The 107,504-nt window shown below is 59.6% G+C and carries 110 protein-coding genes and 1 pseudogene (1 of these 111 running past the window's edge); 72 read left to right on the top strand and 39 right to left on the bottom strand.

What is annotated here, in order from left to right; translation table 11 throughout:
- Positions 1-70: 70 nt before the first annotated feature.
- The 8 genes from rpmH to AC061P_RS14015 all read left to right on the top strand — a co-directional run bounded on the left by rpmH (position 71) and on the right by AC061P_RS14015 (position 4,968).
- A complete protein-coding gene (gene rpmH / locus AC061P_RS14050; RefSeq protein WP_010204566.1) occupies positions 71-208 on the top strand; it encodes a 50S ribosomal protein L34 in 138 nt (45 codons plus the stop codon).
- A 9-nt stretch (positions 209-217) separates the two neighbouring features.
- Positions 218-559 (top strand): ribonuclease P protein component, encoded by a 342-nt coding sequence (rnpA, locus tag AC061P_RS14045; RefSeq protein WP_449647866.1) that lies wholly within the window; start codon positions 218-220, stop codon positions 557-559.
- A complete protein-coding gene (gene yidD / locus AC061P_RS14040; RefSeq protein ID WP_480391507.1) occupies positions 556-867 on the top strand; it encodes a membrane protein insertion efficiency factor YidD in 312 nt (103 codons plus the stop codon). Before rnpA ends, yidD begins: the two co-directional genes overlap by 4 nt.
- 7 nt (positions 868-874) lie before the next feature.
- The gene (gene yidC / locus AC061P_RS14035) at positions 875-1,858 is read left to right on the top strand and encodes a membrane protein insertase YidC (RefSeq protein ID WP_449647864.1); all 984 of its coding nucleotides are present in this window, start codon (positions 875-877) and stop codon (positions 1,856-1,858) included.
- A complete protein-coding gene (locus AC061P_RS14030; RefSeq protein WP_480391506.1) occupies positions 1,855-2,385 on the top strand; it encodes a Jag family protein in 531 nt (176 codons plus the stop codon). The genes yidC and AC061P_RS14030 overlap by 4 nt, the downstream gene beginning before the upstream one ends.
- A gap of 14 nt (positions 2,386-2,399) precedes the next feature.
- The gene (gene rsmG / locus AC061P_RS14025) at positions 2,400-3,035 is read left to right on the top strand and encodes a 16S rRNA (guanine(527)-N(7))-methyltransferase RsmG (protein ID WP_480391505.1); all 636 of its coding nucleotides are present in this window, start codon (positions 2,400-2,402) and stop codon (positions 3,033-3,035) included.
- A gap of 65 nt (positions 3,036-3,100) precedes the next feature.
- Positions 3,101-4,018, top strand: coding sequence for a ParA family protein (locus AC061P_RS14020; protein ID WP_480391504.1), 918 nt, complete (start codon positions 3,101-3,103; stop codon positions 4,016-4,018).
- A complete protein-coding gene (locus tag AC061P_RS14015) occupies positions 4,018-4,968 on the top strand; it encodes a ParB/RepB/Spo0J family partition protein (protein WP_480391503.1) in 951 nt (316 codons plus the stop codon). The genes AC061P_RS14020 and AC061P_RS14015 overlap by 1 nt, the downstream gene beginning before the upstream one ends.
- 390 nt (positions 4,969-5,358) lie before the next feature.
- Here AC061P_RS14015 and AC061P_RS14010 read toward each other — a convergent pair whose 3' ends face one another.
- The 3 genes from AC061P_RS14010 to AC061P_RS14000 form a co-directional block, all read right to left on the bottom strand.
- Positions 5,359-5,694: a hypothetical protein gene (locus tag AC061P_RS14010; RefSeq protein WP_480391502.1), complete on the bottom strand. Its 336-nt coding sequence runs from the start codon at positions 5,692-5,694 to the stop codon at positions 5,359-5,361.
- 609 nt (positions 5,695-6,303) lie between these two features.
- A complete protein-coding gene (locus tag AC061P_RS14005) occupies positions 6,304-7,257 on the bottom strand; it encodes a D-alanine--D-alanine ligase family protein (RefSeq protein WP_480391501.1) in 954 nt (317 codons plus the stop codon).
- Positions 7,258-7,263: 6 nt separating this feature from the next.
- Positions 7,264-8,568 carry an aminotransferase-like domain-containing protein gene (locus AC061P_RS14000; protein ID WP_449647858.1) on the bottom strand — a complete coding sequence of 435 codons (1,305 nt, stop codon included), beginning with the start codon at positions 8,566-8,568 and terminating at the stop codon, positions 7,264-7,266.
- Between the two features lie 236 nt (positions 8,569-8,804).
- On the opposite strand from AC061P_RS14000, the gene AC061P_RS13995 reads away from it, so the two are divergent.
- Positions 8,805-9,749: an oxidoreductase gene (locus AC061P_RS13995; protein ID WP_480391500.1), complete on the top strand. Its 945-nt coding sequence runs from the start codon at positions 8,805-8,807 to the stop codon at positions 9,747-9,749.
- Positions 9,750-9,782: 33 nt separating this feature from the next.
- Here the strand turns inward: AC061P_RS13995 and trxA are convergent, their stop codons facing one another.
- From trxA to AC061P_RS13975, 4 genes are all read right to left on the bottom strand, one after another.
- Entirely contained in the window at positions 9,783-10,109 is a 327-nt protein-coding gene (gene trxA, locus AC061P_RS13990; protein ID WP_449647856.1) for a thioredoxin, read from the bottom strand.
- A gap of 40 nt (positions 10,110-10,149) precedes the next feature.
- Complete coding sequence (trxB, locus tag AC061P_RS13985) at positions 10,150-11,148, bottom strand: thioredoxin-disulfide reductase (RefSeq protein WP_449647855.1); 999 nt, start codon at positions 11,146-11,148, stop codon at positions 10,150-10,152.
- Between the two features lie 158 nt (positions 11,149-11,306).
- A complete protein-coding gene (gene murJ, locus AC061P_RS13980) occupies positions 11,307-12,992 on the bottom strand; it encodes a murein biosynthesis integral membrane protein MurJ (protein WP_449647854.1) in 1,686 nt (561 codons plus the stop codon).
- The gene (locus AC061P_RS13975; RefSeq protein ID WP_449647853.1) at positions 12,985-14,661 is read right to left on the bottom strand and encodes a DUF6049 family protein; all 1,677 of its coding nucleotides are present in this window, start codon (positions 14,659-14,661) and stop codon (positions 12,985-12,987) included. The genes murJ and AC061P_RS13975 overlap by 8 nt, the downstream gene beginning before the upstream one ends.
- Positions 14,662-14,786: 125 nt before the next feature.
- Between AC061P_RS13975 and AC061P_RS13970 the strand changes: the two genes are divergently transcribed.
- The 8 genes and pseudogenes from AC061P_RS13970 (at position 14,787) to AC061P_RS13935 (ending at position 20,991) form a co-directional block, all read left to right on the top strand.
- The gene (locus AC061P_RS13970) at positions 14,787-16,214 is read left to right on the top strand and encodes a CCA tRNA nucleotidyltransferase (protein ID WP_480391499.1); all 1,428 of its coding nucleotides are present in this window, start codon (positions 14,787-14,789) and stop codon (positions 16,212-16,214) included.
- 169 nt (positions 16,215-16,383) lie between these two features.
- Positions 16,384-16,725: pseudogene (gene rpsF / locus AC061P_RS13965) on the top strand (30S ribosomal protein S6); the annotation flags it as partial.
- A 191-nt stretch (positions 16,726-16,916) separates the two neighbouring features.
- On the top strand, positions 16,917-17,435 hold the full coding sequence (locus AC061P_RS13960; protein WP_449647851.1) for a single-stranded DNA-binding protein: 519 nt from the start codon (positions 16,917-16,919) through the stop codon (positions 17,433-17,435).
- Positions 17,436-17,477: 42 nt separating this feature from the next.
- A complete protein-coding gene (gene rpsR, locus AC061P_RS13955) occupies positions 17,478-17,741 on the top strand; it encodes a 30S ribosomal protein S18 (RefSeq protein WP_009773575.1) in 264 nt (87 codons plus the stop codon).
- Positions 17,742-17,753: 12 nt separating this feature from the next.
- Positions 17,754-18,206: a 50S ribosomal protein L9 gene (gene rplI / locus AC061P_RS13950; protein WP_449647850.1), complete on the top strand. Its 453-nt coding sequence runs from the start codon at positions 17,754-17,756 to the stop codon at positions 18,204-18,206.
- A gap of 397 nt (positions 18,207-18,603) precedes the next feature.
- Positions 18,604-19,989 (top strand): replicative DNA helicase, encoded by a 1,386-nt coding sequence (gene dnaB, locus AC061P_RS13945; RefSeq protein WP_449647849.1) that lies wholly within the window; start codon positions 18,604-18,606, stop codon positions 19,987-19,989.
- Between the two features lie 111 nt (positions 19,990-20,100).
- Positions 20,101-20,745 carry a hypothetical protein gene (locus AC061P_RS13940; protein ID WP_480391498.1) on the top strand — a complete coding sequence of 215 codons (645 nt, stop codon included), beginning with the start codon at positions 20,101-20,103 and terminating at the stop codon, positions 20,743-20,745.
- Positions 20,746-20,991: a hypothetical protein gene (locus AC061P_RS13935; protein WP_480391497.1), complete on the top strand. Its 246-nt coding sequence runs from the start codon at positions 20,746-20,748 to the stop codon at positions 20,989-20,991.
- Positions 20,992-21,394: 403 nt separating this feature from the next.
- On the opposite strand, the gene purB is transcribed toward AC061P_RS13935, so the two are convergent.
- Together purB and AC061P_RS13925 are read right to left on the bottom strand one after the other, a co-directional pair.
- Entirely contained in the window at positions 21,395-22,786 is a 1,392-nt protein-coding gene (purB, locus tag AC061P_RS13930) for an adenylosuccinate lyase (protein ID WP_449647846.1), read from the bottom strand.
- A gap of 8 nt (positions 22,787-22,794) precedes the next feature.
- Entirely contained in the window at positions 22,795-23,325 is a 531-nt protein-coding gene (locus AC061P_RS13925) for a low molecular weight protein-tyrosine-phosphatase (protein ID WP_480391496.1), read from the bottom strand.
- A 125-nt stretch (positions 23,326-23,450) separates the two neighbouring features.
- On the opposite strand from AC061P_RS13925, the gene AC061P_RS13920 reads away from it, so the two are divergent.
- Both AC061P_RS13920 and AC061P_RS13915 read left to right on the top strand, forming a co-directional pair.
- A complete protein-coding gene (locus AC061P_RS13920; protein WP_480391495.1) occupies positions 23,451-23,711 on the top strand; it encodes a hypothetical protein in 261 nt (86 codons plus the stop codon).
- Positions 23,701-25,128, top strand: a complete 1,428-nt coding sequence (locus tag AC061P_RS13915; RefSeq protein WP_480391494.1) for a hypothetical protein — start codon at positions 23,701-23,703, stop codon at positions 25,126-25,128. The genes AC061P_RS13920 and AC061P_RS13915 overlap by 11 nt, the downstream gene beginning before the upstream one ends.
- 51 nt (positions 25,129-25,179) lie before the next feature.
- On the opposite strand, the gene AC061P_RS13910 is transcribed toward AC061P_RS13915, so the two are convergent.
- A complete protein-coding gene (locus AC061P_RS13910) occupies positions 25,180-25,575 on the bottom strand; it encodes a phage holin family protein (protein ID WP_449647842.1) in 396 nt (131 codons plus the stop codon).
- 127 nt (positions 25,576-25,702) lie between these two features.
- On the opposite strand from AC061P_RS13910, the gene AC061P_RS13905 reads away from it, so the two are divergent.
- The 14 genes from AC061P_RS13905 to AC061P_RS13840 all read left to right on the top strand — a co-directional run bounded on the left by AC061P_RS13905 (position 25,703) and on the right by AC061P_RS13840 (position 38,067).
- The gene (locus AC061P_RS13905; protein WP_480391493.1) at positions 25,703-26,794 is read left to right on the top strand and encodes a histidinol-phosphate transaminase; all 1,092 of its coding nucleotides are present in this window, start codon (positions 25,703-25,705) and stop codon (positions 26,792-26,794) included.
- A gap of 4 nt (positions 26,795-26,798) precedes the next feature.
- Positions 26,799-27,914, top strand: coding sequence for a thiamine pyrophosphate-dependent dehydrogenase E1 component subunit alpha (locus tag AC061P_RS13900; RefSeq protein WP_480391492.1), 1,116 nt, complete (start codon positions 26,799-26,801; stop codon positions 27,912-27,914).
- Positions 27,914-28,888 (top strand): alpha-ketoacid dehydrogenase subunit beta, encoded by a 975-nt coding sequence (locus AC061P_RS13895; protein WP_449647839.1) that lies wholly within the window; start codon positions 27,914-27,916, stop codon positions 28,886-28,888. Before AC061P_RS13900 ends, AC061P_RS13895 begins: the two co-directional genes overlap by 1 nt.
- A gap of 14 nt (positions 28,889-28,902) precedes the next feature.
- A complete protein-coding gene (locus tag AC061P_RS13890) occupies positions 28,903-30,294 on the top strand; it encodes a dihydrolipoamide acetyltransferase family protein (RefSeq protein WP_480391491.1) in 1,392 nt (463 codons plus the stop codon).
- Positions 30,295-30,354: 60 nt separating this feature from the next.
- Complete coding sequence (locus AC061P_RS13885) at positions 30,355-31,503, top strand: AI-2E family transporter (protein ID WP_480391490.1); 1,149 nt, start codon at positions 30,355-30,357, stop codon at positions 31,501-31,503.
- A 133-nt stretch (positions 31,504-31,636) separates the two neighbouring features.
- Positions 31,637-32,608: a metal ABC transporter solute-binding protein, Zn/Mn family gene (locus AC061P_RS13880; RefSeq protein WP_449647836.1), complete on the top strand. Its 972-nt coding sequence runs from the start codon at positions 31,637-31,639 to the stop codon at positions 32,606-32,608.
- 31 nt (positions 32,609-32,639) lie between these two features.
- Entirely contained in the window at positions 32,640-33,440 is an 801-nt protein-coding gene (locus AC061P_RS13875; RefSeq protein WP_449647835.1) for a metal ABC transporter ATP-binding protein, read from the top strand.
- Positions 33,437-34,342 (top strand): metal ABC transporter permease, encoded by a 906-nt coding sequence (locus tag AC061P_RS13870; protein ID WP_480391489.1) that lies wholly within the window; start codon positions 33,437-33,439, stop codon positions 34,340-34,342. The genes AC061P_RS13875 and AC061P_RS13870 overlap by 4 nt, the downstream gene beginning before the upstream one ends.
- 10 nt (positions 34,343-34,352) lie before the next feature.
- Positions 34,353-34,736, top strand: coding sequence for a Fur family transcriptional regulator (locus AC061P_RS13865; protein ID WP_449647833.1), 384 nt, complete (start codon positions 34,353-34,355; stop codon positions 34,734-34,736).
- 169 nt (positions 34,737-34,905) lie between these two features.
- Positions 34,906-35,142 (top strand): 50S ribosomal protein L28, encoded by a 237-nt coding sequence (gene rpmB, locus AC061P_RS13860; RefSeq protein WP_010204490.1) that lies wholly within the window; start codon positions 34,906-34,908, stop codon positions 35,140-35,142.
- A complete protein-coding gene (gene rpmG / locus AC061P_RS13855; protein ID WP_009773536.1) occupies positions 35,142-35,309 on the top strand; it encodes a 50S ribosomal protein L33 in 168 nt (55 codons plus the stop codon). Before rpmB ends, rpmG begins: the two co-directional genes overlap by 1 nt.
- Positions 35,310-35,311: 2 nt before the next feature.
- Positions 35,312-35,617 carry a 30S ribosomal protein S14 gene (gene rpsN / locus AC061P_RS13850; RefSeq protein WP_449647832.1) on the top strand — a complete coding sequence of 102 codons (306 nt, stop codon included), beginning with the start codon at positions 35,312-35,314 and terminating at the stop codon, positions 35,615-35,617.
- 71 nt (positions 35,618-35,688) lie between these two features.
- Positions 35,689-35,979, top strand: coding sequence for an HU family DNA-binding protein (locus tag AC061P_RS13845; RefSeq protein ID WP_449647831.1), 291 nt, complete (start codon positions 35,689-35,691; stop codon positions 35,977-35,979).
- Positions 35,980-36,135: 156 nt separating this feature from the next.
- Positions 36,136-38,067 (top strand): bifunctional copper resistance protein CopD/cytochrome c oxidase assembly protein, encoded by a 1,932-nt coding sequence (locus AC061P_RS13840; protein WP_480392185.1) that lies wholly within the window; start codon positions 36,136-36,138, stop codon positions 38,065-38,067.
- Here AC061P_RS13840 and AC061P_RS13835 read toward each other — a convergent pair.
- Entirely contained in the window at positions 38,064-39,110 is a 1,047-nt protein-coding gene (locus AC061P_RS13835; RefSeq protein ID WP_480391488.1) for a hypothetical protein, read from the bottom strand. The genes AC061P_RS13840 and AC061P_RS13835 overlap by 4 nt on opposite strands.
- Before the next feature lie 95 nt (positions 39,111-39,205).
- Here AC061P_RS13835 and AC061P_RS13830 point away from each other — a divergent pair, with 95 nt between their 5' ends.
- The gene (locus AC061P_RS13830) at positions 39,206-40,504 is read left to right on the top strand and encodes an ATP-dependent DNA helicase (RefSeq protein WP_449647829.1); all 1,299 of its coding nucleotides are present in this window, start codon (positions 39,206-39,208) and stop codon (positions 40,502-40,504) included.
- A 39-nt stretch (positions 40,505-40,543) separates the two neighbouring features.
- Here the strand turns inward: AC061P_RS13830 and AC061P_RS13825 are convergent, their stop codons facing one another.
- From AC061P_RS13825 to AC061P_RS13795, 7 genes are all read right to left on the bottom strand, one after another.
- Entirely contained in the window at positions 40,544-41,440 is an 897-nt protein-coding gene (locus AC061P_RS13825) for a carbohydrate ABC transporter permease (protein WP_480391487.1), read from the bottom strand.
- On the bottom strand, positions 41,437-42,318 hold the full coding sequence (locus AC061P_RS13820) for a carbohydrate ABC transporter permease (RefSeq protein WP_449647827.1): 882 nt from the start codon (positions 42,316-42,318) through the stop codon (positions 41,437-41,439). The genes AC061P_RS13825 and AC061P_RS13820 overlap by 4 nt, the downstream gene beginning before the upstream one ends.
- Positions 42,319-42,404: 86 nt before the next feature.
- Entirely contained in the window at positions 42,405-43,673 is a 1,269-nt protein-coding gene (locus AC061P_RS13815) for an ABC transporter substrate-binding protein (protein ID WP_480391486.1), read from the bottom strand.
- Between the two features lie 2 nt (positions 43,674-43,675).
- Entirely contained in the window at positions 43,676-45,079 is a 1,404-nt protein-coding gene (locus AC061P_RS13810; protein WP_480391485.1) for a protein O-GlcNAcase, read from the bottom strand.
- The gene (locus AC061P_RS13805; RefSeq protein WP_480391484.1) at positions 45,076-45,825 is read right to left on the bottom strand and encodes an SIS domain-containing protein; all 750 of its coding nucleotides are present in this window, start codon (positions 45,823-45,825) and stop codon (positions 45,076-45,078) included. The genes AC061P_RS13810 and AC061P_RS13805 overlap by 4 nt, the downstream gene beginning before the upstream one ends.
- A complete protein-coding gene (locus AC061P_RS13800; RefSeq protein ID WP_449647823.1) occupies positions 45,822-46,745 on the bottom strand; it encodes an N-acetylglucosamine kinase in 924 nt (307 codons plus the stop codon). Before AC061P_RS13800 ends, AC061P_RS13805 begins: the two co-directional genes overlap by 4 nt.
- Positions 46,745-47,473, bottom strand: a complete 729-nt coding sequence (locus tag AC061P_RS13795) for a GntR family transcriptional regulator (RefSeq protein WP_480391483.1) — start codon at positions 47,471-47,473, stop codon at positions 46,745-46,747. The genes AC061P_RS13800 and AC061P_RS13795 overlap by 1 nt, the downstream gene beginning before the upstream one ends.
- Before the next feature lie 221 nt (positions 47,474-47,694).
- On the opposite strand from AC061P_RS13795, the gene AC061P_RS13790 reads away from it, so the two are divergent.
- A complete protein-coding gene (locus AC061P_RS13790) occupies positions 47,695-48,288 on the top strand; it encodes a GNAT family N-acetyltransferase (protein ID WP_480391482.1) in 594 nt (197 codons plus the stop codon).
- Positions 48,285-49,298, top strand: a complete 1,014-nt coding sequence (locus tag AC061P_RS13785; RefSeq protein ID WP_480391481.1) for a Gfo/Idh/MocA family protein — start codon at positions 48,285-48,287, stop codon at positions 49,296-49,298. Before AC061P_RS13790 ends, AC061P_RS13785 begins: the two co-directional genes overlap by 4 nt.
- On the opposite strand, the gene AC061P_RS13780 is transcribed toward AC061P_RS13785, so the two are convergent.
- From AC061P_RS13780 to AC061P_RS13765, 4 genes are all read right to left on the bottom strand, one after another.
- Positions 49,299-49,946 (bottom strand): biliverdin-producing heme oxygenase, encoded by a 648-nt coding sequence (locus tag AC061P_RS13780; RefSeq protein ID WP_449647819.1) that lies wholly within the window; start codon positions 49,944-49,946, stop codon positions 49,299-49,301.
- A gap of 99 nt (positions 49,947-50,045) precedes the next feature.
- Complete coding sequence (locus AC061P_RS13775; protein WP_449647818.1) at positions 50,046-50,633, bottom strand: hypothetical protein; 588 nt, start codon at positions 50,631-50,633, stop codon at positions 50,046-50,048.
- A 47-nt stretch (positions 50,634-50,680) separates the two neighbouring features.
- Complete coding sequence (locus AC061P_RS13770) at positions 50,681-51,088, bottom strand: DUF4383 domain-containing protein (RefSeq protein WP_449647817.1); 408 nt, start codon at positions 51,086-51,088, stop codon at positions 50,681-50,683.
- A 120-nt stretch (positions 51,089-51,208) separates the two neighbouring features.
- On the bottom strand, positions 51,209-51,511 hold the full coding sequence (locus AC061P_RS13765; RefSeq protein ID WP_480391480.1) for a DUF2470 domain-containing protein: 303 nt from the start codon (positions 51,509-51,511) through the stop codon (positions 51,209-51,211).
- A gap of 80 nt (positions 51,512-51,591) precedes the next feature.
- Here AC061P_RS13765 and AC061P_RS13760 point away from each other — a divergent pair, with 80 nt between their 5' ends.
- Positions 51,592-53,679, top strand: coding sequence for a heavy metal translocating P-type ATPase (locus AC061P_RS13760; RefSeq protein WP_480392184.1), 2,088 nt, complete (start codon positions 51,592-51,594; stop codon positions 53,677-53,679).
- Positions 53,680-53,728: 49 nt separating this feature from the next.
- Here AC061P_RS13760 and AC061P_RS13755 read toward each other — a convergent pair whose 3' ends face one another.
- Positions 53,729-54,238, bottom strand: a complete 510-nt coding sequence (locus tag AC061P_RS13755; RefSeq protein WP_449647815.1) for a MarR family winged helix-turn-helix transcriptional regulator — start codon at positions 54,236-54,238, stop codon at positions 53,729-53,731.
- 91 nt (positions 54,239-54,329) lie between these two features.
- Here AC061P_RS13755 and AC061P_RS13750 point away from each other — a divergent pair, with 91 nt between their 5' ends.
- Positions 54,330-55,121: an SDR family NAD(P)-dependent oxidoreductase gene (locus AC061P_RS13750; RefSeq protein WP_480391479.1), complete on the top strand. Its 792-nt coding sequence runs from the start codon at positions 54,330-54,332 to the stop codon at positions 55,119-55,121.
- Between the two features lie 156 nt (positions 55,122-55,277).
- Here AC061P_RS13750 and AC061P_RS13745 read toward each other — a convergent pair whose 3' ends face one another.
- A complete protein-coding gene (locus tag AC061P_RS13745) occupies positions 55,278-56,027 on the bottom strand; it encodes an SDR family oxidoreductase (RefSeq protein ID WP_480392183.1) in 750 nt (249 codons plus the stop codon).
- Positions 56,028-56,059: 32 nt separating this feature from the next.
- Positions 56,060-57,082 (bottom strand): zinc-dependent alcohol dehydrogenase, encoded by a 1,023-nt coding sequence (locus AC061P_RS13740; RefSeq protein WP_449647805.1) that lies wholly within the window; start codon positions 57,080-57,082, stop codon positions 56,060-56,062.
- A gap of 160 nt (positions 57,083-57,242) precedes the next feature.
- On the opposite strand from AC061P_RS13740, the gene AC061P_RS13735 reads away from it, so the two are divergent.
- The 13 genes from AC061P_RS13735 (at position 57,243) to AC061P_RS13675 (ending at position 70,223) form a co-directional block, all read left to right on the top strand.
- On the top strand, positions 57,243-58,469 hold the full coding sequence (locus tag AC061P_RS13735) for a CaiB/BaiF CoA transferase family protein (protein ID WP_449647804.1): 1,227 nt from the start codon (positions 57,243-57,245) through the stop codon (positions 58,467-58,469).
- Positions 58,466-59,599 carry a type 2 periplasmic-binding domain-containing protein gene (locus AC061P_RS13730; protein WP_480391478.1) on the top strand — a complete coding sequence of 378 codons (1,134 nt, stop codon included), beginning with the start codon at positions 58,466-58,468 and terminating at the stop codon, positions 59,597-59,599. The genes AC061P_RS13735 and AC061P_RS13730 overlap by 4 nt, the downstream gene beginning before the upstream one ends.
- Entirely contained in the window at positions 59,584-60,054 is a 471-nt protein-coding gene (locus tag AC061P_RS13725; protein WP_480391477.1) for a MaoC family dehydratase, read from the top strand. The genes AC061P_RS13730 and AC061P_RS13725 overlap by 16 nt, the downstream gene beginning before the upstream one ends.
- A gap of 22 nt (positions 60,055-60,076) precedes the next feature.
- The gene (locus AC061P_RS13720) at positions 60,077-61,090 is read left to right on the top strand and encodes a LacI family DNA-binding transcriptional regulator (protein WP_449647801.1); all 1,014 of its coding nucleotides are present in this window, start codon (positions 60,077-60,079) and stop codon (positions 61,088-61,090) included.
- Positions 61,091-61,111: 21 nt separating this feature from the next.
- Positions 61,112-62,083: an aldo/keto reductase gene (locus AC061P_RS13715; RefSeq protein WP_449647800.1), complete on the top strand. Its 972-nt coding sequence runs from the start codon at positions 61,112-61,114 to the stop codon at positions 62,081-62,083.
- Positions 62,084-62,233: 150 nt separating this feature from the next.
- Positions 62,234-63,403 (top strand): mandelate racemase/muconate lactonizing enzyme family protein, encoded by a 1,170-nt coding sequence (locus AC061P_RS13710; protein ID WP_480391476.1) that lies wholly within the window; start codon positions 62,234-62,236, stop codon positions 63,401-63,403.
- On the top strand, positions 63,390-64,130 hold the full coding sequence (locus AC061P_RS13705) for an RraA family protein (protein ID WP_480391475.1): 741 nt from the start codon (positions 63,390-63,392) through the stop codon (positions 64,128-64,130). The genes AC061P_RS13710 and AC061P_RS13705 overlap by 14 nt, the downstream gene beginning before the upstream one ends.
- 27 nt (positions 64,131-64,157) lie before the next feature.
- On the top strand, positions 64,158-65,024 hold the full coding sequence (locus AC061P_RS13700) for an amidohydrolase family protein (RefSeq protein WP_480391474.1): 867 nt from the start codon (positions 64,158-64,160) through the stop codon (positions 65,022-65,024).
- Positions 65,025-65,186: 162 nt separating this feature from the next.
- Positions 65,187-66,512: an ABC transporter substrate-binding protein gene (locus AC061P_RS13695; RefSeq protein ID WP_480391473.1), complete on the top strand. Its 1,326-nt coding sequence runs from the start codon at positions 65,187-65,189 to the stop codon at positions 66,510-66,512.
- A 92-nt stretch (positions 66,513-66,604) separates the two neighbouring features.
- Positions 66,605-67,585: a carbohydrate ABC transporter permease gene (locus tag AC061P_RS13690; protein WP_449647795.1), complete on the top strand. Its 981-nt coding sequence runs from the start codon at positions 66,605-66,607 to the stop codon at positions 67,583-67,585.
- Positions 67,582-68,511: a carbohydrate ABC transporter permease gene (locus tag AC061P_RS13685; RefSeq protein WP_449647794.1), complete on the top strand. Its 930-nt coding sequence runs from the start codon at positions 67,582-67,584 to the stop codon at positions 68,509-68,511. Before AC061P_RS13690 ends, AC061P_RS13685 begins: the two co-directional genes overlap by 4 nt.
- 2 nt (positions 68,512-68,513) lie before the next feature.
- Positions 68,514-68,837 carry an L-rhamnose mutarotase gene (locus AC061P_RS13680; RefSeq protein ID WP_449647793.1) on the top strand — a complete coding sequence of 108 codons (324 nt, stop codon included), beginning with the start codon at positions 68,514-68,516 and terminating at the stop codon, positions 68,835-68,837.
- 75 nt (positions 68,838-68,912) lie between these two features.
- On the top strand, positions 68,913-70,223 hold the full coding sequence (locus tag AC061P_RS13675; protein ID WP_480391472.1) for an L-fuconate dehydratase: 1,311 nt from the start codon (positions 68,913-68,915) through the stop codon (positions 70,221-70,223).
- Here AC061P_RS13675 and AC061P_RS13670 read toward each other — a convergent pair.
- From AC061P_RS13670 to AC061P_RS13650, 5 genes are all read right to left on the bottom strand, one after another.
- Positions 70,193-70,564: a hypothetical protein gene (locus AC061P_RS13670; protein ID WP_449647791.1), complete on the bottom strand. Its 372-nt coding sequence runs from the start codon at positions 70,562-70,564 to the stop codon at positions 70,193-70,195. The genes AC061P_RS13675 and AC061P_RS13670 overlap by 31 nt on opposite strands.
- Positions 70,564-71,001, bottom strand: a complete 438-nt coding sequence (locus tag AC061P_RS13665; RefSeq protein WP_449647790.1) for a hypothetical protein — start codon at positions 70,999-71,001, stop codon at positions 70,564-70,566. Before AC061P_RS13665 ends, AC061P_RS13670 begins: the two co-directional genes overlap by 1 nt.
- Complete coding sequence (locus AC061P_RS13660) at positions 70,998-71,507, bottom strand: hypothetical protein (protein WP_449647789.1); 510 nt, start codon at positions 71,505-71,507, stop codon at positions 70,998-71,000. Before AC061P_RS13660 ends, AC061P_RS13665 begins: the two co-directional genes overlap by 4 nt.
- Positions 71,507-72,076: a hypothetical protein gene (locus AC061P_RS13655; RefSeq protein WP_449647788.1), complete on the bottom strand. Its 570-nt coding sequence runs from the start codon at positions 72,074-72,076 to the stop codon at positions 71,507-71,509. The genes AC061P_RS13660 and AC061P_RS13655 overlap by 1 nt, the downstream gene beginning before the upstream one ends.
- Before the next feature lie 109 nt (positions 72,077-72,185).
- Positions 72,186-72,695, bottom strand: a complete 510-nt coding sequence (locus AC061P_RS13650; protein WP_449647787.1) for a hypothetical protein — start codon at positions 72,693-72,695, stop codon at positions 72,186-72,188.
- Between the two features lie 824 nt (positions 72,696-73,519).
- Between AC061P_RS13650 and AC061P_RS13645 the strand changes: the two genes are divergently transcribed.
- Entirely contained in the window at positions 73,520-75,058 is a 1,539-nt protein-coding gene (locus AC061P_RS13645) for a sugar transferase (RefSeq protein ID WP_449647786.1), read from the top strand.
- Between the two features lie 324 nt (positions 75,059-75,382).
- Here the strand turns inward: AC061P_RS13645 and AC061P_RS13640 are convergent, their stop codons facing one another.
- Positions 75,383-76,450: a glycosyltransferase family 4 protein gene (locus AC061P_RS13640; RefSeq protein ID WP_449647785.1), complete on the bottom strand. Its 1,068-nt coding sequence runs from the start codon at positions 76,448-76,450 to the stop codon at positions 75,383-75,385.
- 82 nt (positions 76,451-76,532) lie between these two features.
- Between AC061P_RS13640 and AC061P_RS13635 the strand changes: the two genes are divergently transcribed.
- Positions 76,533-77,297 carry a CDP-alcohol phosphatidyltransferase family protein gene (locus tag AC061P_RS13635; RefSeq protein WP_449647784.1) on the top strand — a complete coding sequence of 255 codons (765 nt, stop codon included), beginning with the start codon at positions 76,533-76,535 and terminating at the stop codon, positions 77,295-77,297.
- Here the strand turns inward: AC061P_RS13635 and AC061P_RS13630 are convergent.
- The 3 genes from AC061P_RS13630 to AC061P_RS13620 are packed head-to-tail and all read right to left on the bottom strand — an operon-like array spanning position 77,294 to position 80,489.
- Positions 77,294-78,214, bottom strand: a complete 921-nt coding sequence (locus AC061P_RS13630) for a hypothetical protein (RefSeq protein ID WP_480391471.1) — start codon at positions 78,212-78,214, stop codon at positions 77,294-77,296. The two genes, AC061P_RS13635 and AC061P_RS13630, sit on opposite strands and share 4 nt — an antisense overlap.
- Positions 78,211-79,314, bottom strand: coding sequence for a Gfo/Idh/MocA family protein (locus tag AC061P_RS13625; protein ID WP_480391470.1), 1,104 nt, complete (start codon positions 79,312-79,314; stop codon positions 78,211-78,213). The genes AC061P_RS13630 and AC061P_RS13625 overlap by 4 nt, the downstream gene beginning before the upstream one ends.
- Positions 79,311-80,489 (bottom strand): DUF1972 domain-containing protein, encoded by a 1,179-nt coding sequence (locus tag AC061P_RS13620; protein ID WP_480391469.1) that lies wholly within the window; start codon positions 80,487-80,489, stop codon positions 79,311-79,313. Before AC061P_RS13620 ends, AC061P_RS13625 begins: the two co-directional genes overlap by 4 nt.
- Before the next feature lie 172 nt (positions 80,490-80,661).
- Here AC061P_RS13620 and AC061P_RS13615 point away from each other — a divergent pair, with 172 nt between their 5' ends.
- The 3 genes from AC061P_RS13615 to AC061P_RS13605 all read left to right on the top strand — a co-directional run bounded on the left by AC061P_RS13615 (position 80,662) and on the right by AC061P_RS13605 (position 89,057).
- Entirely contained in the window at positions 80,662-81,339 is a 678-nt protein-coding gene (locus tag AC061P_RS13615) for a hypothetical protein (protein ID WP_480391468.1), read from the top strand.
- A 221-nt stretch (positions 81,340-81,560) separates the two neighbouring features.
- Positions 81,561-87,845, top strand: a complete 6,285-nt coding sequence (locus tag AC061P_RS13610) for a PKD domain-containing protein (RefSeq protein ID WP_480391467.1) — start codon at positions 81,561-81,563, stop codon at positions 87,843-87,845.
- A gap of 9 nt (positions 87,846-87,854) precedes the next feature.
- Positions 87,855-89,057: an MATE family efflux transporter gene (locus AC061P_RS13605; protein ID WP_449647778.1), complete on the top strand. Its 1,203-nt coding sequence runs from the start codon at positions 87,855-87,857 to the stop codon at positions 89,055-89,057.
- On the opposite strand, the gene AC061P_RS13600 is transcribed toward AC061P_RS13605, so the two are convergent.
- Positions 89,054-90,883 carry a right-handed parallel beta-helix repeat-containing protein gene (locus AC061P_RS13600; protein ID WP_480391466.1) on the bottom strand — a complete coding sequence of 610 codons (1,830 nt, stop codon included), beginning with the start codon at positions 90,881-90,883 and terminating at the stop codon, positions 89,054-89,056. The two genes, AC061P_RS13605 and AC061P_RS13600, sit on opposite strands and share 4 nt — an antisense overlap.
- 182 nt (positions 90,884-91,065) lie before the next feature.
- Here AC061P_RS13600 and AC061P_RS13595 point away from each other — a divergent pair, with 182 nt between their 5' ends.
- The 6 genes from AC061P_RS13595 to AC061P_RS13570 all read left to right on the top strand — a co-directional run bounded on the left by AC061P_RS13595 (position 91,066) and on the right by AC061P_RS13570 (position 96,125).
- Complete coding sequence (locus tag AC061P_RS13595) at positions 91,066-92,505, top strand: Wzz/FepE/Etk N-terminal domain-containing protein (protein WP_480391465.1); 1,440 nt, start codon at positions 91,066-91,068, stop codon at positions 92,503-92,505.
- Entirely contained in the window at positions 92,505-93,836 is a 1,332-nt protein-coding gene (locus AC061P_RS13590; protein ID WP_480391464.1) for an O-antigen ligase family protein, read from the top strand. Before AC061P_RS13595 ends, AC061P_RS13590 begins: the two co-directional genes overlap by 1 nt.
- A gap of 6 nt (positions 93,837-93,842) precedes the next feature.
- On the top strand, positions 93,843-94,319 hold the full coding sequence (locus AC061P_RS13585) for an FAD synthase family protein (protein WP_480391463.1): 477 nt from the start codon (positions 93,843-93,845) through the stop codon (positions 94,317-94,319).
- A gap of 111 nt (positions 94,320-94,430) precedes the next feature.
- Complete coding sequence (locus AC061P_RS13580; protein ID WP_480391462.1) at positions 94,431-95,075, top strand: peroxiredoxin-like family protein; 645 nt, start codon at positions 94,431-94,433, stop codon at positions 95,073-95,075.
- 89 nt (positions 95,076-95,164) lie between these two features.
- Positions 95,165-95,353 carry a hypothetical protein gene (locus AC061P_RS13575; protein ID WP_480391461.1) on the top strand — a complete coding sequence of 63 codons (189 nt, stop codon included), beginning with the start codon at positions 95,165-95,167 and terminating at the stop codon, positions 95,351-95,353.
- 7 nt (positions 95,354-95,360) lie between these two features.
- Positions 95,361-96,125, top strand: coding sequence for an SGNH/GDSL hydrolase family protein (locus AC061P_RS13570; RefSeq protein WP_480391460.1), 765 nt, complete (start codon positions 95,361-95,363; stop codon positions 96,123-96,125).
- Between the two features lie 16 nt (positions 96,126-96,141).
- Here the strand turns inward: AC061P_RS13570 and AC061P_RS13565 are convergent, their stop codons facing one another.
- Together AC061P_RS13565 and AC061P_RS13560 are read right to left on the bottom strand one after the other, a co-directional pair.
- Complete coding sequence (locus tag AC061P_RS13565; RefSeq protein WP_480391459.1) at positions 96,142-96,759, bottom strand: bifunctional 4-hydroxy-2-oxoglutarate aldolase/2-dehydro-3-deoxy-phosphogluconate aldolase; 618 nt, start codon at positions 96,757-96,759, stop codon at positions 96,142-96,144.
- 35 nt (positions 96,760-96,794) lie between these two features.
- Positions 96,795-97,703 (bottom strand): sugar kinase, encoded by a 909-nt coding sequence (locus AC061P_RS13560; RefSeq protein WP_480391458.1) that lies wholly within the window; start codon positions 97,701-97,703, stop codon positions 96,795-96,797.
- A gap of 89 nt (positions 97,704-97,792) precedes the next feature.
- Here AC061P_RS13560 and AC061P_RS13555 point away from each other — a divergent pair, with 89 nt between their 5' ends.
- Both AC061P_RS13555 and AC061P_RS13550 read left to right on the top strand, forming a co-directional pair.
- On the top strand, positions 97,793-98,560 hold the full coding sequence (locus AC061P_RS13555) for an IclR family transcriptional regulator (RefSeq protein WP_480391457.1): 768 nt from the start codon (positions 97,793-97,795) through the stop codon (positions 98,558-98,560).
- Positions 98,561-98,598: 38 nt separating this feature from the next.
- Entirely contained in the window at positions 98,599-98,805 is a 207-nt protein-coding gene (locus tag AC061P_RS13550) for a hypothetical protein (RefSeq protein ID WP_480391456.1), read from the top strand.
- Here the strand turns inward: AC061P_RS13550 and mgrA are convergent.
- The gene (mgrA, locus tag AC061P_RS13545; protein WP_480391455.1) at positions 98,802-99,830 is read right to left on the bottom strand and encodes an L-glyceraldehyde 3-phosphate reductase; all 1,029 of its coding nucleotides are present in this window, start codon (positions 99,828-99,830) and stop codon (positions 98,802-98,804) included. The genes AC061P_RS13550 and mgrA overlap by 4 nt on opposite strands.
- Before the next feature lie 63 nt (positions 99,831-99,893).
- Between mgrA and AC061P_RS13540 the strand changes: the two genes are divergently transcribed.
- The 6 genes from AC061P_RS13540 (at position 99,894) to AC061P_RS13515 (ending at position 105,819) form a co-directional block, all read left to right on the top strand.
- Positions 99,894-100,601, top strand: coding sequence for a TVP38/TMEM64 family protein (locus AC061P_RS13540; protein WP_480391454.1), 708 nt, complete (start codon positions 99,894-99,896; stop codon positions 100,599-100,601).
- A 74-nt stretch (positions 100,602-100,675) separates the two neighbouring features.
- Positions 100,676-101,332 carry a hypothetical protein gene (locus AC061P_RS13535; protein ID WP_480391453.1) on the top strand — a complete coding sequence of 219 codons (657 nt, stop codon included), beginning with the start codon at positions 100,676-100,678 and terminating at the stop codon, positions 101,330-101,332.
- Between the two features lie 175 nt (positions 101,333-101,507).
- Positions 101,508-102,611: an ABC transporter substrate-binding protein gene (locus AC061P_RS13530; RefSeq protein ID WP_449647763.1), complete on the top strand. Its 1,104-nt coding sequence runs from the start codon at positions 101,508-101,510 to the stop codon at positions 102,609-102,611.
- Between the two features lie 73 nt (positions 102,612-102,684).
- Complete coding sequence (locus tag AC061P_RS13525) at positions 102,685-103,485, top strand: ABC transporter ATP-binding protein (protein WP_480391452.1); 801 nt, start codon at positions 102,685-102,687, stop codon at positions 103,483-103,485.
- A gap of 22 nt (positions 103,486-103,507) precedes the next feature.
- The gene (locus tag AC061P_RS13520) at positions 103,508-104,365 is read left to right on the top strand and encodes an ABC transporter permease (protein WP_480391451.1); all 858 of its coding nucleotides are present in this window, start codon (positions 103,508-103,510) and stop codon (positions 104,363-104,365) included.
- An 86-nt stretch (positions 104,366-104,451) separates the two neighbouring features.
- Positions 104,452-105,819, top strand: coding sequence for an NtaA/DmoA family FMN-dependent monooxygenase (locus AC061P_RS13515; RefSeq protein ID WP_480391450.1), 1,368 nt, complete (start codon positions 104,452-104,454; stop codon positions 105,817-105,819).
- Here AC061P_RS13515 and AC061P_RS13510 read toward each other — a convergent pair.
- Positions 105,816-106,415, bottom strand: coding sequence for a PadR family transcriptional regulator (locus AC061P_RS13510; RefSeq protein WP_449647759.1), 600 nt, complete (start codon positions 106,413-106,415; stop codon positions 105,816-105,818). The genes AC061P_RS13515 and AC061P_RS13510 overlap by 4 nt on opposite strands.
- Before the next feature lie 143 nt (positions 106,416-106,558).
- On the opposite strand from AC061P_RS13510, the gene AC061P_RS13505 reads away from it, so the two are divergent.
- A complete protein-coding gene (locus AC061P_RS13505; protein WP_449647758.1) occupies positions 106,559-107,053 on the top strand; it encodes a flavin reductase family protein in 495 nt (164 codons plus the stop codon).
- Between the two features lie 61 nt (positions 107,054-107,114).
- Positions 107,115-107,504, top strand: partial view of a riboflavin kinase gene (locus tag AC061P_RS13500; protein WP_480391449.1) — the 5' portion only. Its footprint extends 18 nt past the window's final position; the window shows 390 of its 408 coding nt (coding positions 1-390); its start codon is at positions 107,115-107,117; its stop codon lies off the right edge, out of view.

Raw genomic sequence — 107,504 nt, 5'->3', positions numbered from 1 at the left:
CAGTTGACTTCCGGCCCTTGGGCCTTCTAATTCTTCCCGGCTGCCAGAGCTGGGCCTTGGAGATATAGCTATGAGCAAGAGAACTTTCCAGCCAAACAACCGTCGTCGTGCGAAGGTTCACGGTTTCCGTTTGCGTATGCGCACCCGTGCAGGCCGCGCGATCTTGGGCGCTCGTCGTCGCAAGGGACGCACCGAACTCTCCGCCTAGCCTCGTCCGGTGTTGTCTAAGACCAACCGCGTGACGCATCCGAGTGACTTTCGCTTGGCTGTTCGTCGGGGACGTCGTTATGCAGCACCGCACTTAGTTGTCCACATTGTGGATAACAAGCGATCCAACAGTGTGCGCTTTGGCTTTATCGTTTCCAAAGCTGTAGGCAACGCGGTAGTACGAAATCGTGTTCGTCGCAGACTTCGCGCGGCGGCCGCGCAACTTCTCCCGAACATTCCTAGAAGTTCGGACATCGTGGTTCGTGCGCTGGCAGGTTCTGAGCATACGGAGTGGACTACGCTACAGGCTGAGATCGCAGAAGGGATTGACCGCATCGTGGTGAAGGCATGAAGTCTCTCGTTACGTTTGCGCTGCTCCTTCCGCGGAACGTCTGTGTCTTCATTCTGCGTATTTACCGAGCTGTCATCTCACCTCTCTATGGTGATGTTTGCCGGTATTACCCGTCGTGCTCTCATTACACTCTTCAAGCCATCCAACAGCACGGTGTTTTCCGTGGGGTGTGGCTTGGTTCCCGTCGTATTCTCCGCTGCCACCCGTGGGCTGAGGGCGGAATCGACGACATACCGGCTCGACGGCATGACCGTTATCAGATCACCAGGTTCGGCTTTGTGATAGCCGCAAGCCACGAAAGGGGCTAACCACCACATGGATCTTTTTGCATTCTTTGGCTCATTACTATGGCCAATCAAGTGGGTGATTGAGGCGATCCTCGTCGCATTCCATACCCTTCTCACGGCAGTGGGAATGGATGCCGATGCCGGCCTCACCTGGGTGCTCTCGATTGTTGGTCTGGTGCTCGTTGTTCGAGCTGCTCTGATTCCGGTCTTCGTCCGGCAGATTAAGAGCCAACGTCGGATGATGGAGGTTGCTCCTCAGCTCAAAAAGATCCAAGACAAATACAAGGGAAAGAAGGATCAATTCTCTCGCGAGGCGATGTCTCGCGAGACGATGGAGATGTACAAGAAGGCTGGTACCAACCCCTTCAGTTCCTGCCTCCCCTTACTTCTTCAGATGCCGATCTTCTTCGGTCTCTTCTCGGTGCTTCGTGAAGCTCAGCTTGAGGATCATGCAGCCGGAGTTGGACTCCTCAGCGCTGATCTTTCTGAGTCATTTGGCACTTCCTCACTCTTTGGCATCGCACCGCTGCACTTGGCAATCAGCACAGCTGAAGGCAACGTCGCTGTAATCGTCACCGCCGTGATCATGGTCATTCTGATGACTGGCTCGCAGTTCATTACCCAGCTTCAGATAATGTCGAAGAATCAGTCGGCTGAGATGAAGGCAAGCCCCATGTACCGCCAACAGCGGATCATGTTGTATCTACTCCCCCTTGTTTTCGCTTTCTCGGGTTTCACTTTCCCGCTGGGCGTCATGTTCTACTGGCTCGTTTCCAACTTCTGGACCATGGGTCAGCAGTTCCTCGTGATTCGCAATATGCCAACGCCGGGCAGTGAAGCAGCGCTCGCTCGTGAAGCACGATTGGCGAAGCGAAACCAACGCAAGGGAATCATTGAAGAGGCACCCGATTCAGAGTCAGGTACCGCTGTCATTGAAGAACCCAAGAACCCGCAGCGGGATCAACCCGTTAGCAAGAACCGTGCCAAGAAGAAGCAGGGAAAAAAGAAATGACGAACGTTTCTGACACTGACACCGCCGCAGTTGAGACTCCTCCTGTCGACGATCGTGAAGACCGCACTTCCGACCAGCTTGAAGAAGAGGGCGACATCGCGGCTGATTACATCGAGGAACTGCTTGATATCGCCGACCTTGATGGCGACATTGAAATTGATGCTCGTGCTGGTCGCGCTTATGTTTCGGTCACGTCAAGTGAAGAAACCAATCTCCGACTGCTGTCGCGTCCAGACACAGTTACTGCACTTCAAGAGCTGACTCGAATCGCTGTACAGAACAAGACTGGTGCCTTCTCCCGTTTGATTCTCGACATCGGCGGATCGCGTGAGGCTCGCGCGGCTGAACTTTCAAAGCTTGTCGATACAGCGGTTGAGCGCATCGAAGCCGGTTCGGCTTCTGCTGCACTCCCTCCCATGTCGTCCTATGAGCGCAAACTTGTTCACGACGTGGTGGCTGAGCGTGGTTTCGTTTCGCAGTCGAGTGGTGAAGGCCGAGATCGCCACACTGTTATTACTCGCGCCTAGTTTCACGTGAAACATTGAGCGAAGAACTGGGGCTCGAACGCGAGCCCGAAGTTGCAGCGGAGCTGTTTGGCGATCGTATCCACTTAGCACGGCAATACACCGAGAGCCTTGCACTTCGGGGAGAAGAACTCGGCCTTATCGGACCGCTTGAGGTTCCGCGTCTATGGAGCCGGCACATTGTGAACTGTGCCTTGGTCGCTCCTCTGTTGAAGCCAGGCCTTGTCGGAGACATAGGCAGTGGTGCTGGGCTGCCGGGTTTAGTTCTCGCTATCGCGCGCCCTGATGTTGAGTTTGTATTGATTGAACCCATGGAACGTCGCACGGACTGGCTGTCTGCTGAGTCTGCTCGACTCGGATTAACGAACGTCGTTGTCGAACGTTCCCGGTCACAGGATGCCGCTTATGCCGAAGGTCTTTCTCAGATAACGGCGCGCGCAGTCACTGCTCTTTCGAAGCTGATTCCTTCCACTGAGCACCTCCTTGCCCCCGGCGGCGAGATGGTTTTTATGAAAGGTGCACGCATCGACGAGGAGATTGAAGCGGCAGCAAAGGCGATCCGCAAAGCACGTTTACATGACGTGGAGTCTCTCGTTCTTGGCGAAGGAATCACTCCAGAGATCACAAGGGTCTTTCGGGCTAGAGTGGACTGATTCGGCTGCAGGTTGGGCCGCCACCACACTTCACCTTTTTTGCAGTACCAGAGAGAAAGTTTCACGTGAAACATCCCGAGAGCGAAGTCAACGAACAGAGCAAATCGTTCGATGAGACCACGCCGCTTGCGCGGGAGATTGCGGATTTGACTCGTCGTCGCCAGGCCGTGGCCGCAGCGTCTCTTCCCCTCCCCGAGAAGGCTCGCGTCTTCACGGTGGCCAACCAAAAAGGCGGCGTAGGAAAAACGACTTCGACGGTCAACCTTGCGGCAGCGTTGGCTCGCACAGGCGCACGAGTGCTGGTCATTGACCTCGACCCTCAAGGGAATGCATCGACTGCGCTTGGCGTGGAGCACCGCTCAGAGACGCCTAGTGTCTATGACGTCATGATCAACGATGTCCCGATGATCGATGTTGTACAGAAGAGTCCAGAGTTCGCGGCGCTGTACTGCGTGCCCGCAACCATTCACCTTGCTGGAGCTGAGATCGAACTCGTTTCTCTGGTAGCTCGAGAGCAGCGGTTGCGCTCAGCCCTTGATCAGTTTCTTCAAGACTCCCCGGATTCGTACCACTATGTGTTCATTGATTGCCCGCCTTCGCTTGGTCTATTGACGATCAACGCGTTCGTTGCGGCACAGGAGGTTCTCATCCCGATCCAGTGTGAGTACTACGCACTAGAGGGATTGAGCCAGCTCCTCAACAACATCAAACTCATCGAACGTCATCTCAATCCGAAACTCAGGGTTTCGACGATTCTCATGACGATGTATGACTCCCGCACAAATCTCGCCAATCAGGTTGTTGATGATGTGCGTGAACACTTCCCCAACCAAGCGCTGACAACAGTGATTCCTCGTTCAGTGAGGATCTCGGAAGCACCCAGTTACGGGCAAACTGTTATTAGCTATGACCAGAACTCCCCAGGCTCGCTCTCCTACTTGGAAGCAGCAGCGGAGATTGCACATCGAGGAGCACCCCAATAATGGCCGCACCCAAACGCACAGGCCTAGGCCGCGGAATTGGCGCCCTTATCCCCGCATCTGACGAGAACGAACAGCGTCCCGTCGACGTATTCTTTCCCGGCGGAGAGATTTCTACCGACAAGCTTCGTTCGGTTCCGGGCGCGCGTTTGGCAAGCCTCTCCCCCCTCGACATTGTTCCGAACTCTCGGCAGCCTCGTACAGAATTTCGTGAGGAAGAGCTTTCAGAGCTGATCGTATCGATCCGTGAGATTGGCGTTCTTCAACCCATCGTTGTTCGTCCGCTCGCGGGCGCTCTCGAGGGCCAGCCGCAATACGAGCTCATCATGGGTGAGCGTCGTTTGCGCGCGAGCAAGCATTTGGGGCTCGCCACTATCCCCGCAGTCATTAAGAGCACCGCAGATGAGGACATGCTCCGCGATGCTCTGCTTGAGAACTTGCACCGCGCGAATCTCAACCCTCTTGAAGAAGCCTCCGCGTATCAGCAGCTTTTGGCAGACTTTGGGATCACTCAGGAGCAGTTAGCCGAGCGAATTGGCCGTTCTCGACCTCAAATTACGAACACTTTGCGCCTTTTGCGCCTTCCAGAAAGCGTTCAGCGCCGTGTAGCGGCCGGAGTTCTGACCGCTGGACACGCTCGCGCGCTCCTGTCGCTTCCTGACGCGCAAGGAATGGAGCGTTTGGCGGACAAAATCGTCAATGAAGAACTTTCGGTTCGAGCTGCTGAAGCTGCAGCGGGATCCCTCTCGACTAAACCTGCTCGCGTGAAGCCTTCACGGGGCAAGAAGCAAGGTCCTCTAGATGAGATTGCCGAACGACTAGCGGACCGTCTGAACACTCGGGTCAAGGTGAATCTTGGCGCTAGCAAGGGACAGGTCATCATCGACTTCGCTACGGTAGGCGACCTCAACCGTATTCTCGAGGAACTCGGCGATACAGGTTTCAACCGCTAACACTCCCCCGCTGCTCGCGTCCTTCTGTGCGATTCGGAAGTGGACGCTAAGAGTGAAGTCGATTCTCGGTGTTCAACGGAGTTCGGGTCAAAGTTCACCTCCGTGAGAGCTGTTAGAGCTGCTCGGTGCGGATAGCTTTGCTAGCTCATCTTCGCGAATAGCAGAAGACCCTGACGCCACAATTAGGCCGGACGATGTGGGGCCGGCGGAATCCTGAGAACCTTGCTGACTGAGTGTCTCCGGCATTGTTTCACGTGAAACACTGCGGATTTTGGCCCCGATACTGTGACGTTGGCGGGTCGCTCGATCCTTCGTTTTCGGTTGCTTTGAGGAGCGTACGAACCTGGTGCCCTAGTGAAACAGCGGGAGTTCGCCGTTTTTGGAGTACTTTCACTCTGCCTTCCCGGCGCTTGTGGATCGCTCGGTAGGCCCGTTCGCCGATGAGGTGAAGTGCCGGGCAACGTCGAGCAATCGGAACCAGGAAAAGGGACCGTTCTTGCGCTTGCGCTTGCGCTTGCGCTTGCGCTTGCGCTTGCGCTTGCGTTTGCGCTTGCGCTTGCGTTTGCGTTTGCGCTTGCGCTTGCGGTGACGGTCGACGGTGACGGTCGACGGTGACGGTCGACGGTGACGGTCGAGATCGAGGAGACGGTCAAGGTCGTGATCGTCGTGAGGTGTCTCGGCAATGAAAGTTGCGAGGGTCAGTGTTGGGGTTGCGCTTGCTGACACCCGATTCTGATTCTCCTGATGCCGCGACCTCAAGCGCGGTGCTCGTGAACTGAGATCACTTCTAAGAAGTCCGCTGGTTCCTCGCGCGACCCGCCCGTTGTGCGCAACCGGTTGATGGAGATTGGAAGTTGAACCAGCCCTCGGTATGAAAAGATCGGGACCTTCCCCGTCGTCAACCTTGCGACTCCCGATGTTTCACGTGAAACGGAGGTCAGGACCCCATCCCTGGAGCTTTCTGCTTGAACTTCGCCCACCCCTGCGTTTTTGCTGCCCGTCGCTCGATTCTCTGCCAACGGAGGTCCGCGGAGTGAACGAAGCAACCGAAGTAGCTTAAGTAGCCGAAGCAACCGTTTCACGTGAAACATCGCAGTGGTATTCTGCGCGGTGCAGTCCCCAGGGAACGCGATGCTCCATCCTTACCCGAGAGAACTGGGATTGAAGCTCCGGGCTGCGCGCCGCGACAGACCGGGTGCAGAATCTGCCTGGGTCGACTACGGTCCGACGACCCGATGAACGAGACTCATAGTGCGCGAATGTTGAACGAGTGGTCGATCATCTGACCCCTCCCCTGTCTTCGACCTGTTTCAGCCAGGGGATTGAGCGGTGAAGTTAGGGACCTTCTATTGCGGCTTCTGCCAGCGCTGCATATACACGCCCGAGATCGTGCCCCGCAGCGACGATTGCTTGCGGCAAAATTGACGTTTCGGTGAGCCCGGGAAGCACATTTGTCTCGAGGAACCACGGTGTCCCTGCACCATCAACGATGATGTCGACGCGCGAAAGGTGGCGCAGTCCGAGCGCCGAATGTGCCGCTAAAGCTGCCTCTGCAGCACGGGCGGCATCCTTCTGAGAGATTCGTGCCGGAGTATAAAAGTCGGTCTGACCAGCATTATAACGAGCCTCAAAAGTGTAGGCGCCTTCGAGAGGAACGATTTCAACGGCGGGTAGTGCGACCGGTCCCATGCCGGTGTCGAGAACGCCGATAGCGATCTCAACCCCCGTGATGCGCTGCTCGATGAGTGCGACATCACAATAGTTGTAGGCGTTCACCATTGCCCGAGGAAGATCACTTCGATCAGAGACTATGGATACTCCCTGTGCGGATCCGCCCTGAGTGGGCTTGACAACGAGGTCGCCCGAAAGTTCGTCGGCGAGTTCATCCAAGATGCTGTGTGCGCCCAGTTCGCGAAAAGAATCGCGGGACAGAGCAATCGACAGCGGGGTGCGAACGCCAACGCGGGAAACGAGTGCCTTGGCCGTTGGCTTATCCCAGGCAAGGCGGGCGGCGTCTGCCCGCGACCCCACATAGGGGATGCCGATCAGGTCGAGCAATCCACGTAGGGCCCCGTCTTCCCCGCTCGCGCCGTGAAGCGCGGGCCACACTACATCTGGCTTGTTCTCGCGAAGATAGGGAAGCAAAGATGCATCGGGATCACGCAGCTCAACATCTTTGCCTTGGGCGAGTAGACCATCGGCAACTCGGCGTCCCGAGCGCAGAGATACATCGCGCTCATGGGAGATTCCGCCGGCAAGAACTAGTACGCGAGTGGGTGAAGCGTTCATGGTGTCCTAGCTGAGGTTGGCTGGAGGGTTGATCATCGATGGCGCGGGTGGCGCAATCGTCAAGGGGGCAGTCTGGGAGAAAGTATTGAGCAGCTCTATCTCCCCGTTGATCACCGTGGAAAGCCGTCGGATTCCCTCGCGGATGAAATCGGGAGTCGGGTAGCAGAATGAGAGCCTCATATTGCTTCGCCCGTTCCCATCGGCAAAGAAAGCAGTCCCTGGCGTATAGGCCACGAGTTCCTTGACCGCTCGCGGCAGCATTGACTTGGAATCGAGGTTGTCAGGAAGCGTTACCCAGATATAGAAACCACCATTGGGCACAGTCCACTGCAGGTCGGGCAGGTAATCGTCGAGGGCATCCAACATTGCATCGCGACGCTCTCGGTACACGCCGCGGAAGGTGTCAATCTGGCCCTTCCAATCGGCAACGCTCATATATTCGCTGATGATGTTTTGAGTAAACGAGCTCGGGGAAAGGACCGCGGCCTCATTCGCCAAAATGAGTTTTTCTCTGATGGCGTGCGGTGCGAGCACCCAACCCACCCGGAAACCCGGGGCGAGAGTCTTAGAGAACGTGCCCAGATAGATCACACCATCCTCTTCCACCGACCGCATTGCGTGCGGAGGTGGACCATCGAAGTACAACAACCCATAAGGGTTGTCCTCGAGAACCAGAATGCCGTTCTCCCGTGCAATCTCGAGCACCTCAATGCGGCGCTCCCAACTAAGGGTTACCCCCGCTGGATTACTGAAAGTGGGAACCGTGTACAAAAACTTGATTGTCTTTCCCGCGGCACGAACTGAAGCGATGTGTGCGCGCAGAGAGTCAGGAACTAGCCCAAAGTCATCCATTTCAACGTGAGTTATTTCCGCTTGAAATGACTTGAAGACGACCATCGCGGTGACGTAGCTTGGGCCCTCAGCAATAACTACATCGCCAGGATTGATGAAAAGTTTTGTCACCAGTTCAAGCGCATGTTGTGAGCCGGTCGTGACGACAACGTCATCAACGCTCGCCCGAATTCCCTCGAGAGCCATCACTTCGAGGATCTGCTCCCGAAGAGCAGGCAAACCCTGGCCAGAACCGTACTGCAACGCCGCAGGTCCGCGATCGCGCATCACACGATCAATCGATTCTGTGATCAGGTCTTGAGGCAGCGCGGAGACATAGGGCATGCCGCCAGCCAGTGACACCACCTCGGGGCGAGAGGCGACGGCAAACAACGCTCGCACTTCGGACGCCGCAAGCCCTGAGGCGCGGTCCGCATAGTGATGGAACCACTGATCGAGGTTGTTTGGCTGTGTTGTCATGGGTAGTCCCGTTCGGTTGACTTTAAACAATAGGCGTTTGTCGGTTGCCACCTGAAACTGAGCAAGGATTACACCGAACCGATCAGCAATCTGACAGCCGCTCCGTTCCGAATCAACTTTGTGAGCCCGTGCAGAGAAACTCATGCTCAACTAGCAAGGTGCCAGTGCACGTTGGCGACAGAACCCCCAGACGTGGCCGTTAACGTCACCGTTTCAGCACGAAATTGAGGACACCAGTGAACGCTCGCACCGAATGGACCGAATCCGACATTGCAAGCGTCACTGGCAAGGTCGCGATCGTTACCGGGGCAAACTCAGGGCTCGGCTTCGAGACGGCCCGTGCTTTGCTCAAGGCTGGCGCGCACGTTGTCATGACGATGAGAACTACTGAAAAGGCAGCAGCGGCGAAAACTGCCATCGTCGAGCAGCTCGGCGACGTCTCCGTTGAAACAATGCTCCTCGATCTCGCGGATCTTGAATCGATTCGTCGATTCAGTGAAGAGTTTCACGGGAAACATTCACGTCTAGATTTGCTGATCAACAATGCCGGGATCATGATGACGGATGCCCAGCTCACGATTGACGGATTCGAATCCCAACTCGGCACCAACCACCTCGGGCACTTCGCCCTCACCGGGCACCTCCTCGATCTCATCACTACTACTCCTGGTGCACGAGTTGTGAGCCTGTCGAGCCTGGCCCACCGCTGGGGATTCATGGAATTCGGCAACCTCATGTTCCAGAACGGCTCCTACACACCGCGTGCTGCCTACGGCCGCTCCAAACTGGCCAATCTTCTATTCACTTATGAGCTCCAACGCCGCTTCGCGCTGGCAGGAGTGGATGCAATGGCGGTAGCCGCGCATCCGGGCACCGCCGGAACAGGGCTCGCGGATCACCTGTTTGATCGCTGGTACCTGCGCCCACTGAAAAAACTCGTATTTCTGGGCATCCAAACCCCGAAGCAGGGCGCTCGTCCTTCTCTGCGGGCCGCAACAGACCCTCAGGCGGATGGAGGTGACTACTTCGGTCCATCGGGCCGCAAGGAGTACCGTGGTGCCCCTGTGTTGGTTGAATCAAGCCCGGCTTCGCACTCCGAAGTAGATGCAACAAAATTGTGGGCCGAATCAGAGCGACTCACGGGCGTTAAGTACGAAAGCCTCCGCACACCCACCAAGTAGTGGATGTCGGAGGCCTTCGACTACGAAGTTCCTTTAGGCCAAGAACTCTGCGAGGTCAGACTCAAGCGCTGGCTTCGGCTTTGCGCCGATGACGGTCTTGACAACCTCTCCACCGCGGAAGACCTTCATGGCGGGGATAGATGTGATCTGGTACTTCATCGCCATCTGGGGGTTGTCGTCGACGTTGAGCTTGACGATCTTGATCTTGTCGGAGTGCTCGCTGGCGATCTGGTCGAGGATCGGACCAACCTGGCGACATGGGCCGCACCATTCGGCCCAGAAATCCACCATGATGGTGTCCTCTGAGTTGAGGACGAGCTCTTCAAAGTTGGCGTCGGTTACTTCTGTTGCTGAAGACATTAAAGGTTCCTTTGTTCGTTGGGATGTCTGCGGTGAGCGACTAAGCCAGCGTGGGTACGCCGGCGGCTTCGGGAGCTTCTTGCTCCTTGGGCTGGACTGCGCCGGCGACAAGTTCGCGCGGCAGTGATGCGAGGTAGTGCTCCGCATCGAGGGCTGCAACGGTGCCGGAGCCGGCGGCCGTTACTGCTTGGCGGTAAGTGGGGTCGATAACGTCGCCGGCGGCAAATACTCCGGTGATGTTCGTGCGTGAGGAACGACCATCCACTGCCACTGTTCCGTCGGCGTTGATGTCGAGCTGGCCGTGCACAAGGTGTGTGCGGGGGTCTGCGCCGATAGCAATGAACAGGCCGCTGACGTCGAGGTGTGACGTGCTGCCATCAACGGTGTCTGTGAGATCGATACCGTCAACGAGGTCGGAACCGGTAATGCCGGTTACAGCCTTGTTCCAGACGAATTCAATCTTGGGATCGCTGAATGCACGCTCCTGCATTGCCTTGGACGCACGCAGTTCGTCCTTACGGTGAATCACATAAACCTTGTCAGCAAACTTCGTGAGGAACGTTGCCTCTTCCATCGCCGAATCGCCGCCGCCGACGACAGCGATCGTCTTTTTGCGGAAGAAGAAACCATCGCAGGTCGCGCACCATGAGACGCCGTAGCCGCTCAAGCGCTCTTCGTCAGGAAGTCCAAGCTTGCGGTAAGCAGAACCCGTTGCGAAAACTACCGCGAGAGCTTCGTGCACGTCGCCGTTGCCGAGAGTGACCTTCTTGACCTGTCCATCGAGCTGCAGGTCAGTGACGTCATCGAGAACGATCTCAGCGCCGAACCGCTCAGCCTGCTTCTGCATTTCGAGCATGAGGTCTGGGCCCTGAATTCCTTCAGCAAAACCAGGATAGTTTTCGATTTCGGTGGTCTTCATAAGCTCGCCACCAGCCTCTACCGAGCTAGCAATCACCAGCGGCGCGAGATTTGCGCGGGCAGCATAGATCGCAGCGGTGTAACCGGCGGGGCCGGATCCGATGATGATGAGTTGACGCACTTTTTCGTGTCTCCTTGGGATCGTTATTACCCGGTTCAACACATCCTAGCTATGGAGTATTCCAAGCGGCTGGGGCATGCGGGGCTAGCTACAGATTGTTAGCAGCCCTGTCATTGTGAGTTCCCTTTCGGGTAAACCGCGAGGGTATCGAGCGAAGGCTACCGGCGGCGCAAACGCGATGCGATGGGCTTGGCGAAAGCGAAGAACTCGTCATTCTTGGTGAGCGCGAGAGTTGCCGCATAGATGACCAGCATTCCGGTACCTGCCAGCGCGATGGAAGCAAAGCCACCAGCAAAACCGGAAACAACAAAGGAATCTTCGCCAAATCCGCCAAGAAGCATCAGAATTCCGAAGCCGGCGGCGGCTGCAGGCAGCATTGCCGCAAAGAACCACAACGCACGCAAGATGAGCGGAAGAATGACAAACCCGGGAACTCTCTTGCGCAGAACGATAAGGGCAATAACGGTTTGAATCGTGCCGGCAATGCTAATCATCGCCGCCAATCCCATGGCGATGCGATCAACGGGGAACGTCGAGACGACAAGCGCTCCACAGACATACAGCACCACCTGGAGACTCTGCAGGATGAACGGGGTACGAGTGTCTTCGAACGCATAGAAGACCCGCTGCAATACGTACATAACGCTAAACGGGACTAGGCCGACAAGGTAAAGGATGAGCACGAAGGCCAGCGATAGTGTCTGGTCGTAACTAGTGGCGAATAGTGCGCTGAAGGGGAACGCAATCACCATCAGGCCGATCGCCGCAAACATGAGCAGCATCAGGATCGACCGCAGAGATGAAGAAACATCGTCGCGCATTGACGCGAGATCTCCGTCACGCGCGTGGCCGCTCATCCGGGTGAAGTAGGCCATACCGATCGATACCGCAATCACCGAGTGCGGGAGCATGAAAATGAGCCACGCGGTGGTGATGAGGAAGACGGATGCCCCACCAGACGCAATCGTCGCAACGCGCGTACCGATCACACCACCTATCTGTGTGACCAGGATCATGCCGAAGGTCCACGCTGCCGCTTTTCCTGCTGCGCCGAGACCTACCCCGCGCCAGCGGAATTCTGGGCGATACCGAAGACCGGCCCGGTGCCAGAAATACGCCAAGAGAGCTGCCTGAACGGCAACCCCAAGAGTGGCGCTCCCAGCGAGGACTGCGACCATCTGATCGGTCCAGTCCGCTGGCGGCACGCCGGAAACAGTGCCGAAAAGCAACTGGAACACGATCAGACCGGAAAGCATTACGACGTTGTTCGCGACGGGAGCCCAGGTAAATGGTCCGAACTTGCCGCGGGCATTGAGCACCTCGCCCAAAAGTGAATAGAGCGCGTAGAACAGAATCTGCGGCAGGCACCAGTAGGCGAAGGCGGTAGCGAGAGCAAACTCTGGCGGGCCGAATTTGTCGCTCGACTGTGCGTACACCTGAACGAGCCATGGGGCACTGACAGTCGCAATGGCGGTGATCACCAGAAAGACGACTACGCCGAGAGTCACCAGGCGATTAATGAATTTTTGGCCACCATCTTTGTGAAGCGCCGCTCTGACAATCTGCGGCACAATGACCGCACTAAGCATTCCCCCGGCGACGATCGCATAGATGCTCTTGGGCAACTGATTGGCGATCGCGTAGGCGTCACCGGACCCGAACAAGCCAAGAGTGCGGGCAAGAACGAGAGCGCTGAGGAAGCCAAGGATGCGCGAAACAAAGGTGCCCGACGCAAGCAGAGCACTCGCACGGCCGATTGTTGACGCTTTCTGGGCGGGAAGCGCCGTTGCGGCAGTGGGCACCCCCGGACCCGGTTGAGTTTCGGGTTCTCTCGGATTAGTCATCTACGGGCTTTCTGCGGCGCACGATACTCCGAACGAATCCGACTCCGAAGACCACCACCACGAGTGCAGCGAAGGCCAAAACAATGGGCGTTTCCCACCCAGCCTGAACATTGACTTCGCTGACGGTATTGCTGCCGATGGGGAGCCCAGTGCTGCTCGTGAGGCTGATATCAACGTCGACAACACCATTGGACAGCGCCTGCACAGGAATGTTGCCCTTCGCTTGCGAATTTGCTTCGATGTGAAGCTCGACGCGACCATTTCCTACGGCGAGAAGACCAGTTCGCGGGTCGACCGTAATGAAGACGGTCACTGCCTGATTGAGGTTGTTGTTCACGGAGATGGGCAAGAAGCTGTTGTCAGCTAAGAAGAGAAAGTTGCTGGATTCCACAACGCTAACCGCGGAGAGGATGTCTCGAGAGTCGGCCAAAAAGGTACTGACCTCACTGAGCCAGTCGGCGGGATCTTCGGTCGGGACAACGCTCGTTACGTCAAGAAGTTCGAGTCGACGCTGGGCAACCAGTGCTTCAGGGTCGTCGGCGATGGAGAAGAAAGTGTTCTCCTGTTCCGCAGCAGCCAGGAGACGACCGACATCGCCGATGCGCTCAGCGCTCTGAGGCGTATCAATGACTGTTGCGGGCGATGCTGCAGCAATCGCCGTCGCTGAGGCGAGCGAGGTAAGAGGAACAAGAGTGATTGATGGGCTCGCCGTGAGGCTGGCTAGTGCGGTATCAAGTCGGGCCGAACTGAGTTCAAGAGAATGATCGATCGCGACGAGCACAGTCGCGGTCGCGGCTGACTGGGCATTGCCCGCCGTGAGTACTGCAGAAGCAAGAGCTGTTTCTGCCGCAGTGACATCTCGGTCGAGAGTGGAGCCGAGGGCATCATCCATGGCCGCAGATGCTGTTGAATCGGCGATGAGGGCTGTCATGCCGTCGATCGTGACAACCGAGCCAGCGCTAGCCTCTCGTTCAACATTCGTTGACGACAGAACGACTGTGCTGAAGCCACTGGCGGCAAACGCGTCGAGATCACTCGTCACGACACTATTTGCTCGGGGGTGCACTAAACCGGGGAGTGAATAATCCCAGGCCAGAAGTTCTTCCGTTGTGGGATAGGTCGGAATGACGTCGGCGCCGACATCCATCGCGTCTGCGTTATCGGTTGATGCGGGAGCGTCAGCGTCTGCGAAGTTGGCGGGATCGAGCGCAAAATCGAAACTCACTGGAGCGAGCGTTGTCGCCTCACCAGCCTGCGTAGCCAACGTCGGGTCGGAGTTCGCGTAGGGCAGCGGAACAATTTCGTTGGAGATGAGCGAAAGGCGCTCGAGCCAATTGCGAGCAGACTCTGGCGCGCTAGTGCCCAGCGCGCGAATGGAGACCAAGATCATCGGATCGATGGCAACGGCGATGGGCTTTCCTGCCACAGCATCCAATTGCCGAGTCAGCAGCCCCAAGGAGTCGGTGTAGTCGGCAAGAGTTTCGGCATCGATGAGCCCACCGCTGCCGGAGGGGACAGTCAATGGCGCGATCACGGTGACCTCGGTGGCAGCGGATGCCGTCGTTAACGTCGGAGCGACACTGGCGCTCGGTGTAGCACTTGCTCCGCTCGCGGCAAGAGTGAGGCCTAGGCCGAGCACGATGGCGGCGCTGAATACTCTTATAGGCAAGGGTCTACCCCGTACTCTCGCTTGGCCAGCATGGTGTGAGTTTATTCGTCCTTCTCTGAATGATGGGTGCGTTGTGCACTCATCGGGCAAATTGCTCGCAATGGTCGTGCGAAACTAGTCGCATCATGGAGAGTGTTGCCGCCGCAATTGAGAGTCTCGGAAAGCTTGCCGACTCTAAACCCGTAGCCACCCTAGCCGCGCGATTCGCTGCTGAAGGCTTCGAACTCGCGCTTGTGGGTGGACCGGTGAGGGACGCCTTCCTGGGGCGCGTTGTTAGCGACCTCGATTTTGCGACAAATGCGAACCCCGACGACATCATGCGAATCGTTAAGCCGATCTCGGATGCGCAGTGGGACATCGGTCGAGACTTTGGCACGATCGCGGCCCGCATTGACGGGGAAACGGTCGAAATTACGACGTATCGTGCCGATAGCTATGACGGTGAAACGAGAAAGCCGGTTGTCGCTTTTGGTGATTCTCTGGAGAAAGACCTCGAACGTCGGGACTTCAGCGTCAATGCGATGGCTTTGCGTTTGCCTGAGCGGGTTCTTGTTGACCCGTGGAATGGTGTTGAGGACCTGCTGACCAAAACCCTCACAACACCTGGATCGCCTGAGGTGTCGTTCGGCGATGATCCGCTGCGGATGATGCGAGCCGCGCGTTTCACGTCGCAGCTGGGTTTCACGGTCTCCCCTGACACTGTTCGGGCGATGACAGAGCTCGCCCCGCGGATCGAGATCGTCAGCGTCGAGCGGGTGAGTGATGAGCTCACAAAACTGTTGAAGACGGATGACCCGGTTCCGGGCATCCGCCTTCTGGTCGAGACGGGGATTGCTGACCACGTGCTCCCCGAGATTCCGGCATTGAAGCTTGAGGTCGATGAGCACGCCCACCACAAGGATGTCTACGAGCATTCGCTGACAGTGTTGCGTCAAGCGATTGACCTCGAAAAGAGTCGCCCGGGAATCGAGGGCCCAGACCTTGTTCTGAGGATCGCTGCGCTACTGCACGACATCGGCAAGCCTTCGACGCGCAAAATCGAACGCGGCGGTGTCGTGACCTTCCACCATCACGACGTTGTTGGGGCAAAGCTTGCGACGAAGCGTTTGAGGGCTCTGCGTTTCGACAAGGACACAATCACCTCGGTAGCGCGGCTCGTTGAGCTTCACTTGCGCTTCTTCGGTTACACCGAGGGCGCGTGGACTGATTCGGCCGTGCGCCGCTACGTTCGGGATGCCGGAGCTCAGCTTGAACGCCTGCACATCATTACCCGGGCGGATGTCACTACGCGCAATGTGCGGAAGGCCGACCGTTTAGCTTTTGCCTACGACGACCTCGAAGATCGGATCGCGGCAATCGCTGAGGCAGAGGGAATTGCGGCAGTACGCCCCGATCTCGACGGCGAACAGATCATGGCCATTCTGGAACTTAAGCCGAGTCGTGAGGTTGGAGAGGCGTATTCGTTCTTGCTCGAGCTGCGACTCGACGAGGGGCCACTCGGTGAGCCTGAGGCAGAAAAGCGACTGCGCGCGTGGTGGGCTGAGCGTCAATAACGCCCACTAGTCTTCTCGCCTTGAGTATTGACCCGCCAAGCAACTACACTAGGCAGGTTGTCTAACTACCAATAGGTGGAAAGACGAACGTCAACACCCTCCTGTTACAGATCGTCTGTAACCGTTTAAGTCCGAAGGAGGTGGGTTTGTGACGCATCAGTACGAACTCATGGTCATCCTCGATCCAGAGATCGACGAACGCACCGTGGCTCCCAGTCTCGACAAGTTCCTCAATGTCATCCGTAATGACGGTGGCACCATCGATAACATCGATATTTGGGGTCGCCGTCGTTTGGCCTACGAGATCAACAAGAAGACCGAAGGCATCTACGCCGTCGTCAACTTCACCGCAGAGAGCAAGTCAACAGACGAGCTCGACCGCCAACTCTCACTCAGCGAAGCTGTCATGCGCACCAAGGTGCTGCGTGCAGAAGCTGGGTTCGCTCAGGTAGCTGCTGCCAAGAAGATTGCTGAAGAGAAGGCCGCCCGCAAGGCTGCTGCTCCAGCAAAGACTCCTGCAGCCGCAACCAAGGCTCCTGCCGCTGCGACTAAGGCTCCTGCCGAAGACGCCAAGGCTCCTGCTGCTCCTACCGAGGCTCCTGCCGCTGCGACTAAGGCTCCTGCCGAAGACGCCAAGGCTCCTGCTGCTCCTACCGAGGCTCCTGTCGAAGCAGCCAAGGCTGAAGCGGAAGCAGAGTAGTCGTGGCCGGCGAGACAGTCATTACGGTCGTGGGTAACCTCACGGCAGATCCAGAACTGCGGTACACGCAGGGTGGACTTGCTGTGGCTAACTTCACCATTGCCTCAACGCCGCGCACCTTCGATCGAGCATCGAACGAGTGGAAAGACGGAGAAGCACTGTTTCTCCGCGCTTCGTGCTGGCGTGAATTCGCCGAGCACGTTGCTGGAACCCTGACTAAGGGCAGCCGCGTTATTGCGCAGGGCCGCCTTCGTCAGCGCTCCTACGAAACCAAAGAGGGCGAAAAGCGCACGAGCATGGAACTGGAGATCGACGAAGTCGGCCCCAGCCTCCGTTATGCAACGGCGCAGGTAACCCGTGCACCCCGTGATAGCTCGGCCCCTCGTGGCGCCCAGCAAAACGGTGGCGGACAGCAAGGCGCAGGCCAGTCGAAAGACGAGCCGTGGGCCGCAAGTGCTCCCGCAGCATCTGGTGACGTATGGAACACGCCAGGCAACTACTCCGACGAGACGCCTTTCTAGGCACTCGACGCTCAGCCTTAATTACAGAAAGAAGTAACACTCATGGCAGGAAAGAGCAGCGGCGACCGCCGCAAGCCCATCCGCAAGGGCAAGGACGGCAAGAACGCCGCACCAGCCAAGTCGATTCGCGTTGGCGTAATCGACTACAAGGATGTCGCTACGCTTCGTAAATTCATCTCCGAGCGTGGAAAGATCCGCGCCCGTCGTATCACCGGTGTTTCCGTTCAGGAGCAGCGTCTCATCGCCACGGCCGTCAAGAACGCCCGTGAGATGGCATTGCTGCCCTACGCCGGCGCAGGCCGTTAAGGAGCCACCGACATGTCTAAGCTCATCCTCACTCACGAAGTGACCGGTCTCGGCACTCCCGGTGACGTCGTCGACGTAAAGAACGGCTTCGCTCGTAACTACCTCATCCCCCAGGGCTTTGCCGTGGCGTGGACTCGCGGTGGCGAAAAGCAGGTCGAGTCCATCAAGGCAGCACGCGTTTCACGCGAGCACGCCACTCTCGAAGAAGCGCAGGACCTCAAGGCTCGCCTCCAGGCGACCAAGGTCAAGCTCACCGTGACCGCTGGTCAGGGTGGACGTCTGTTCGGTTCGGTTAAGCCTTCACACGTGGCAGAAGCTGTCACCGCTGCTGGTCTTGGCGACATCGACAAGCGCAAGATCGAGATCACGAGCCCCATCAAGGTTGTTGGCGACCACGAAGCTACGATTCGTCTGCGTGACGACATCGTTGCGACGATCACCCTTCAGGTTGTTGCAGGCAAGTAACTGATTTACCGCAAGGACGACGGGCCAATTGGCCCGTCGTCCTTGTGTTTTAACCCGACTTGTCAAGTCCTTTATGCACAGGATTTCGAAAAGATACGGAACCCTCAAGCCTGACTTTAGACATGTTTCTACACACTGTGTGTGGATTGTAAAAGAGCAGGTCAGCGGTGCCTTACGCGAAATACTGGGGTGAGTTTCCACAGTTGTTTCCACAGGTTCCTCACAAGAGTTGCGGCGTTTCGCCGGAGTTCTGCACAGCCCTATCCACAGCCCCAGTTGTGGGTTGTTGACCATGCTTCGTATTGTGAAGGAGCCTTGAAGCAGGCACCAGTGAGGAGCCTGCCCGAGTGTCGGGGGTTACCCGTATAACTAGGGCTGCCCCACTAGGAGGAAACGTATGTCTATTGCGCACTTGGGCCTCGCCGGTGACGAACGTCAGTCCGGCGAATCCCGCGGCTCCCGCGGCGACCGCGTTCCCCCGCACGACCTCCTCGCCGAACAGAGCGCGATCGGTGGAATGCTGCTCAGCAAAGATGCCGTAGCCGACGTCATCGAGACAGTACGTGGTGGAGACTTCTACGTTCCCAAGCACGAAACGATCTTCAACGCAGTACTGACGCTCTACTCGCACGGTGAACCGACCGACGTGATCGCCGTTACCGATGAGCTCACCAAGACCGGTGAACTCTCGCGAGCTGGTGGTGTTGAGTACCTTCACACTCTTACCGGTGTCGTACCCACCGCGGCTAACGCCGGCTTTTACGCAAACATCGTCACCGAGAAAGCTGTTCTCCGCCGCCTCGTTGAAGCAGGCACCCGCATCGTTCAGATGGGTTACGCCAGCGAAGGCGAAGTGCTCGACCTCGTCAACAACGCCCAGGCGGAGATTTACTCTGTAACCGGTGGAGTCGAAACCGAAGACTACGTGCCCCTCACAACCGCAGTCGAGAGTGCGATCGACGAAATCGAAGCCGCCCGCGGCCGCGACGGTCAGATGATCGGTGTTCCCACCGGATTCGCTGAACTCGATGAACTCACCAACGGGTTGCACCCCGGCCAGCTGATCATTTTGGCCGCGCGACCAGCTATCGGTAAGTCAACGCTTGGTTTGGACTTCGCTCGCGCAGCATCCATTCACCATGATTTGCCGTCGATTGTTTTCTCGCTCGAAATGGGGCGCAGTGAGATCGCTATGCGACTGCTGTCTGCAGAAGCCAGCGTTCCCCTGCAGCACATGCGTAAGGGATCGGTGCACGCCAACGACTGGACCACAATCGCTCAGACTCGTGGCCGCATCAACGATGCCCCGCTGTACATCGATGACAGCCCCAACATGACTCTCGTCGAGATTCGTGCCAAGTGCCGCCGACTCAAACAAAAAGTCGGCCTGCGCATGGTCATCATCGACTACCTGCAGCTCATGACGAGCGGTAAGAAAGTCGAATCGCGACAGCAAGAGGTCAGCGAGTTCTCGCGTGCACTCAAGCTGCTTGCGAAAGAACTTGAAGTCCCCGTGATCGCTATCTCTCAGCTGAACCGTGGACCTGAACAGCGTGCAGACAAGAAGCCTGCCCTCTCCGACCTTCGTGAATCAGGATCGCTCGAGCAAGACGCCGACATGGTTATCCTGCTGCACCGCGAAAGTGCGTACGAAGCAGACAGCCCCCGTGCCGGAGAAGCTGACCTGATCATTGCCAAGCACCGCAACGGACCAACCCGCACCGTGACCGTCGGCTTCCACGGCCACTTCTCGCGCTTCGTCGACCTTCCGCCCGGGTCATAGCGGCTCGACTGCCGCTGCGCTAGCCCAAGGCGCCTGAGAGCGCGCCGACGTAGCGGCACGCCAAGCGGCTTACACTAGAAGCAACCGCTCGTTCAGAAAGAAGGCGATCGCTTGACTAGTGCTCACACCGAGCCGCTGCCGGCATCCACTGCGTGGTACGTGCCGTTAGCCCGAGCAATTCCCGCCATTGCTGTCGCTATTGCCGTCACGTTTTCGGCAGACCACTCCGCACGCCTGGGACTTGTTACTCTCGCGAGTTTCACCCTCGTCGCTGGCGCCGTGATCCTGACCGCCAGCGTGCTGTCACCGCACCGCGGCATCCAGCGCACCCTCTTGATTACTCAGGGTGTCGTTACGCTGATGACCGCAATTGCCGCATTCGTTGCCACCGGAGGCGGGCAGGCGTATTTCGTCTTCCTGCTCACCGCTTTTGCTGCAATCACCGGCTTTATCGAGCTCTACCTCGGACTACGAAGCCGCGGACGCGACGCATCATCGCGCGACTGGGTTTTCGTTGGATCACTGACCGCGATCCTCGCACTCGTCGTGCTGCTGGTTCCACCGGGATTTGCTCAGCCATACACGGGACCTGACGGCATCGATCGAGAATTGACGGCATCCATCGTGGTCGTCGGGCTTCTTGGAGCTTATTGGGCCATCCTTGGGGTGTATTTGGTGATTGCTGCGCTCTCACTCAAGTGGAGCAGCAACGATCACATCGCGGCCACCGCAGCCGTGCAACAGAAAGAGGACTAGGTGGATTCCCCCAACAAGCGTGACCGTACGCGCCCAGCCGAAATGCTCGGCCTTTCTGGAATCTTTGCGATCTTTACTGGACTCGTCGTATTCATGTCCACTCGCGAATGGATGCTCGGCCTCATCTTCGCCGGAATCGCCTTCATCGTCTCGCTCGTGACCATCGCGATGCTCGTGCTCGCTATCCGGCCCGACAAAGACGAGCTGCTCGATCTCGACGAGCAGGACCGCGACTCAGCGCACTAGCCGGCACCGGGCCGCACCTGCCGCACCTGCCGCCGTTGTTGCCGTTATCGCCGTCGCGGGCGGCGTCCCCTGCACTGTCTCTGTAATTCCCGCTGCCCCGTTTTCCGTGCCCTGCCCTGTGCCCCGTTTCCCCCTTTGCCCCGTTTCCCCCTGCCCTTTCCCCCTTCGGAAATTCAGGAAAATCGGGCTCGCCAACGAATCGGCTTGCGGGACTTCCGCGCGATTCCCACGATCTCGCTGCACGCCTCAGTAGCTTTTCCTGAATTTCCGAAGGGCGCGGACGGGGGTGGCGTCCAGAGACGGTCGCGGCTTTAACGCAAAAGCCAGCCTCCGTGAAGAGGCCGGCCTTGTGCCGCGCGCGAGTTACTAGATCGTGCGTGAGTAACGAGAACGCGCGCGTGAGTTACTTGCTGTCACCGAGGTAGTCGACGAGCGAACTTGCGAGCCCAACATAGGTGGCTGGAGTCAGCGTCTGCAGGCGTGCTTTGGCATCCGCACCAATGTCGAGCCCGGCGATGAACTCGCTGAGGTCGGTCGCGTTGATGCGCTTGCCGCGCGTGAGCTCCTTGAGGATCGCGTAGGGGTCGCTGATGGTGCTGCGACCAGCAGTGACCTCTGCGCGGATGACTGTCTGGATGGCCTCGCCGAGAATCTCCCAGTTGCTGTCGAGATCCGCATCGAGCGCAACAGGGTTGAGGGCGATCTCCTTGAGGCCGCGCTCGATGTTGTCGAGAGCGAGCAGCGAGTGGCCGTAGGCGACACCCACGTTGCGCTGCGTCGTGGAATCGGTGAGGTCGCGCTGCAGGCGAGAAGTCACCAGGGTTTGAGCGAGCGACTCGAGAAGCGCGCTCGACAGCTCGAGGTTTGCTTCGGCGTTCTCAAAGCGGATGGGGTTGATCTTGTGCGGCATCGTCGATGAACCGGTCGCGCCCGCCTGCGGGATCTGGCGGAAGTAGCCCATCGAAATGTACGACCACACGTCGGTGCAAAGGTTGTGCAGCACACGGTTGGCGTGGCTCGTGGCCTGGTACAGCTCCACTTGCCAGTCGTGCGACTCGATCTGTGTGGTCAGTGGGTTCCAGTCGAGCCCCAGGGACTCCACGAACTCCTTCGACAGCGCCGGCCAGTTCTGCTCGGGGTCTGCAGCAAGGTGGGCGGCAAAGGTGCCGGTAGCTCCGCTGAACTTGCCGAGGTAGCTGATGCCCTCAATGCGAGTCAGGATGCGCTCCAGACGGTATACAAAGACCGCGAACTCCTTGCCCATGGTGGTCGGCGTCGCCGGCTGACCGTGGGTGTGAGCGAGCATCGCGTTGTCGCGCATGAGCTCGGACTGCGCCCGAAGCGCATCGAGCACGATACGAAACTTAGGCAGCCAGACCTCGCGCACGGCATCGGAGATGGTGAGCGCGTAGGAGAGGTTGTTGACGTCTTCGCTGGTGGCGGCGAAATGGGTGAGCTCGGCGATGGCGTTGAGGCCGAGTTCGTCAAGCTTGGCGCGCACGAGGTACTCGACGGCCTTCACGTCGTGGCGGGTCGTGGCTTCGAGGCGAGCAAGCTCATCGATCTGCTCTTGGCCGAAATCAGCAGCGAACGCGCGCAAGGCGCTGGTGTGCTCAACAGAAAGAGCAGTCGACCCGAACAGGCTCTTGTCGGTGAGGAAGATGAGCCACTCAACTTCGACGTGCACGCGGGCCCGATTCAGTCCTGCTTCAGAGAGGTGCTCGCCCAACGCCGAGACGGCAGGGCGGTAGCGGCCATCAAGAGGGCTTAGTGGTTGAACGGGCAACGGGCTCATGAGGCTCCCTAGTTGTTGGCGGAGTGTGCTGTGATTCCTGGCGTGATCTGACGAAATAGTGAGCCGCAGGCCCTCTCGATCATGCCGAGGACATGGTCGAAGAGTGCGGCATCCGAATAGTAGGGGTCTGGCACGTCTATGAGATGAGCGAGTTCGCTATCAAAGCCCAACATGGGCTGCACTTTTGACCGGTCTTGGTCGCTGGGTGCCCAGGTGCGCAGAATTCGTTCTTGTCCTCGATCAAACGCAACGATGAGGTCAAGCTTGTTGAACCATTCGGGGTCAAACTGGCGGGCTCGATGCCCAGAACCATTGTAGCCGCGCGCCGCGAGGGCGTTGATGGTGCGGTCGTCGGCCGGCTCGCCAACATGCCAATCGCCGGTGCCAGCGGAGGCAACGACAATGCGGTCTTCGAGGCCAGCCTTGGCGATTAGGTCCTTGAAAACAGCCTCTGCCATCGGGGAGCGGCAGATGTTGCCGGTGCAGACAAAACAGACTTTGAATGTCGTCGAGTCGGAGAGTGCACGCTCGAAGGTCATGCTTCATTGTCGCGCAGTTTCAACTCCCCAACAGCGGTGGTTCAGGGATTGGTCTTCCTGACTTCTCGCGGACACCTTAAGCAAGGGGAAAGTTTCAGCACAGTTGAGTCATCGGAAGGCGATAGATGACAAATCCCATGGATGTGACGGCCAGCGTCGCACTCGAGTTTCAGGCTCAACAACTCCGCATGATTAGCGAACGGCTCTCTTATGTGCGCTCGCTGCTGCCGAAACACGGCATCAATTGGCGTGGGCCAGCCCAGCAGGTGTTCGATTCCGGCGTGCAGGAGTTGCATCGGGATCTCGCGAGCGCGTGCACGATGATCGAGACGGCAGAACAGCGCACCATGACTGCTCTGGGTCAGATGAGTGCTCGTGTCGGATGAGCTCATCATCTCGGGCGGTGGCAGTCATGCGATTGCCACTGACGAGATGCTCAGCAGCGCGACGGGCCTCGTGCGCGCAGCAGAAATGACTCGCAGCGTTGTTGGTGCCATAGACATGGTGGATGCTCGGCTCACCACGCGGCAGCTTGAGAACTTGGGCATCCCGAGCGCAGCTGCTTTCGCTGAAGCTGATCTCGACTGTGCGCGCACTACGCTCGACCTCCTTGCTCAGCGAGCAGAGCTGATGAGCGGGCTCGTGCGAATCGCGGCAGAGACCTACGGCTGGGGTGAAAATGTTGCGCAGAATCTCATTCGGCGTGCGGCTGCTGATGCAGCAGCCGCCTTCGGGTTCCTTTTTCCTGCGTGGGCGGGTCTCGTCTTGTTGACGACTCCCCTGCTCCCGTTTCTTACCGGTGCAGGGATCGCTGCCTTCTTTCTCAGCAAAACCAATCCGGAGTTCGCCAACAAGGAATGGATGTCAGCACAACTGACTGAACTCATCAGCGATCCCGCTTTTTTGCGTGCTCTCCGACACGGAGTTATGACCGTTGATGAGTTCACTGCTGGCGCTGGAGGTGTGCCACCCGCTGTCGTGTCGGCTCTGAGTGCGGCTGGCTTGATCGGTTTGGGTACATCTGCTGGGTTTATCCAGAAGGCAGGAGGAATTGTTGGCGTGCTGAAGGAGACCCCTGTTGTGTTGAAGAGCACGACCCAACCTGAGCCAGTCAAGGCGGCGCAGACCTTCGAGGAGCGTGTCGCGCGCATCCCACAACCCACCTCCGAGCATCCCGAGCAGATTCGGATTGAGAAATTTGAGACGCCAGGAGAACCCGATCGATTTGAGGTCTATATCGCAGGCACCGTTGAGTTTGCGATTTCAGATAGCGATCAGCCACTCGACGGTACGAGCAATCTCTCGCTCGCGGCCGGACAGCAATCTGGTGCAGTCTCGGCGGTGGCCGCAGCGATGCGTGAAGCGGGAATCACCAGCGAGACCCCGGTTACTTTCAGTGGTCACTCGCAAGGCGCCGCTACCGCAGCTCGGCTCGCTGAATCTGGTGAATACAACACCGTGGGCGTCTTCACGGTTGGGGGCAACCTGGGGCAAATTGACATTCCTGACGAGGTGCGCGCGGTTGTCGTAGAGCACACCGATGACCTTGTTGTCGCTGCCGGCGGGCTACAAGACAATAGCCAGGCGCTCGTCGTAGAACGGCAAGCGTTCGGAGAACGCGCGCTTCCGGAAGGTGTGCCCGTTCCGGCCCATCAGGTCACCGAATATCGAGAGACCGCTCGGCTCATGGACCAGTCGGGCAGTGACCAAATTCGAGAATCAGCCGAAGCGCTGGGTGAGTTTACTCGCGGCGCGACAACCTCCACCGTCACTAGCTACCACTATGAGCGAGTAGAGCCTTAGGCGGCGAAAAATAGCGGAACAATAACGGGGAAACCGCGGCGGTAATGCTGGCTAGCGCTGTTTGCCCACAATGGGTCGAACCAGGATTCCGATGAACCAGCTGATCATTCCCAAGACAAGCGCACCGAGGACTCCCCACCAGAAACCGTTGACGACGAGACCGAAACCGAAGAGGCTCGAGATCCAGCTGACCAAAAGCAACAGCAACCCGTTTACTACGAGCGCAAGAAGACCAAGAGTGAGAACGTAGAGCGGAAAAGCGACGATTCGAATCAGGTTTCCCAAAACACCGTTCACGATTCCGAACACTGCAGCAACGATCAAGAAGGTCAGTACAACCTCAAGCGTTCCGCCTGGCTCGAAGGGAACCAGCTCAACACCGGCAACAAGCACCGTCGTAAGCCACAGGGCAAGAGCATTGATCAGCAGGCGCACAACGATTCTCATGGTTCAACTATGCACCCCCGATTTGTTGGGCCGCAACGCCTGCGACCGGATCCACGCTCGCGACGGCGAATAAAGAATGTCGCGGCAGCACAACAACTACACGGGCTCACGCCTCTAGGCTGGGGCAGTGACCTCACAACGCGTGCAGCTTCGGCCAGAAATTGCGGCCATCGTCCCCTACCGTCAGGGTGCCCCCGCTGAAGCTGACGCGTTCAAACTGTCGTCAAACGAAAACCCCTTCGAGCCACTGCCCTCTGTGCGTGAAGCCCTCTCCACCCACAGCATCAACCGCTACCCGGACGCCTCGGCCTACGCCTTGCGCACCCACATTGCCTCCCGCTTCGGGATAACCGCAGAAAATGTGCAGGTCGGCGCAGGTTCCGTTGCCGTACTCGCACAACTCATCACCGCGGCTTCGGCCCCCGGTGATGAAGTCATCTACGCGTGGCGAAGCTTCGAGGCCTACCCCCTGCTGGTCTCCGCAAGCGGCGCCACAAGCGTGCAGATCGCGAACGGAGCCGACCACCGACACGACCTAGCGGCAATGCGCGATGCCATCACGGCATCCACTCGAGTTGTCATCGTGTGCAGTCCCAATAACCCTACGAGCACTGTTGTCACCGATTCCGAGTTCCGTGAATTCATGGCGGCCGTTCCAGAGAACGTGCTCGTCGTTCTTGATGAGGCCTACCGCGAATTCGTCACCGATCCCGAAGCGGTGCGCGGCGAAACGCTCCTCGGCGAGTATGCGAACCTCGTTCTGCTGCGCACATTCTCCAAGGCCTATGGCCTTGCTGGCCTGCGAATCGGCTACGCCGTGGGCCCCGAATATGTGATGGATGCGGCGCGAGCGGTAGCGATTCCGCTCTCCGTAACAGAATTAGCGCAGACGGCAGCCATCGCATCCCTCGAACATGAAGATGAATTGTTGGAGCGCGTGGCACGAATAAATGCTGTTCGTGATCGCATCGTGGCCGGGCTGCACGGCCAAGGCTGGAAGGTGCCTGCCCCGAGCGGAAACTTTGTTTGGCTGCCGACGGGGGCAGTAACCAATTGGGCTGCAGAGGTTTTTCGTACCAACGGAATCGTCGTTCGTGCGCTCGGTGATGGCCTCCGAATCAGTGTCGGTGAGGAAGAATCTGTGGAGAAACTCCTAAGGGCAGCGCAAGAGGTTGTGAGTTCTCGCGAAAACGAACCCGCGCGAGCCACGTTAGATTAGTCGAATGTCTTATACCGCCGCGACGGTTCAGCTGCTGTCTCCCGAGGGCACGCTCGTTCACAGCGATGCCAGCGAACAGTACCTCCCGTATGTAGACAAGCTCAGTGATGACGCTCTTCAGGAGCTTCACCGTCATATGGTCGTGATGCGCCGCTTTGATATTGAGGCCGCGAATCTTCAGCGCCAAGGTCAGCTTGCCCTCTGGGTGCCGAGCCACGGTCAGGAAGCCGCTCAGGTGGGTTCGGCTCTTGCCGCGAAGCCACAGGATCACCTTTTCCCGTCCTACCGCGAACATGTCATTGCGTTGACGCGCGGCGTTGACCCGATCACAATTTTGTCGATGTTCCGCGGGCTCAGTCATGGTGGTTGGGATCCGAAGGATCACGACAACTTCCATCTCTACACTCTGGTCATTGGCTCGCAGACGTTGCACGCCACCGGTTATGCCATGGGCCTTAATCTTCACGGGTTGACGGCGACTGGAAACCCAGACAAAGATGCCGCCGTCATGGTGTACTTCGGCGATGGTTCAACGAGCCAGGGCGATGTCAGCGAAGCAATGGTGTTTGCTGCGAGTTACCAAACGCCTCAAGTGTTTTTCTTGCAGAACAACCACTGGGCAATTTCCGTTCCGGTGTCACGTCAGTCGCGCACGCCGCTCTATTTGCGCGGCGAGGGGTTCGGCATCCCGAGCGTTCAGATCGATGGCAACGACGTACTTGCAAGCTTCGCTGTCGCGACCGCCAATTTGGATGCTGCACGCTCCGGTCAGGGGCCCCGCTTCATTGAGGCGCTCACCTACCGCATGGGCGCCCACACTACGAGCGACGACCCCTCGAAGTATCGGGATAACAGCGAGCTCGAGTTTTGGGCTCAGCGTGACCCGATCACTCGCTTCGATGCGTATCTGCGTGCTCGGGGAGCGAGTCAGTCGTTCTTTGACGAGATCGCCACCGAGGGTGATGATTTGGCGGCAGACATCCGCAAGCGGATTCTGGAATTGCCGGTTCCGGCAACGTCAACCCTTTTCGATCACGTGTATTCCGACCCGCACCCCGTAATGGATGCGCAGCGCCAGGCGCTCGCCGACTTCGAGGCATCGTTTGAGGAAGGTCACTAATGACTGAGACGATGACAATGGCGAAGGCCCTCAATGAGGGTTTGCGTGCGGCGATGGCCGACAGCACAGTGCTGCTGATGGGTGAAGACATTGGGCCGCTTGGCGGCGTTTTTCGGGTAACCGAGGGGCTTCAGGCCGAGTTTGGCGATAACCGAGTGATTGACACCCCGCTCGCGGAGTCAGGCATTGTCGGTACCGCGATCGGGCTTGCCATGAGCGGATTCCGCCCCGTGTGCGAGATTCAGTTCGATGGTTTCATTTTTCCGGGCTTCGATCAGATCACCTCCCAGCTGGCAAAGCTGACGGCCCGCCACGAAGGCACCCTGTCGATGCCGGTTGTGATTCGCGTTCCTTATGGCGGACACATTGGTGCGGTCGAGCACCACCAGGAGAGCCCGGAAGCGTACTTCGCTCATTCCGCTGGCCTTCGACTGTTGAGCCCCGCTACCCCTCATGATGCCTACTGGCTCATTCAGGAAGCCATTGCCAGCAATGACCCGGTTATGTTCTTTGAGCCCAAGTCGCGCTACTGGCAGAAGGGTGAGGTCGATCGCGAGTCGAGCGGCATCGCCACTCACGCGAGTCGCGTTGTGCGTGAAGGCACCGAAGTGACCCTTGTCGGTCACGGCGCCATTGTGTCAATGCTGTTGCAGGCAGCAGAGATCGCCGCTGAGGAGGGAACGAGTGTGGAGGTCGTTGACCTTCGATCGCTCTCCCCTATCGACTACGAACCTTTAGTGGCATCCGCTCAAAAGACGGGTCGCGTTGTTGTTGTTCAAGAGGCACCAGGGAATGTCAGTGTGGGCTCCGAGGTTGCCGCTACGGTATCTGAGCGCGCATTCTATTCACTTGAGGCCCCGGTGCTTCGGGTGAGCGGCTATGACACACCGTTCCCTCCCGCCAAGCTGGAATCCGTGTATTTGCCCAGTGTTGACCGCATCTTGGATGCTGTTGACCGGGCGTTGGCCTACTGACGAAGGAGGCCCTTGTGGCTGTATCTGAATTTCCTCTCCCCGATGTGGGCGAGGGGCTTACCGAAGCCGAGATCGTCTCCTGGAAGGTTGCGCCCGGTGATGAGATCACGGTCAACCAGGTTCTTGTCGAAATCGAGACGGCGAAGTCGCTCGTAGAGCTGCCATCGCCCTTTGCGGGCACGGTGCAGAAGTTGCTCGTCGAGGAGGGTGCGACGGTCGAAGTCGGCACCCCGATCATCAGCGTTCAGTCCGTCGGTGGTTCGGTTGAGCTCACCGCCCCCGGTTCTGGCGAAGATGAGAGCCACGGGATGATGTCCGATGTCGGCTCTGAGAGCAGTTCGGTTGATGACACTGCCGCTGCTGTCGCTGACACGGCATCCACGATTGCCAACGAAGACGACAAGCCAGGCGCTGTGCTCGTGGGTTACGGCACAGGCGGGCACGTAAGTTCACGTCGCCGCAAGGGTGCGCAGCCGTCGAAGGATGACGCGGCGGCAACCGCTGCGTCGAAGCCGCGTCCGGCATCCGTTCCCGCTTCTTTCGCGAGCCCGATCATCGCGAAGCCGCCCATTCGCAAGCTGGCGAAGGATCTGGGGGTTGAGCTCTCGGAGGTCGACGCCACAGGTCTTGCCGGTGAAACCACGCGCGAGGATGTGATTCGTCATGCTTCGCAGGCGAGTGTCTTCCGCAACATCGAGACTCCGGAGTGGGGCGGCGACCGCGATGAGCGCATTCCTGTGAAGGGTGTGCGCAAGGCGATCGCTAAGGCAATGGTGCACAGCGCATTCACGGCGCCGCACGTGAGCGTCTTCACCGACGTGGATGCCACGCGAACCATGGAGTTCGTGAAGCGTCTCAAGAACTCGCCTGACTTTGCTGGGGTACGCGTTAGCCCGCTGCTGATTATGGCGAAGGCGGTGAACTGGGCGGTGCGCCGCAACCCGACCGTGAACTCGAGTTGGACTGACAAAGAGATCATCGTTCACCACTACGTGAACTTGGGTATCGCTGCAGCCACCCCGCGCGGACTCATCGTGCCGAACGTCAAGGATGCTCAGGACCTGAGCCTCTTCGACCTTGCGAAGGCGCTCGAACAGTTGACGTTGACGGCGCGCGATGGCAAGACGCAGCCCGCCGAAATGTCGAATGGAACGATCACGATCACCAACATCGGTTCCTATGGCATGGACACGGGTACGCCAATCATCAACCCGGGTGAGGCCGCGATTGTGGCGCTCGGTTCGATCAAGCAAAAGCCGTGGGTTGTCGATGGTGAAGTGCGCGCCCGCTATGTCACCACTGTGAGTGCGAGTTTCGACCACCGCATCGTTGACGGGGATGTCGCTAGCCGCTTTGTTGCTGACCTAGCGAGTGTGCTCGAAGAGCCTGCTCTCCTGCTCGACTAGTTCGTCAAACCGCTCGTGTTGCGCGGATGCTCGTGAGGGGCGTGCGACTATTCTGGCGGCATGAGCAAGTCGAAAAGTTTGTCAGGTTCCGAGCGCAACGCTGATTCTGAGCGCACTGGTCTGCACTCCATGTGGACGGACCGTCTTGGTGCGTGGTCAACGAGGGCGCTGCAGGTGTTGCTACTGCTCACGCTGGCGTCGGTGACCATCTTTGGATTGACCCAGCTGAAGCTCGTTGTTATTCCGGTGCTGATTGCGTTGATTCTTGCTGCGGCTGCGAGTCCGCTGGTGATGTGGATGCGGCGGCGTGGGGTTGGGCGGATGCTCTCCACCTGGATCACTTTGCTTGGCGGAATTCTGGTGCTCGGCGGTCTCATCACGGTTGTTGTGTTTGCCGTGCGTGACCAATGGTCTGAGCTTGCGACCTCTGCGACGGATGGGTTCGATCAGCTCAAGGAGTTTGCACTCCACGGGCCGTTCCCCATTGATCAAAATGCTCTTGACGAGGCGTGGAACGCAATTCTTGATTTCTTCACGAGCGCATCCTTTGGTCTCGGTGCGATTCAGGGGGTGTCTGCTGCAGCTCAGGTTGTGACCGGACTGCTTCTCGGCGTTGTCATCCTGTTCTTCTTCCTCAAAGATGGCGACAACATTTGGGAGTTCTTCTTGCGGCCCACGCACGGTGTACGCCGTGAGCGCGGGCACCGCATTGGACGCACAGCCGTAACCACTCTCGGCGGCTATGTTCGCGGAACCGCCATCATCGCCGCGGTAGACGCTGTAGGAATTGGTGCGGGATTGCTGATTCTGCAGGTGCCGCTGGCTCTCCCGCTTGCCGTGATCGTGTTTCTTGGTGCTTTCATCCCTCTGGTCGGCGCAACCGTTGCCGGCATTCTGGCCGCCCTCGTCGCGTTGGTGACGAATGGGTGGGTTGTTGCCCTGATAGTTCTCGGCATCGTGGTGCTCGTCAACCAGCTGGAGGGCAACCTGCTTCAGCCCATTGTCATGGCACAGTCTTTGAGCATCCACCCCTTGGTCATTTTGGTGGCATTGACGGTAGGAACTGTTCTCGGCGGGATCGTTGGTGCGGTGCTCTCGGTGCCGATTGCGGCCGTTGGTTGGTCGATCATCAAGACGTGGAATGAATCGGGTGATGTTCCGGCGGATGCGCTCGAAGAGTCGGAGGAGCCGGCCGTCGAGTCGTCCTAATGGGATGTGAATGATCTGAGCGCCAATTCTTGTGCGGGGCTGGGTTCGATTCGCGGTGGCAGACCGTGGCGTATATGCTATTGATAACGAATCTCATTACCGCTACTAGCTTCGGCTTTAGAAGGACACTCAGATGTCTCGCTTGACCTCTCCTCGATCGCTCACCCTCACCGCAAGTGCCGTGCTGGCGGTCTCCGCTCTCACTCTCTCCGCTTGCTCATCAACCACCCCCGTCGCCGACGATGGATTGATCGCCGTTGTGGCGTCAACCAGTGTTTACGGCAACCTCGTCGCTACGCTCGGCGGCGACGCCGTGTCTGTCACAAGCTTGGTCGACGGCGTAGCGCAAGATCCGCACAGTTACGAAGCCTCAGCCCGTGACCAGCTCGCAGTGTCTCGTGCGGAACTCGTCGTACTCAACGGTGGTGGCTACGACCCATTCGCTGAAGCGCTGTACGAAGCTGCCGGGGCATCCGCAATTCTGGTCACCGCCGTTGATGCTTCTGGACTCCTCGAAGATGATCCAGAACACGACGAATCGAAAGACCACTCCACCGATGACGGCCACGACCACATCGAGGGTTTCAACGAACACGTCTGGTACAGCTTCCACGCGATGGAGCACATCGCCGAGCACATCACCGAGGAATTGACCGCGATCGACCCGGCCTCCAGCGATCAATTCGACACCAACCTCGCGGCCTTCCTCGCCGAGCTTGCCAGTCTCGAAACGCAGACAGAACAAATCGCAGCGTTGGCCGCTGACCGCAGCGTCGTCGTCACGGAACCGGTAGCGGTGTACCTGCTCGAGGCGGCCGGGCTTCACAATGACACCCCAACGGAATTCACTGAAGCGATCGAAGAAGGCACAGACGTTCCACCAACCGCGTTGCGCGATGTGCTTGCTCTCCTCGAATCAGGCGACGTCGCCCTGCTGGCCTACAACGAACAAACAGCCAGCCCCGAAACCGAACGCGTGCAATTGTCTGCCGTTGAGGCCGGACTCCCGGTGGTGTCGTTTACCGAGACGCTGCCAGAAGGCTCAAACTATGTCGAATGGATGTCGTCAAACCTCGATGCGCTCGCAGCAGCACTTGCCGAATGACTCCGCTAATCTACGCAACCCCGGTGCCCAAATGACAGCGGCGCCCGTTCTCAGCATCCGTGGTGGTGCACTCGGCTTCGGCGACCGCACACTGTGGTCAGGACTCAATCTGGACGTTGCACCTGGCGAGTTTGTGGCGGTGCTTGGGTCAAACGGTTCGGGAAAGTCGAGCCTGCTGAAGGCAATTCTGGGGCAGCAAAAACTTGATGCCGGCACGATAACGGTTGCCGGGCATCCGGCTCGCCGTGGTGATCGCTGTATTGGGTACATTCCGCAGCAGAAACTTGCGGCGCCGGGTACTCCCCTTCGCGGTCGCGACCTGGTGACACTCGGTGTTAATGGTCACCGCTTTGGGGTGCCGACCCTCCCCCGCAGTGTGCGGTCTCGAGTCGATGAGCTGATCGCGTCGGTTGGTGCCACTGATTATGCGAGCCAACCGATTGGTTCGCTGTCGGGTGGAGAGCAGCAACGTTTGCGAGTCGCGCAATCCCTCGCCGATGATCCGGTGTTGTTGTTGTGTGATGAACCGCTGCTGAGTCTTGATCTGCAGCATCAGCGTGGAGTTTCTGAGCTCATCGATGCTCGTCGTCGTGATCATGACACTGCGGTGATCTTTGTCACGCACGATGTGAATCCGGTGCTGGGCATGGTCGATCGCATCCTGTACTTGGCTGGTGGCAAATTTACGGTCGGCACCCCTGATGAGGTGCTGCGCAGCGATGTTTTGACTGAGCTTTATGGCACCCCCGTGGAGGTGGTTCGCATTAGTGGTCGCGTTGTCGTTGCTGGCATTCCTCAGGGCGATCACCACCACGATGAGGAGGTTGCATGACCTTCGACGATTTCTGGAGCCAGATTGCTGGCTTCACTGACTATTCAGAACTCCTCTCCCTTGTTCGGTTTTCGCTGATCGCTGCGGCCGTGCTTGGTATTGCTGGTGGGCTCATCGGTGTGTTTGTGATGCAGCGCGACATGGCGTTTGCGGTGCACGGCATCAGTGAACTCTCGTTCGCGGGTGCAGCCGCTGCCCTACTGTTTGGGGTCAATGTTGTTGCCGGGTCGATTGCAGGCTCGCTGATTGCCGCGATTCTGATCGGGATGCTCGGGGCGAAGGCTCGCGACCGAAACTCCATTATTGGTGTGCTCATGCCGTTCGGGATGGGTCTTGGCATCCTGTTCTTGGCGCTCTACCCCGGACGAAGCGCCAACAAGTTTGGCCTCCTCACCGGCCAAATCATTACGGTTGACGGCCCGCAACTTGGCTTGCTCATTGGGATCAGTGTTGTTGTCTTGGCTGCACTGTTTGTGGTGTGGCGACCGCTCACCTTCGACAGCCTCGACCCCGAAGTTGCGGCAGCGCGTGGCGTTCCTTCGCGGATGCTCTCGCTGGGGTTCATGGTGCTGCTCGGTCTGATGGTTGCTGTTGCGGTGCAAATCATCGGTGCGTTGCTTGTGATGGCTTTGCTCGTGACGCCGGCGGCAGCCGCAATGCGCGTGTCGTCGTCGCCGCGCCTGGTTCCTGTGCTCAGCATGATTTTCGGATTCGTCTCTGCAACCGGCGGTGTTTTGTTGGCGATTGGCGGCTCGCTGCCGATCAGTCCGTACATCACGACTATCTCTTTTGTGATCTACCTGGTGTGTCGCGTTATTGGGGCTCGGCGGGGTCGTGGGCGCAGCGTGAGCCGGGCATCCAGAGCGCCGATTTTCGCTTTTGGCGGGGCAGGCAAAAGTTAGAATGGCAACCATGAAACGCAATACGTGGCAGCGAGAAGCGGTGCGGGATGCTCTGACCGAGTCAGAGGGTTTTGTGAGCGCTCAGTCGCTACACGGTGCGCTCCGCGATGCCGGTAGCTCGATCGGCCTGGCCACTGTCTACCGTGCGCTCGCTGACCTTGCCGGAGCCGGTGATGCTGACTCGCTTCAGCAAGACGGCGAAAGCCTCTTTCGGGCCTGCACGCCCGACTCTCACCACCACCACCTCATTTGTCGCGAGTGCGGAACAACCGTCGAAATCAAGGCGGATGCGGTGGAACAGTGGGCTAAGAATGTGGCCGCAGAGCATGGCTTTACCCAGCCGCATCACATCGTGGACGTCTTCGGGTTGTGCCCAGCGTGCTCTAGCACGTAACATATACCGTTGATCGAGTGGTTTCTTCCACTCTCGCACACACATCCCACCCTGATTAGAGCGGTGCTTTTTTACTAAAGCGCGGCTGTGAGCAGAATGCAGTGTGTGTGCCGACAAGTGATCTTGGGTAAGGCTTAGTCCTTACGGTAACTAGAACAGGAGTATGACCATGGCAGCAACCTGCCAAGTGACCGGCGCCATTCCCGGCTTCGGACACGCTATCTCGCACTCGCACCGTCGCACGAAGCGTCGTTTCGACCCGAACATCCAGAAGAAGACGTACTACGTACCGTCGCTTCGCCGCAAAGTAACCCTTCAGTTGTCCGCCAAGGGCATCAAGGTTATTGACGCTCGTGGCATCGAATCCGTTGTCAAGGACCTCCTTGCACGTGGGGAGAAAATCTAATGGCTAAGGCACAGGACGTACGTCCGATCATCAAGCTCCGTTCAACTGCTGGAACGGGCTACACCTATGTGACGCGCAAGAACCGTCGCAACAACCCCGACCGCCTCGTACTGAAGAAGTACGACCCAGTGGTTCGCAAGCACGTTGAATTCCGCGAGGAGCGCTAAACATGGCTAAGAAGAGCAAGATTGCAAAGAACGAACAGCGCAAGGTCATCGTTGCGCGTTACGCTACCCGTCGTCTCGAGCTGAAGAAGGCTCTCGTCGACCCAGCAGGAACTGACGAGTCACGCGAGGCTGCACGCCTCGGACTTCAGAAGCTTCCTCGCGATGCTTCGCCGATCCGCGTACGCGGTCGCGATGCCATTGATGGACGTCCCCGTGGATACCTCAAGCAGTTCGGTGTTTCCCGTGTTCGCTTCCGTGAAATGGCTCACCGGGGCGAGTTGCCCGGAATTACCAAGTCAAGCTGGTAGATTCCAAGCGGTTCCAACGTTTTCTAACGTTCGGGAACAACTAACTGCACAACGTCCCGAGGAGGACCACTATGGCTGACAAGTCGCTAAACCGTACTGAATTCGTAGCGGCGGTTGCCGCACAGTCTGGCCAGAGCCAGGCTGCCGTATCCGGCGTCGTTGACGCTTTCTTCGCTGTACTGTCCGAATCGGTCGGCAACGGAGTTAAGGTTTCGATCCCAGGTTGGATGGCTGCAGAGCAGACGTTCCGCGAGGCTCGTACCGGCCGCAACCCACAGACGGGTGAAGCAATCCAGATCAAGGCCAGCCACGGCGTAAAGCTCAGTGCAGGCAGCAAGCTCAAGGCAGCAGCCAAGGGCTAAGTAGCAAACTTAACAAGGGCGGCATCCTTCGGGGTTCCGCCCTTGTTGGTTAACGCCGCAATTGTTGGTTAGCGTCCCAGCATCGTGGGCTGGCTCTCATTGTGCGCCGAGTACTCTTGACTAGTGCTTAGAATCAGCCGGATTGCCGGGCCCGCCATGCTGCTGCTGGTCGCCTTCGCCGCAGTTGTTGTCGGTCTCCGGTTCGGTGGTGGAGCTGAGGCACCAATCTTGCTCGATCCCGGCGCCGTCGTTCGGTGGGGACTCCCGATCTCCAAGCTTTTCGTCAATCTTGGTCTTGCGGCCACTATTGGTGGGCTCATGCTCGCGATTTTTGCCATGTCTCCGAAGCGCGATGAGTTCACGCTCACTCTTGACGTTGCCGCAGCGGGCGCAGCTCTGTGGGCCGTGGCATCCGCTTTCACGGGATTCTTCACGTTTCTGGCGGTGCGCAACCAACCCATTGACTTCACAAGCGCCTTTGGTGACGTTCTCGCGAGCTTTCTGACCGTAACTGAGTTAGGCCAAGCCTGGCTCGCAACCGTGCTGATAGGCGCTGCGGTGACAGTGTTGTGCTTCGCGGTGCGCAACCAGACCGTGCTTGCCTTCGTGTTGGTGCTCGCAGTTGCCGGGCTTGTGCCCATGGCGCTTCAGGGCCACAGTGGCGGAACAGCCGACCACGATGCCGCCACGAGTGCAATTTTCTTGCACCTCGTGTTCGCTGCACTCTGGCTTGGCGGCCTTCTCACGATCGCCATTGCGCAATCGAAGCTCACCAAGAACCGACTGACGCTTGTCTTGCGTCGCTATTCAACGGTTGCCCTCATCAGCTTCATCGTTGTGGCAGTCTCCGGCTATGTGAGCGCCGAGATCCGCGTCGAGAACCTCGGCAACCTATTGACGCCCTACGGCCTCCTCGTTCTCGTCAAAGTCTTCGCCCTGATCATGCTCGGCCTGTTTGGTGCCGTCTATCGCAACTATGCGATTGGTCGACTCGAATCGAATCAGACCAAGAGTCGAGGATGGTTCTGGTGGATTGTCTCCGCCGAGCTGGCGTTCATGGGACTTGCATCCGGTGCGGCTGCCGCTCTAGCAGCGACGCCCACCCCGGTTCCTGAGATCGAGGCGTCGGATCTTCCCGACTCCTCCCCCGCCGCCTACCTCACTGGCTCTCCATTGCCGCCGACGGTGTCTGCAAGCAACCTCTTCAGCCTCTGGAGCTTCGACCTCATTTGGGTGCTCATTTGTGCCTTCGCGGTCTTCTTCTACCTCGCGGGCGTCTGGCGACTCCACAAACGTGGTGACCGTTGGCCGATCTACCGCACCGTGTTCTGGATTATGGGCATGTTGTTGCTGTTTTACATCACCAACGGTGGTGTGAACGTCTACGAGGGCTACCTGTTCTCGATGCACATGCTCGGTCACATGACGTTGGGCATGATGATCCCCGTGCTTCTTGTTCCCGGCGCTCCCATCACCCTCGCGATGCGTGCCATTGCTCAACGTACCGATGGCAGTCGCGGCGCGCGTGAGTGGATTCTGCTCATCGTGCACTCCCGCTATCTGGCTGTCATCGGGCATCCGGTGGTGGCAGCGGCCATTTTTGTGGTCTCACTGTGGGTCTTTTACTACACGCCGCTGTTCCGCTGGGCAACTACGGACCACGTGGGTCACGAGTGGATGATCATCCACTTCTTGGGATCTGGTTACCTGTTTGTGCAGTCACTCATTGGCACAGACCCATCGCCCCATCGCCCCGCCTACCCCATTCGGCTTCTCATTCTGTTGGCCACTATGGCTTTCCACGCCTTCTTCGGGCTTGGCCTGATGACAGGAACCGGGCTTCTGCTGGCTGACTGGTATGGGGCTATGGGGTGGGATACGGGCGTTAGTGCGCTCCAAGACCAACGCATTGGCGGTGGCATTGCGTGGAGCGTCGGAGAGATCCCGACAATCTCGCTGGCAATCGCGGTGGCCATCATGTGGAGACGCAGCGATGGCCGCGCGTCTGTGCGCTATGACCGCAAAGCCGCACGTGACGGGGATGCCGAACTCGACGCCTACAACGAGATGCTGGCCAACCGACGCTAGTTGGGGTACTGGGCCGTGATCAGCAACTTGTCATTCGGCAAGAACGTCACGAGATAGCTCGCACTGAAGCTCACGTCTTGGTCGAAGGTCGAAACGGAGCCATCAAAAATCGAGCGCACATCGACGCGCAAGTGGGCTGCGGCATCCGTGGGAGGCATCAACCAGCTCGACGGCTCCGATCCGGGCGTGAGAGATACGGGCGGATATTCGGCGATGCTCCACTCCGGTGTGGTCACAATGCGGTTGGACATGGGCTGCCCGAATGGGCATCCGGTCGGAAGCAAGACCACCTGAGTCGCACACTCGTCGAGATATCCATCGACTTCGCGCTGAACCTGCGCAATCATCGCCTTGTTTGCCACGACATCCAGTCGAGCCCGCACGGTGCTGCCCGGCTCCGTGGCGGAAACAACGATCGATTCTGCCGTGAGGAATTTCGAGGTGTGGGTGATGTCGAAACTGCTCGGAGTCAACACAACGTAGGGAGACGGCGCATCCGGTGATGCTGCAACGAAGTCGGTGCCGTTGGCGGTGAACTCTTGAGAATTCAGAACCGTGAGCCGAACGATTGTGAGCGGAGGGGTAACGAAGTCCCACTCGGCGAAGACACCAAAGTTAGTTCCCGCCCGGGTCACAGCGAAAGTCGACTCTGCTGCTCGGCCGTCTAACTCAAAGCTGAAAGTGACCGTCTGGGTGCCGTCGGCGTTGGCCTTACTGTCAACCATCTCGATGTTTTCGAGAGTGCTGAGCGCTGAAGGACGCAGCAAATCGTGCGAACCAGCAAGCAACAGAGAGCCAGCACCGGTCGTATCAATGGGCGTTGCCCCAGAACCATCGTCGGATGCCGCACCATGCTCTTCAGGCACGTAGATGTCAGCAATGTCGAGTGCCGCGGTCATGTCATGGCGAGCGAGAGCGCCGAGATAACTGCGGACGAAACCCTGCGAACTGTAGATCGTCGAATTCAGGACGACAACGGTGATCGCGAAGGCAGTAATGATCAGCCCGAGAACGATCGACCAGGTAACAAGCTCGCGACGCATTAACACATCCTAAACGGCTCGGGAGAAAGATATCCGACCCCACCAAAGTGTTGCTGAAGGTGGGGAGCCGTCACCAGCAGCATTAGGGTGATTGCGTGTCAAAAATCACCCTGTCGCCAGAGCAAGCAGCCGTTTTCGCTGCAATCGAAACGACGAGCGAAAACCTCTTTGTTACGGGGCGCGCTGGCACCGGGAAATCGACCCTGCTCAATCATCTCTCAGAGAACACGTCGAAGCAGATCGTGATCTGTGCGCCGACCGGAGTTGCGGCGCTCAATGTTGGTGGCCAGACGATCCATTCGCTGTTCCGCTTACCCATTGGGGTTATCGCCGATCACGAGCTCGAGCAGAATCCTCAATTGCGCAAGCTACTCAACACGATAGAAACCCTCGTGATCGATGAGGTCTCGATGGTCAACGCAGACCTGCTAGACGCAATAGACCGCAGCCTGCGTCAGGCCCGCCAACGCAAAAATGAACCATTCGGTGGCGTGCAAGTCGTGCTTTTCGGGGATCCGTATCAGCTAGCGCCGGTTCCCGGTGATCCGGATGAGCGAGCCTACTTCGAAGATCGCTACCGATCGATGTGGTTCTTCGATGCCCTCGTGTGGGAACAGACCGATCTGACGATTTATGAACTGACGAGCATCCACCGCCAGCACGAAGGTGAATTCAAGTACATGTTGAACGCCGTGCGCCATAACGGCGTGACGGCAGAGATTGCTGAACGACTAAATACGGTCGGTGCGCGGCCTGCTCCGACCGACGGAACGATCACGCTTGCGACAACGAACAGTGCGGTCACCCGGATTAATGCCACAGAACTTGCACGCCTGCCCGGCAAAGTTCTCACGGCGAAAGCAGAGATCTCTGGCGAGTTTGGTGGACGTGCCTATCCCGCCGATGACGCGCTCGACCTCAAGGTTGGTGCTCAAGTCATGTTCTTGCGCAACGACACCAACGAGGGCGGAACCCAGCGTTGGGTGAACGGAAGCGTTGGCACAGTGACCAAGATTGCGTCAACGGTCTGGGTGGAGGTCGACGGTCGCGAGTACGAAGTGAAGCCGGCGATTTGGGAAAAGTTTAAGTACTCGTACTCTGCGAGAACGAAAGCGCTGCGCAAAGATGTCGTTGCCGAGTTCACCCAGTTTCCGCTGCGACTCGCGTGGGCCGTCACGATTCACAAATCACAGGGCAAAACCTATGACAGCGCCATCGTCGACCTCGGATCGCGCTCGTTTGCTCCGGGCCAAACCTACGTGGCGCTGAGTCGAATCAGCAGTCTAGAAGGCCTCTATTTGAGTCGACCGCTGCGACCGAGTGACATCATCGTTGACGACAACGTTGTGCGCTTCATGTCACGAACGCAACCCATTCCCGCTATCGAGGCCTAACGATGCGGACGCCCCGCTGTCGGCGGACGGTGGCGAGGGCTACTTGACGCTTCCGGCCGTGATGCCTTCGACGATCTGCTTGTTGAAGACGATATAGATCACGATCATTGGCAGCGTCACTATCGAGAGTGCGGAAAACAGCAAACCGTAGTCGGTTACATACCGGCTGGAGAATGCCAGCAAGCCGGTGGGGATTGTCTTGAGCGCATCATCCTGGATATAGAGCAGGGCGAGGAGGAACTCGTTCCAGCTGGCGAGCGCAGAAAAGATGGCAACGGTGGCGAGTCCCGGACGCAACAGCGGCAACGCGATTGATCCGAAGACGCGAAGGTCGCTGGCGCCATCGATGCGGGCAGCCTCAAAGAGTTCGTCGGGCACCGCATCCAGATAGACCTTGAGCAGGTAGACCGCGAGCGGGAGCCCCATGGCGGTGTAGGGGATGATGAGAGCCCAGCGGGTGTCGGTGATGGCGAGTTGGGTGAACATCGTTGACTGCGCGATGAAGTACGACTGCAACGGTAACAGCAACCCGAGTGCGAGTAACCCCATTAGAAGGTTACGACCGCGGAAGCGATAGCGGCTAAAAGCGAAGGCCGCCGCAGCACCAAACAGCAGGATGCCGAGCACTGATACTCCCGTGACTATTGCACTGTTGAGCGCGTACTGCCCGATGTGGCCGATCTGCCAGGCCTCGACCCAGCGGCCGAAGTCAATCTCCGTCGGGAGGGCAAAAGGAGTGGAGAAAATGGCCGAGTTCGACTTGAAGCTAGAGAACACCATCCAAAGCATGGGAAAGAAGAAGACAACGGCGATAACGATGAGCGACAGAGTGAAGAGCAGGTCGGGTACGCGCCCCAGCGGCTTCGGCCAGCGGGAGTCACGGACCCGCTTGGAGTTCTCCTGCCGCGCTTCAGTCACACGGATGTCGGTGCTCACGCGCTCACCCTTTCAGGCTTCTCGCGGTTGACCCTCGTAAAGACGAGCCCTAGCGCCACGACGACCGCGGTAAGAACGACAGCCATTGCGGATCCGTAGCCAACATTCCCGAAAGTGAATACAGACTTGACTAGATAGGTCGTCGGGATCTCCGTCGCACCGTAAGGGCCACCATTCGTCATGACATAGAAAAGATCGAAGCCCTGAAAACCACCCGTGATGCACAACAGAAGCGCCACGGTGATGGCGTTGCGGATCATCGGTACCTTGATGCGACGAAAGAGTTGCCACTCGTCGGCACCATCCAAGCGTGCCGCCTCGATCACTTCGGTCGGCACTTGGTTGAAGGCGGCATAAAAGATCGTCATATAGAAACCGGCATATACCCAGCCGGAGACGACGCTCACAGCGAGGAGAGCCGTTGCCGGGTCCCCAAGCCACACGCGTTGCAGGTCATCGAGGCCGAAATTCACGAGGGCCGCATTCAGCAGACCAAAGTCGTTGTTGTATACGAAAGCCCACAACACGGCGACAACCACCATAGGGAGCATGACAGGAGTAAAAATTGCGACCCGGAACCACAGCGATCCCCGCCGCTTCACGCTCACCAGGCCAGCGAGCACAAGCCCAACGATGACCTCGAGCACGATTGTTGCCGCAATGTAAATCAGGACGTGCACGAAAGAATCTCGAAAGACAGAATCATTCGCGGCCTTGATGTAGTTATCGATACCGACGAACACCATCGTGCCGTAGCCGTTCCACTCCGTGAAACTGTAGGCGAACGTCATCACCACAGGAAAGAGCACCGCGAAACCAAAGACAGCCATGGCGGGCACCAAGAACAGGTACGGGGTGACCCTGCGGTTGGGCTTCATGGACTCGGTGCCTCTCGGGAAGGATGCTGATCGCCCACCCTCGGGTTGGCGGGCGATCAGCGAAGTTGGCTAACTAAGGGGATGCGTTAGCCAATCTTCTGATCTATGCCGGCAACGGCATCCTCAGGGGAGCTCTGACCACCAAGCACTTCGGCAAGTGCCGCATAGAGGGCGTTTGCCGTTTCGAGGTCATAGCCAGTATCTGGCGGGAGCACGATAGCGGGAGCGGACTCCAACATGTTGATGAGGCCGGCGCTGCGCGAGTCAATGTCTTCGCCCGATGACGCCGAGAGGGCCATGGGTGTCAGCTCGGCACCGATGAAGGCCTGAACATTCTCATCGTTGTTGAGCAAAGCGAGGAACTCTGCCGCTAGGTCTTGTTTGCTGCTCTTCGCATTGACGACATAGCCGGTGACAACACCAATGACGCTCTCTTGGTTGCCATCTCCCGGCATTGCTGGCAAGTTCACGTAATCGAAGTTGAGATCGGGGGCCTCATCGATTGCCCAGCTTACGAGCCACGAACCGATAGCGTGCATCGCCGCTTTGCCCTGGAAGAAGAGTTGTGCTCCCTCGTTGTCGTCAACAGCGTTCGCGCTCTCGTTGACACAGTTGTGGTCGGCAAGTTCCTTGACGTAGCCGAAGGCTTCTACCCACTCGGGAGTGTTGAAGTCGGTCTCTCCAGAAAGCGCCGAGCTGTAGACGTCTTCGCCGACAACGCGCGAGGTGAGGTGGGCTAGCCAGTTTCCGGCAGCCCACAGATCCTTATTTCCCGAAGCGATGGGAATGATGCCCTCGGCATCCAGAGCGTCACAGGTAGCCAGCAATTCATCCCACGTTGTGGGAGGCGTGAGTCCGGCATCCGCAAAAATGTCTTCGTTGTACCAGAGCACGTTTGCGACGTCGGCAGCGTGCGGAACCATCACTACAGCGTCATCGACGGTCAGTGAGGTGAAAACGTCTTCATCGAAAAGCCCGGCGATCGGCCCGGTCGTTACTGCCTCAGTAAGATCCGCGGCGAAGCCGTCAGCGGCACGCTGCTCAAGGCGAGCACCCGCCCACTCAAAGTAGATATCGGGAGCATTGCGTCCGTTCAACAGATTGGGGAGGCCAATCGTTTGATACAGGTCATCGTCCTGGTAATTCATCTCGACCGTAACGTCGGGGTTTGCTGCCTCAAACTGAGCCGCAACGTCATCCCACACGCGAATTTGCGCTTCGCCGGGTGACCCCATCGCGATGCGCAAGACGTTGTCATCTGAGCTGCCGCCGCCGGCCGAACAACCAGTGAGAATGAGAGCAGTGGCGCTCAGCGCTGCCACGGCGCCGGTTATCGTCTTTCGCCTAATAGTCATGATCAGTCCTTTGCTGTAGGTGATGCAGTAACGGGTGATGCATTAGCAGGTGATGCGGGTGGTGAGCCCCCGGCGGCGACAAGCTCCGCCAAAGTCATATCGATCAGATCGCCAAACACTCGACGGTGTGCACTTCGCAGCCTATCGAGGAACGGGCGAAGAACTGCGGGACCGTCAGAATCAAGTCGATCATCAGCAGCAAGCGTCGCCACTTCAACGAGGGCAAGCGAGCCCACCCGGAACGACTCAAGCCACGGGCGAACCTCGGCGATAAGTTCAGGATTACTAACCGGGCCGTCGAGCAAACGATCCGCGGCCTGCACCATTAAGTTCGCACGCTGCAGTAGCTCAGTTGCGGCGCGGGCGCGATCGCCGTAGTCCACCTCGAACGTGAAGCGCTCAAGAGCCTCTGCGAGATCCGGAGCATCGTCGAGCGAGAGACACGAGGAACGAACCGTGTCAGCAAAGAGGCTGAAATCGGCTGCGTTGACTGGGCCAACGACATCCAGAATGGCTTGCTTCCAGCTAGCTTCGGGGTCGTATCCCTCCGGGTCGCGCAGATAATCGGCAATGGTGGCAAACGGAATCTTGGATGACTCGAAGAGTTCCATACCGTTGGCAATGATGCCGGTGGAGAAGCGGTACAGCTGGGGGTCGCGGCCTTGGTAGGGGCCGATGTGAAGTTCGTGGCCCATCGCAACATCGTTCACGGGGTAGTTATCCCAGTAGGTCGGCGGGCGGCCGGTCGATCGTGCGAACGCGGCGGCGTCAGTGAGATCAAGGGTCGCGGAGCAAATCGCACGCCCCGTCCAGAACAGGTCAATTCGGGGATCAATCCCGGTGCCGAGGCGGGTGATGTATTCCTCGGTTCCATAGCCCCAGTACTGAGTCGGGCAGACAGTGAGGTGAGTGTCGCTACTGAATTGCGAGAACACGGTGCCGATCAGCGACTGTTGTGCGTCAACAAGATCAGCGAATGCAGCCTTATCCTCGGGATGCTGTAGCCGGGTGGGGATGTCGTCGAGCAGCAACCCAAAACTGGTGACGCCCAATTCGCGCACGGCGTCGAACTTGGCCAAGAGCATCTCGTGATCGGTGCTGCTGGAGTATTTGATGGTGAGGCCGGGGGAGAGGCAGTACAGGAACGTCATATTTAGCGCGGCACAGTGGTCGATGAGTTCGGCAAGGCGGGTGAGCTCCGCGCCGACATAGGGTGTGCGCCATTCGTGGCGAACGAGGGGGTCATCTTTTGGCGAGTAGACGAAGGTGTTCATTCCGCGCTTGGCGAGAAAACTGATGAGGTCGAGTCGTTGCTCGTGACTCCAGGGCGGCCCGTAGAACCCTTCAATCACGCCTCGGATCGCGAAGGGCGATCCAGGATGGGTGGTGCGATCGGCGCTTGTCATACCGCAGTCACTTTGGTGGTGAACTTGTGATTGCCAGCATCACCGGTGCTCGTGTTGCTGCTCTCATAAATGTCGGGAATGACTCCCTCGTCAACGGTTAGTTGAATGGCTTCTGCCATGACCGCGTTGAGAATCGCTGCACCAACGACGGTGGAGGTTGCCGAAACTCGCTTGTCGATTCCGGTGATGTCGACGGCGGCGTCACCAACAGAGCCGCCGTTGTCGATCACGACCGTTGCCAGTTCATGAAGCTTGGGTAATAGCGTTGGCCGCGCGGCAGGCGAGGTCGCGTGGTTGAGGCTCGTCAGTGCAATCACGGGAATGCCTTGATCGAGCGCACGCTGAGCGAGCTCGGAGGTGACCGCGTTGCTTCCCGAATTCGAGGCAACGATCAGCACATCGCCTGGCGAAAGTGGGTGGTCAAGCAGCAGAGCATCGGCAAGACCGGGCAGGCGCTCAAGCGAGGTGCTGAGCGGTGCACTCGCGTGCAACATGAGGCCCTCGAAGAGAATCGGGTGCACGTTGACGAGACCGCCAGCCCGGTAGAAGAGTTCTTCGGCGAGCATGTGGGAGTGCCCCGTGCCAAATACATGAACGATCCGTTTGGCAATCAATGCGTCGGCAATCAGTCTGGATGCCGCAACAATGTTTTCGGCTTCGTCGGTGCGCAGCCGTTCGAGGAGTTCGATCGCGTGTGTGACGTAGCGCGAAGCGGGGGACTCGACGTTGAGTGCGGGTGGCGTCATGATGCTGACTCTTCTTTCCACACGTGAATGAGTTCTCGATAGATGTTGTCGGATTCGCCGGCGCCGAGAAGAAGTGCTCCGTCGAGGGATGAGGCATCAGCGGGCTGAAAAGAGAGCCCTTCCGCTGCGAGCAGTTCCACGAGTCTGGCGAATAGCACCGTGTTGGGGCCGAGTAGTTTGCCGCCTAGCGCGAGTGGGGCGTCTTGACCGACCCAGTGGAGGCCAACGCGAGCGGTTTCGAAGAGTTCTCGCGCGGCATCGTTGACGATTACGTTTGCTACGGCATCTCCTTCGACGGCAGCAGTGAGCACGTCGCGAGCGAACTGCGAAATGCGGTTCACTGGGCGGTGCACGCTGTGAAGGCGGGCGGCAAGGTTCTTGAGGCCCGCAAACTGGCTTTCGGCTCGTTCGGTGAGCAGCGTGGTTTCGCCGCGGCCATCGAGTTGTTTGAGCACAGCGGCTACTCCGCGGCTGCCGACCCAGAATCCGCCACCCGCGTCACCGAGGAGGTAGCCGTGGCCATCGATAACTCGAGATTCGCCGCTGTTCTTCAGGGCGAGACATCCGACACCGGTGCCGGTAATTAGTGAGACTCCGGCTTCGGCCGAGAGCGCTCCGGCGTGGGAGGTGACGGTGTCGTCGGCGATCCACACTTCGCGCGCCCCGGTTGTTGCTCCAATGAGGGAGCCCAGGCGTGCTGCGGAGGCAGAGTCAGGGGGGGACGTTGTCAGGCCAAGAACAACGCGGTCAACTGGCGCGAACCGACCATGTTTCCAGGCGCTGGCAATCGCATTGTGTACTGCTCGAACAGTGTCACCCTCAAGTCGGCTAACACCATCGACCTCGACGGTTCCTGGTTGGGCCGAGCTTTTGAGACGGATGCCGGACTGGCCGCCATCAACACCGAGAACACTGAGCATTAACTATTCCTTGCTTGTTCGGGAGTGAATGCTGCGCCAGACACTTGAGCGGTGAGTTGATATTTGTCACCGCGGTAGAAACAGTTGGCGATCATGATGATCGTGCCGCGCGAATCAGAATCGACCATGCGGATGCGCAGACAGGCTTGATCTGCGGGAATGGTGAGTAACTCGCGCACGCGTTGATCGGGGAGCACCGGCTCAATAGACACGTTCGCGGCGCCGGGGATGATGCGGTAGCGGGTGCTGAGAAGCTCGTAGAGAGATCCACCGAGTTCGCCACCGTTGATCCCGGGAACGAAGGCTTGGGGAATCCACACAGTTTCAACACCCATCGGCTCGCCACTGCCCAGCCGCAGGCGGGTAAAACTAACGACGGGGTCACCGGGGGCGATCTGTAGTTGAGCGGCGATTGCCGTGTCTGCTTCGGCCACGCGGTAGGCCAACAGCCGCGCGCTTGGCTCAAGGCCGCGGTCGCGCATGTCTTGCGAGAACGAGGTGAGTCCGAGGAGGCGAACAAAAGGCTGGGGGGTCACGTAGGTTCCGGAGCCGTGCCGACGCTCAACGAGTCCTTCAGCGACGAGAGCATCCACTGCTCGACGAATGGTCATTCTGGCGACACCCCACTGTGCGCTGAGGTCGCGTTCGCTGGGCAGGCTCTTGCCAACCTCGGTCGACGCGACCAACTCTCGCAGGCGCGCCCTGAGTGTGTTTCGGGTTGATTCCATTACTACGGTCACCCTCACATTAGAGTCCATTTGGTTATCCCCGGTAAAGGGCACATTAGACCAATTTTCGAATTCTGCCAATGAAATTTTTGGGGTATATCCCCTAATTTTCGGGGCTAGTGCCCGTCAACAGCCAGTTTCTTGTGCCCGGTCTAGACCACTCCGTGGCCAACGTGTGACGCGAAATCTAGACCAGTTGACGCACGATATATGGTGAAGCCATGAGCGACATCCGGTTAGCAGGTCTGCAGGACTTTCCCGGCACCTACCGAGTGTGCTTATTGACGGCGGATGCCGGTGCCGATGGGAGCGCTCTCTACGAGAATCCCGACCTCCTTGGCCACGTTTATGTGGGGCCATATCTCGTCGGGCAACCAGAGTTTGCTTTTGTCATTGCCGATGACAAGGGGATCGCTGGCTATGTACTCGGCGCTGCTAACACCCGTGAATTTGAGGCTTGGCAGGAGAAGGAATGGTGGCCAGCGCTGCGCTCGCAGTATCCCCTGGTCACGGGATCGACCCTCGATGATGGACTGATCGCTAACCTGCACTCACCGCAGCATGCGTCAGACAGCGTGATTGCGGGTCATCCCGCACACCTTCACATCGATCTGCTGCCTCGAGCACAAGGGCAGGGGTTTGGGCGGATCATGCTTGAGACACTCTTCGCTGCACTTCGCGCTCGCGACGTGCCCGGCATCCACCTGGAGGTCGGCGAAGACAATCACAACGCGATCGCTTTTTACCGGCACCTCGGCTTTGTCGAGCTCGCCCGTGGTGCCGATTCGATCTTTTTAGGAAGGGAACTGCCGTGATTCTGCCAACTCCGACGGCAACACCGCTTCGAGGTGGGCCAACGCTGCGATGGGGAGTGCTCGCTCCCGGCGGGATCGCTACCGACTGGGTGGCCGCGATGCACGCCAATACCGATCAACGGGTTGTTGCGGTTGCCTCTCGTTCAGCTGAGCGTGCGGCACAGTTTGCGCAACAGAATGGCATTGAGCGCAGCTATGGCAGCTACGAACAACTCGTCGCCGACCCCGAGGTAGATATCGTCTACATCGCGGCGCCGAATACTTTTCACCGCCCCCTGGCACTGCTGGCAATTGCCGCGGGGAAGCACGCGCTCATCGAGAAGCCGCTCGGCATCGATGCTGCCGACGCTCAGGTGATTGTGGACGCGGCCCGCGCTGCGGGAGTTTTCGCGATGGAGGCAATGTGGACTCGGTTCCTGCCTCAGACGACAATCATTTCCCGGATGCTCGGCAATGGCGACCTCGGTGACGTGACACTCGTCACCGCCGACTTCGGTGCCAACTTTGGTGAACCTCAGGGGCAGCCGGTGTTCGACCCCGCACTGGGCGGCGGATCGTTGCGCGACATCGGCATCTATCCAGTGTGGTTCTCGCGCTTTGCGCTCGGCGCACCCACCTCGTTGATCGCAGCGGGACGGATGCTCGCCAGCGGCGTCGATGGGCAGGCTGCAATGATCCTCAACCATGCCACCGGGGCCCAGGCCGTGCTGCACACGACCATGCTCGCCGACACCCCGACGGAGGCCCGCATTTGTGGCACCCTTGCCCGCATCGAGGTTCGCACACCGTTCTATGCCCCCAACGGGTTTGCTTGGGTAAGCGGGGATGAGCGCACCGAGTTCACGGACGGAACAGGATTGCGTGGTCGCGAGGGACTCGCCTTCCAGACGACGGCGATCGCTCAACACATTGCGGATGGGCGAACCGAGGCCCCCGAGCATCCACTCGATGTGTCGGTATCAATTCTGGAAACGCTCGACTCGTTACGGGCCCAAGTTGAAGCGGGCTAGCTAGGCGGCGGCCTTTGCCCGGGACAGGTCGACGAACAGGTCAGTGTTGAACTTGTAAGCGGCAAGAACTTCGCCGATGACGCGGTCGCGTTCGGCGTCATCCCACTCAACAGCGTCGAGCTGGTCGCGATAGGTGTTCTTGAACTCTTTTGGCTTCGCGATCTGGTCAAACAGGTAGAAGCCGACACCATTGGTTTCGAAACCAAACTGGCGCTGCATGAGGGTGCGAATGACTTGGCCACCAGAAAGGTCGCCGAGGTAGCGGGTGTAGTGGTGGGCGATGAACCCGCCAGCCCAGTCTTGGGCCGCAATCTCGCGGACGCGTGTTGCATAGGCGGCAGCGGTCGGCAGGGGAGTGATTTGCTCGCGCCAGTCGGCACCGATCAAAAACTCTAGGTCGGCTTCGATCGCAGGCAAGCGAGTGAGTTGTGAGGTGATGAATGGTGCGGCCACGGGGTTCGCGGCAAAGTGGGCCGCTGCGGCCTCGATGGCTTCGTAAATGAAGTAGTGCTGAGCGACGAGAGCGATGTAGTCATCGCGGCTGCCCTTGCCCGTCATCAGATCTTTCATAAAATCTGCACCCTCGCTATCGCCGTGGCTTGACCACGTGCGCTCACGGAGAGCCTGGGAGAACGGAATAACGGCCACTGAGGTCTCCTAGCGAGGTTAGTTAGGTGACCCTCACTCTAGTGGGATACGCGGCCTTGGCGCATCGTCCGAAAGGGCAGTATTTGTTGTGCGATTCCGCTAGTGACCGTCGTGGTTGGGGAGATTGAAGAGATCGTTGTCGTTCCCACCCGTGCCCTCATCTTGCTGAGGAACGAACGTTCCGTCGTGCTCACCATGCGGTTGGGCATAGATCCCTGCCTCTGTAGCGGCCAGAGCGGGAGTGGTGAGAGCAGACACCACGAGCGCGCCAACCATGAGAGCGGTGAGGTAGCGTGCCGCTCCGGGCGCAGCGCTCTCGCCGCGCTTTCCCTCACGAACACGACGCTCGTGCAGCGACAGGGTGCCGGCCACAAAAAGTTGGAAGATTGCCGCAGCGCCCCAAGGAACGACATCCATTACTGAAGCTAGGGCAGGAATTTGCAGGCTGGATGCCGCAGCAACCATCAGTCCCCACGCCACAATGGGGACTACGGCGACGACCATTGCGGCACGGGGTGCCGGAAGCTCGTCGCGAGCGAAGGTCAGAATTCCCCAACCGAACTCGACAATGCCAAGCAGGCCGAGGGGAATCGCCAGAGCGAGAGGAGAACCGATCACGAGCGCAACATGGATGAGACCGGTGCCGATTGCGGCAAAGGCGATCCAGGTTCGGGTAATTGTGGACATGATTGTTCTCCTCTCAATTCTGGTCGTAGTCGGCGCAGGCTGTCGGGCTAGGCGCTTACGCCGGTAGCCCGCTTGTCTGCTCCGAGGCCAACGGCGAGGAGAACAACAGCGCTTGCGAAGTGAAGCACGTTGTCTGCAGCGTTGAGAGCCAAAATGTTCAGCGGGCTGCCAACGAGCAGCAGGCCAGCGAAACCAAGCACAAGGTAGGCAAACCCTACGGTTGAGTTCGTGGCGCGAGCGGCTCGCTTGTTCGAGATTCCGGCGAGAAGAAGAGCCGCGCCGATCAGAATGTGCGCGACGTTGTGAAAGATGTTGACCTCGAACAGACCGAGGAGCAAACCGCCCTCGGTCGCAAAGAAGCCGACACCATTGGTGACGGAAAAGCCGAGTATTCCGACAAGAACGTAAACCGCGCCAAAAATAACGCCCAGCAGTCGGTTAGGTGATGTAGTCATTGCAGTGCCCCCTCTGCTCAAACACGATGATTGAGCTGTTGACCCTTATTCGTACCCCTCGCCCATATGGTTTGGCTAGGGGCAGTATGAGGTGATTTTTCTTTGGGTGCCGATCGCGCCTTAGCTGTGCGGTCGGGCCCCAACCCCGAGCTTTGCGCATGCTTTGTCATAGAGACGCACAATCTCATGGCGGATCTCTGCGCGCTCGCTGATTACGGTGCTCCAGGGCACAGTGACGTGGTGCTCGATGCCGTTGACGTCGGAGTATTGCCACGTGCCTTCGGTGTCATCGAGCGCGACCATCGCGGCGGAGATCGCAGAGGATTCCGCAAACGCACGCACGATGAGCAAATTGTCACCGTTGTGGTCGCTATTCATGTGGGCGAGTACTGCGGACACGATTTCTGCGCTGAAAGTAGTCACGGCTCTACGCTAGCGCTGACCTGAGAAATGTGGGTTGCAAATATACCCTAGGGGGGTATAACATTGCGGCCATGGATGAGATGACGGCACAGGACTCAGACGCAGTTGACTCGCACTCGACCGGGACGACGGCGCACGCCGCGCACAATAAACACGGACAAGGGCACGAGAACCACGATGGCCATGGTGGTCATGGTGACCACGTCGCCCAGTTCCGACGACTTTTCTGGATCATGCTCGTACTGGCGGTCCCCGTCGCCGGTTTCAGCATGATGTTCTCCCAAATCTTGGGCTACACGTTGCCTGACCTGGCGATTATCAACTGGATCTCGCCGGTGCTCGGCACCGCAATGTTCTTCTGGGGCGGCAAGCCGTTCCTGACCGGCGGTTACTCCGAGCTGAAGGCACGCAAGCCGGGAATGATGCTGCTGATCTCGATGGCGATCTCGGTCGCCTTCGTCGCATCGTGGGCATCCACTCTTGGGCTGATTGCGCATGAACTCGACTTCTGGTGGGAGCTCGCGCTTCTCATCGTTGTGATGCTGCTCGGGCACTGGGTCGAAATGCGGTCGCTCGCTCAGACCTCAAGCGCACTCGATTCGCTCGCCGCGTTGCTTCCGGATGAAGCGGAGAAAGTTGAGGGGGATGACTTTGTCACCGTGCATCCGTCTGACCTCGTTGTTGGCGACGTCGTCATCGTGCGCCCCGGCGGACGCGTACCCGCCGACGGCGAAGTGATTGACGGTTCAGCCGAGGTGGATGAGTCGATGATCACCGGAGAGTCGCAGCCGGTTACCCGCGGCGAGGGCGACCGCGTCGTGGCGGGAACCGTGGCGACTGACAACTCGATCCGCGTGAAGGTTACGGCGATTGGCGATGACACGGCGCTCGCGGGCATCACGAAACTTGTCGAAACGGCGCAGAACTCCTCGTCGCCCGCCCAGCGCATTGCGGACACTGCTGCCGGCTGGTTGTTCTGGTTCGCGCTCGGTGCCGCTGCGATTACCGCTACCGTCTGGACCCTTGTTGGCAGCCCCGACGATGCCATCGTGCGCACCATCACCGTGCTCGTCATCGCCTGCCCGCACGCTCTCGGTCTCGCCATCCCGCTCGTCGTCTCGATCTCGACCGAGCGCGCGGCTCGCGCCGGAGTGCTCGTGAAAGACCGCTTGGCGCTCGAGACGATGCGCAAAGTCGACACCGTTCTCTTCGACAAGACAGGAACCCTCACGAAGGGCGAGCCAGCAGTCACGCACGTCGCGGCGGTCGGGGATGCGAGTGAAGACCGGGTGCTTCGGCTCGCAGCTGCTGCTGAGAACGACAGCGAGCATCCGCTGGCTAAGGCAATTGTGGCGGCAGCGCACGACCGCGAACTCGAACGCGTCACTGCCTCAAACTTCAGCTCGTCGAGCGGTGTTGGCGTTGAAGCTTCTGTTGACGGTGCGACGATCAGCGTTGGTGGGCCAAGCATGCTGCGTCAGCACGACCAGCAGGCAATCGAGGCCACCACCGAGTGGGCGGCAGACGGCGCGATCATTCTGCACGTGCTCTCGGACGGTCACGTGATCGGCGCAATCGGCCTCGCGGATGAGGTGCGCGAAGACTCGCGTCAGGCGATCGATGCCCTGCACTCGAAGGGCATCACGGTTGTGATGATCACGGGAGATGCGGATGCTGTGGCACAGTCGGTGGCGGCAGAACTCGGTATCGACCGGGTGTTTTCGGGCGTGCATCCGGAAGACAAAGCCAGCAAGGTTGCCGAACTGCAGAAAGCGGGCGGCACCGTCGCAATGGTCGGTGACGGCGTCAACGATGCGCCAGCGCTTGCCCAAGCGGATGTCGGAATCGCGATCGGCGCCGGAACAGATGTGGCCATCGCCTCGGCCGGTGTCGTGCTCGCGAGCGACGACCCGCGCTCGGTGCTTGCGGTGTTCGAACTCTCGCGCCGCAGCTACGGCAAGATGCGCCAAAACCTGTGGTGGGCTGCCGGCTACAACCTGATCTCGGTTCCCCTCGCAGCTGGAGTGCTTGCCCCTATCGGCTTCGTGCTTCCGATCTCCGTCGGAGCGCTGCTCATGTCGGCCTCGACCGTCGTTGTTGCGGCGAACGCTCAGCTGTTGCGTCGCCTCGACTTGCGGCCCGAAGCGGTAATTGCGCGTAAGGACTAGCGACCCATCCACCCGCCATCCACGTTGAGGATGAGCCCGGCTTGGTTTGTTAGTCAGTGTCGGAGGAGAGTGATTTTGGCGGCTGCCATCCCTCCTGCTTCCGGATTGCTCGCTGGATACTCAGACTGATTTCTCGCAGCTGACTCTGTTGTGCCTTTGTGAGCGGATCGAGGACAAATTCCGTGACCGACAAAGTGTGCACCGGGGTGGCCTTGTCGAGCATCTCCAGCCCGGCCTCGGTCAGGCTGGTAAGCATCGATCGCCCATCCAGGGGGTCTCGAGTGCGCTGTGCCCAACCCCGTCCCTCAATACGCGACACTGCTCGAGACAACCGCGAAAGCGAGCTGTTCGCATAATCAGCCAGAACGGTCATCCTCAGCGTGTGGTCCGGCGCGTCAGCCAATGCGAACAGGATGCCGTACTCAAAGTGCGTGAGATCGAAACCGCGGATCAGAGGGGCGTCGAGGGCGGGCGGCAGCCATTCCAGTACCGTCGCAAGCGCCGCCCACGTCGCGAGGTCATTTCCTGTGAGACGGTTCGGGGCGCTGGAATCGGTCATGGTTACACGTTACAGGTTTACTTGACTGAGCAACCAAATGAGGTTAGTTTTTACTTGACTGAGCAAGTAAAAAACGAAAGGTCCCTCGACCATGGATATGCAGCTGGAAAACAAACGTGCCTTTGTAAGTGGCTCGTCGCAAGGGATCGGGTACTCGATCGCGAAGGCGCTTCTCCGTGAGGGCGTAGCGGTGGTCATCAACGGCCGTGACGACAGCCGGCTCCAGCAAGCGCTGAAGAACCTCCAAGCTGAAGTACCTGGTGGGAACGTGACGGGTATTGCGGCGGACTTTGCGGACGCCGCCGAAGTGCGGCGCCTCCTCGATTCGCTCGGCCGCGTCGACATCCTTGTTAACAACGTCGGCCTCTTCGATTTGATGCCCTTCGCCGAAATACCCGACGATGACTGGTCGCGCTATTTCGACGTGAACGTGATGAGCGGAGTCCGGCTGTCCCGAGAGTTGATGCCCAGGATGATCGACGCAGGATGGGGCCGGATCATCTTCATCGGGAGCGAATCAGGCGTAAACATACCCGCTGATATGACGCATTACGGCGTGACCAAGGCGGGAATGCTCGCCTTGAGTAACGGCCTAGCTAAGCTCACCCGCGGTACCGGCGTGACGGTTAACACAATTCTTGGCGGCCCGACCTACTCAGACGGCGTAGCCGATACCGTCCGCGACATCGCCGAGGCGCAACAACTCTCGACGGATGATCTGAAGGCGACCATCATTGGGGGGAACCAGACCTCTCTCCTCGAGCGCTTCATCGAGCCTGCCGAAATCGCGAACCTCGCCGTCTATCTCTCGAGCCCGCTTTCATCTGCAACGAACGGAGCCGCCGTGCGCGCTGACGGCGGAGTACTGACCGCAATGCTTTGACCGGCGCAGGGGGCAGCGCCGCCCTCCGACTATGGCCAAAAACTGGCGTTCGAGGCGTATCTGGATCCGCCACCGGCCATAGAGAAGACCACCTGCTGCGCGCGCCAGCGAGGATTGCCAACAGCACCAACAGCACCAACAGCGTGCGCGTGAGCTCTAGCGGCCCATCCAGCCGCCATCCACGTTCAGGATGGCGCCCGAGACGTAGTCGGAGGAGCGTGACGCGAGGAACACGGTGGCACCCGCGAGGTCGCTCCCGACACCCCAACGACCGGCCGGGATGCGGCCGAGGATTGCCTTCGAACGGTCGGGGTCGTCTTGCAAGGCCTGGGTGTTGTCGGTGGCGATGTAACCGGGGGCGATTGCGTTTACGGTGATGCCCTTGCTGGCCCACTCGTTGGAGAGTGCCTTGGTGAGGCCGGCGATGCCGGACTTCGCTGCCGTGTAACCGGGAACGTTGATGCCGCCCTGAAAGCTGAGCAGTGATGCCGTGAAGATGATCTTGCCGCGGCCACGCTCGATCATCGAGCGAGCGATGGCTTGCGTGAGCGTGAACTGGCTCGACAGGTTCACCTGAATGACGCGATCCCACAGTTCAGTGGGGTGCTCGGCGGCGGGGGCGCGCTCGATGGTTCCGGCGTTGTTGACGAGGATGTCCACGTTGCGGGTCGAGAGTGTCTCGCCCAACGCGGCTACGGCATCCGAGTCGGCAAAGTCGCACGCGATGCCCTCGAAAGTGCGGCCATACGAGGTGACCGCCTTCTCGATGGCACTGCCGGAGGACTCAATGGTGGCGCTCACGCCGATGATGTTCGCCCCGGCGGCGGCGAGTGCCTCGGCCATGGCGAAGCCGATTCCACGCCGTGCCCCCGTGACAACCGCGGTGGTTCCGGTGAGGTCAAACATGCCGTTCATGGGATTGCCCTTCTCATTCGTGCTCACTTCTGGCCCGCGACATCCACGAGAATTTTCATCGCTTTACCTGCGGCCAGGTCAGCAAAAGCTTCGCTGGTTTGCGACAGCGGCACAATGCGCGTGATCAGAAGGTCGGCCGGGATGACGCCCGTATTGAGCAGTTCGATCGCCTTCTCGAAGTCGGTGCGCTGGTACACGCGCGCTCCCATAATGGTGAGTTCGCGCCAGAAGACGCGCTGCAGGTTGATCTCGCGGGGCGTGGGGTGGATCGCGACCACCACGAGAGTTCCGCGCACCTTCGCGAGGTCGGTGGCGCCAAGCACGGCAGCCGCAGCACCCGAGACTTCGAAGACCACGTCGGCACCGGCATCCGTGGTCCACTCGTTGACCCAGGCAACCTGGTCGACCTCGAGCGGGCTGATGGTCGTGAAGCCCAGCGCGTCGATCTGCGCGCGACGACCGGCGTCGATCTCGATTACGGCTACTTCAGCGCCAAATTCACGGGCGACGGATGCGATGAGCACCCCAATCGGACCACCACCGATAATCACGGCCTTGTCCCCGGGAACCAATCCCGAACGGCGAACATCGTGCACCGCAACCGCAGCAGGCTCGACGAGCGCGGCGTGATCGAGACGCAGCTCAGGCGGGAGGGCGACAAGCGTCTCGGCGGGAACATTCCACTTGCCCTGAAGCGCGCCGGGGGAGTCGATGCCGATGAAGTCGAGGTTCTGGCAAATGTGCTGGTTGCCGGCGAGGCACGCGGGGCACGTGTTGTCCCACCAGAGCGGCATGACGGTGACGTGGTCGCCAACGTTCCAGCCTTCAACGCCATTGCCGAAGGCGGAAATGGTGCCGCTCATCTCGTGACCGAAAGTGAGTGGCATCTGCACCCGAGCATCCATGTTGCCGTGCAGGATGTGCATATCGGTGCCGCACAGTCCGTTGTAGGCGACGGCGATTTGAACCTCACCGGCGGCCGGAGGCTTCGGTTCGTACTCTTTGACCTCAAGGCGTTGCTCGCCTACATAACTCACGCTCAGCACTGGTGCGCTCCTTTGCGATTAGTGGACACGAAGGGCGGATGAGGGGCAACGACGGTGCTTGGCACCGGATGTCGCGGCCTGGCTCCCTTGCGTGTATTTCTGCGTCATACTAGCATGATCAAACGATTGTTCACGAGGATCAACAGAAGGCTGAACAGCAATGACTGACGACAACGGCGCACCAACGGAGTCTGCGCCAATGGACCGCCCCCTCGAGGGCATCTTGGTGCTCGACTTCAGCCAATTCTTGGCCGGACCAGTCGCCGCAATGCGTCTCGCAGACCTCGGCGCCCGCGTGATCAAGGTCGAACGACCCGGCACGGGAGATATCGGTCGCACCCTCGCGTTCGCCGGTCGAGAGTTCGACGGCGACACCGTTTCCTTCCACGCGATGAACCGCAACAAAGAATCAATCACTGCTGACCTCAAGGTGGCCGACGACCTCGCCTACGTCAAAGAACTTGTCGAGCGTGCCGACGTGATCATCCAGAACTTTCGGCCCGGCGTGATGGAACGCATCGGGCTCGACTTCGAATCGGTGCGCGCCATCAACCCCGGCATCGTCTACGCCAGCGCGACCGGCTATGGCGAAGAGGGCCCGTGGAAGGATCGCCCTGGGCAAGACCTGCTCGCTCAGTCGATGTCGGGCATCCCGTGGCTCAACGGCTCGAAGACTGACGGCCCTGTGCCTGTCGGGCTCTCGATTGCCGACCACCTTATGAGCTGCCACATCGCTCAAGGAGTGACCGCCCTTCTCGTGCGTAAGTTCCGCACCGGCAAGGGCGGGCTCGTGCAGACGAGCCTGCTCGAAGCAATGCTCGACCTGCAGTTCGAACTGCTCAGCACCAAGCTCAACGACGACAGCATCACGGTGCAACGTCATGGCGAGCACTCGGCTCACGCCTTCTTGGCGGCGCCCTACGGCACGTATCCCACCACTGATGGTTACATCGCGATGGCGATGAATCCGCTGCCGAAACTGGGCGACCTGCTCGGCATGCCCGAACTGAGTGAGATGCACGACCCTCAACTGGCGTGGGATCGCCAAGAGTACGTCGAAGACCTGCTCGCCGCGCGCTTTGCGACCGGCACCACCCAACAGTGGCTCGACATTCTCGATGCCGGCGACGTGTGGTGTGCTCCCGTGCTCACGCTCGACGAACTGCTGGCCTCGGGTGGGTTCGAAGCGATTCGGATGACGCAGCCGGTCAGCCGCGGAGGCAACGAGTTGCTCACCACCCGCAGCCCCATTCGCGTTGATGGCCAGATTCTCACGAGCACTAAAGCGGCCCCGACTCTCGGAGAGGACAACGCTCGAGTGCGTGCCGAGTTCCCCTCCCGCGCCGCCGCAACAAGCGCCCCCGCAACCCAGGAGGCCTCCGCATGAGCCCGACGATCATCAAGGGAATGACCTGGGAACACGAGCGCGGCTACGGCAGCGTCGTGAAGGCCGCCGAAGCGTATCGCTCGGTAGCTCCCGATGTTGAGGTGCAGTGGGAGTACCGCTCACTGCAGGCTTTTGCCGACCAAGACTTGGACAGCATGGTTGAGCAGTACGACCTGCTTGTGATCGATCATCCGCACATTCCGATTGCTGCAGAAGATGCCCTCTTCACTCCGCTGAACGGTCGCGGCTTTGACTCCGAGCTGGCCACGCTGGCAACGCAGTCGGTTGGTCGCTCGCACGAGTCGTACCAGCACCTCGGCCAGCAATGGGGCCTTGCGCTCGATGCTGCCGCGCAGGTTGCCGCGTTCCGCCCCGATATTCTCGAGTCGCCGCCGCGCATCTGGGATGAGGTGATCGCGCTCGCCGAAGAGGGTCGAGTGCTGTGGCCCTTCAAGCCCGTCGACGCGTATTCGAGCCTCATCACGATCGCGTCAGGGCTCGGCGAAGATGCCATGGCTGACCCCGGCGTCTTCCTCTCAGAAGACATGCTGACCCGCGCGATGGAATTGCTCACTCGCTTGGCGCGGCTGGTGCCAGCCGACAACGCCGGCTTCAATCCGATTCAGGTCGCGGATGTGCTCGCCGAGAGTGACACCTTCGCGTACGCGCCGCTGCTGTTTGGGTACACCAACTACTCGCGTGCGGGCTACCGGTCAAACCGCGTGCAGTACATCGACATCCCGAGCTCCACTCGTGGCGTTGCCGGCTCGCTGCTTGGCGGTGCGGGTATCGCCGTGTCGTCACGCAGCCAGGTGATGGATGCCGCGATCGCGCACGCCTACTGGCTCGCGTCGGGCGCCGTGCAAGAGGGTTCGTACTATGACGGCGGCGGCCAGCCCGGCAACGCCGTCGCGTGGGAGAGTGCGCGCACCAACGCCGACAGCCTCGACTTCTTCACCGGCACGCGCGCAACGCTCGAAGGTGCCTACCTGCGCCCGCGGTTCGCTACCTACATCGAACTACAAAATGCGGTCTCCCCGCTCGTGACCTCAGCCCTGCGCGGCGAGATCACCATTGACGAACTACGCGAACGCCTCGACGCTGGCGTCGCAGAATGGCTGGTGCGCTGATGCTCACGAAAGACCGCTGGTATGACGACCACGAGGTGGGGGAGCGGCGCGAAACCGTTGGCCGCACCATCACCGAAGCTGACATTGTGCTGCACGCTGGCCAGACCGGCGACTTCTTTCCGCACCACATGGATGCCGAATGGATGGCGACGCAGCCGGCTGGTCAGCGCATTGCCCACGGCACCCTCATCCTCTCCGTCGCCGTGGGGATGACGGCGGGCGACATCAACCCGCAAGCGATGAGTTATGGCTACGACCGCATCCGCTTCATCCGCCCCGTCTTCATTGGGGACACCATTCGGGTAACCGCCGAGATCAACGAGATGTCGTTGCACGCGAAGCGACCGGAGGAGGCTGGCTACCTGCACGAGCTGGTCACGGTAACCAACCAACATGGTGACACCGTGATGGTGCTGACTCATCTTTATCTGGTCAATCGACGTACCAGCGACTAGTTGCCCGAATACACTGGCAACTATGGCTACTTTGAGTGATGTTGCGACCCGCGCCGGAGTTTCGGTGTCGGCGGTTTCGCGGGTGCTGAGTGAAAAACCTGGCGTGCGAGTGAGTGTGGCGACCCGTCAGCGCATTCATGATGCAGCGAAAGAGCTTAACTACCGCCCCAACTTCACGGCTCGAGCCCTCAAGTCGTCGCGCACTCACGCCGTCGGCCTTGTGGTGCCCGGTGTGACCAACGCCATCTTTGCTGAGCTCATGCGCGGAGTGGAAGAAGAGGCCAGCAGCAAGGATTACATGGTGCTGATCGCCAGTACCGAACGTTTGCCCGAAGGTGAAGAGTCGATCCCGCGCCTCATGGGTGAGGGACGAGTCGACGGTGTTCTCGTGCAGTTCGGTGACCACCTAAGTGGTGACGATCTGCGCACGGTGACCGACAGCGGCTTGCCCGTGATCTCGATCAACACAATCAACCCTGGCAGCGGTGGTTCTGTTCGCCTCGAAGATGAGGCGGGGATGCGCCTGGCAACCGAGCACCTCATCGAGCTCGGCCACACCCGCATCGGGTACGCCGGCGGTGTGCCAACCTCGGAGTCAGGTCAGCGACGTCTCGCCGGATTCCTCGAGGCGATGGCGAACGCGAAACTCACGGTCGAACCCGAACTCGTCACCGACTTCGGCTACTACCCCAAGCAGGGTGCTCAAGCCCTCGATGCGATGGCCGAGTTGTCGACCCCACCCACAGCGGTGGTCGTGGCGAACATCAACGCCGCTCACGGTGTGCTTTCGGAGGCACGACGGTTGGGCATCCGCGTACCTGAAGACATGTCGATCGTGGCGATGCACGACACCTGGACCGCCGAAATTGCGTGGCCACCGCTGACCTGCGTGCGCCTGCCGCTCTATGAACTTGGCCGTGCTGCGATGGCCAGCCTGTGGGAGAACATCAACTCGGGAACGGCCGAAGACCGTGTCATCGCCGACCCAGCACCCGAGCTGATCGTGCGCGAATCTACTGCGCCACCGGCGCGCTAACACTCCCTGGAGGGGCCAACAGTGAAAACCAGATCAACTCAGCGTGGACTTGAACTGACAGAGATCGGCCTGGGGGCCGCGCAGTTGGGAAACCTCTACCGTGAAACCACGGACGCTGAAGTTGACGAGAGTGTTGCCGCCGCGTGGGATGCCGGAGTTCGCTACTTCGATACTGCGCCGCACTACGGGCTCGGCCTCTCGGAGCGTCGCCTCGGCGAGCAGCTGCGCACTCACCCCCGCGACAACTACGTGATCTCGAGCAAGGTCGGCAAGCTCCTCGTACCGAATCCCGGTGGAGAAGACCAGATGGATGACCAGGGCTTTGCCGTGCCCGCCGTCACCAAGCGTCAATGGGATTTCAGTCGCGACGGCATCCTTCGCTCAGTCGAAGATTCTCTCGCCCGCACCGGGCTCGACCACTTCGATGTGCTCTACATGCACGACCCCGACGACCACTTTGAGCAGGCCTCGACCGAGGGAATCGGCGCACTCATTGAGCTACGCGAGCAGGGCGTGGTGAAGGCGGTTGGTGCAGGAATGAACGCGTCGGCTCCGCTCGCCGAGTTGATCCGCCGCGCGGATGTTGATCTCGTAATGTGTGCAGGACGCTTCACCCTTGTCGACGATTCGGCGCTCGCAGACCTCATGCCCCTCGCTCTCGAACGCAACGTCGGCGTTGTCGTTGCCGGCGTCTACAACTCGGGATTGCTCGGCCGCAATCGACCGAGCCCCGATGCAACCTTTGATTACGGGCCGGTTCCGCCCGAGATTCTTGAGCGGGCCAATCGGGTTGCGGATGCGTGTGAAGCCCACGGCGTCACACTTCCCGAGGCCGCTATCGCGTACGTACTGCGGCATCCGGCGGTCGTTTCCGTTGTGGTCGGAGCGCGCGGGGGCGGACAGGTGCGGTCGAACATCGAACGCTATGCGTCCACGATGCCCGAGGGGCTCTGGGGCGACCTCGAAGCTGCCGGGCTGGTTGCTGCGCTCTAGATCACCGGGCTAATAGCGCCATGCCCACCTCAACAGCGCCCGCAGTCTGAAGTGCAATTGCGCGGATGCGGTCCCACATGCTTGTGATCAAACGATTGATCAGATACCGTAACCATTATCGCTCGCTACTAGAAATGAGGCGCCCTTCCCATGGGACTCACTGATACAGCTCTCACCATTACCGCCGTGCGCGCAGTGTTGCTTTCGCACCGGTACCAGCCCGGAGAAGAACTCACGTGGGTCGGAGGCACCATTTGGTCCTGGGATGCCGCTCTCGTCGAAGTAACCCTCTCTGATGGAACCACCGGAGTCGGGGAAGCGGGAGCCGGCATCATGGCAGCCGCCGCCGTGCCTGGAATCGTGGATGCCTTCCGCCCCTACGTTCTCGACCACGAATTCGCTCACCCCCTCGAAGTCGCCGACCACCTCCGCGCCTACACCGCTTTCTGGGCGCGTGGCGGAATGCTCAACGGCGTTGCCGGAGCAATCGAAACAGCCGCGATGGATGCCGTAGCTAAGCGCCTCAGCGTGCCAGGCTACGAAGTGCTCGGTGGCCTCAAACGCGACTGGATCGAGTCGTACGCCAGCGGCGGACTCGGCACGACCTTCGGCGAAGTCTCCGACTGGGCTGCCGCCCAGATCGAAGCCGGCTTTGGCACCGTGAAGTTCCGCGCCATGACCGACCCAGACACCACCATCAAGCTGCTCGACCATGTGACCGCGCTGCTACCCGAGGGCGTGCAGTTCGTCATTGACGCCGTGCAGGCCTGTGCCTCTGACCCGTGGCCCGTCGAGGAAGCAATTCGCGTTGGCCATAAGGCTGCCAAACTTGGTGCTCGCTGGTACGAAGAACCTTGCCAGGCGGATGACGTGGCTGGCTACGCCGCCGTGCGTGCCGCCGTGAACGTACCGATCTCCGGTGTCGAATCCAACGGAACCGTGCGGGACTTCGCTCAACTGCTCGACGCGAATGCGCTCGATGTTGCTCAGCCCGACGTCACTTTCGTCGGTGGCCCGAAGGCCTTCGCGCAGGTCGCCGAACTCGCTCACGCCACTGGCGTGAAGACGGTTCCCCACGTGTGGGGCAGTGGTGTCACCGTCGCCGCGAACCTGCACACCGTGCTCGCCAACCCCTACGTTGAACTCTTCGAGTACTGCACCCTGCCCAATCCGCTGCGTGACGCGATGCGAGTGGAAGAGGTCGAGTTCAAGGACGGCGGCATCGTCGCTCCGAAGGCTGCCGGCCTCGGCATCCAGCTCACTCCCGAAATCGAAGCACAGTTCCCGTTCAGCCCTGGAGGTGGCCATGTCATCCGCTAACCCCACGCCCGAAGCATCCGGAGCCGCAGCCGCAGCCGCAGCCGGAGCCGCAGCCGCAGCAGCAACCGGCAAAGCAGGGTTCACCCCGTTGCCCGGCGACGAGCGTCTCACGACCGCGATTCTGAGTGACTCGTGCGACGAATCGGGCTTGCGCAACCAAGTGCTCAACCAGCGCCTCGCGCCGATAACGCCGGGGTCGCGAGCTTTCGGTCGCGCCCGCACGGTGCGGTTCGCTCCGGCACTCGAGTCAGATCTCGACGACCCCTACAAGGAGTCAATCGACTTCATCGACGGCATTGGCGCTGGCCAGATGATTGTGATCGCCACCGACAACAGCAACGATTCTGGCTTCTGGGGAGAACTCTTCAGTGCGGCAGCGCTTGGTGCGAAAGCCTCCGGCGTCATCACCGACGGCAACCTGCGCGACACTGACAAGATCGCCGAACTCGGCTTTCCGTCGTTCTCGCGCTCGCGCCGCCCGATCGACTTTCGGGCCCGGATGCGCGTCATCGCCTCCGATGTTGTCGTCGAGTTGGGCGGAGTGCTCATTGCGCCCGGCGATCTCGTGATGGCCGATGATGACGGTGCCGTCGTAATTCCCCAGGCGCACGAAGAAGAAGTGCTCACGCGAGCTCGCACCCGAGCATCCAATGAATCGACGGTTCTGGCTGAACTGCTTGCCGGAGATTCTCTGCGCACAGTGTGGGAACGACACGGCATTCTCTAAACTGGCAACCGGCGAAGGGACAACACCGTGGTTTTTCCAATCATTGACTCTCACCAGCACGTCTGGAACCCCAATAGGGCGCACTATGACTGGCTCGACGATTCGTTGGCCCCAATAAACCAGGTGATGACGCTCGACCAACTGATTCCTGAGCTGCGGGATGCCGGCATTGACTACACCGTTCAGGTTCAGTCTGCCGACAATTTCGATGACACGCGGCTCATGGTTGAGTCAGCAGCGGCGCACCACGAGGTCGCTGCGATTGTCGGCTACGCCCCGATTGATCGCCCCGAGCAAGCGGCACGAACGCTTGAATCGTGGCAGGGCGATACGCGCATGGTCGGGGTTCGCACGCTCATCCATACCCAGGAAGACCCGGAGTGGTTGCTGCGACCCAACGTCGACGAGGGGCTCACTGTGCTGGAGCGCGCTGGGCTCACCTTCGACGTGGTCGCAGTTCTACCGGAGCACCTCGCGCTGATTCCAGAACTCTCGAGGCGGCATCCCGAACTTCGCATGGTGATCGATCATTTGGCGAAACCGCCGATCGGGCTCGACGAGCGTGAACCGTGGTGGTCGGCGATTGAGATTGCTGCCGAGAACCCGAATGTTTACGCGAAGATCAGCGGGCTCTACTCGGCGGCTGGTGATCCACAGCAGTGGACCACCGAATACGTTCGCCCCTATTTCGAACGGGCCATCGAGGTCTTCGGGCCGAAGCGACTGATGTATGGCGGCGACTGGCCCATTTCGGTGCTCGCCGGCGGCTACACCCGGGTCTGGCAGGGCCTCCAACCGCTCTTCGACAGCGTGGATGCCGCAGACCGCGAACAACTGCTCGGCCGCACCGCCGCGGAGTTCTACCGCATCGATCCCGCGCGCATTGGCTATTGAGGTGCAGCGCACAAACCCGTAGATAACAGTTGAAAAACCTTTGATCAAACGTTTGCACAACTTACTAGGTTGGTATAACGTTTGAGCACCGGAGAAACCGAGCCGTTCCAGCGCCTCGCGTCTCTCCACTACGAAGCAGTAGTAACTCACCTAGGAGTGTCAATGAAGACGAAGAGGTTTCTTTCCGCCAGTGCAGGAGTGGCCATAATTTCCGCCGCTGCACTCGTTCTATCCGGCTGTTCAGCTGACGGAGGCGCAACCGCCCCCGAACAAACTGACTCGGGTGGAAAAATCACGGTGTGGGTTGACCCGCCCCGTGTTCCCGCAGCAGAAGCTTTCCAGGAAGCACACCCTGAGATCGAAATCGACGTTGTCCAGATCGATGGCACCGTCGGTGGGCAGACCGTGAAGCAGGCATTCGCCAACTTCGACTCTGCCGGATCAGGATGGCCTGACGCCATCTTCTTCCCCTCCAATGACGACATCGCGTGGGCGACTGGTGCAGCGAGCAACTACGCCGCAGACCTCACCGATCTGCTCCCCGATGTTATCGACGGCTACGACCCCGCAGTGCTCTCGTTCTGCGACATCGATGGTCAGATTCGTTGCCTCCGCAACGACGCTGCACCTGACGTGTTCTGGTACAACAAGGCATTCTTCGACGAGAACGGCTACACGCTCCCCACCACGTGGGAAGAGTACGGCGACCTAGCTGTGGAAATTGCAGCAGACCACCCCGAAAAAATCAGCGGATTCTTGGGCGACGCTTACGCAGTCAACCGCTACCTTCAGGCAGCAGACTGCCCCACGAACGACCGTCTTTCCGAGTCGGAAGTTCACATCAACCTCGACGACCCGAACTGTGTTCGCGCTAACGAACTGCTTACGCAGATGTACGACGGTGGCGCACTCACAACTCAGGGCATCTTCGATGGTGACGCCGCAGCAGCTGGTGTCAACCTCGTGATGAGCCCCGGTGCCGTCTGGTGGGGCAACTACCTCTTCCGCGATACCTGGAAGATCCCTGCAGGCCAGATGAGTGCAAGCGCACCGTTGACGTGGGAAGGCGAATCAAGCCCGACCGCCGGTAACGAAGGTGGCGGCCTCTGGGGCGTCTCCTCACACATCACCGGAAAGCAGCTCGAAAACACGCTGACCTTCGCAACCTTCGTCGCAACCGACCCGGCGTGGCAGGTTGAGTTGTCAACCGGTCTCCCCGGTTACGGCCCGATTCAGGATGCTTGGCTCGCCAAGCTCGAAGCTGACGGCTACTTCGCCGATGTTGCCTCCGTGCAGCAAGCATTCAAGGATGCGGCAGCAGCAGTAGCGCCGTACTCCTACATGCTCTACGACACGGGTGCAGCGTGGACCGAGACAGTTAGCCCCACGCTGATCGCTAACGGTTCGATGAGTGATGCGCTCGGTACCTTCGGAGAAGAGCTCGTGAACCGCGCCAACTCAGTCGGCTACACGGTCACCGCCGAATAGCAGCAACCAGCTAGGCACAGCATGTGTGGGGGTTTCAGATCCTTGAGGCCCCCACACTCTGTTCCACTCCACAACTCATAGGCGAGGAATACATGAGCAGCTCAACGCTAGCCACGAAAGGTACGGAGCCACCGGCTACCGGCCCCCGTGCATCCACCACCCCTCGGCGTCACCGCACACGCCATGCAGAAGCCCGCGGCGCCTGGATTTTGCTTGCCCCCTACCTCGCCCTGCTTCTCGTTGCCGCAGCAATCCCCATCGGTTACGCCTTCTGGATCGCCCTGCAAAAAGCTCCAACACTCGTCGACCCCACCAGCGGATTCGGCGGCTTTGACTCGTTCATCACGGTAATTACCGATTATCGGTTCTCCGGAACGTTCATCAACATCTTCTCCGTCATGATCGTGTGGTTGCCGCTCATGATGGTCGGAATCGTCGGCCTGGCGCTGCTGGTACATGCCAGCCCCGGACGCTTTGGCGACACAATGCGTTTCTTCTACTTCATCCCGGGAGCGTTGAGCGGAATCGCGAACTTCGTGCTCTGGGTCTACCTCCTTCACCCCACCCAGTCACCGCTCGCGCCACTCTGGCAAGAAGTCGGGTTCGGGTCGCTCAAAGAGATCGTCACCGACGGCAACATGCCGATGATTCTCACCGGAATGCTGTTCTTCCAAGGCGTCGGAACGTGGATCATTGTCGTCAATGGCGGCCTCAACGGTATTCCAGACGAAATCTTTGAGGCAGCCAAGATCGACGGCGCACGCGCGTGGGATTTGGCGTGGCATATCAAGCTTCCGCTCATCCGCCCCTGGATCGGCTATGCAGCCCTAATGAACCTCGCCTACGGTTTCCAGCTCTTCCTCGAGCCGTACCTGCTGCGACAGATTTCCTCTGGCGCGATTGCGGGCGAGTGGGCACCAACCCAGCTGGGTTACGCCTTCGCGTTCACGAACCGAAACTTCCCCGCCGCAGCAGCGCTCTCCATCATTCTGCTCGTAATTACCCTCAGCATTGGAGTCGTCATCGTGATGAAGAGTGGACTCTTCGGCGACGAAAAGGAGAAGAAGCGATGAGCAACAGCGCTCCCGGCGTCGTCGGCGCCAAACACTGGACGGTTGGCCGGATTGCCCGCATCACCGTCATGGTGATCGTTGCTGCCGCCTTCATCCTGCCCATCATCGGCTTCATCGCGATGGCCTTCCGCAGCCAAGAAGGTGTGCTCGCGGGAACCGATGGTTTCCTTGGCCTCGGCGGAATCTCGTGGGACAATGTCGTGTTCAGTTGGAGCCAGATCAATGGCTTCGGCCCCGGTGATGGTGGCCTCTTCACCCGCTGGGTAGGAAACTCGCTCGTGATCGCCATCGTTGGCGGAGTGCTCGCCCTCGTTGCAGCGCTGCCAGCAGGGTATGCACTATCTCGACTGCGGTTCCGCGGCCGCAAGGTGCTGCTCTTCGCTACCCTGCTCGCCATGGTGATGCCCAACACTGTTCTCGTCATCCCGCTGTTCCTCGAAGTGAATGCCATCGGCGCCGTCGGCCAATTGTGGCCAGTGGCAGTAATCATGGGCTTCTTCCCCTTCGGCACGTACCTCGTCTATATCCACTTCATGACGACAATGCCGCAAGAGCTGGTAGAAGCAGCCCGGATCGATGGCCTCAGCGAGATCTCGACCTTCTTCTACGTGGCACTGCCCATTTCGAAGCAAGTCATCGCGCTCGTCGCGTTCTTCTCCTTCGTGGCTAACTGGACCAACTTCTTCCTCCCCTTGGCACTGTTGACCTCTAACCAGGAGAACAAAACCATCTCGATCGGCATCCAAGAGCTCATCGGTGCCAGCCCACTGTTCAATGCAACAGTGGCGGCCGGGCTCGACGTGAAGCTCTACATGCCCCAGCTCGCGCTCGCCACGTTCATCTCCATGATCCCCCTGCTGATCGTGTTCCTCACGGCCCAACGCTTCTTGATGCGGGGACAAACGGTTGGTGCGGTGAAGGGATAACCATGAAACGAGTAGCCCAGGTCATCGGCCTCCCACCCGAGAACCGCGAAGAGTATGAGCGATACCATGCCGCCGTGTGGCCAACGATTCTCGAACGACTCGCGGCCAGCAACATCCACAACTATTCGATCTATCGTCACGGCGACCTGTTGTTCTCGTACTTCGAGTACACGGGTGACGACTACGAAGCTGATCAGGCCGCTATCGCCGCAGATCCCGAAACCAAGCGGTGGTGGGCACTTCAAGAACCACTGCAACGACCACTGGATGATCGTGCCGACGGTGAGTGGTGGAAAGAGCTGCCCGAGGTCTTCCACAGTGACTAGTTAGACGAGCAAAGCCCGCGCACTACCAGCGCCCCATTTCTGTATTTCTGTTCTGAGCAAGGAGAACTCTTCAGCATGACTACTATCACCAGCGTTGACGTCTACGACGTGCGTTTTCCGACGTCGCTCACCGCCGCCGGCTCTGACGCGATGAACAAGGATGGCGACTACTCGGCCGCCTATGTTGTACTCCGCACTGACGAAAAGGGCGTCGCGGGCTACGGCTTCACCTTCACCATTGGCCGAGGCAATGACATCTGTGCGCTCACTGCTGAACAGCGAGCTGCACCGCTCGTTGGTCGGGATGTTGACGAGATCGTCGGCGACCTTGGTGGCATCTACCGCGAACTGAAGTCTGATTCGCAATTGCGTTGGCTTGGGCCAGAGAAGGGTGTCGAGCACTTGGCGATGGCCGCCGTGATGAATGCCGTGTGGGATCTTGCTGCTCGCCGCGCGGGTAAGCCCTTGTGGCGGTTGCTCGCCGACATGACTCCTAAGCAGCTTGTCGACACCGCAGACTTCCAGTACCTCACCGACGCTCTCACCAAAGACGAAGCGATCGCGATGCTGAGCGAACTTGCTCCCACCAAGGAGCAGCGCATTGCCGAACTCACCGAGTCGGGCTACCCCTGCTACACCACGAGTGCTGGCTGGTTGGGCTACTCCGACGAGAAGCTTCGCCGACTCTGCCAGGAGGCTGTGGATGCCGGCTACCGCCACATCAAGCTGAAGGTCGGTGCGAATCTTGACGATGACATCCGGCGCTGCGGTATTGCCCGCGAAGTCATCGGTGCCGACGCGAAGCTCATGATCGATGCGAACCAAGTCTGGGACGTCAATGAGGCTATTGATTGGGTAAAGGCGCTCGCGCAGTTCGACCCGTTGTGGGTTGAGGAGCCGACGAGTCCGGATGACGTGCTCGGTCACGCTGCTATCCGCAAGGCCGTTGCGCCCATTGGTGTTGCGACGGGAGAGCACGGTATGAACCGTGTGCTCTTCAAGCAGATGTTCCAGGCCGAAGCCATCAACTTCTGCCAGCTCGACTCGGCCCGCCTCGCCGGCCCGAACGAGATCATTGCCGTGTACCTGATGGCCAAGAAGTTTGGCGTTCCGGTCTGCCCGCACGCTGGTGGCGTTGGCCTCTGCGAGCTCGTGCAGCACCTCTCGATATTCGACTACGTCGCTGTGTCGGGCACTCTCGAGAACCGGGTAACCGAGTTCGTCGACCACCTGCACGAACACTTCGTTGACCCCTGCATCGTCGAGAACGGCGCCTACCGGGTGCCGATGGCACCGGGCTACTCGGCGCAGATGCACGAGTCGTCGGTCGCCGAGTTCTCGTTCCCCGATGGCAGCTACTGGGCGGGTGTGGCTGTCGCGTCGTAGTTGCGGGGAAGCCGCAGGATCACGCCGGTGACATCGTGCACGAGTGGGAGTTCGTACCGTCGGCTGCTGATCGTGTTGTAGCCCGCAGCAGCTTCACGCTGCTCGCGAGTCTCGACTCGGTTGTAGCCGAAGAACCGAATCCACCCGAGGGCGAGCCCGCTCGCTAGCGAGAGCGTGACCCCGGCCGGATACGCGACGGGAATGCCTTGCGTGCCGACGATAACCAGAGTGATCCCCACGATCTCGAGTATGACGCACAGGCCAATGAATTGACCGGCGAGGTGATGCAGGCGCCGTGCGCTTGATCCCGGCACGAGCGTCATTCTTTGTTCGAGAGGCATCACACCCACGCTTTCCACGTGCGGATCACACGGGAGGTGCGGCGCGCCATCCACTTGTCGAGCTCGGGGTCGGCGCCGGGCGCTCCAAGCAGCGTGGGGGAGAGGAAACCGAGAAAGGGGCGCGTCTGGAGTTTCACCACTCCGCACTGCCCGAAGGCTTCAATCTGCTCCGCAATCTCGGCTACCTGGGCGTCGATGTCGCCGGGTTCGGTGTTGCTCTCGAAGACGAGATCGGGGCCGGCCTCAAGAACGTAGCCGCCGTCAGAAACCACGGTCACAGAGATGTCGACAGCCCCGGGCGTGGGTGGAGTGAAGTCAACTGTCGCCGTAAATGTGTTGAGGAATTGCGGATGCACGACGACCTGAATCGCCGGAAAGTGGGCTGCGATCCGCTCGGCCACCTTCTCGGCAACGAGTGCGGCAATGTTCGCGGTCACTTCAGCTCCTCCGGTCCACGGACCAACTCGATTCGACCGCGACCCCGATGGCGGTTCCATGGAATCCACGTCGCTGAAATGCGAAAAACGTTCAGCCCACGATGAATCTCCCACCCGACGCGAGTCCGCAACCCGCGCAGGTTCAGTGTGCCGTAGCCCGCCGGACCGCCGACGCCATACTGGTACCTCATTAGGGCGTGCACGAGTTCTGGCAGTGTTGCATCGGCCGAAATTTCTATCCCGCTTTGCCTCACCCCGTCGTTGGTTAAGTAGTTGCGCAGTCGTTGTGCAAACTCGGCGGGTTCCGGCTCACCGTTGACGTTCACATCGATAGAGACGCGTTCTCCGTGAACCGAGATGATCAGCCTGCGGCCGAGTGCATCGAACCCCTCGTACTCTTCGTTAACAACGTCGACCGCTTCAACGGCAAGACAGGCAGCTTCGATGGTGAGGAACATCGAAAGATCACCGTTCTCATCCAGAACGATCGGGAGCGTTGCACCCATTACGACGTCTCCTTCTGTGGCTGCAGCAACTCAGACTTCTCAAAGTCCAGCGCGCGACCGAGGCTCGCCAGCGCGCGGCGCTGTGTGCGATCGAAATGGACGAGGTCGCTGAGTCGGGGTTCTGGGCTGCAATACTCCCCAAACTCCGCAGTACCGTCTTGCCAGGTAATTAAGAAGGACTGAAGTGACTCCTGTGGGTCATCCAGCTCATCCCACGCCGCGCGATAGAGACTCACGGTGAGGAAGCGACAGACTCGTGCTGCCTCGGGGAAGGCGCGCAAACTCACGCTAAGTAGCTCCACTCCGATCTCGCGTTCTTCCTCACGGAAGCTGAACGCGATGCGCTCCTCCCGCGGTGTCAGTGTCATTCCGTCTTCGAACCGTTGGAGCGTTATCCGCACCGCATCAGAAACCGAAAGCAATCCGACTCGGTAGCCAACGCTCAACACCTCTTCTGTGAGCAGGCTTACTGGCAGTAGTGATTCTGGAAGCGGGGTGCTTGAGCAAACCAACTCCACTGAGAGTCGCTGGTCTTTGAACCACTGCTCACGCGGCTGCAGATCCTTCACGTACCCTTCAGCCCCCTCGCGATTCCTGCGCAGCACAGGATAAATCGACGCTATCGGTTGGGGGAGGCAACCTGCTAGAGAAAATGAGTTTTAGTGGGCGCTTGTACCTCTATCTGGGTGGAGAGCGTCGGTCGCGGAGGGTGAGTGACGGCTGCACAAGACCCGAGGGCGCAGGCTTGGGCTCGAGCGGCAGGGCGAGCAGTCGCACTGATGAGTTGAAGAAGTAGCCAGTCACGAGAAGCGTTTGAAGTAGGGAAATGATGCTCGCTGCTAGCGCGAACGGTCCGTGAGGGGTCTCGACGACGAGAAGCCATACTTCGTTCAGGGCGAGGATTGTCGTCAGCATGCCGAGAATGAACCCGGCTGGAGGGCGGGCGGTCGCTCGCCACCAGGGGCGAGGCGCCGCAAGTGGCTCGGCTGCGCCGCGAAAAGTTCGCACCCCCACGACAAATGCCAACGAGCTGAATGCCACCCCACACACGAGGGAAGCAGCAGGTGGTGCCCCCGCGGAATCGAGAACGAAGAACAGAAGTCTCCCGCTAATGAGATAGGTGCAGTAGAACGCCAACTTTGCCCACCACGCAACAATCCGGAACGGTCGGATGTTGACATCACTCATAGTGGACCGGAAACCTTTCGTGGGGTGATAGCTGAGTTCTCTTCGAAAACTACACCACGACCGTGACCACGACCGTCCCGGTGCCCGTGTGGACGGAAGGGCGCCGTCGTGCGGTTACGTTACCGCTGGTGAATTCGTAGACCACTTGGACGAGGTCCAGTCGGATTCGTGATCCGTGAAGCATGGGGGCGAACTCATCCTGGGGTTGCTGCTGGCTCGGCTGGCCCGCGCTAAGGAGCACGCGCCGAGTGTCGGGTATCCGGTGCTAGCTGCGGCGCGGCCGTAGTGGGCGTCATGATCGTGTAGTTGACCGCGAAGCACTCAACATCCGCGGACTTGCAGGAAAAATGGAAGCTAAGGACCTCCATCGTGGCCCCAATACTCGGTCCAGAACTGTGAAGAATTCGCAGCTACACACCCGCTCATTTCTGAGGTCGGGCCTGCCCGTCGCGGCAGATGATGTTCGCATTTTTATACCCACATATGTCATTGTCATCTATTCGACACGCCGCGTGTCCCCCTAAAGGGGGGTATGCCCCATCGGGGCAACGGGAGTAGCTTCACTCACTACCCCCTTATTGGGGGTCAGTACCCGCAAGAGCAAGCACCACCTACCCGCCCCGCAGCGCGTGCCAACCAGCGCGCCTCCCCCAACGCCCGTCCCCCGACGGGCGCAAGTTCTAGTGCGCAAAAAACCGACACCCGAAATGTCGTGATCCCGATGCAAGAGCCGTTTTACCCATCCCCAAAATCACCCGCCCCCAACAAGAACCCGAGCCTTACCCGCTGCCTGAGTTCACTCATTTCTCCCCGAGAGCTGAGAAATGAGTGAACTCAGAAAATTACCTGCCCAGCCCGCTCCCGAGCGAGAGCGCGGCCACCTCCGGTTGGTAGATGCCACCGAATTCCATCCGCTATCAACAACCACGCGGCATCCAGAGTCAGGCTTGGCCTGGGCTCGCACGTACGAGACGAAACTACTGATTACGGATGCCGTAATCATTTGTTTCGCGATGATCGCGGCGCTCTCGACCAGAGCAGAATCGACCAGCATCCCCGTCTTTCTCGTCAGCGTGAACCCCCTCATGTGGCTTGGCCTAGCTGGTGTCGCGATGATTTGGCTCGCGTTGCTCCAGATTTTCCACACTCGAGATCGGCGAGTAATCGGTGCCGGCGCCAACGAGTACAAGAGCCTCATCACCGCCAGCATGACCATGTTTGGGCTGTTATCCATCACGCTTCTGATTGTCGAAGCCGGCTTCCCCGGCAAAGGCGCAGTGCTGGCGATGGCGATCGGAGTCATCGTTCTTCTCGCCAGTCGGTGGTCCTGGCGACGCTGGCTCACTAGGCAACGGCGCCTCGGCCGCGCACTTTCACGGGCCGTCGTTGTCGGTACGAGCAGCGAAGTCGACTACGTCGTATCGCGAATCAAAGGCAACCTGAGTGCGGCATTCGCCGTTGTTGGAGTCTTGACGGAACCGGATTCTCAAGACTCGCCGAAATCTGAATCCTCCACGAGGTATGAATTCGGTCCAGAACGGGTCGCTGCGACCGCCGCCGAGCTTGGCGCTGACGCTGTGATCGTTGCTGGTGATCATGGCTGCGGAAATGACTTCATCCGCAACCTTGCGTGGCAACTCGAGGGTACGGCCGCCGAGCTGATACTGGCTTCACGCCTAGCGAATGTGGCAGGGCCGCGCATCCACTTTCGGCCCGTTGAAGGCCTTCCTCTTATCCACGTTGAAATTCCCCAGTTCGAAGGGGGAAAGCACGTCGTCAAGCGTGGCCTCGACATCGTTGTCTCTGCCCTCGCACTTGCCATTCTTTCGCCGCTCTTTCTCCTCTTAACTGTGCTGATCCGTTTGGACAGTCCAGGGGGCGCTCTCTTCAGCCAAGTGCGGGTGGGGCGCAACCTTGAAATGTTCCGTATGTTCAAGTTTCGTTCGATGGTCACGGATGCCTCCGAGAAGTTGGCTGAGCTCACTCAGAAGAACGAGGGTTCGGGGGTGCTCTTCAAAATGAAGAACGATCCGCGAGTTACCAAAATCGGTCGATTCATCCGAAAGTATTCGCTTGATGAACTGCCACAAATCTGGAACGTGCTGAAAGGCGACATGAGCCTCGTCGGCCCACGTCCGCCGCTGCCCAACGAAGTGCGTGCGTATAAAGGGAAGGTCAACCGGCGCATGTACATCAAGCCTGGGCTTACCGGGATGTGGCAAATCAATGGACGGTCGGACCTGAATTGGGAAGACAGCATGCGCCTTGACCTCTACTACGTCGAGAACTGGTCGGTCGTCGGTGACCTCGTCATAATGTGGCGCACGTTCAAGGTACTCATCCATCCTGTCGGTGCGTACTAATGATGCGCGCACCAGGGGACGTTCGCGCGACCGCGATGAACGGCCCAGACAATTACCACCAGTGCACCCCCTCTCCGCCCCAAGCGCCCTCACAGTTGCCGTCGGGAGGTATGTGAGGGTAAACACCCGTCGCTGATGTGTGCCACGAGAGGTGGGACTTTCGTGCACGCGAACGCTGCCACGTTGAGCAGAAGGGTCGTAATGGAACCGGCGGCCATCTCGGGAGGCCGCGGTGCCCTGCGATCCTGCTCGCTGGTATCGGGCGCCAAGTTCGCCAGCATTGCGAAGCGAGCTGCGCCATCAGCGGCGGGCTAACCTCCGGAGTCAGTTACCGGTGGTGCCGGCCAGAATTGTTGCGCGCAGTGAGTGAACGGAGGCCTCCCACGAGTAACCGAGATCGCCTGGCGCCGTGACTGCAGCTCGAGCGGGGGCAGAGCGGATCGCCTCAGCAAAAGCGGGAACATTATCCGGATCCACATAGCTAGCATTCGCTCCCAAAATCTCGCGGAACACAGGGATATCGCTCACCACTACCGGTGCGCCAAAGTGGCGCGCTTCGAGGGCGGGAAGGCCGAACCCTTCGTCTCGGGTCACAAACAGGAGCAGCGCCGTGTTGCCATACAGCCACGCGAGTTCGTCATCGTCGATGAAACCAAGAAATCGAACCGCCCCACGTTCGACGGCCTCAGTAATATCGCCAGGAAGCTCAGCAGTGCGCCCTTGAGGCTCGCCAACGATCACGAGAGGCGAATCTGGAGTTGCCCGCCCTGACGAAAGCGCCGCTTGGATGGTGTTGGCGAGATTCTTGCGAGCGTTGAGTCTGCCTACGCAGAGCAAAAAATCTCCGGTGAATCCGTCGAGGCCTTGAGGCTTGCGGGGAACAGCATCCGCTAAGCCTCGCCCCACAGCAAGACCCACCGGAACGACAGTGCGGCCACGGCTCAGTCGACCAATGCGCTCGGCTTCGTTTCGTGATGACGTGAAGAGCCACGTGGCCCGGTGCGCCGTCAGCGGCATCAGGCTGAAGTAGAGGCGCTCGGTGAGAGTGAACCACTCCGGCGAGGTCAGAAACATGTAGTCGTGGATGAACACCGCTGTAGGCCCAAACGCTGGCGTGAAGTTGTGCGTGATGGTCACATCGGCGTGCAGCCGTTTCGCGACAAATGGCAATTCAAGAATCGCGCTCACGCCCTGTGGTTTCACTCGCGTGCCGACTACGGCGACCCGACTAGGCAGCTCTGAGGTGGCGACCTGAATGGATGCCCGGCGAACGGCGACGGTGATCTCGTCTTCAGGAAATTCGCGTTCCCAGGCCCAGATGAATTCGCGCAGAACCTGGCGATTCGAGGCAGGGCCTCGCGCCCACCAGAAGCCGTCGAAGAGAACGCGCATGCCCCCATGCTAGCCCCGCGGGTGTCATGCCCACCGGGGCATAACTCTCGACCAGTCGAGGGGCGTCGCGCTATGGTGAAACATGACCGCTACAGGGGAAAGCCCAGCAGCACCACTGGGATACCGTGCCATTGTCCGGCAGCTTGCGTCCGCCCAAAAATCAGGGCGGGGAGCGCCGCCGTACTCGCGCTGGATAAATCGCCGCCTTGGCCGTTTGCTCGCTGCCGGAGCATTCCTGATGGGCAGAACCCCCAATCAGGTCACCATGGCGAGTGCGACGTCGACGCTTGTGGCGCTGGTTCTTGTTTCCACCGTTCAGCCGGCGTGGTGGCTCGGTATTCTCGTTGCCGTCCTTCTGCTGCTCGGGTACGCCCTCGACTCGGCCGATGGACAGCTTGCCAGGCTGCGTGGGGGCGGAACCAAATCTGGTGAATGGCTTGATCACGTTGTTGATGCGTTCAAGATTGTAATTTTTCACGGCGTCATCCTCATTTCGTTTTATCGCTTCGGTGACGAGCTGCCGGATGCCGTGCTGCTGATCCCCCTCGGTTTCATTGTGGTGTCGTCGGTGTTCTTTTTCGCGATGATTCTCACTGACCAATTACGCCGGATTGCGTCGTCCGAGCGCGGGGAGGCGTATGCGAAGCCGAGTGGCGGCGGAGGCTGGTTGCAGACCATCGTTGCGATTCCGACGGACTATGCGGTGCTCTGCCTGTCGTTTGTGGTGTTCGGGTGGCTGAGCGGTTTTGTTGTCGTGTACGGGCTGCTGTTCGCCGCCAACGCTGTGATTCTCATCGCGGTACTCGCGCGCTGGTGGCGCGAACTGCGCACAATTGACGCTTCCTAGCTGGGGCGTTGCTCGAACTCGTGAACGAGCGCCATAGTGCTTTCGATGTGTCCGCGGCTAGAGGCTCCAAAAACGATCGATTCGATCCCGGGCTGGGCAAAAACCCACTCGAGGGCTTCGCGGGGGGCAATCGCGCCAGACGCAAATACTGACATCGCGACCGCTCTGAATGGGCGCTTGGCCAACGCATCCTGATAGGCCTCGGTTCCGCCAGACATGCGGAAGCCGATCTTGTTGATGTTCGAGCACACCAACGGGTTGTCGATCCCGGCGCTATCGAGGTGGTCGAGGAGCATGGGCAAGTTCATCGTGATGAACCCGGGTTCGGCTCCGTAGCGTGAGCGCACATGGTTGGCGAAGATTGCAAAAGCATCGGTGAAGCCAAGGCCGAGGAGTAGATCGACGACCACATTCTGCAGCCAGATCACGGGAGTACGCGCACCAGCGAAGCCGGCCATCTCAGCATCGACCAACAGTGTGATGATGCCCTCTATGTCTTTCTTCGCGAGCGAACGCCCGCCGCGCATCATGGCATTCAGCAATCCTTCGTCTGGCAAGAATTTTCCGAGGGCGCCGAGGATGCCGTTCTCGGTGACGGCGTCGGCATACTTGTGGGCGTAGGGCATGCAGGGGAAGAACGAAAAGCCGTCATATTTTTCGGGCTGCGATCGAACGCGGTCGACAACTTCGGAGATGCGGTCGTGAGTGGTGCACATGAGGGTGCGGATGCCGCTGTCGTAGGCATTGTCGACAACATCCATGATTGCGTCAATGCTGTGGAACCGCATCGCCTGCTCACGTGCTTTTTCTTCTGACCGATGGTTGATGCCAAAGAACTGATTGTCACCAAAAAGCACGCGGTCGAGTTTCGCCGGTGGCGATGCGAATGCCGAGGCCCGGTCTGTTGTTGTGGTCATGATCGTCTCCCCAGGAAGCTGCGACGTCGGGTCGGGACCGACGCCACAGACGGTGACGCACTCGGCACGGAGGTTGCAGCTGGGCCGGCTGCGGCATCCTGAGTGAGTAGTTCGATGATTCGGTCAGTGACCGCAGCACTCGTGAAATCGTTCGTTGAGGGGAGGTCGGGGTCGTGAGTTCGCTGCACAAAGTGATCGAGTTGGGCGCTGTATTCTTCGCCGCGCAAGTAGAACCACACTTCGTCGGTGAGTTCGGTCGTGGACTTGATGTTCCAGCCCTGTTGGTAGCCCGCTGTTTCGGGGGCGGTGCTGCGCAAGTACACCTGAATCTCTTGGCGGTCGGCAATGATCTTGCCCTGGGTGCCGGAGATGCTCATGCGGGTTGTCATCTTGCGGTACGACTCGTCGGACCAGTTGACGGACAGTTGGCCGCTCACGCCGTCCGCAAAGTAAATCGTGCTGTATACCTCGTCTTCAGTATTCTCCGAGAAGATGCTGCCCAAAATTGTGCCGCCCACTCCGGTTGCGTCGCCGACAAACCACGTGGCGAGGTCGAGTGGATGCGCGGCGTAGTCATACAGGCACCCACCTCCCTCTGTGCGCTTGCTCCGCCACGTTGATCCCTTCGCCTTCAATACGACAGGGCCATACGATTCGGCTTGAACATGGGTAATGCGGCCGATGGCTCCAGCGTCGATCAGGCGCTTCGCCTCACGAAAGGTTGCGACGAATCGATTGTGATATCCCACCTGAGTGACGAGACCACGGGATGCCGCCAGCTCGGCCAACTCTGAAGACTCGGCCGAAGTGAGGGTGAGTGGCTTCTCGCAAAAGACGTGAAGTCCGTGTTCGAGCGCGGTGCGAACCATCGCGGCGTGAAAACGGGTGGGAGTCGCTATGAGCACCGCATCCAATTGAACGCTGTCGAGCATTTTGTCGAAGTCAGTGAACGTATTCAGTCCCGTGTACTTCGAGAGCACGCCAAGAATGTAGCCAGCCGAATCGACAACGGCATCAACAGAGACTTCGGGGTGGGCTCGAATCATTGAGAGATGGGAGAGCCCCATTTTTCCTAAACCGACCACGCCAACACGAATCATGCGGACTCCTCCTGAGCTTGCTGGGGTTCGTGCATGTCGACGTAGAGTGCCAACAAATCTTCGTATTGCCCGGCGACGTGCTCCCAGGTGAACTCCGTCAGATGTCGGCTGCGGCTTGCCGCCGCGAGAGCGCGACGCTGGTCGGGTGAACCGAGCAGAGTCGACATGTGTTCGGCAGCGTCATCCACCCCGGTGAAGTAGAACGCTCCATCACCCGCCACCCAGCGGTTGTAGGGATTGTCGTGGGCAATGACCGCATTACCTGCCGCCATTGCTTCGACGAGGGAAGGATTGGTGCCGCCAACGGTATGCCCATGCAGGTATCCGAGGGAGTGGAATCGTAGAGCCGCTACCTCATCCGGTTCGTAGATGGGGCCGACGAACAGCACCTCGTCACTCGCTGCCTCTCGAACGGCGCGGGTGTAGGGGTCACTGTCGTCGTAGGTTCCGAAGACCGCGAGTTGATGACCCCGCTTTTCGCGGGAGAATGCGGTCACCAGTTCGAGAATCGAATTCTCTGGAATCGGGCGACAGATGAGCGTGAGATAGTTCCCCGGAGTGAGGCCGCGAGTCGTCACGGGGAGCGTATCTGCCTGCTCAACCGCATGAGCGCCATACGTGATCGTGACCAACTTGGAGCGGCGCGCACGGGTAGCGAGATAGGTTTCGATCACCGGATGATCGGCAATGAGTCGATTGCCCACCCAGCAGGCGATCCGCTCGTTGATCCACAGAATGGCTTGGCGGCCTTTGCCCCAGCGGGACCTCGACCACTCGATGCCATCCATGTTGATGACGTTCGGGATGCGTTTGATGCGTTGGATGATGTTGAAGACGGCGGTGTTGTAGCCGAACGTCAGGCAGACATCCCGAAACCGTGATGCATGGCGGATGGAGGCGAGGTCGAAACTGGCGGTTCCCAGCCAACCTTCTCGATGCTGGGGGATCATCACCCGCTCGATGCCATTCCATTTGTCGTACGTTGTTGGACCGGTGCCCGGCACTTGGCAGTAGACGATAGCGCGCCACCCGCGGTCACGAAGAAAGAGGGCAACGTTCTCTGCGGCAGTTTCGAAACCACCGTAGGCGGCGGGGATTCCGTGGGTTCCCAAGATACGCACAGTGGGCTGGCGGGCGTTCGGAAGGCGGGCGTTGGCGGAAATGTGGCTTTTCAACTGTCCATCCTCCTGGCAGTGCCTCAAGAATTTCGAACAGACCCCCCACTGTCTGGACTCGAAAGTGTACGCCGCACGTCAATGGGCATTCCTCCCCAGAACTGGGGGTTATGTCAATGGTGCTACGGGTGTATATTCCAACCCCGTACATTCCCGAAGTCACGGAGCTGCCATGACACAGTCGAAGCATCCCCGTGGCGAGGTCGAGCCCTACGAAGCTGGGGCCGCTCCGGCGTGGCTTGGCACACGTTCTGCGAAAATTCTTGCGGCGTCGATAGTGGTCGCCATTGTGGTGGGGCTTGGCGTGGTGTTGTTTCTTCAGTTCGCACCGAAGTCTGTAGTGGGAACATTGCCCACTTCGTCGCCAACCTCGGGGGCCGGGGTTGAATCGCCGGCCGCTTCGTCGTCGCCGGCGCCCACTGACGGCCCGGTAGTGCCTGACGTTGCTCCGATCGCTATCGACAAACCCGGAGTGATCACGACTGGTCTTGCCGCTCAGATCAGCAAGGTCGAAGAGGTCGACGGAACAGCGCGGGGTCCCGGCGAAGTTGCGGGGCCATCGCTGCGGGTGACTATCACGATCACGAATACATCGTCGGATGCCGCGACACTGCGCACCGCGGTTGTGAGCTGCTATTTCGGCGCCGACCGCACCCCCGCGCAGGAGCTTCGCGAACCAGGAGGTGTACCACTTCCGGAATCGGTCTCCGCAAATTCTGCGGTGGATGGTGTCTATGTCTTCACTGTCCCACCCGAAGAGCGCGACAACATCACAATCTTGGTTGACTACTCCGTTGATGTGTCTCCGCTGGTATTTCAGGGCGATGCCGCGGAATTGATCGCCCGCTAGGTTGCCCGCAAGCTCCGCCGTTAGCGACGGAGTTTCTGCGCGCCCGTCGGCAGGCGTGAAAACGTGACCCCCTTTCGGGGGGCACCCGAAGAGGGGTAAAGGGAGTATGGTGTGCCTCCAAGTGGAACCCGAAATACCCACAAACCCCGAAAAGGCACCCCATGCGCGCAACTCGCCATATGCCACCGAACCCACTGAGACTGATTTCAGCCGCAGCAACGATGACATTAATCGCAGCCCTGCTTACCGTGATGCAGCCCATTGTGGCTGTAGCCGACACCGCAGCGAGCCCACCTCTGCCATCGACGGTTTCGTCGGATCCACTGCCAACGCCCCAGATCAATGGTGTGGTCTGGGATCAGGTCATCGTCGGCAATACCGTCTACGTCGCCGGCAACTTCACAAAAGCGCGCCCGTTCGGTTCTGCGGCGGGAGTCAACGAGGTCAACCGCCCGTACATGCTCTCGTACAACCTCACCACGGGAGCACTGCTCCCGTGGGCGCCAACGTTTGACGCCCAGGTTCGAGCAATCTCCGCATCGCCGGACGGAACCCGACTGTACGCCGTCGGTGACTTCACGACGGTCAACGGCACATCCAAGGCCCGCATCGTGGCGTTCAACACCGCAACGGGCGCGATCAACACTGCCTTTGATGCCCGAGCGAACTATCGTGTGTACGCGGTCGTCGCAACGAATACTGCCGTCTACTTCTCGGGACCATTCACTTCGGTTAGCGGAAGCACCCGCCTCGGTGGTGCAGCAGCTTTAGCCTCGAATGGTGCTGTGACGCCGTGGGCTCCTGAACTCGCTGGCGGCCGGGCATTCGGCATCGTAATTTCGCCCGACGAAACGAAAGTCGTGATTGGTGGAGACTTCACCACTGTCAACGGTTCCGGCAATCCCGGCTACGGGCTGGCGATGGTTGATGCCAGCGTTGGAGCGCTCATCACCCCGTTCGCCGCGAACAACTCTGTCCGCAATGCAGGGCTCGACGCTGCGATCTTCTCGCTCGCTTCCGACTCTGACAGCTTCTATGGTTCGGGCTATGTCTATGGTTCTGGCGGAAACCTTGAGGGCATGTTCCGTGCCAACTGGTCCGACGGAGCAATCGTGTGGATTAACGACTGCCACGGTGACACCTATTCCGTTTCGCCGGCGCCCAACGGCGCTATCTATGCGGCAGGCCACTCGCACTACTGCGGCAACATTGAAGGCTTCCCGCAGACCGATCCCTGGTCATTCAGCCGCGGTATCGCGTTTAGCAAAGATGCAACCGGATCAATCTCTAACGACCCCTACGGCTACCCCAACTGGGCAGGCAACTCCAGTCCCTCACTTCTGAACTTCTTCCCCGACATCAACCTAGGAACCTTCACTGGTCAGTACCAGGGCCCGTGGGATGTCAGCTCAAACGCTGAATACACGGTCTACGGCGGCGAGTTCACGAGAGTGAACGGCCAATCTCAGCAAGGACTTCTCCGCTTCGCTGTGCCGTCGATTGCCCCCAACCTTGATGGCCCACGCCTAACCGGCAACGACCTCGTGCCGAAGATGACATCACCAGCGCCAGGAACAATCGCGCTCAGCTGGACCGCTGACTGGGATCGTGACAACGAGAACCTGACGTACCACCTCATCCGTGATGGCAAGAGTGCTTCGCCGATCTACGTGACAACTCAGGATGCTCGTTTCTACGACCGGCCAACCATGACGTACATCGACACCGGTCTCACCCCCGGCCAGACCTACACGTATCGACTGCGCGCCATCGACCCCTACGGCAACAATGGCTGGGGAACAACGGTCTCGTATACCGCGGGAACCACGGGTCAACTCAGCGACTATGCGAGCGCTGTCATGAACGACCAACCCACGAGCTACTGGCGTCTCGGCGAATCGGGAGGCAACACTGCGGTGGACAGCCTTGGCCGCGACAACTCGACAGCCAACAGCGGCGTCGGCTTCGGGGCATCCGGAGCAATCATTGGCGATAGCAACACGGCGGCCAACTTCACGGGTAGCTCGAACAGTTACACGGGATCGCAGGCGCTCGTCTGGCGCGACAATACCTTCTCGGTTGAAGCCTGGTTCAAGACCACGACGAACTCTGGCGGCAAGATTGTCGGATTCGGCAATCGTCAGTCCGGCAATTCCACCAACTACGACCGCCATATCTACATGGATTCATCCGGAAAAGTGAACTTCGGTGTTTACACCGGCAGCACTCGGATTGTGCAGAGTGCTAAGTCATACAACGACGGCCAGTGGCATCAGGTAGTCGGCAGTATGAGCGCCAGCGGAATGGAATTCTTCGTTGACGGCGTGCGCATCGGAGTGGAACCCAGCGTCATCTGGGGCCAAAACTACTGGGGCTACTGGCGTATCGGTGGCGACCGCAGCTGGAGTGGCTCTGACTACTTCAACGGTGCCATCGACGAAGTAGCCGTGTACCCGAAGCCCCTCACGGCAACACAGGTGCAAAACCACTTCCTGCTCTCGGGCCGCTCACTCTCCGGGCCTCCGGCACCAACCGACAGCTACGGTGCGGCAGTCTACGAGGCAAGTCCGCAACTGTACTGGCGTCTGGCTGAAGCCTCCGGGTCAGCGGTAAATGACGCTGGATTGCAGGGCATCAACGGAAACCTGAGCGGAACCTATACCCGCAATGTTCCTGGAGCTCTCGGCGGCACCACGAACAGTGCGACTCAATTCACCCAGGGTCTCGCCGCGACGGCGATTTCATTGCCCAACCCGTCAACGTTCTCGAGTGAAGTCTGGTTCAGAACCAGCAGCACGAGCGGTGGCAAGCTCGTCGAGTTCGGGTCATCCGCTACAGGTACCGCCAGCAGCTATGGCGATCACCTGATGATGCGCAACGACGGAACTCTCGTCTTTGGCACCGGAAGTAGCACCGTTTCGACTGTCGGCTCGTATAACGACGGCCAGTGGCATCAGGCGGTGTCGACGCAGGGATCAGCAGGATTGCGACTCTATGTCGACGGCGCGCTTGCGGGCACGAGTGCTGCGACACCGAGTCAGACGTTCTCGGGATACTGGAGGCTCGGACGAGGAAACACCGTTGGTGTTGCATCGTCGAACTACTTCAGCGGCGACCTCGATGAGTTTGCGGTTTACCAGACCGTATTGACCGCGAGCGAAGTAAGCCAGCACTACCTTCTTGGCACCGCCAATCAAGCACCAGTGGCACAGTTCACTCACTCCGAAGCCGATCTTGTCGCTAGTTTCGACGCCACAGGTTCGTCAGATCCAGACGGCACAATCGCATCGTACGAGTGGAACTTCGGCGACGGCGGTACAGGCAGTGGGGCGCTTATCGACCACACCTACGCCACGGCCGGAACCTACACCGTCACGGTGACCGTTACTGACAACAAGGGTGCCTCGGCAACCAGATCCGAATCAGTGACGGTTCTGGCGGCCAATGTTGCCCCCACCGCGGCATTCACCTTCGGTGTCACCGACAACGTTGTGAGTTTCGATGGGGCCGGCTCGTCAGATCCTGACGGCACCATCGGCTCCTACAGTTGGGACTTCGGCGACGGAGCGACCGCGAACGGTGTCAGCACGAGCCACGTGTATGCGGGCGCTGGCAACTACACGGTGGTGCTCACGGTCACCGACAATCAGGGCGCGACCGGCACGCTGTCGCAGCAAGTGACGGCGCTCGCACCGCCAGCAGTGACCGTGCTTGCTCGGGATGAGTTCTCGCGCACGCAAGCCTCTGGTTGGGGCACCGCGGCTGTAGGCGGGGACTGGTCGACCAACACCGACAGTAGCTTCTCCGTCGCATCCGATGTCGGCGTCGTGAACCACAGTTCCTCAGGAACAACCAGGCACGCGTGGCTTCCCTCGGTCTCGACCGACGATGTCACGGTGAGCACCAGCATCTCGATCGACAAGGCAATCACCGGTGGTGGAGCATATACCGGAGTGATCGTTCGCGAGGTCGGAAACAGCTTCTATCAAGCACGCGTGCGGTACTTTTCGAATGGCACCCTCGCGTTCCAGCTCCTGAACGGTGGATCGACAAGCATTGCCTACACGGATGTCCCCGGTCTGACCTTCACCGCGGGCGATGTGCTCCTGGTGAAGGCGCAAGCATTCGGAACTTCGCCGACCACCATCCGTGGCAAGGTCTGGAAGCAAGGCACCGCAGAGCCAACGGACTGGACGCTCGAAGCCACATCGTCAGTCGCAGCTCTGCAGAACCCGGGCGCGGTCGGACAGTACAGCTACGTTTCCGGCTCCGCGACCAATGCACCGGTGCATGTCAGCTACGACAGCTTCCTCGCTATTGCTGGACACGCTGATGGCGGTGGTGGCACTCCGGCCAACCAGGCTCCGACCGCATCCTTTACCAGTTCGGTAAGCACTCTGACTGCAAGCTTCGACTCGACTGCCTCTACTGACCCGGATGGCACTATCGCCTCGCGGTCATGGAACTTCGGCGATGGGCAGAGCAGCACTGCAACCAGTCCGGTCCATACCTACGCGACAGCGGGCACGTATCAAGTGGTCCTCACCGTCACGGACAATCAGGGAACGACGGGAACGGTGACGAAGCCGGTAACGGTCACTACCAACCCTGCGAACCAGCCACCAGTGGCAGCGTTCACGCTCGATCTGGCTGGACTTGCTGCATCCTTCAACGCAAGCGGCTCCAGCGATCCCGACGGCACCATTGCCAGTTATGCCTGGAACTTCGGTGACGGCCAGACCGGTACCGGAGCAACAGCGTCGCACAGCTACGCGACTGCAGGCTCGTACACGGCGACACTCACTGTCACGGACAATCAGGGCGCGACCACAGCTGTCACCCATCAAGTCGCCCCCAACATTGTGGCGGGCATCCCGGCGACCGCAAAAACCGTCGTGGTGATTATGGAAAACAAGTCCGACACCCAGGTCATTGGTAGTGCAGCGGCGCCGTATATCAACGCACTCGCGGCTGAAGGCGCGTTGATGACCGAGTCGTTCGCCGTGATCCGCCCGAGTCAGCCGAACTACCTTGCACTGTTTAGTGGCTCACTCAACGGAGTCACCACCAACGACTGCCCAAACACGTTCACGACAGCGAACCTGTACAACCAGTTGACGGCCAACGGCAAGAGTTTCGTAGGGTACTCGGAGAGCCTTCCGAGTGTCGGATTCACCGGCTGTGAGAGTGGAGCCTACGCGCGCAAACATAACCCTTGGGTGAACTGGCCGTCGATTCCCGCCGCCGTGAACCAACCATTTACGGCGTTCCCCACCGACTATTCGACTCTGCCCGATGTGTCATACGTGGTACCAAACCTTCAGCACGACATGCACGATGGCACGATCGCTGAAGCAGATATGTGGCTGCAGTCCGCCATCGGTGGCTACGTCAACTGGGCCAAAGCAAACAACAGTGTGCTGATCCTCACCTGGGATGAAGACGAAGGTGGCGGACCGAACAAGATCCCGACGATCTTTGTCGGCGAAAAGATCAAGACCGGTCAGTTCTCGCAAACCATCGATCACTACGACGTACTCCGCACAATCCAAGATACGTACTCGATACCATCTAACGATCTCAGCGCGGCAGCAGCGCCCATCACCAACATTTGGCTTGGAGCGAATCAGACACCCAACGCTGCGTTCACCTCTGCGGCCAGCGATCTCACCGCAACCTTCAACGGATCGACATCGAGCGACCCCGACGGAACGATCAGTTCGTACGCGTGGAACTTCGGCGACGGGCAAACCGGCACTGGGGTCACCGCAGCGCACAGCTACGCGACCGCCGGCAACTACACCGTCAGACTCACGGTCACCGACAATCAGGGTGCAACCGGAACGACGACTCAACAAATCACAGTCACTGCCCCCGGAGGCCCGATCGCACAGGATGACTTTGGGCGCACAGTAGCTGCCGGCTGGGGAACCGCCAACACCGGTGGTGCCTGGTCGACGAACGTGAACTCCAGCTTCAGCGTGTCGAGTGGGGCGGGCTTCGCTCGACACACCACCCCGGGATCGACACGTCGCGCCATGCTTTCCGATGTGAGTCAAACCGCCACCGAAGCTCAGGTCGAACTCTCGGCAGACAAGGTCGCCGAATCCGGACACATCGTGGTGGGAATCATTGGACGCCAGGTTGGCTCGGCCTTCTACCAGGCGCGGGCCCGGCTGCAACCCGGCGGAGTCGTTGGGCTCCAGATAATGTCTGGATCCTCATCTGTCCTTGCCAACATGACGGTACCCGGCCTCACCTACGTTGCCGGCGACACTCTAGTTCTTAAGACGAGCGTGAGCGGAACTAGCCCCACAACGATTACTGCGAAGCTATGGAAAGTCGGCGAAACGGAACCGGCAGGCTGGCAACTGAGTACAACCGATTCGACTGCCGCGCTGCAGGCGGCAGGCTCGATCGGATTTGAAAGCTACCTGTCGAGTTCAGCCCCCAACGCACCCGTCACTATCCGCTACGACAACTTCCTCGTTCGACTCCCTCAGTAGTCTGGCAGTGTGACTGGCAAACGCACCGCCCTGGGGGCAATCGGATCGCAGGGCATGCAAGCCCTGTCAAGTTTCACGATCCAGGTCATCGTTGCGCGTACTCTCGGCTTCGATGGTCTCGGGGCGTTTGCGATTGCCTACGGCGTGATGGTGCTCGTGGCCGGAGTCGCGAGTGGAATGGTCGGCGACTCTCTGGTGGTTGTGGAGCGTCGCGAACGCAGCATCCGCTCCGCTCTCGAACAGTATGCGGTCGGCATTGCGATACTGGCGGCTCTGGCTTCGTCAGCAGTCGCGTGGGCCTCTGGACTTCTGGATGCTCGAACCGCACTGGTATTTGGAGCGGCCGTCGCGCTCTTCGCTCTCGAAGAAATCATGCGCCGACTTCTCATGGCCGGCTTCGGCTTCTGGCGGGTGATGCTGATCGACTTCGCATCGTTCGCGGTCGCTCTCGCCGTGATTGGCGTCGCCGCCCTGACGGGGCCACTCAGCCTGTTCATCTTTCTCGGAGCTATTGCGATCGGCCAGTTCGCCGCCATCGCCTGTGGTGTCATCCTTCTGCCGACCGAGGAACGCTTCGTCGTTGGCTTCACTCGTGGGGGCATCGCCGCCGTATTCCGCTACGGCATCTGGCGCTCGGGGCAACAGTTTTTGCGCCCGGCCATGCTCACTGCTGTGCGCACGCTCATCACCCTGCTCGCCAGTCTGGCAGCGACAGGACTTCTCGAGGCCGGCCGCGTCTACGTAGCACCAGCGACTCTCGCCGTGAGCGGGCTCAGCTCGTACCTCTTCATCTCATTCGCGAACGATAAAAAGAAACCGCTCGGAGAAAAACTACGCCGGGCCGATCGCTCTGTTCTTGCTCTCGTCGGATTCACGGTGTTGGTCGGAGCAGTCTTGGTTGCCGCGCTGCCCTGGATAGGTGCAGTGCTCTTCGGGACAGCACCCGATCTATTGGCCGTGGTTGGTTGGATTGCCTACACGGCATCTATTGCTGCGGTAACTCCCTACGGCGCTCTTGCCGCCGTCGGTGGGCGGCAAGCCGCAGTGTTCGCGGTGCGCGCGATCGACACGATCGTTGCGATTGGATTCGTGTGGATTGTTCTTGCCGCTGGCGTCGGAGTGCAGTGGGTTCCCGCGGCGCTCGCTGTGGCATCCATTCTGGGCGGGCTTGCCATCAGGTGGTTGATCTTGGTGCCGTTGGTTCGCCGCTAATCCAACGCAGCAGCTACAGCAGGGAACGCGGCAAAGGTTGTGGCGACCCAGGAGGGGATCTCTGGTTGCGATGTGGGCGTACCGTCGTCACGGTCGACTTCTTCGGTTCCGCGAAACTCGACACCGCTGTTCTCTTGGCCCGTGCTGCGCGTGACATCGTCGAGTGAACTGAGCAGAGTCACATCACCGGGTGCCATTGGCCACGCAATGATCGTTTGAGGATCCCCGTCATTGTTGCGGGCAAACAGATTATTTTCGACCGTGATGCCGAAGTCGTCGGCGCTTCGAGTGCGTGAGTAGTCTTCGATCCAGATCAGGGCGCGATCCCCGCCCCCAAGCAGAGTGTTCCCGACGATTGTCACGTCAGTTCCCAGCCACGTCATCTCGGGATCATCCATATAGCGTTCATCGTGGCCGGGAACGCTCTCGTCACTCTTCACGCGGTGGTCTTGAAGCACCGCGATTGCATTCGTATTACCGACGACCAGATTGTTTCTGATTTCAACACTGCTCGTGTCGTTGATCTTCAGGCCGAGAATGCCATTGTCGGCGATGTAGTTGTCGGCGATCACAGCTCTCGCTGACAGCTCAAGGAACGCACCGTGACCGCGGTTGCCGACGAGTTTGCTCCCCGTGACTGCAATGTCACGGCAGGATTGATCGAACCAGAGACCGGTCGCGTTATTGTTCGAGAATTCAGAATTGCTGACAACCACCGTGCGTGTGCGAGTGAGCTTCATCCCTCCCGCTACTGGCGCCCGGTTGAACCACTCGGTGTTGTTGTCGGATGCGTTGAGGCCATTCACGACAAGGCCGTCGGCGTAGTTGGCTGCCACCCCGAGCATCCCATTTCTGGTTGACGTCACAGCGTTCAATGTCACCTGTGCCGCGGTGATAAAGATCCCCGTAGTTGCGGACTCCGAGACCACAACATTCTCGAGCGTCACGTTGGGGCGTTCGATCGTCACGGCTCCGTAGTCGGGGACCGAAGGAGAATAGCGACGGATGCCGATGCCTCGGATTACGGTTCCCTCAGCGCGAATGCTGACGGCGCGCTGCAGTTGGCTCGCATGCACTACGTGACCGGTGGGATCAGCACCAACGAAAAGCATCCCGCCATCCTCGTCATGAAAAAAGGAGGTCGACGATAGCTCGTCGAGGGTGCCGACCTGCGTGAGCGGTTTGTCATCCCACCACATTTGGTCAGGATGGGCGGCGAGTGGGTGCTTCTCGGTGACAAAGTTCCAGTGCTGTTCAGTATTGTCTTCGGCCCCGCGGGTATAGGTGGGGCTTGAGTCGAAGACGACATTCCACGGGGTCGACCAGTGTGCGCCATCCAGCATCCAGCCTTCGGTCACTTGGCTCCCGTCTAACCAGACGGCTTCTTCGGGGTAGGACTGCACGGTGAGTGGTGTGCCATCAGGGATAGTGACGGTCTCGTTGTACTGGCCTTCACGTAAAACAATTGTCGAGCCAGCGGCGGCTCGCGAGATCGCCGCCTTAATTGTGCGTAGCGGAGATTCTAGGCTGCCGTCACCGTCGTTGTCGCCGGTGGGAGACACATAGAGTGCATCGGCCGGAGGGCTATACGAAGTGGTGCCGATGGCGGCAGCTCCAGCGTCTGTTGCGTTCGACCCAGCATCTGGGTGCGCGCCAACTCCTGCAACGAACGGGATCGGCGGCAGGGGACTCTCGCCCTGCGGAGCAAACTGTGTTGCCGCAAGCGAACCCGCGATGATCGCGGTGGTGACCCCAACGAGGATGGTCGCAGTAATGACGCGACGGCGCTGCGAAGACCGCGTGGTGGTCTCTTTCGCAGTGGGCACGGGTACTCCTCACAGTTCGCTGGGCATTGCGGCGCTTTGGCGCTCGCCGTGCTGCGGAACCTAAATCTATCCTCCCAGAATCGTGCGATACCTACTAGGGTAAGGAAAACCCTGATGTGCTTGGTCGGTTCTCTACCCTGACGCCGACTAGTTGTTTCCCCTCCCGACTGGTGGTTCAACTCGTGGAAGATTTGAGTTATCTCGAAATTTTCCGGCAGCGATGGCTGGCTATATTTATTGCTGTCGCGGTTGGAGTGGTTTCCGCTGCGCTCATAGCGTTCAGTATCCCGCCGACCTACACCTCTACAGCAACGCTCTTTCTTGTTGTCAACGACGAGAATGCGACTCTCGCAGAGCGTTCCCAGTTCTCCCTGGCACGCGTCAATTCCTATACGGATCTTGTGCGCAGTTCAGACGTATTGCGCCCGGTCATCAACGACCTCGAACTCGATATCAGCGTGCAAGAACTCTCGCGGATGGTGACAGCGACCAACCCGAACAGCACCGTCAACATCAACATCACGGCGCGCGCGAGTTCTGCGGAGGATGCTGCGACTATCGCCAACGCTGTCGCCGATAGTCTTTCACGGCTCGTCGCGAAGGTCGAAAATTTTGGTACGTTCTCGGTCTCACTTGATCGACTGATTCCTGCTCTCGCTCCGCTCTCGCCGAGCGCACCACAGAAGACGGTGATCCTGGGGCTCGGGCTCCTTTCGGGGCTGGCCGGTGGTGCGATCATTGCGTTGCTCCTCGCACGCTTCGATCGTCGCATTCGCTCTGTCGGCGATGTGCGCCGCACGACAGGGCTCGCAGTACTCGGCGCGATTCCACGCAATCGGCGAAAGACCGATGTGGGCCATGAACAAACGCGCCTCGCGGAAGCTGCGGCTGAAACGATCGCCAGAATTACTCAGGCGAATGGTGGAGGAACTCCGCGCATGCTGCTTCTCGTTCCTTCCGGGAAAAAAGCAGACGCTCCCCACGTGCGACTGGCGCTCACTGGCGCCCTAGCAGCGACAGGGCGTCAAACCCTTCTTGTGGAATCCGAGCCGACGACAGACGAATCAAGCCCGCTCGTCGAGTTCGCGGGCGAGCCAGGGCTCGCTGAATTGCTGAGCGAAACGGCAACCGTTACCGACGTCATCCGCATCATCGAATCAGCGGGAAGTTTTGTTGTTCCCGCCGGCAACACTTTGCCGACAGAAGTTCACGCCGAAGCAACGATTCGTGCGGTAGCGACCCAACTTTTTGCGGATGCCGATGTTGTCATTACCCAGATTGCGCCAGCCGCAAGTCCGGTGGGTATTTCGCTCGTGGCGCCCTACGCCGATGTGGCCGTCATCATCGCTCGCTATGACCACACAACCGAGGGCGAATTGACCCAGGCGGTGAGCCAATTGCGCATCACCGGGGTGCGTCCCATAGGTGTGGTGCTCGTGGATGTGCCGCACACTCACCGTCTTGATCTGATGGCGACATGGACCCCAGAAGATTTTGCGGCAAAACCAGCGAAGGCACTCATCACGCCGCGGCGCCGAACGTCGAAGGCTGCGGCCACGAAAGCTGAACCGCCGAAGACTGCACCGATCGCACCCACAACGACAGAGCCGCCGGCGGACTGATGTCTTCCCGGGAAGCTCAGGGCAGCAGCGTCATCTCACGCTCCATCATCGGAACGTGGTTTCTCGTTGTCTTGAGTGTGGTCTCTTGGCGTCCGGATGCACTCTTCGATGGAGGGCTCGACGTTGTTGTTGTGGCGAAAGCACTCCTTGCTCTCACCGCCCTCGGCTGCGCCGCCCTGATCTACCGGCGTTCGCCAAACCGTGCACGCGTGGGAGTACGATCAACGATTCTGCTGGTGATTGTTGTGGGACTCTCCTGTCTGGGGGCTCTGGCAAGCGGCGATGTCATGCCGTCGCTCGTGCTGGCCGTGCGCATCCTGTTACTCGGGGCTACAGTCTTTGCGCTGGCCAGTTGTGGGGCACCGATGGACGTGCTCACGGCACTGCTAATTGCCATGGGCATCCTGACTCTGATCGGGGCAGTAACAGGTATTCCGGGTTTTCTTGCTGAGGGCAGACTCGCTACCGGCATCCCCGCAATGAGGCCAAACGAGCTCGCGGGTCTTGCTGCCCCTCCACTGTTGGGCCTTGCGGTCACTATTGCCCGCTCAGGGTTGACCACACGCCGGGCAACGCTGCTCGTGACCTTTTCGTCGATTCTGTTGGCCACGGGCTCCCGAACCACTCTTATCGTCGTGGTGATTGCGATGGTTGTCGGAATTCTTTTGGCATGGCCCGTGCCCCATTCCACCGGGATCGCACTCATCTTGCTTGCACCCGTTTCTTATGCCGTTGTCGCGTTCACCAATATCGTCTCCGAGGTTGCGATCCGCGGTCAAGATGTCGAACAGTTGGCAACCCTGAGTTCTCGAACGATTGCTTGGGATGCGGTTTTCAGCATCCCAATCGACACCTGGCATAAATGGATTGGCGCCGGGTTGGCGGTGAAAACTGTGGAAGTGGACCAACGCTGGTGGGACGTTCAGGTTCTCGATAGCAGTTGGATTTCGATCCTGTCTCAGGCAGGCATTGTTGGCCTGATCGCCGTGAGCGTGTGGGTGCTTCTCACTGTCAGAGACAGCCTGTTGTCTCATGATTTGCGAGTGCTCACCTTCCCATTGTTGGTGCTTTTGCTGTTGCGCAGCGCCCTCGAAAACGGGTTGATCGAATCCAGCGTGATCTTCACTCTTTTCTTTCTCACTTCGCTCGTGCTGGAACGCGGATACCGGTTTCCGTTTGAGCACGCGAGGCCACCGCGCAATGCGCTTGTTCGAGCGCCGCTTTCGCACTCATCTTCCACGGCGGCGCCCGCTGCGCCTTCGCCTCCCACCGAGGCACCTTTCGCTGGCGACGGCGAAATCGCACCGCCCACCCTGACCCCGACACGGTGAAAACTCATGACACAACGAATTGGATATGCCGCAGGCGCCTACGATCTCTTCCACGTTGGGCACCTCAACATTCTCAGACGAGCCAAAGAACAGTGCGACTACCTCATCGCCGGAGTTGTCTCTGACGAGATGCTCGAATTGACCAAGAACCTTCGCCCCACGATTCCGTTTGCCGAGCGATTAGAAATTGTTCAGAGCATCCGCTTTGTGGATGAGGCGGTGGCCGAGACTGTTCCTGACAAGTTGGAAACGTGGCGCAAAGTCGGCTTCACCACGTTCTTCAAGGGTGATGATTGGCGCGGCACCGAGAAGGGGGAACGCCTCGAACGCGAATTCGCTGCTGTCGGTGTAGAAGTTGTCTACTTTCCGTACACGACCAACACTTCGAGCACGCTGCTGCGGCATGCGCTTGAGATCATCTCGGGGATGTCGGCAAGCGCGGGGGTGTCGGCGAACGCGAGCGGGCACACCCCAGACGCTTAGCAGCCCGGAATAGTGTGGCTCGGTCAGTGGTTCGCCCCAGTGACGACGCGGCAGAGAAACTCCCTGCACGGCATGATGTTTGCCCGCGTCCCGCGACGATTCAGGAGTGACATGACTCTTACCCAGCAGCTCAAAGAACGTGCCGATAGCAGCGCAGCAACAAAGTCTGCCGAAGACAGCGCGACCCTCACCAATTCGGTGACCGAAGTCGAGAAGGCTGGCATCGTCAACAACGCGCTCAAGGTCGGCGACACCGCCCCTGACTTCGAACTGCCGGATGCCGAAGGCACTACGGTGCGCCTCAGCAAACTGCTCGAAAAGGGCCCGGTTGCTATCGCGTTCTACCGCGGATCTTGGTGCCCCTACTGCAACCTCGAGCTGAAGGCGCTGCAGGAAATGTTGCCCGAGTTCCGCGCTGCCGGGGCAACCCTGGTCGCGATCTCGCCGCAAACCCCCGAGGAATCACTCTCCACCGAAGAGAAGCACAACCTCGAATTTCCGGTGTTGTCCGACGGCGAGCTTGAAGCGATCAACGGCTTCGGACTCCTTCACCCCGTGGATGACCGCACCAAGGTTTACTACGAAAAGGCCGGCTTCGACCTCGTGAAGTCCAACGGTGCGACCGGATGGCAGCTGCCGCTTCCCGCCACCTACGTGATCAAGCAGGATGGCACCATCACGTTCGCGTTTGTGAACGCTGACTACAAGTTGCGCGCCGAGCCCGCGGATGTTGTTGAGGCGCTGAAGGCTCGTTAAGCTCCCGGCCACGCGCTGATTCTTGGCGCGTGGCTGGAGCGATGCTGCCACGTGCCTGCCGCCCTCCGGCTCAGGCGTAGGCTGGCGGGATGATTGAAACTCAAACACTTCTGGACGGCAGTTGGGCTTGGTTTTCTCTCGCCATTGTCACGGCCGGTCTCGCTGAAATGAAGCACCGTCGGCGCTGGGTCTGGTTTGTTCTCGCCCTCATTCTCGGGCCAATCGCGACTTCGCTCGTTGTGATCTGGCGCCGCCCCGATTCCCCCTTCGGAAGGTAGACACCGCATGACTCACCAGTTCTCCAGCTATGTCGCCATCGGGGACAGCTTTACCGAGGGTGTCGGAGATGAACTGCCGGATGGTCGAATTCGAGGTTGGGCAGATCAGGTTGCCCTTGGGCTTGCGCTCGCATCGCCTGAGCCGGTTACCTATGCGAACCTCGCCATCCGTGGACGGCTCCTCGCGCCCATCGCGGGAGGCCAGTTGCAGGCTGCGGTTGCCCTCCGACCTCAGCTGATGAGCCTCAATGGTGGCGGAAACGACATTATGCGCCCCAAGGTTTCGCTGGAATCGATCACCGACCAGCTGCTGGCCGCAGTGGACACGGCGACGGCCAGCGGCATCCATGTTCTGCTGCTGAGTGGTGGCAACCCGAGTAAACATTTGCCGTTTGGTTCGGTGATGGCAACGCGTGGTGAGCGTTTGGCGCAGCAAGTCATGGCGCGGGCCTCGAAAGACAACGTGACGTTTGTGAACAATTGGGCCGACGAAGAACTCACCAAGCTGCAGTACTGGTCGGTCGACAAACTGCACCTCAACGCGCGCGGGCACGCTCGGGTTGCGAGCAACGTGTTGTCGGCGCTCGAGATTGCGGTGCCCGACTTTGGCGCTGATGAGGGGCCGGCGGATGACGCTCGCCCCCGCACCGCGGCCTACTGGCGTGAATACGTGCTCCCGTGGGTCGGCCGCCGTCTCACAGGTCGTTCCTCGGGCGACAACCGCGAGCCTAAGAGCGCGACCCTGCAGCCCGTGGAGATCGCGGGGCGCTAGGCAGTTTCGCAAGTCGTTAACTGCGCGCGGCGAGCAGCTCTGCGAGGCGCGGCAACTGGGTCTCGTCGGCGAGGGCCGAACCGACCGCAACAACCTTGGCGCCCGCGCTGAGGTATTCGCCGGCGTTGCCCGCATCCATTCCGCCAGTGGCGACGAAACGCATTGCGGGGAACGGTCCGCGCATGGCGCCGAACCAGCCGGTGCCCAAGAGGGATGCCGGAAAAGCCTTCACCCAGGTGAGGCCAGCGGTCTGTGCCGTCTGCACTTCGGTCGCGCTCGCAACGCCGGGAAGCGGCGGCATGCCCGCGTCGAACGAGGCGCGAACTACGTCGAGGTCGAAGCCCGGGCTGACGGTGAATGCTGCTCCGGCATCCGCTGCTTGACGCACGTGCTCGAGAGTGACAACGGTTCCCGCGCCGACGGACTTGCCGAGGTCTTTGCCTGCGGCGACGACGGCGCGCAGGGCTTCGACATCCTCAGCGGACTGGATCGGCACCTCAACCGAGTCGATGCCGAGCTCCCAGGCAGTGCGCGCGAGAGCAACACTGCGCTCGACACCGAAGCCGCGAAGGATTGCCATGAGCGGCTGACCCTCGAAGAGCTGGTCGAGCGATGCGTTCGAGATCTGAGCCATGGGAGTGAGCCTTTCAGCGGTGTGGGGGAGAAAACTTAGAGAGTCGGGAGATCGGTTGTGGACTGCAGAACGAGGGCAGCGCGGTCGTGACCAAGGCCCAAGCGCTGTTCCGGAGTGAGCCTGGTGAGGTAACCGCTGAGGTAGCCAGCAGCGAATGCGTCGCCGGCACCGACTGCCTCAACGACGTCAACCTTGTGGGCGGGCACGAAGACGGTGCCCTCGGCGCTGAACTCTGTTGCGCCGACGTCGCCATCCTTGATGACGAGAATGCCGGGGGCGTCGAGCAGTGCCCGCACTTCCTCCGGCGTGGTCGTGCCCCACAGCACTTCTGCCTCGTCGAGACCGACGAGCACGATGTCGGCGCGGCGGGCGAGAGCGAGAAGGGTGGGTGCAGCTTCCTCGATGGGCCAGAGGGCGGCACGGTAGTTGACGTCGAAGCTGACGACGGTGTCGCTCCGCTGCGCACGGTCGAGAACGGAGTCGATCAGCGCCGAGCAGCTTGTCGAGAGTGAAGGGGTGATTCCCGAAATGTGGGTGATGGCGGCCTGCTCGAAGGGAACATCCGAGAGATCGTCGGGCGTCATGGTCGAAGCGGCCGAACCGGCGCGGTGGTAGATGACACCGTTTCCGGGGTCTTTGAAATAGAAACCTGTTGGAGCATCCGTACTGAATTTCACGAGGCTCGTGTCGACACCGCGCTCGCGGAGTTGGCGCTCTACTCGGCGGCCAAAAGGATCGGAACCGAGGTGGCTTGCCCACGCAGCATGATGGCCGAGTGCGGAGAGGTGCACGGCCACATTTGATTCGGCGCCGCCGGTTTCGAGCCGAAACAGCTCGGCGGTTTCGAGGGGCTCGGCGACGGTGGGCGTGATGAGAACCATCGTCTCGCCGATCGCGATGACGTCAGGCTGTTTGTTGGGCTCCACGCCTCCACTATCGACCATATGCGCATTGTGTGCAACACTGTTGCAAATAGTGCAACACGCGCAATTGGTGATTCGGCCGACCTGCGCGGCAATCAGAAGGGCCCCGGATGTCGCAAAGCGTTCGCCGTGCAGCACGCATCATCGATTCGGTTGCCCTTCGCCCGGCAAGCGTCAGTGAGCTCGCGGAAGAGTTCGGGGTGCATCGCTCCACGATGTTCCGTGAGGTGCAATCCCTCGAAGAGGTCGGCTACCTGCGCAAGCGAAAGAGTGGCGAGTATGTGCTCGGCTTGCACCTTATTGCGCTCGCTCACCAGGCATCCGACAGTCTCGATCTTGCTGAAATTGCCCACGATCGACTGGTGAAGCTGCACCGTACTGTCGGCAACACTATCCATTTGGCTGCCGTGGTTGACCACAGCATTGTGTATGTCGACAAGGTCGAAGACACCAGCGGAGTGCGGATGTATTCGCGCATCGGTAGCCCGGTTCGCCCCTACTGCAGCGGTATCGGCAAAGTGATCCTGGCCGACATGCCTGCCGCCGAGCGGGATGCTGTCCTCGCTGGTGTGGTGTGGGAAAAGTTCACCGAAAAGACGGTGACCTCTCGTTCTGAGCTGGATGCCGAACTCTCCACCGTCGCCGCGCAAGGCTGGGCGGTCGACGACGGTGAATTCGAAGACTTCGTGAACTGCATCGCTGTGCCGATCCACGGCCCGGCCGGCGTCGTGGGTGCGCTATCGATCACGGCAATCCGCATGGCGGCTGACCTGAAGGCTCTCAAGGTTCAACTTCCGCTGCTGAACGCTGTCGCCCGCGAAATCTCGGGTGAACTCGGCGCGGCACTTGTTGTGCGGCAAAAGGGCCCCTCGAGTTGAGCGGATTTTTTCTCAGCTAGAGCCCGTAGGGTGAGGCCATGGCAAAGTTCACCCTGTACCTCCATCGCCTTGGTGCGTTTGCGGCGAATGTCGCGCAGACATTCCTGCAAACCTATGGCGGAGGCAACGGCGATCCCCAGGCTTTCGACGAGACTGCGGCGCGCAAGCGCGGCTCAGAGTCTGCTGCCGCCCCGGAGTCCGGGGACGGCACAGATGCCGGCTCGGGAGTGCACCGAAAAATCTAGGAAACCGCGCTCGATGCTGCCCACAGGTTGATTCCGGCATCCTTGGCGTGCTCGTCGATCGCGGCCAACTCGGCAGGCTCGAACTCGAGGTTCTGCACGGCGGCCAAGTTCTGCTCGAGCTGAGCGACGCTTGAGGCGCCGATGAGTGCCGAGGTAACCCGGTCGTTGCGCAGCGCCCACGAGATGGCGAGCTGGGCGAGCGACTGTCCGCGTCCGGCAGCGATGTCGTTGAGCGCTTTTACGCGACCGAGCGTTTCGTCGTTGATCATTCCTGACTTCAGCGAGCCACCTTTGGCTGCGCGAGAGTCTGCAGGAATTTCACCGAGGTAGCGATCCGTGAGCAGCCCTTGGGCCAGAGGAGAGAAGGCGATAACGCCCAAGCCGAGCTCGTCCACGGTGTCGAGAAGTCCGTCTTCGACCCAACGGTTGAACATGGAGTACGAGGGCTGGTGGATGACCAGAGGCGTTCCGAGGTCATTCATGATTCGAACGGCTTTGCGCGTGAGCTCCGGCGAATAGCTGGAGATGCCCGCATACAGTGCCCGCCCCGAGGTCACCGCCGTGTGCAGGGCGCCCATGGTTTCTTCGAGCGGAGTCTCGGGGTCGGCACGGTGCGAGTAGAAGATGTCGACGTAGTCGAGGCCAAGCCGATTGAGCGATTGGTCGAGGCTCGCGAGCAAGTACTTGCGCGACCCCATTACGCCGTAAGGGCCTGGCCACATGTCGTAACCGGCTTTGCTGGAGATAATCATCTCGTCGCGGTACGGGCGGAAGTCTTCGCGCAGAATCTGGCCGAAGTTCGACTCGGCAGAACCGGCGGGAGGGCCGTAGTTATTGGCGAGGTCGAAGTGCGTAACCCCAAGATCGAAAGCCCGGCGGATGATGGTGCGCTGTGTCGCGATCGGCTTGTCATCCCCAAAGTTCTGCCACAACCCCAGCGAAACAGCGGGCAGTTTCAGTCCACTGCGCCCAACTCGGCGGTAGGGCATTGGTTCGTAACGGGATTCATCAGCGACATAGACCATCTGGTTATGTTGCCATAGCTTTCCTGATTACTGAGCTGTGTCGCACGCCGTAGCATTGGTCTAATGACAAAGACCCGCACGTCAACGCTGTGGCGCGGCGGCGTGCTGATTTTTCTTCTCGTGGCAGCCGTCACGGTCGCGTTGACGGTGCAACTCCCATCGGTGGATGAAATCCACGAGTGGACCGGTGAAGCAGGAATCTTCGGAATAGCCCTCTTCGTTTCGGGCTATGCGCTTCTCACCCTGACTCCGGTGCCAAAAGGCATCCTCAGCATCGCGGGCGGGGTCGCTTGGGGGCTCTGGATCGGCGCACTTATTGTCTTGATCGGCGCCCTGTTGGGTGCGGCTCTCTCTTTCTGGTTGGGGCGCATCCTGGGTCGAGATGCGATCGAACAATATACGGGCGGTCGGGTGCACGCCCTCGATGAAATGTTGCAGCGCCGTGGCTTGGTGTCGGTAATCGTGCTTCGCCTCATCCCTATCCTGCCGTTCACGCTTATCAACTACGCTGCTGGGCTCACCGCGGTGCGGGTGCGGGACTACGCTCTGGGCACGGTCATCGGGATCATCCCAGGAACAGTCGCCTACGTCGCTGTCGGCGCCTACGGTGCCCAGTTTGACGACGGATTCTTTATTGCGATTGGTGCCCTCGTTGTACTCACCATCGGCGGGATTGTTGCCGCGTATCGAATGCGCACCGGCAAGCCAACTCCCGAGCATGAGACCGCTGGGGCCCCAACCGCTACGCAGGTCGCGCCAGAAAGCATCTGAACGTGATGGTAAACATTCATCACAATTCGAGCGCAAGTCTGTGCAAGAGATATCGGTGGGTCTAACCTGCTGGCATGAAGACACGCAAGAGCGTCGGCGCGGCAGTGACTCGTTCAGGCACGCAAGCGGCCACCGCTGCGGCATCCGCAATTCTGCTCACACTCGCGCTAGCGGCCTGTGCGCCTTCTGCGCCGACCGCCACCTCACCAAGCCCGACCCCAGCAACGAGTGCACCTAGCTCGACCCCGCTGCCCACGCCGGAACCCCTCATCATCCCTGGCTGTGAAACTTTGTTGCCTCTGAGCACAGCCAAGAGCATCTTCTCCGATTCCACCGAAGTGCTGAACGACGATGACTCGGTGCCGATCTACGGCTACGAATTGCCTGAGGTCGCTGCGGCCTCGTCGAATGCGTCCATTGCCAAGCACTGCGTGTGGGGCGTTCCTAACTCTGATGGTGGTTTCGGGTTGACCGTCACAGACATCACTGAAGTTGATGCCGAGAACCTCACGACCGCCCTCCTCGCTGCTGGCTTCCTTGGCAGCACCGTCGACGGTGTCACTAAACTCGAACTCTCCGGCGAAAACCTCGTGGGCACCAACGTAGATACTCACTACTTCGTTGGCGACCTGTGGATTCACTCCTCAGGATCAAGCAGTGAACTCACGACGAGCATCGCAGATGGTGCACTCAACGAAGTGCGCGCAGCGAACCCCACTCGCACGTACTAGTTGCGACCGTCGCCGCGCGAACTGTCTACCCCTCCGCATCACGCGTGTTGAAACTCGCCTGCATTCCGCGGCCTCAAAAATTGGCTAGATAAAATTTGCACAGTCAATCTTGATCATGTACGTTTTGTCTAGCCATCCAATGACGGATACGGCCTAGGAAGGAACCTGGATCCAAGTGACTACACCTCTTGATTCCAAGAAATTGCGAGGCTTCGGCATCGCAGGACTCTTGGTAACAGCACTCACGCTCTCCGCCTGCACAGCCCCTGCAGAAGAATCCACGCCCGACGCCGGCGATCTCCTGATATCTCAGGAAGCCTGCGACCGCAATGCCGCGGTGGGCACCATCACCTACATCTCCGGATACGGATACTCGGCCAGCGCTGGTCAGCTCGATGTATTCCTCGCCGAAGAGCTCGGCTACTTCAAGGACCTGTGCCTCGACGTAGAAATCAACGCCTCCGGCGCGAACGGACAACAGCTCGTCTCCTCGGGACAAGCCGAATTCACCGCTCTCGGTTCGGCATCCGATGTCATGCTCGCCGCAGCAAACAGCAAGAACCTCACCGCGGTTGCGACCTACGGCAATACCCCGCCGTTTTCGATCTTCGCCAACGAAAAAATCACGAGCCTCAAGGACCTCGAAGGTGGTTCGCTCGGGTACTTCATCAACCTCACTCCGATCGCATCCGCCATGTTGGATGCCGCTGACGTCGATGTCAGCAAGGTCGAACTGATCAAGATGACCAACTACGACCCCACCGTGGTCACTCGCGGACAGGTCGATGCGATCGTCGGCTACGCCTCGAACCAGCCCGAGAACCTTCGCGCTCAAGGCCTGCCGTTCACTGAGTTCTTCCCGTCGGACGTGGGTGTTGAAGGCACCTACAACGTTATGGAAGTCAATTCTGAGTTCCTCGCAGAGAACCGCGAAGTCGCCGCCGACTTCATGCGCGCATCGCTGCACGCCCTGCAGTTCTGCCTCGACAGCTCCGACGAGTGCATCGACATGATCGCCCAGCTCGCCGAAGACAACGGTCAAGGTTCGGCCTTCCCCCGCGATCAACTCGAACGCACCTGGAATGTGGAATCTCAGTGGGTCAAGGACAGCAACAGCGGTCTCCCTGGATCCCAGACTGCTAATGACTGGGAAGCCGAATACGAACTCGTCAAGAAGTTCGGCAACGTCGACAATCTTCCCGCTATCACCGACATGATGGATGAAACGCTCGTCGCTGATCTCTATGCAGACGGCGAACTGATCTGGCCGGGCAACTAACCCGACCACCCCGCTCGGATGCCGCACCAACCCACCCGGTGCGGCATCCGGCTTCACAACTCAGGGAGTAACTGTGGAAACCGCACAGCCACACGCCGGCGTTCATATTGAGAACGTCTCTAAGAGCTTCGGGCCCGATGGGGCTCGAACGCTCGTGCTCAATAACGTGAGCCTCTCGATAAAGATGGGCGAATTCGTTTCCGTCATCGGCCCGAGTGGCTGTGGCAAGTCCACACTGCTGAAAGCTGTCGCGGGTCTTTTGCCCGTTGACGGCGGCACAGTGATGGTAGACGGGATGACAGTCGCTGCGGCCACGAAGAACAAAATGATTGGTCTTGTTCCTCAGTCGCCGGCGCTGCTCCCCTGGCGGACTGTGCTCGACAATGTGCGACTGCCGATGACGGTGAATCCGAAAGCGAATGCGAACCGCAACCTGCGCGACCCTCGCGAGATTTTGGAGTCGTTCGGCTTGGGCGCCGCGCTCGACAAGTATCCCGGCCAGCTCTCGGGCGGAATGCAGCAGCGCGTTGCTATTGCTCGCGCGTTCGTATTTGACCCGAGCGTCCTGCTCATGGATGAACCGTTCTCGGCGCTCGATGAAATGAATCGTGATTCGCAGCGGCTGGGGTTGCTCGACTTTTGGCAGTCCAACCGCAAGGCCGTGATGTTCGTCACCCACTCCGTGCCCGAGGCGATCATGCTCTCCGACCGCATCGTGGTGATGGGGGCGCATCCAGGCCACATTGCCGAAATCATCGATGTTCCCCTGGCGCGTCCCCGCACGATCGACGTGTACGCGACCGACGAGTTCCGCGATCTTGAAGGTCACGTGCGTCAAACACTCCGCGAAGTGATGGGGCAAAAGAGTGCCTAAGTCACGCAAAAACGAGGACACCATGTCAACGACAGAGACGTCAGCTCTCGCAGTTCAAGCGGCGTCCAGTGCAAGCGGACGCCGCTTCTCGCCGCTCGCCACGGCAAAGCTCAAGCAAAATCTGAGCTGGGCCAACTGGGCCCCTGCTCTGATCACTTTTGTTATTGCTGCAGCGCTCTGGCAGGTCACTGCGATCGCCAATCCTTACGTGATTCCGACGATTGACCAAGTCTGGGTCAGCCTGATTAAAGACGCCGACACCTACTGGGCCAACATGCTCGTGACGGGCCTTGAGGTTCTGGTGGGTGCAAGCTCAGGCATCCTCGCCGGGTTCATTTTGGCGATCATCATGGCGGAGTTTCAGATCATGGAGCGCGCAATCATGCCGCTCGTGGTCGTTGTCATGGTGACCCCGATCGTGGCGATCGCTCCCGCTCTGGTTGTGGCGTTCGGCTTCGGCATGACCCCTAAATTCATCGTTACGGCGCTCGTTGTGTTCTTCCCCATGCTCGTTAATTCGCTTGCCGGGCTGCGAGATGTGGATGACCGCGCTCTCGACGTGATGAAGACACTGCATGCCAGCCGCTGGGAGATCTTCCGCGACCTGCGGTTCACCGGTTCAATGCCCTACGTGTTCGCGGGACTGCGCATTGCGCTTCCGCTCGCGATCGTTGGTGCAGCCGTTGCCGAGTTCGTCGCCGCCGGTCAACAGGCGGGGCTCGGATCCCTCGTCACGATCGCTGCTGCGCAAGCCAACCTGCCGGTCACCTGGGCCAGCATCGCGCTGCTCTGCCTCATGGGAGTCATCCTGATTTCTCTCCTCGCGCTCGTTCGCAAGCGAGTGCTCTGGTGGAGCGACGGAGCCGCCGTCGGCCGCTAGCTTTCGACTCCACCCACCTTTTCCCGCTACCACTCTGACCTTTTTCACCACAATCAGACTTTTTCACCACCACGAAAGGTTTCACCATGAAGAAGCTTCGCTTCGGTCTATTCGAAAACCCCCAGGCCAACGACTCGGGAACGTCCACCTGGCGTCACCCCGACAACAAACGCGACATGTTCGACCGCCTTGACTACTGGCGTGAAATCACGGCCATCTGCGAAGAGGCTGGCTTCGACTTCATGTTCTTGGCGGATGCTTGGGGTTGGGCCGATGTCAACGGTGAGCGTCCAGACGTGTGTTCTGTCGAGGGCCTCGACCTGCCACGACTCGACCCCGCGATTCTGGCTGCTGCCCTGATCTCGACGACCACGAACCTCGGACTCGTGCTCACGGGATCCACTCTTCTTGAACAGCCCTACGCCTTTGCTCGCCGCATCGCGAGCCTCGACCACCTTTCGGGTGGCCGCATCGGCTGGAACGTCGTGACGACGGGAACCGCCGAGACGGCGTCGCAGGCGTTTGGTGTTCCGATGGTGGCGCACGACGAGCGTTACGACATGGCCGATGACTTCATGGAAGTCGTCTACAAGCTGTGGGAGGGAGCCTGGGAGCGCGACGCGCTCGAGCGCGACAAGAACGGTCGCTTCGCCGACCCCGCCAAGGTGCACCGCATCGAGCACGATGGCCCGTACTTCACGTCGCACGGCTACGGAAATTCTTCGTACTCGCCGCAGGGCACTCCGGTGCTCTTCCAGGCGGGCACGTCGCCTCGCGGCCGCGAGTTTGGCGGTAAGCATGGCGAAGCGGTGTTCCTCGGAGGCGGGTCGGTCGAGAAGATAGCTGAGCAGGTCGCCTCCATTCGTGAAGAAGCAGTGAAGAACGGTCGCGCTGCGGATTCGGTCAAGGTCATGTCGGCGTTCACGTGCGTAATCGGTGAGACTGCCGATGAAGCGCGCGCAAAGTACGACGCCGTGCGGGATACCGAAAGTCCGGACGTTGCCGTGGCCTCCTATGCCTGGTTTACGGGCCTAGACCTTTCGTCGTTCGACCCGGCGACGCCGATGAAAGAACTCCACACTGAGCTTTCGCAGACGCAAGTTACTCGCTTCGGAGACCAGACCGTTGGCGATGTTCTCGCTCAATGGCACGGCAACGGAGTGCGCAGCAAACCCTTCGTTGGCACTGCGGAGCAGATTGCGGACGAAATGATCGCTCTCGCTGACGGCGCCGACCTCGATGGGTTCTTGTTGACTCCGATGATTCAGCCGACATCGACGATCGATTTCATCGAGCAGGTGCTGCCGATTTTGCGGGAGCGCGGAGTCGCCGGCGAAGGATATGACGCACCGACTCTGCGGGAACGGCTCTTGGGCACCGACGATTCGGTGCTTCGCGATGACCACCCGGGCGCCGCCTATCGCGCGACGGCCGTGGCCGAAGTAACGAGCTAGTCGGTAGTGGTTCGAGTGGGACGGTCGCCATCTTCGCCGGCGAAAATGTAGTCGCCGGAACGGATGCGACCGATCACGTCTCGAGCCCACTGCTGTTCGCCGCGCAATCGCGCGGTCGCGAGTTCAAAGATTTCGCGCACGTAGGCGGGAGTCGACGTCGAGGTCGCAACATCACCAATGTGGTACGCGTTGCTGGCAATGCGGGCGTCGATTTCGGTCACGCGGTGTTCGAGCCCGTCAAGCACTTCGTCGCGCTGGAGGGCGTACATGAAGGAAGTGAGCACCATGACGGGTTTGGTGTCGAAGACTTCTACCGTCCACAGAGTGTCGCGCAGCATCCGCAACAGTTCGACTTCACCTTCTTCGGTCACCCGGTAGGTGGTTCGTTCGGGGCGATTGCCGGCGGTTTCGGTGCCGTTCTCGGCAAGGTAGCCGTCAGTTGTGAGCGATCGCAGTGCGTTGTAGATAGAGCCGGGTTGGATGTTGGCCCATTCGTCGATGTGCCAGGTCATGAGTTCACGGCGCAGAAAGTATCCGTGAACGGGCTGAAACTGGTGCACAGCGCCGAGCACGACCAAGCGAGTTGTCGTCGACATGACCCCAATCGTAAGCCACGGATTGCGGCTGTCGGGAAGAAACTCGCTTGTTTATATGATCAAAAATGAATAACATGTAGTCCTATGTTCAAACTTGACTAACTAGCCGGTTGGGTGAACATCTCAAGCAAAGGAGTCCGCTCATGTCCACAAAGACCGCCGCGGAAGAAGTCACGCCCCAAGTTGCGCTCCGCCGCGCACTCTCCCTCTTTCCGACAGGGGTCATCGCCCTCGCCGCTGTCGTGGATGGCCAACCCGTCGGCATCGCCGTCAACTCCTTCACCTCGGTTTCGCTCGAACCGCCGCTCGTCGCCGTCTGCCCCGCCCGCACCTCCGCCACCTGGCCGGTGCTGGCGCGAGCCACCAGAGTTGGTCTCAGCGTGCTTGGTGCCGATCAAGAACAGACCGCTCGAAACCTCGCTTCTCGTACCGGTGACCGTTTTACGGGCACGGACTGGAAAGCAACAGAGAGCGGAGCAATCCACATGAACGGAGCTGCACTGTGGCTCGAGTGTGAGATTCGCAACAGTTTCGATGGCGGAGACCACGAGATCGTTACGCTCGAAGTCATCCACTCTGAAGCGTTCCCCGAAGTCGCTCCTTTGGTCTTTCACCTCAGCCAGTTCCGCGCACTCTGAGGGCCCCTTGTTTTCCGCGTCAGCGCTGCTTGCGCGATCAACGACCGATTGTGGGTTCCCCATGGAAGATTCCCCGCCGCTAACCTTTCGCGGCACAGTCGTCCATGGTGACAAACGGGGGCGCGAACTGGGGTTTCCCACCGCCAATGTGCAGGTCAGCAGTCCGGGAACTCTTCCTGAGGATGGTGTCTACTCCTGCTGGGTCAGTTTTCCGCCGACAACTACGCGCCACGGTGCGACCATCAGTATTGGAGCCAACCCCACTTTCGACGATGTCACTGATCGCCGAGTCGAAGCCTTCATCCACGATTTTGACGCCGACCTTTATGGATCCGAAATCGAGCTGACTGTGCACGCCTGGCTTCGCGCCATGGTTCGCTGCGACACTCTCCAAGAACTGATTGACAAGACGGCGGCGGATGTCGCGGCATCGCGCATCGCGCTCACTCGA

It is taken from the genome of Rhodoglobus sp. G.S.4 (assembly GCF_056619605.1).
This window is presented reverse-complemented; position numbering and strand designations above follow the sequence as displayed.

What these genes read in the sequence shown, in the direction of transcription:
- yidD (WP_480391507.1), top strand. Translation starts at nt 556, where the DNA reads ATGAAGTCTCTCGTTACGTTTGCGCTGCTCCTTCCGCGGAACGTCTGT.
- AC061P_RS13880 (WP_449647836.1), top strand. Translation starts at nt 31,637, where the DNA reads ATGTCTCGCTTGACCTCTCCTCGATCGCTCACCCTCACCGCAAGTGCC.
- AC061P_RS13660 (WP_449647789.1), bottom strand. Translation starts at nt 71,507, where the DNA reads ATGGGTGCAACGCTCCCGATCGTTCTGGATGAGAACGGTGATCTTTCG.
- AC061P_RS13920 (WP_480391495.1), top strand. Translation starts at nt 23,451, where the DNA reads ATGACAAATCCCATGGATGTGACGGCCAGCGTCGCACTCGAGTTTCAG.
- AC061P_RS13845 (WP_449647831.1), top strand. Translation starts at nt 35,689, where the DNA reads ATGGCTGACAAGTCGCTAAACCGTACTGAATTCGTAGCGGCGGTTGCC.
- AC061P_RS13970 (WP_480391499.1), top strand. Translation starts at nt 14,787, where the DNA reads ATGGAGAGTGTTGCCGCCGCAATTGAGAGTCTCGGAAAGCTTGCCGAC.
- AC061P_RS13775 (WP_449647818.1), bottom strand. Translation starts at nt 50,633, where the DNA reads ATGTCCACAATTACCCGAACCTGGATCGCCTTTGCCGCAATCGGCACC.
- AC061P_RS13865 (WP_449647833.1), top strand. Translation starts at nt 34,353, where the DNA reads ATGAAACGCAATACGTGGCAGCGAGAAGCGGTGCGGGATGCTCTGACC.
- rplI (WP_449647850.1), top strand. Translation starts at nt 17,754, where the DNA reads ATGTCTAAGCTCATCCTCACTCACGAAGTGACCGGTCTCGGCACTCCC.
- AC061P_RS13835 (WP_480391488.1), bottom strand. Translation starts at nt 39,110, where the DNA reads ATGCGTCGCGAGCTTGTTACCTGGTCGATCGTTCTCGGGCTGATCATT.
- AC061P_RS13575 (WP_480391461.1), top strand. Translation starts at nt 95,165, where the DNA reads ATGATTGAAACTCAAACACTTCTGGACGGCAGTTGGGCTTGGTTTTCT.
- rpsN (WP_449647832.1), top strand. Translation starts at nt 35,312, where the DNA reads ATGGCTAAGAAGAGCAAGATTGCAAAGAACGAACAGCGCAAGGTCATC.
- AC061P_RS13535 (WP_480391453.1), top strand. Translation starts at nt 100,676, where the DNA reads ATGAAGACACGCAAGAGCGTCGGCGCGGCAGTGACTCGTTCAGGCACG.
- AC061P_RS13685 (WP_449647794.1), top strand. Translation starts at nt 67,582, where the DNA reads ATGAGCAACAGCGCTCCCGGCGTCGTCGGCGCCAAACACTGGACGGTT.
- rpsR (WP_009773575.1), top strand. Translation starts at nt 17,478, where the DNA reads ATGGCAGGAAAGAGCAGCGGCGACCGCCGCAAGCCCATCCGCAAGGGC.
- AC061P_RS13875 (WP_449647835.1), top strand. Translation starts at nt 32,640, where the DNA reads ATGACAGCGGCGCCCGTTCTCAGCATCCGTGGTGGTGCACTCGGCTTC.
- AC061P_RS13565 (WP_480391459.1), bottom strand. Translation starts at nt 96,759, where the DNA reads ATGGCTCAGATCTCGAACGCATCGCTCGACCAGCTCTTCGAGGGTCAG.
- AC061P_RS13895 (WP_449647839.1), top strand. Translation starts at nt 27,914, where the DNA reads ATGACTGAGACGATGACAATGGCGAAGGCCCTCAATGAGGGTTTGCGT.
- purB (WP_449647846.1), bottom strand. Translation starts at nt 22,786, where the DNA reads ATGAGCCCGTTGCCCGTTCAACCACTAAGCCCTCTTGATGGCCGCTAC.
- AC061P_RS13645 (WP_449647786.1), top strand. Translation starts at nt 73,520, where the DNA reads ATGAGTGAACTCAGAAAATTACCTGCCCAGCCCGCTCCCGAGCGAGAG.
- AC061P_RS13725 (WP_480391477.1), top strand. Translation starts at nt 59,584, where the DNA reads ATGGCTGGTGCGCTGATGCTCACGAAAGACCGCTGGTATGACGACCAC.
- AC061P_RS13800 (WP_449647823.1), bottom strand. Translation starts at nt 46,745, where the DNA reads ATGCTCAGTGTTCTCGGTGTTGATGGCGGCCAGTCCGGCATCCGTCTC.
- AC061P_RS13590 (WP_480391464.1), top strand. Translation starts at nt 92,505, where the DNA reads ATGTCTTCCCGGGAAGCTCAGGGCAGCAGCGTCATCTCACGCTCCATC.
- AC061P_RS13720 (WP_449647801.1), top strand. Translation starts at nt 60,077, where the DNA reads ATGGCTACTTTGAGTGATGTTGCGACCCGCGCCGGAGTTTCGGTGTCG.
- AC061P_RS14005 (WP_480391501.1), bottom strand. Translation starts at nt 7,257, where the DNA reads ATGAACGCTTCACCCACTCGCGTACTAGTTCTTGCCGGCGGAATCTCC.
- AC061P_RS13870 (WP_480391489.1), top strand. Translation starts at nt 33,437, where the DNA reads ATGACCTTCGACGATTTCTGGAGCCAGATTGCTGGCTTCACTGACTAT.
- AC061P_RS13555 (WP_480391457.1), top strand. Translation starts at nt 97,793, where the DNA reads ATGTCGCAAAGCGTTCGCCGTGCAGCACGCATCATCGATTCGGTTGCC.
- AC061P_RS13790 (WP_480391482.1), top strand. Translation starts at nt 47,695, where the DNA reads ATGAGCGACATCCGGTTAGCAGGTCTGCAGGACTTTCCCGGCACCTAC.
- AC061P_RS13680 (WP_449647793.1), top strand. Translation starts at nt 68,514, where the DNA reads ATGAAACGAGTAGCCCAGGTCATCGGCCTCCCACCCGAGAACCGCGAA.
- AC061P_RS14015 (WP_480391503.1), top strand. Translation starts at nt 4,018, where the DNA reads ATGGCCGCACCCAAACGCACAGGCCTAGGCCGCGGAATTGGCGCCCTT.
- AC061P_RS13735 (WP_449647804.1), top strand. Translation starts at nt 57,243, where the DNA reads ATGACTGACGACAACGGCGCACCAACGGAGTCTGCGCCAATGGACCGC.
- AC061P_RS13650 (WP_449647787.1), bottom strand. Translation starts at nt 72,695, where the DNA reads ATGAGTGATGTCAACATCCGACCGTTCCGGATTGTTGCGTGGTGGGCA.
- AC061P_RS13520 (WP_480391451.1), top strand. Translation starts at nt 103,508, where the DNA reads ATGTCAACGACAGAGACGTCAGCTCTCGCAGTTCAAGCGGCGTCCAGT.
- AC061P_RS13585 (WP_480391463.1), top strand. Translation starts at nt 93,843, where the DNA reads ATGACACAACGAATTGGATATGCCGCAGGCGCCTACGATCTCTTCCAC.
- AC061P_RS13795 (WP_480391483.1), bottom strand. Translation starts at nt 47,473, where the DNA reads ATGGAATCAACCCGAAACACACTCAGGGCGCGCCTGCGAGAGTTGGTC.
- AC061P_RS13625 (WP_480391470.1), bottom strand. Translation starts at nt 79,314, where the DNA reads ATGATTCGTGTTGGCGTGGTCGGTTTAGGAAAAATGGGGCTCTCCCAT.
- AC061P_RS13710 (WP_480391476.1), top strand. Translation starts at nt 62,234, where the DNA reads ATGGGACTCACTGATACAGCTCTCACCATTACCGCCGTGCGCGCAGTG.
- AC061P_RS13925 (WP_480391496.1), bottom strand. Translation starts at nt 23,325, where the DNA reads ATGACCTTCGAGCGTGCACTCTCCGACTCGACGACATTCAAAGTCTGT.
- mgrA (WP_480391455.1), bottom strand. Translation starts at nt 99,830, where the DNA reads ATGGTCTATGTCGCTGATGAATCCCGTTACGAACCAATGCCCTACCGC.
- rpmB (WP_010204490.1), top strand. Translation starts at nt 34,906, where the DNA reads ATGGCAGCAACCTGCCAAGTGACCGGCGCCATTCCCGGCTTCGGACAC.
- AC061P_RS13730 (WP_480391478.1), top strand. Translation starts at nt 58,466, where the DNA reads ATGAGCCCGACGATCATCAAGGGAATGACCTGGGAACACGAGCGCGGC.
- AC061P_RS13770 (WP_449647817.1), bottom strand. Translation starts at nt 51,088, where the DNA reads ATGACTACATCACCTAACCGACTGCTGGGCGTTATTTTTGGCGCGGTT.
- AC061P_RS13670 (WP_449647791.1), bottom strand. Translation starts at nt 70,564, where the DNA reads ATGCCTCTCGAACAAAGAATGACGCTCGTGCCGGGATCAAGCGCACGG.
- AC061P_RS13550 (WP_480391456.1), top strand. Translation starts at nt 98,599, where the DNA reads ATGGCAAAGTTCACCCTGTACCTCCATCGCCTTGGTGCGTTTGCGGCG.
- AC061P_RS13610 (WP_480391467.1), top strand. Translation starts at nt 81,561, where the DNA reads ATGACATTAATCGCAGCCCTGCTTACCGTGATGCAGCCCATTGTGGCT.
- AC061P_RS13705 (WP_480391475.1), top strand. Translation starts at nt 63,390, where the DNA reads ATGTCATCCGCTAACCCCACGCCCGAAGCATCCGGAGCCGCAGCCGCA.
- AC061P_RS13675 (WP_480391472.1), top strand. Translation starts at nt 68,913, where the DNA reads ATGACTACTATCACCAGCGTTGACGTCTACGACGTGCGTTTTCCGACG.
- AC061P_RS13750 (WP_480391479.1), top strand. Translation starts at nt 54,330, where the DNA reads ATGGATATGCAGCTGGAAAACAAACGTGCCTTTGTAAGTGGCTCGTCG.
- AC061P_RS13755 (WP_449647815.1), bottom strand. Translation starts at nt 54,238, where the DNA reads ATGACCGATTCCAGCGCCCCGAACCGTCTCACAGGAAATGACCTCGCG.
- AC061P_RS13505 (WP_449647758.1), top strand. Translation starts at nt 106,559, where the DNA reads ATGTCCACAAAGACCGCCGCGGAAGAAGTCACGCCCCAAGTTGCGCTC.
- AC061P_RS13570 (WP_480391460.1), top strand. Translation starts at nt 95,361, where the DNA reads ATGACTCACCAGTTCTCCAGCTATGTCGCCATCGGGGACAGCTTTACC.
- AC061P_RS13635 (WP_449647784.1), top strand. Translation starts at nt 76,533, where the DNA reads ATGACCGCTACAGGGGAAAGCCCAGCAGCACCACTGGGATACCGTGCC.
- AC061P_RS14030 (WP_480391506.1), top strand. Translation starts at nt 1,855, where the DNA reads ATGACGAACGTTTCTGACACTGACACCGCCGCAGTTGAGACTCCTCCT.
- AC061P_RS13820 (WP_449647827.1), bottom strand. Translation starts at nt 42,318, where the DNA reads ATGAAGCCCAACCGCAGGGTCACCCCGTACCTGTTCTTGGTGCCCGCC.
- AC061P_RS13885 (WP_480391490.1), top strand. Translation starts at nt 30,355, where the DNA reads ATGAGCAAGTCGAAAAGTTTGTCAGGTTCCGAGCGCAACGCTGATTCT.
- AC061P_RS13515 (WP_480391450.1), top strand. Translation starts at nt 104,452, where the DNA reads ATGAAGAAGCTTCGCTTCGGTCTATTCGAAAACCCCCAGGCCAACGAC.
- AC061P_RS13900 (WP_480391492.1), top strand. Translation starts at nt 26,799, where the DNA reads ATGTCTTATACCGCCGCGACGGTTCAGCTGCTGTCTCCCGAGGGCACG.
- trxA (WP_449647856.1), bottom strand. Translation starts at nt 10,109, where the DNA reads ATGTCTTCAGCAACAGAAGTAACCGACGCCAACTTTGAAGAGCTCGTC.
- AC061P_RS13560 (WP_480391458.1), bottom strand. Translation starts at nt 97,703, where the DNA reads ATGGTCGATAGTGGAGGCGTGGAGCCCAACAAACAGCCTGACGTCATC.
- AC061P_RS13540 (WP_480391454.1), top strand. Translation starts at nt 99,894, where the DNA reads ATGACAAAGACCCGCACGTCAACGCTGTGGCGCGGCGGCGTGCTGATT.
- dnaB (WP_449647849.1), top strand. Translation starts at nt 18,604, where the DNA reads ATGTCTATTGCGCACTTGGGCCTCGCCGGTGACGAACGTCAGTCCGGC.
- AC061P_RS13810 (WP_480391485.1), bottom strand. Translation starts at nt 45,079, where the DNA reads ATGACAAGCGCCGATCGCACCACCCATCCTGGATCGCCCTTCGCGATC.
- AC061P_RS13630 (WP_480391471.1), bottom strand. Translation starts at nt 78,214, where the DNA reads ATGACCACAACAACAGACCGGGCCTCGGCATTCGCATCGCCACCGGCG.
- AC061P_RS13695 (WP_480391473.1), top strand. Translation starts at nt 65,187, where the DNA reads ATGAAGACGAAGAGGTTTCTTTCCGCCAGTGCAGGAGTGGCCATAATT.
- AC061P_RS13745 (WP_480392183.1), bottom strand. Translation starts at nt 56,027, where the DNA reads ATGTTTGACCTCACCGGAACCACCGCGGTTGTCACGGGGGCACGGCGT.
- AC061P_RS13805 (WP_480391484.1), bottom strand. Translation starts at nt 45,825, where the DNA reads ATGACGCCACCCGCACTCAACGTCGAGTCCCCCGCTTCGCGCTACGTC.
- AC061P_RS13760 (WP_480392184.1), top strand. Translation starts at nt 51,592, where the DNA reads ATGACGGCACAGGACTCAGACGCAGTTGACTCGCACTCGACCGGGACG.
- rpmG (WP_009773536.1), top strand. Translation starts at nt 35,142, where the DNA reads ATGGCTAAGGCACAGGACGTACGTCCGATCATCAAGCTCCGTTCAACT.
- AC061P_RS13840 (WP_480392185.1), top strand. Translation starts at nt 36,136, where the DNA reads ATGCTGCTGCTGGTCGCCTTCGCCGCAGTTGTTGTCGGTCTCCGGTTC.
- AC061P_RS13690 (WP_449647795.1), top strand. Translation starts at nt 66,605, where the DNA reads ATGAGCAGCTCAACGCTAGCCACGAAAGGTACGGAGCCACCGGCTACC.
- AC061P_RS13580 (WP_480391462.1), top strand. Translation starts at nt 94,431, where the DNA reads ATGACTCTTACCCAGCAGCTCAAAGAACGTGCCGATAGCAGCGCAGCA.
- murJ (WP_449647854.1), bottom strand. Translation starts at nt 12,992, where the DNA reads ATGACTAATCCGAGAGAACCCGAAACTCAACCGGGTCCGGGGGTGCCC.
- AC061P_RS14000 (WP_449647858.1), bottom strand. Translation starts at nt 8,568, where the DNA reads ATGACAACACAGCCAAACAACCTCGATCAGTGGTTCCATCACTATGCG.
- AC061P_RS13910 (WP_449647842.1), bottom strand. Translation starts at nt 25,575, where the DNA reads ATGAGAATCGTTGTGCGCCTGCTGATCAATGCTCTTGCCCTGTGGCTT.
- AC061P_RS13640 (WP_449647785.1), bottom strand. Translation starts at nt 76,450, where the DNA reads ATGCGCGTTCTCTTCGACGGCTTCTGGTGGGCGCGAGGCCCTGCCTCG.
- AC061P_RS13510 (WP_449647759.1), bottom strand. Translation starts at nt 106,415, where the DNA reads ATGTCGACGACAACTCGCTTGGTCGTGCTCGGCGCTGTGCACCAGTTT.
- rpmH (WP_010204566.1), top strand. Translation starts at nt 71, where the DNA reads ATGAGCAAGAGAACTTTCCAGCCAAACAACCGTCGTCGTGCGAAGGTT.
- AC061P_RS13615 (WP_480391468.1), top strand. Translation starts at nt 80,662, where the DNA reads ATGACACAGTCGAAGCATCCCCGTGGCGAGGTCGAGCCCTACGAAGCT.
- AC061P_RS13815 (WP_480391486.1), bottom strand. Translation starts at nt 43,673, where the DNA reads ATGACTATTAGGCGAAAGACGATAACCGGCGCCGTGGCAGCGCTGAGC.
- yidC (WP_449647864.1), top strand. Translation starts at nt 875, where the DNA reads ATGGATCTTTTTGCATTCTTTGGCTCATTACTATGGCCAATCAAGTGG.